Genomic DNA, 115,343 nt, shown 5'->3' on the forward strand with positions numbered 1-115,343 from the left:
TGTCTGCCAGCACCTGCAGCACCCGGCCCTTGGCATCGTAGCGGGTAGTGGTCACCAGCCAGCGGTCATTGGCCCCGTTGCCTTCCAGCAGCCGCACCTTGGTGCCCGTGACCAGCCCTTTGGTCTGCGTGCTGATAGACAGTACGTCGGTATGCGGCTGGGTCTCTGTATTGTAGGGGATGCTGCTCAGCAGGCCGGGCTGGCCGGGCTTGGCCCCTTCGTAGCTATAATCGTCATAATACGTGTAGGTCAGCGGTTCCAGCTTGTTTTGGTCAAGGGCCGGTAAAGGGTTGCTGGCATAGATCGTTTCCGTGGTCTGGGTACCGTTGGGGTCCAGCAAGGTCTCCAGCTCATCGGTCTGGCTGTCAAAACCAGGGTTAAAAACGATCTCCTGCCCGGCCTGGTAGATGTCCCGCCCGTCGTGGCTGTTGACCACCAGGCTGCTGGGGACTTTGATCTGGTGGACGATGGTTTGGGTGCCGCTGGCCGTGCCCAGGGCGGTAGCCAGGGCGGCGGCTGTCTGGCTGGTCTCGTACAGCGCCGTCATCACCGGCCGGTTCAGCTCATCGTAAAACGTGGTCAGCCACTTGCCCGCAGTGCGAAGGTTGCCGTCTTGCGAGAACACTAGCCGGTCCCTTACATCATAGACCATCTCCACCGGGTCGGCACCGGGCACCTGTTTGAGCACCATCCGCCGACGGTGGTCATACACGTACCGGAAGCACAGCTCCCGCCGGTGAACGGCATTGGACAGGCTCCAGCTGTTGCCCGACAGGATATCCACCATCCTGGGCGGCAGCACGTACCGCAGGTTGCCAAGGTCATCATACACATAATAGGTACACAGCCAACCGGTGTGCCCTTCGCTGCCGGCACTGGCCGTCAGCTGCACTTTTTTCAGCACCACCCGCCCTTCCTTGTCTTTGAACTCCACCACCTCCTGGGCCATCTCATCCTGCGTAACGGTTTTGTACAACTGCCCGGCACTGTAATTAGTATCCCGGGCAACGGGATAGTCTCCCGCATTGGCGCCGATGTCCCAGATCTTCACCCCGTCTCCGGCGGTGTTCACCAGGTATTGCTGACTGACCCCTTTACCGCTGCCAGCCCAGCTGTTGCCGGGCGCCAGCGTTTTCTCCACGCGGTTCAAAGGGCTATGTTCGAATTGGGTCTCACTGTAATATACAGACTCACCGGGGTATTGCGTGGCCGAAAATCCCGCCTGCTCCGTAAAGGGGCTGAGCCGCAGCTGCCCGGTGCCAGTCACCCCGTAAGGCAAATATTTATACTGCTCCCGCCCGAAGTTATCATACACCACCGGCGCTACCAGGTCATTGCCCGTGCCCGGCAGAATGTGTTTGCTCACCGTTTGTAACGGCCGCCCCAGCCCGTCAAAGTACTGCGTGGTCTGCCGCACGTCTTTCACGTTCCCGTTGGATACCACCAATGCCGTGTCGGTGATCCCTTTGGAGGGTTCCCACGTGCGGATGTAGTTCACCTTCATTGTGGACGGATAAGCGGCTGGGGCTGTTGCGGGGGTAGCAGTAGGCACAACACTTCCATTAGGAACCTGGCCATGTGCAAGACTGTAGGTATGCACAACTACGCAAACAAGTAATAATTTCCTATAAATTTCTCCGTTTATGAAGCGCATGTTCTCTTTTTTTGATCATAATAAGTTCGTTCGCTATTCCCCGTTAATTGTTCCCGTATTGTCCGCATAGAATATATAATTTCCTGATACAGGAACCTGAAAGCTTATAATACTTCCAGAATAGATACGTATAAAAGTATCCGGGTCTGCAGGTACAGTATAGTAATACTTTATCTCCGGCCCGGTATAAAAAGACGAGGGCATAAAGCGGATTTCAAAAGTGTCTGCCGGGATACTTATTTGATTAGTATACATTTGACCAATTGATACGGATGGAAATGCTGTTCTTTCATCCAATATACCTTTCCTGTAAAACTCAATATCTATATTGGGCGTTTGTATAGTACTCGGAGGAAGATATGTTTGAAGTATAACATTTAGCCGAGGCAAATTTGATTCGCAGATAACAGGAATTGACGCAATAGCACTATCTGAATGATTATAAAAAAAGTTATCAAGATGCTCTCTTGAGAAATCCCCTGCGGTATGGTACTCAATCTGCCTGGTAACGTTGCCCTCATTATTTCGAATGATCCTTAATCTTCCCGAATTATCATATTCATATAACTCCTTTCTGCCTTGAGGATCTGTTTTACTTATTACCCCTACCAAAGGTTCATGCGTATATGTCGTCACAAATATCTTATCCTCATTAACATGGCTTCTTAAATTCCCAACCCTGTTGTCTATATCCAGCTCATCATAACTCGTACTAATAGGCGAGCCGGGATTCGGATTTACGATGGCATCTACTTCTGAATAAGCTAAACCGGTAACTTCCGAAACGGGATATTGTCCGTCATAAGCCCATACATACGACTTAACAAGCTGGTCCTTCGTAGTTAATTGCAGTAGATTCCCCCATTGATCATATTGATCAAAGACTACTTCACTTCGCAATGTGCCTCCATCATACGATTTCTGAATAGAAGCAGGGGCAATGAAGCCAGTTCCTGCTGTAAAATTGCTGTAGTTATTCCTGGTTAAATGTAACTCTCTGCTATTTGAAAGATTTGTCGTCTTTTCTTCAATAACTGGATTAATTATGTTTTTTTGCGTCATATTGGCGTAAACAGGATCCGAAGTCAGGTTATATGGGTACAGCAATCTGGTTTCAATCAAATCGCCTTTGCTGTTTACTGTTCTCATTCTTGTTGGTTGGATATATTGATCGCTATCATAATAATAAGTAATACTATTCGTCATGGTTGAGTTATTATTAAACCATTTTTCTTCCTCACTTTCCAGCAATAATTTACCAACAGCTATGCCGTATTCATTACTTTTATATATTTCGGGGGGACGCGTAACTCCTGAAAAAGATACAAAGTCATTATAAATACCACCGCTAATATCAGGTGGGGTTCCATTTAGCTGATATATAGTTTTAAGAAAGGAACAAGCCACACGAATTTGCAAGGGTCTGATATAGGGTTTATAATGGTAGTCCTTTTGACGAAATAGCTTCATCTCACAGTTTTCAAATTTGTAATCAGACTCAGACTTCAGAGCCCCCATTAGCCCACTGCTATGCTGCCAGGGAATATTTGTTCCTTCAATAATACTGGTAGTATGCATCAGTTCAAGAGGAGGAATGCCTTCTATTAGATTAAACTTACCTGGTCTGTAATAGGCATATTCCCTTTTGCCGGTAACTACACCTAAATCATGTTGATACTCGGCAACTTTTGTATAGTAAATCGGCGCACCATTAGGATAGGCATAGTTCAGATATGAAGCTGGTGCTAATGTTTTCTTCGACTCTGTTGCCACCAGCCGAAAACATGAAAGTGGATCGCCACAGTTGATGCTTTCCCTAACTGCATATCCCACGTATTGTTCGTACACAAACGCATCGTACCCCCGTTTTATTCCGTTATAGATAGCTGCGGGCTTATTCAGTGCTATCCCCATTCCATTCTCCAGCTCGCCATACTTGTAAATTTTTCGCCAGGCTGGAACTATCTGTTCAATTCCATCATAATAGCTAATGCTTCTTACTCGCAAGCCTCCTCCAACACGTGGCACCGCAGTTGTATTAGGTTGATCATCGTTAAATATGTTAATATTCTCATTATATCTATTAGGCTCCAAATCAAAATCTGTATATCCGCCAGTTGGATGAATAATTCGTTGCAGTGTTCCAAATGCCATATACTCAGCATCAGTAACCTCCGCAGTTGAACTACCACCTACGGAAAAATCAAATGGCGGGATAATTTCTGTACAAGCATACGGGAAACGCGTCAGGTGTTTTTCCAGCAAGTCAGACTGGCGTGGTACGTTCCTGGGGTAATCAGAAGAATAACTATCTACTTCTGTTGTATGGCTATTACGATAGCCCCATGCGTCTTGCCCAATCAGATGATTTCCAAATGCAATCTTATTTTTGTAAGAAAACCTATATATATCGCTCCCATTGATTCGAATACTATCGAGATATGTTGTTCCATTGTAATCATCCCCGTTAAAAATTTTTGCAGTTGAAAGATAGATAGGCGCTATAAGGCTTTGATAAAACGTAATATCTTTAACTACATTATTGAATTTATCCCGCACATAGAGACTGTTAAGCTGATCCGTTCCTGTAAATTCAACAGATCCACCATTGAATGTTATTTTCGAAAGAACTACCCCCGAAATTGTAGCTAGTGAAGGGAAAAATCCCCCTGTATTGACTGAATACACTTTGTCTATCAGAGATGTCCCATCCTGACTAAGATAGGGCAGGTGGAATTTCTGGCCACCATAACCAAAGTGTTCCATGTATTTAGGTGATGAAAGGTTTTGAAAGGGAATATTTGACAATAAATTGTTATACTCTGAAATTGACGATGCAGGATACTCATCTCCTCTAAAAAGGTTCTGAGCGCAGTCTGACCCAAAAGGAGGGTAAAAATTAATATCGATCGTATGGTAGTATTCTATATAGTCTGTAGCTTTTCTAAATAAAGCAACTGGTTTCAAAAGATATTCAAAATTAATTTGAGCAGTTTTACTTGCATTTTCAATTTTTTTACACTTCCATGCCGTGCGAATGGGACTGTTAGGATATGTTACTTCAGTGTATTCTATGCCACTCAAATGCCTACTTGAAAGGGGGCCAACACCAGGCTCTCCAAAATAATATACAGTTCCATCAGTGTCGGTAATCGTAAAACTACCATTGGCGTATTCGATTTTTATGTTGTCATAAGGAACTGCTACTATGCCAGCTACATTTCCCGCATCATTCTTTTGAATATAAAAGGACCCGGTTTTATTCAATAATTGATAGGTAAATTTATCCGGCTGGCCATCTACCTGTCCCGTTGCCAGGCCATTTTCTCCGCGCGAGATAAAATCGCTTGTGAAGTCTTTGAAAGGATAAGCATTGTATCCAGGGTTATTTGTATGATAAGCTTTTACCAATGTATTGTTGTAATATCCTCCAGGGGAAAAGTCGTCCAGTCCATTAACTGTCCTGGTAATTTGAAGTTCACAGTTCAATGACCATCCCAAGCCGGCTCTGGTAGATTGTTCATTTATCTTAAAGCCCCCTGCATGATAATTAATACCAATCGGCAACACCAATCCTCCTGTTTTAATTTCATGAAATGGAATATTAATATTAGGTACTCCGGTATTAAGGTCAACTGGATAATTAACAACTTTAGTTAACGCTGCCGCTTCAGGTGTTATAGGCACTATTTGTTGATACTGGCTTGAAGCGTACAAACTCATGAATACAAAAAGAGTAGTAGCAAAAAGTTTTTTCATAAGGGAACTATTTTTTTACCTTTTACAATATGTTTTTATTCAAGAACCCTATTTTCAACCTCCTCCAACCGCTTTTTCACCTCCCTCATCTCCCTCTCCTGCTGAATAATATACAAGGTCAGCTCCTCCACCTTCCGCAGCAACCGCGCGTTCATATCCGCTACATCCATCCCAGATTCCACCACTTCCTGCTCTGAAGGCATATCCGGCAAATGGTGATTCGTCAAAACAAACTCTTCCAGGCATTCCAGTTAACCCCGTCCACTTTGTTCCGGAACCTTATATCTCCCCAATAGAATGCTTCCATCTGGACAATACCCGTGCTCCCATAAGCGTTAAAGCTCAATAAAAAAGTGGAAAACTGATTAACATAATGCACTGCCCGGAACCCGTTCTCCCCAACACTATTTCTATCTTCCGGAAAAATATCGCTCCGTATTTTCATATACTCCGCGTCTTGCCCAAAAAGCAACATAGGTACAAACAAGGCAACACACGCCATCCATAAATATCTCATAGGTCAAACAATTTTACTAGAAATTATACCCCACTCTGAACTTGATCGGATCTGTTTTGGGTATCTGCTGATTGGCCAGAAAGTCATACAACAATATCAAATTCCCTTTCAGCTTGTTATTGATCTTGTATTTTTTGCTGATGCCCAGCAGGGCGCTGCGCGTCCAGCCGTTATCATACAATAAGGGTATACTGGAGGTGAAGGCGGTATTGTAATTATACTCAAACCCGCCGTTCACAAAGAAAGTACCTTTCAGCTTGTAGTCCCCGAAAGAGCGGAAGCCCACTCCCTGGTGAGAAAAACGGATGTTGTCAAACCCGGTGCCCATGCCCAGCCTGTAAGAAGCGCCCACGCCCACAATACCGTCTTTGCTGAATTTGTAGCCCACCTGTCCCGCAAAGTCCCCTGTAGTGGGAAAATACTGGTTGGAGCGCTGGAACTGCACATTGGTGCCAAACTCCAGCCGTTGCAGGAAGCTCTTGGTTTTTAGCTCCTTAGGTTTGAAATCAGGCATATCTGCCGCATTGTCCAGGTCGGGAAAGTTCTTTTTCAGTTCTTCAAACTGGGAGCGCGCAGCTTCCATCTCCTGGCTGACGGCCTGCCGGGCGTTGGGGCCGCCGCTGCCCAGGCGTTGTTGAATGAGCTGGTCCACCTGGGTGCGGGTCTGCAACCCTGCCAGGCTTTGCTCCAGGTTTTCGCCAGACATGCCGCCGCCGCTTCGCAGGTTGAAAAGGCTGGCCAGCTGCGAGTTGCGCTGAATGAAATCGTTGTATGCGGGTAACTTCTGCAGCAGCTCCATGGCTTTGGCCTCCGCCTTTTTAGTGTCTTTGAACACTTCTTTGTATTCATTGATCTGCTGCGCGTAGTAGTAGGCTTCTTTGTTGATCTTTTGAAGGTCTTTGGTAAGGCCCTGGTACTGGCTTAGTTGTGATTTCAGCAGTTGCCGCCGTTCGCGGATGTAGTTTTTGATCTGCTCTGCCTGCTGCAGTTTGGCCTGCAGCTCTTTCACGTTTTTCAGGGAGCCGCTGAGCTTGTCTTGCGCGCCCTTTGCCTTGCCCAGCCATTCTTTGGAATCTTTCAAAAAGCCCAGGGAGTTTTGCAGGGTATCCAGGTAACCGAAGTATTGGCCGCCGGCAAATTTCTCCAGTTTGGCGGTTTTGCTTTTCAGTTTGGCTTTTAACCTGCCCAGGGAGTCTATTGAGTTGGTAAAAATGTTTTTAGCGGCTATGCTGTCTATTTTAGCCAGTTTCTGTTGCATCTTCTTCTCCTGCTTCATCAGCCGGTTGAGCGCCTTTTCGCTGCGTTTGTTCAGTTGCTTTTCAAATTGCCGGCTCTTCTGGCTTACCTGGCTCAGGTATTTCTGCGGCACCTGGTTGATGCGCGCCAATACACTGTCTTGCGCCAGCGCGGGTGCAGCCATCAGTATAAGTAAAACAGGAAGAATGCGGGTTATCATAACTAATAGATATAGGTAATACGAAAACGGGTTATGCCTCTTTCTTCTTTTTCTCTTTAGACTTCAGCTTTTTGATCACTTTCTCCTCGTTCATAATATCAAGATACATCAATCCGTTGACAAGATGTAACGTACAGGATAAATAGTACGTATGCTGCTCCCCGATGATGTAATCCATGGTCACGGTATCCTTGGCCAGGCGCAGCTTCTTGTAGGGCTCTCCCAGCAGCGCCACCAGGTCTGATTCCGAGCAGGCCGTTTTGATGGGCAGGTGCAGCACTTCCAGCACCTTGCCGGTAATGCCCTGCTCGTCTTTGGTAAAGTCCAGCGAAATGGATTTTGTGGCCTCCGGCTCGCTGGTGAGGCGGAGAAAGGTGTTGAAACCAGACAGCTCGCCCACCCATTGCTCGCCCATAAAATCATAGTTCTCTACCTCACGGTAGTCCGGGCCGTTATAGAAGTCACTGAGGCGGATGTTATGGAAATCGTGGTATGCTATAATATCCATACTAAAACACTTTTTGGAGGTTGTAACCGGAAGACAGCATTCCATCTAAGCGTCAAAGGGGGAAATAGGGATTCGACTTGCATAGGTTACGGGAAGATGTTTTTCCGTGACATAAATATAGAGCTATTTGCGACATTTTAAAAAAAGCCGCCCGGAATCATACATATTGATTTTTATTATATTATATCCACCCTACGCCGCAATCCTCCTCGTTCTCTCCTTCAAAAACGCCACCACTTCCTCTTCAGAAGCGTATTTGTTGCCGATGTTCACGAAATGCCGCGCCAGGAGGTCGTAGCGCTTGCCCATCAGGTAAGCCCATACATGCAGGAAGTGGATGCCGTCAAACACAATGGCGTTGTTGCTGATGTACTCCTGCAGGGTATCGCGGAAGAAATTGGGGTGTTCTGTCCAGTGCATGGACGGTTTGATGTGATGGCTGATGTGGTAGCCATCGTTCCAGCATTTGTGGTTGTATTTGGTATTGATGCAGGTGATGCTGTTCTTGTAGGGATTGCCGGGGTCTTCCGGGCAAACAAAAGCATGCTGCGCCCAGTTGCCCAGCATCATCACAATGCGGGATATCACAAAGGGGATGATGAACACCACCAGCGTGGCGGGCCAGTTCACGAAGCTCATGCCCACACAGAAAACCACAAAGAGCAACTCCCCGCGTACGGAGCGTACCAGCAGCTTCTTGCGTTTTTTGCGCACAAAGTAACTGGCCAGGTGGTAAATACCGGCAAAGAGGAAGCTGCCGAGGTACTCGCCGAACCCGCGGATGGAATCCCGCTGAAAGCGCATGGTGCTGCTTTCATCTTCCGGCAGGTTGTTTTCCGGGTGATGCATGCCGATGTGGTGGCTGTAGTAGGTTTCCGGCGTTTGGCCAAACAGCGGGCCTATTACCCAGGGCAGGTAATGGTTCATGAGATCGTACTCCTTCCTGAAAAAAGCGCGGTGGCTGGTGCAGTGCAGCATGAGGCCAAAGGGGCCTTTGAATATAAAATTGTTGAAAACGAGGTAGGCGGCGGCCAGTATGCCCCACCACCAGCCGGTGATGAAGGGCATGTACAACAGCACCGCCAGTATACCCAGCACCAGCGTAATGCGGATGGTCAGGTGTACAAACGGCAGGTCACGCTTGTCACGGATGAATTGCAGAAAGAAACGGTCTGCGGCAGATGCATTAGCTGGCTCCCGGTATACCGGGTCTGAAATAGCACGGAGCGAAATCATGATAAAGCAGTTATTGGCACCCGCTCAAGGTAGCCCAATTATCTGTTTATACAAAATCAGAACCCGTCGCCGCCCATGTCGCCACCGTCGTTGTTATCATTATTCCTTTTGCGTTTGAAGAGGTTGGCATCCATTTTACCGAAGCGCCAGCTTACGTTCACCCGCAGCTCACGGGAGGCGCGTTTGCGGTAGCGCTCGCTCTGCGAAAACGTGGTATTGGTCCAGCTCAGGTCCCGGTCGGTGTTGAATATATCGTTCAGGCCAACGGCCACGGAGAAGTTCTTTTTCTTGAAGAAATCCTTTTTTACCGCCACATCTATCTGGTATTCCGGCGCATCTTCACCCTGCGGGTTGATCTGGCGTGACTCATACTCCCCTGTTACTTGCAGCGTGGTGCTCCAGGGCAGTTTGGTGTTGCTGTTCACCTTTCCGAACCACACAAAACCCTTGTTGCTGATGCCTTCGGCCTCAATGCTGGTTTGGGCGATGTTGAGGTTGGTGGTAATGTCCCAGCCTTTGGTGATCTGGTTGCGCACCGTCAGTTCCGCGCCGTAGGTGTTACGCTGGTTGGCGTTGATGGGGTAGCTCAGTACCACCTGCCGCTCCTGCCCGTCCAGCACCAGCGTGGTGTCTACGCTGAAGTTGGTGATGGCGTGGTTGGTGTTCCGGAAATATACGGAAGCCAGCACGTTGTGCTTGCGGTCAAAATCTTTCAGGTAAGACAGCTCGAAGGAGTTGGTGAACTCCGGTGTAAGCGCCGGGTTGCCCCTGCGGGCGGAATTGGCGTTATACTCGATGTTGGGCAGCAGGTCCCGGAACCAGGGGCGCCGGATACGGCGGCTGTAATTGAGCTGCAGCTCGTGGTCTCCCTTGAACTTGCGCGTCAGGTACAGGCTCGGGAACAGGCTGATGGGATAGTCGATATCATAGGCGGCGTCTTTTACATTGCGCATTTCACCGCTGTAGTAAGACTGCTCCGCACGCAAGCCCGCCTGAAAGCCGTAATCGCCAAAAGCGCCGGTATAGCTGGCATATGCCGCGTTGATCTGTTCCGTGTAATGGTAGTCGTTAGACAGGGCGGAATCCAGTAGGAAATCACCGGTGGCAAAGTCTTTCCCGAAAGTGTTCAGTACATTATTGAACGTACGGGAAGTGGTACGCAGGCCGGCCTCTATCTTTGATTTTTCATTGATCGGGTTCACAAAATCAATCTGCCCGGTGTAATAGGTGGTATTGCCCTTGCCATTGCCATAACGCAGCTCCGGCTGGTTGGGCGAGTTGCTGATATTGTCCTGCATATCATAATACTGCAGGTTATAATCGTCTTTATTGGTGTTGTTGGCGCGGTTGTAGGTGAAATCCGCCGTCAGCTCCCGGCCCTCTTTTGAAAAGGTGCGCTTGTAGCCAACCTGCGTGGTGTAGTTACGGAAGCCATGCCGGCTGTCATTACGGCCCAGGCCGTAGCGCACGCGGTTTTGATGCTCATCCAGGTCATACGTGGTCTGGGTGTTCAGGTTGTTGAAATCACCGGCCGTGATGCCCTGCGAAATGGTGATGGTGTTGCGGTTGTCTATGAACCAGTCAAAACCCGCGCGGCCGTTCTGGAACCTGCGCCCGTAATCCCCTTGCTGGTACTGGTCCAGGTAAGTGGTGGTATCCGCGCCCAGGTTTTTGCGGAACAGGTGCTGGCGCATGGGAGACCGTCTGTCCCGCAGGTTGTAGTTGACAAAAAAGTTCACCTTGCCCTGGCGGATGTTCAGGTCCAGCCCGGCGTTGGTGCTTCCGGTGGAGGAAATGCCCGCGCTCACCAGCCCGTTGATGCCTGCCCTGCGGTTCTTTTTCAGCACAATGTTCAGGATGCCGCTCATCCCTTCCGCATCGTATTTGGCGGAGGGATTGGTCACCACTTCTATGTTCGCAATAGCGTCTGCCGGTATCTGGTCAAGCGTAAGCGTACTGGGGCGGCCGTCTACAAAAATAGTAGGGCTGCCGTTGCGCACGCTCACATTGCCGTCTATATCCACATTCACGGAAGGCACCTGCCGCAGCACGTCTGTAGCGGTACCGCCAATGCTGGCCAGGTTCTTGTCTACGTTGAACACCCGCTTGTCGATCTCCATGGTGAAAGCGGGTTTCTCTCCCACTACTTCCACCGTTTGCAGGGCTGTAGCCGACGTGGTCATTTTGATATTCCCTACGTCCAGCGACCGTTTTACGGTCACATTCCTGAAATAGGTTTGATAGCCGATAAAAAATATCTTCAAAATATAACTGCCGGGTTTAATGGCGGGAAAGTCAAAATCGCCATTGCCTTTGGATAGCATACCCGTTACTACGGAAGAGTCTGTGTTTAACAACGCAACAGATGCATATTCTACAGGTTTACCGCTTTGTTCGTCCAATAATTTTCCCATGATCTGGGCTTGTCCTTCTCCCTGCTGCGCCCAAACCGGGGCACTTGCGCAAAGGATGGCGCCGATCACTAAAATGACAAAATTCCTCATGTTTACTAGTACCAGATTGATTTACACTCGCGGCTAAAGTAAACAAATTGATCTTGTTGGCTTGAATTATTGGATGGGTGGTAAATGCTATTTACCTGTAAAAAAATTGCGGAACGCGGCAGCTTTATACCGGATATATGCAACATCAGCGGAAAGCCTCTCTCCTTTTGGGATTGGGCGTAGAAGCCGGTGCGCAGGCCCTGCGGCTGTTTGAAGGTGAAGGTGTGCAACAGCAGGCATCTGCTGTGAGCATGGTGCGGTGATAAGTGTAGTCAGCGATGATGAGTGCTGTCAAAAGTGATACCAGGAAACATTTCTTTTTTCAACAGGAAAGAAGACGGGCGACTAAAAAAAAATTCGTTACGATAACATTTTTACCAGGTGCAGGTAATTGCCGCCGCTGAACTGCACGGCTTCCCGCACCGTATAACCCAGGCGCTCATACAGCCGCCGCGCGTCGGGGTTCCCATCGCTCACCAGCAGGCCTGTTCGCGGATGCCCCTGCGCCCTGGCCTTGTCTTCAGCGGCATAGATCAGTTGCCGGCCAATGCCTTTCCCCTGGCTGGCCGGGGCTACGGCAATACTGTCCAGGTAATACTCCCCCGGCCCTGTTTCATCTCCCGGCAGGTATGCATGCCCCAGTTGGGCGCTGATGTAGGACAGTACAGGCTCCCGCAGGGCCTCCAGCAGCGCCCCGTCATACCCCACAATAATGCCGCCGAGGCCTCTCTCATCTTCAAATACCAGCGTATGCTCGTAACTGTACTGGTTACCGGGCTGGCGGAAAAAATGCTCAAATAGCGGCTGCAGCACCCCGTTGCTGGTAGTGCCGGCCAGTTTGCAGGCCACGTCATACATGGCCTGGAATAGCAGGGGAACGGCCTGGGGCGCGTCTGCCGGGCGGGCGTTTCTGATCATAACGCAAAGATACTGCATCTGTTAGGGCAGGTTTCAAAATTAAATTTGGAGTTACTGAACGCCGTTCAGTATATTTGTGCTGTAAATTTTTTATTAATGGGTATTTCAGACCGGAAAGAAAGGGAGAAACAGGAAATGCGGCGCCTCATCATAGAAGCGGCCATGCGCATGTTTGTGGACGAAGGGTATGAAAAAACGTCTATCCGCGCCATAGCGGAAAAGATAGAATACAGCCCGGGCACTATCTACTTGTATTATAAAGACAAAGACGAATTGCTGTATGAAGTACAGCGGGAGGCCTTCGGAGAATTGCTGAAAGCCTTCCAGGAAAATGCCGTGAGCAAAGATCCCTGGAAACGGCTCACGCAGGTCATGCACACTTACGTGGAGTTTGGCCTGACCCACCCTGACCTGTACGATCTGATGTTCATCATCCGTTCTCCCATGAAAACGGCCGATGAAAAAGGCGGCTGGACAAACGGCGATGCGTGTTTCGATTACCTGAACCATACCATACAGGAGTGTATTGAGCGCCAGTTGATCCGTTACAAGGATAACCGGGTAGCCTCTCTCTCCGTATGGTCTCTCGGCCATGGCCTCGTGTCTTTGGAAGTACGCTGCCGCTTCAAGGTACTGGAAGTGGCGGAAGGAGAAGTAGCGCGCATCATCAAAGCGTCTATCGACGAGCATCTGAAGCTGATGAAAACGTAACACATACGGGCAATGCCGCCCGCACTATAAAAAAACACAAACGAAAAGAGAAGCATACCACTTCTCTCTTTTTTGAACCATACACTAAACAGTGTTCATTATGTTATCAAGAATCATTTACCTAATGATGTTTACGAACCTCCTTGTGTTCAGCAGCAGGGCGCAATCGCGGCTGAACGGCTATATTGCCGAGGCCGTTCAACGCAACCAGGCCGTGAGCCGTCAACACTTCCAGCTGGAAAAAAGCCTCTACGCCCTACAGGAAGCAAAAGCCTTCTTTCTGCCACAGGCCTCCCTGCTGGCCAACTACACCAAGGCTGGCGGCGGCCGCACTATAGACCTTCCGCTGGGAGACCTCATGAACCCGGTGTACAACACGCTCAACGAACTGACGGCCAGCCAGAAATTCCCGCAATTGTCCAACGAGTCTATCCTGCTCAATCCTGACAACTTCTATGACGCCAAACTGCGTACCTCCCTCCCGCTCATCAATACGGAGATCATGTACGCCAAAAAGATCAGGCAGGAAGATATCACCCGCCAGCAGGCCATCCTCAATGTATACAAACGGCAACTGGTGAAAGACGTGAAAACGGCGTATTACCAGTACTTCCAGGCTGTGCGCGCGGTAGAGGTGTACAACCATGCGCTGAAACTGGTACAGGAAAACATCCGCGTCAACCAGAGCATGCTCAGGAACGGCATCCGCAACAGTACATCGCTGACCCGCGCGCAAACAGAGCTGCAGCGGGCGGAGGCGTCCATTACACAGGCCCGTACCCGGCAGCAGAACGCCCGGTCTTACTTCAACTTTTTGCTGAACCGGCCGCTGGCAGACAGTATTGAGCTGGACAGCGCCACCCTCACCATACCCGCCGCCCTGCCATCTGCCGGCATCCGGCAAAGGGAAGAGCTTCAGCAACTGGAAACCACCCACACTATAGCGCTGCTGGCGGAAAAAAAGGAGCAATCGCTTTTCACGCCCAAGGTCAGCACCTTTCTTGACCTGGGCAGCCAGGGCTTCAACTGGGATTTTGACAACAAGACCCGTTATTACCTCTGGGGCGTGAACCTGCAATGGGACATCTTCACCGGCGGCCAGCGCAAACAACGCATCAAGCAGGCCCGTACAGACGCGGCCATTGCCCAAACCGCCTACAGCGAAACGCTGCAGGGGCTGGAGCTGGAACTGGACCGCGCGCAGAACAACTACAATGCCGCCTGTGCCTCCTTCCGCATTGCGCAAACGCAACTGCAGCTCTCTGAAAAGTATTTTTCAGACCAGCAGAAGGTCTACCGCGAAGGACAGCTGCTCTACATTGAGCTGCTGGACGCGCAGGACCAGCTCACCCAGGCGCGGCTGCAACTGTTGCAGGCATGGGCAGACGTACAGGTGTCTGCCGCAGACGTGGAACGAGCGCAGGCATCTTATCCTTTACAAACCATTTAATAATCACACTATATGAAACCGCATTTCCTTCCCCTGTTATTCATGGCCGCAGCAGCGTTGCAATCTTGCGGCAATGGCAACGCCGCATCCGGCATCCCGGAGCAAACGTCCATCCCCGTCAGGCTGATGCCGCTCACCAGCTCCGCTTCCGCAGCCAGCATACCTGTTTCCGGCACCTTCACCACAGATGATGAGGTATTGCTGTCTTTCAAGACCGGCGGCATCATCCAGCGCATTGCCGTAAAAGAGGGAGACGCCATCCGCCGCGGCCAGACGGTGGCCATGCTCAACCCGGTAGAAATAGACGCGCAGGTGCAGCAGGCCAGGCTGGCGTTTGAAAAGGCCACACGAGACCATCAGCGCGCGCAAAACCTTTACAATGACAGCGTGGCCACGCTGGAGCAACTGCAAAACGCCGCCACCGCCATGGAAATGGCCAGGCAGCAATTGAACACAGCGCAGTTCAACAGGAACCACAGTGTTATTACCGCGCCGCGCAACGGCTTTGTACTGCGCAAGCTGGCGGAAGAAGGACAACTGGTGCAGCCGGGCACGCCGGTATTGCAAACCAACGGCGCCGCTTCCGGCAACTGGCTGCTGCGCGCGGCCGTGAGCAACAAGGCGTGGGCGGCCATCAAGGCGAATGACAAAGCCAGTGTGGAGATAGAATCTGTGCCCGGCAAAACTTTCAGCGGCACAGTGGCCCGCCGCTCCGAAGGTGTGGACCCCGCCAGCGGCGCGTTCCGCATAGACATCCGCATCACCGGTGAAAAGCCCGCCAACATAGCCTTTGGCATGTTCGGCAAGGCAGTAGTGCAAACCAGCGGCAACGCCGCGCCCGCGGGCTGGGCCATTCCCTACGATGCCCTGCTGGACGGAGACGGCAGCAGCGGCTATGTGTTCGTAACCAACAACGGCAAAACGGCCCACAAGGTAAAAGTAACAGTAGCGGGCATGGAGAAAGATCATGTGCTGATCAGCCAGGGCCTGGAAAACGCCGGCCAGCTCATTATTGCCGGCAGCGCCTACCTGCGTGACAGCAGCCGCATCCACATCATCCAATAAAATATGTACTGATGAAACACGCCTGTTCCATCAGGCCCGTTTCAAAAAATCAAACATGCACTGATGAAACCCTGTTCCATCAGGCCCGTTTTAAAAATTCAAATATGCACTGATGAAACACACCTGTTCCATCAGGCCCGTTTCAAAAAATCAAATATGCACTGATGAAACCCTGTTCCATCAGGCCCGTTTTAAAAATTCAAACATGTACTGATGAAAATATCTGAATATGCCGTGAAGAACTACCAGTTCACCCTCGTCATCTTTATGATGATCATAGCCCTCGGCGTTACCACCATACGCAACATGCCCCGGTCCGAAGACCCGGAAATGCATGCCCCCACCTACTCCGTGGTGGTCGTGTACCCCGGTACCAGTCCGCGAGACATGGAAGAACTGATCGTAGACCCGCTGGAAAAGGAGATACACGGCCTTGAGAACATCCTCCGCATCCGCACCAGCATCAGCGACGGGCTGGCCGTACTGCGGGTAGACTATAAATACAACAGCAACGTAGACGACAAATACCAGGAAATGGTGCGCGTGGTCAACAACAAACGCCGTGAGCTGCCGGAGAACATAGACATTGAAGTACGCAAGTTCCAGCCTTCAGACGTGAACATCATGCAGGTGGCGCTCATTTCCGAAAACGCCCCGCGAGACCGGCTGAAGTTCTTCGCGGAAAAGCTGCAGGACGAACTGGAGAAACTGACGCCGCTGAAAAAAGTGGAAATATTCGGCCTGCCTGACCAGCAGGTACGGGCGGAGCTGGACCTCGAAAAAATGGCGCAGATGGGCCTGCCGCTCAACAATGTGATCAGCAGCCTGCAAAACGAGACCCTGAGCATTCCCGGCGGCAGCATAGAAGCAGGCAACCGCAGCTTCAATATCAAGACCAGCGGCAACTTCCATTCCATGGACGAGATACGTAATACCATCGTATACGCCGCCGGCGGCCGCAATGTTTACCTGAAAGACATTGCCAAGGTGTATTACGGGTATGCGGACGAAACCTACCACACCCGCCTCAACGGCTTCCGCAGCGTGTTTGTGGCCGCGGCGCAGAAAGAGGGAGAAAACATCAGCAAAACACAGCAGCTCTACAAACCGGTGCTGGCAGCCTTCCGCAAAACATTGCCGGCCAATATAGACATGGTGGAACACTTTGACCAGGCGGAGAACGTGAACCGGCGGCTGGGCAGCCTGGGCATGGACTTTCTCATTGCCATTGGCCTGGTAGCCATTACCCTGCTGCCGCTGGGTTTCCGGCAGGCGGTGATCGTGATGATCTCCATCCCCCTGTCACTGGCCATCGGCATTGTTTTGCTGCGGCTCTTCGGCTACAACCTCAACCAGCTCAGCATTGTGGGCCTGGTAGTGGCGCTCGGCCTGCTGGTAGATGATAGTATTGTAGTGGTGGAAAATATAGAACGGTGGATGCTGGAAGGCCACAGCGCCCTGGAAGCCACGCTGAAGGCCACCAAACAGATAGGCCTGGCCGTGGTGGGCTGCACCGTTACGCTCATCATTGCTTTTATGCCGCTGGTGTTCATGCCGGAAGGCGCGGGAGATTTCATCCGCGGGCTGCCCATGGCCGTAATTTTCTGCGTGCTGGCCTCCATGGTGGTATCGCTCACCATCATCCCCTTCCTGACCAGCAAATTGCTGAAACCGCATACGGGCCACCCGGATGGCAACATTTTTATGCGTGGCCTTAAAAAGCTGATCCATGGCAGTTATGCGCGGCTGCTTGATAAGGCGCTGCAACGCCCGGCGCTCACCCTCATTACCACGCTGCTGATCTTTGGCGGCTCCCTGGTGGTGTTCAACCTCATTGGTTTCAGCCTCTTCCCGGCTTCGGAAAAGCCCCAGTTCCTGGTGAACATTACCGCCCCGCCGCAATCCAGCATCCAGTACACCAACCGCATTGCGCGTGAAATAGAACAGGCCCTGCAGCAGGAAAAAGCGGTGCGCTATTATGCCACCAACGTAGGCAAGGGCAACCCGCGCATTTATTACAACGTGGTGCAGGAAAACGAGCGCAGTGACTTTGCGCAGATATTTGTACAGCTGCAGCCGGATACAGACCAGCACACCAAAGCCGCGCTAATGGAAAAGTTCCGCAAGGCATGGACGCCCTACCCCGGCGCCAAGGTGGAAGTGAAGAACTTTGAGCAGGGCCCGCCCGTGGTAGCACCCGTAGAAGTGCGCCTCTTCGGGGATAACCTGGATAGCCTGCGCCGCCTGGCGGGCCATGTGGAACAGATGCTGCACCAAACGCCCGGCACCATGTACATCGATAACCCGGTAGACCTGCTGAAGAGCGACATCCGCGTGGCCATACAGCCGGAAAAAGCACAGCAGCTGGGCGTGCCTTTTGTACAGGTAGACCGCACCGTGCGCCTGGCCGTGGCCGGCCTCTCCCTGGGCAAGTATACAGATCATAACAGCAATGATTACGAAATACTCCTCACCCGCGCGCGAGACGACAGGCCTACACTGGATGTGTTCAACAACCTGTATGTCAATAACCTGCAGGGCCAGGCCATTCCCCTCTCACAGGTGGCGGAACTGAAAATGGAAACCTCGCCGGTCAACATCAACCACCAGGAAAAGAGAAGGGTGGTATCTGTGAAGGCATTTGTGAAAGAAGGATTCCTTGTGAGCCGCGTGATAGGTGAAGTAACCGGCAAAATGGACGCCATGCACCTGCCCGCAGGGTACAGTTATGAAATGGGCGGCGAAGTGGAAAGTGCCAAACAATCTTTCGGCGGCTTTGAATCTGTGATACTGGTCATCGTGTTCCTGTTCATTGCGGTGCTCATACTGGAGTTCCGCACCTTCAAAAGCACGCTCATCATTCTGTCCGTTATCCCGCTGGGCATTGTGGGCGCCGCGCTGGCGCTGTGGTTCACCGGCAACACGCTTTCTTTTGTAGCCATCATAGGGCTGATTGCGCTGGCCGGTATTGAAGTGAAGAACACTATTCTGCTGGTAGACTTCACCAACCAGCTCCGCGCCCAAGGCAAAAGCCTGGACGAGGCCATCCGCGAAGCGGGCGAAGTACGTTTCCTCCCTATTGTGCTGACCTCGCTCACGGCCATAGGCGGCCTCATCCCTATTGCCGCCTCCAGCAACCCGCTCATTTCCCCGCTGGCCATTGTGCTCATTGGCGGGCTGATCAGCTCCACCCTCCTGTCACGGCTGGTAACGCCGGTAGTGTACAAACTGATACCGCCAAAAGTGCAGGCATAAAAAAAAGGCCCCGGAACAATACGTTCCGGGGCTTTTTTTTCTGATAAGTACATTTAGCGCTGCGTTTCCGCCGGCTCATAAATTTTATCGATCACATCCTTATACTTTTCCAGGATGGTTTTGCGCTTCAGGCTCAGCTTGGGCGTCATTTCCCCTGTATCTACCCCCCACTCACGCGGCATCAGCTCAAATTTCTTGATCTGTTCCACATGGTTGAAAAAGCCGTTGTAACGGTCTACCACCTTCTGGTACATCGAGATCACATCGGCATTTTTCACCGCTTCCTCATTACTGGTGAAAGCGATGCCGTTTTGCGACATCCATTTTTTCAGCATGTTGAAAGATGGTACTATCAGGGCGGATACAAATTTCTTTTCGTTGCCCACCACCATGATCTGTTCTATGAAGGGGCTTTCTTTTGCCTTGTTCTCAATGGGCTGCGGCGCCACATACTTGCCGCCGCTGGTTTTGAACAGCTCCTTTTTGCGGTCGGTGATCTTGAGGAACTTGCCGTCTATGAAAGTGCCGATGTCTCCCGTATGCAGCCAGCCGTCTATCACCGTTTCGGCCGTCAGGTCCGGCCGCTTGAAGTAGCCTTTCATTACGGAGGGGCCTTTTACACAGATCTCGCCTTCTTCCGTCAGCTTCACCTCCTGCCCTTCAATTACAGGGCCGGTGGTGCCATAGCGGGCGTTCTCCGGCCTGTCTCTCCGGTTTACGCTGATCACCGGGCTGTTTTCCGTAGGGCCATATCCTTCGTATACCGGCACCTGCGCGGCGTTGAAGATGCGCAGCAGGTTCTCCTGGCAAGCGGCGCCGCCGGTGACGATAAAGGTGATGCGCCCGCCCAGGGCTTCGCGCCATTTGCTGAAGATGAGCTTGTTGGCCAACTTCAGCTGCGCATCGTACCACCAGCCGTTGCTGATGTTGTTATCATATTTTTTACCAAGGGCCACGGCCCAGAAGAACAGCGCGCGTTTGATGCCTTTCAGCTCGTTGCCCGTGCTCATGATCTTTTCATATACTTTTTCCAGCAGCCGCGGTACGGTGGTGAACCCGTCCGGCCGCACTTCCTTCAGGTTGTCCCCTATCTTGTCCATACTCTCCGCATAGTACGCGCCTATACCGCTGAAAAGATAGATGTAGGTACACATCTTCTCAAAAATATGGTTCAGCGGCAGAAAGCTCAGCACCTTCTGCTCCGGCGCGTCCGGGAACGGGAAGCTCTTTTTGGAATTGAATACGTTGCTCACAATGTTCTTGTGCGTGAGCATCACGCCCTTGGGAGTACCGGTAGTGCCGGATGTATAGATGATAGTGGCCAGGTGGTCTTCCCGGATGGTGGAGCGGATCTCTTCCACCTGCTGCAACAGCGCGTCAGTAGCCATGTCTGTTACCTTGCTCCAATGGTCAGCGCCGGGTATTTCCTCAAAGGTGTAAATCTGTTTCAGGCTGGGCACGCGGTCTTGCAGCTCCCGTATTTTCTGCAGCAGGTCAAGGCTGCTTACAAAGATGTACTGCACGCCCGCATCGTTCAGGATGAACTCGATCTCTTTCGGGTTGGTAGTGGGATAAAGCGGCACCAGTACGGCGCCCGTCTGTTGCACGGCCAGGTCTGCAAACACCCATTCCGGCCGGTTGTTGCTGATGATGGCGATCTTGTCCGCGCCCTCGGCTGTAAAATCTTTACCGCCTATGCCCAGCGCCAGCAGACCCGCACTGAACCGGTTCACTATCTGCTGTACCTGCGCAGTGCTCCAGGGCTTCCAGAGCCCGTCCACTTTAGATACAAGCATATCAGGTTTAGGGTACCTTTCAAGCTGGTAGGCTACCGCATCAAATAATCGTTTTGGCTCTGTACTCATAGTTCATTTTAATTGACAACAATTCAGCTGTTTCTTCCTGGTCATTCCTTGACCCCGTCATTCGTAATATAACAAAAATCTGTTGCTTTTCAAGAGATATATGGTGTATTAATCTTCCATATGTGCCTCATCGTCACCAATATCGCCAAATTGTCACCTTGCCGCGCCCCGATTTTTCGTACCTTTGCAGTCGCTATTCTGACCCGAACCCCGGTACTGCCAACGGTTACGAGCGTACTTATTCTTTCACTAAAACTATAATGCATGATTCTAGCAACAGACCTGGACGGAACTTTTTTAGGAGGAACACATCAGCACAAAGAACACCTGTACAATATCATCCGCGAGAACGACGATTTCCGGCTGATCTTTGTAACAGGCCGTGGTGTGGAAAGTATTCTGCCCTTATTAAATGATCCGGTGATACCCAGGCCTGACTACGTGATTTGCGATGTGGGGGCCACCGTGCTGGACGGCACTACGCTTCAGCCCATACAGCCCATCCAGAACAATATTGAAAGCAAATGGCCCGGCAAAGGGGCTATTATGGAACAAATGCAGCACGTCAACGGGCTGCGCCTGCAAAACGTGCCGCAGCAACGCCGCTGCTCGTTTTTCTTTGATGACGAGAATATCAAGGCAAAAATTGCGGAACTGGAGCAATCGCTCGACTGTGACATCATCCTCTCCGCCAATAAATTCCTGGACGTATTGCCCCGCTCTGTGAACAAGGGCACCACACTGCAGCACCTGGTCAAACTGCTCCAGATACCGGAGGAGGAAGTGCTGGTAGCGGGCGATACGCTGAACGATCTTTCTCTCTATGGCCGCGGCTTCAAAGGCGTGGTAGTGGGAGAAGCGGAACACGCGCTGACCACCGCCACCCGTAAGCTGAGCGACGTATATATATCTGATACGGCCGGCGCCGGCGGCATACTGGAAGCGCTGGACCACTTTACAGATTTCAAGCCTTTTTATAAAGAGAAAGCGCCGCTGCCCATGCCCAATACTTCCACCCAGCTGGTGATGCTCTACCACCGCTTCCCGTTTGAAACGGTGGAAATAGACGGCAAAAAAGTGCGCCGCTCGCCTAAAAGCCCTAACGGCATCCTTCCTACCCTCACCAACTTTTTCAAGTCTCAGCGCCCCGGTTTGTGGGTGGCCTGGCAGGAAAAGCAGGAAGGGGAAGAAACGGTGGAGAACTTTCATATAGACAAGGAACAATACCCGCACCTGGTAGCCAGCCCCGTGCTGATGGAAAAAGAAGACATCGATATTTTCTACAAGCTCTTTTCCAAAGAGGCCTTCTGGCCCGCTATCTTTTCGTTCACCGAAAAAGTGCAGTTCAACCACGAGCATTGGGAACACTACCTGAAGATCAACCGCCTCTTTGCGGAAAAAGCCGCCGCGGAAGCGGAGCAGAACGCCATGGTGTGGATACATGACTATAACCTCTGGATGGTGCCCGGCTACCTGCGCCAGCTGCGGCCGGACCTGAAGATCGGTTTCTTCCACCACACGGCATTTCCCGCCGCCAACACGTTCAACATCATTCCATGGCACGCGGAGATCATTGGCAGCCTGCTGCAATGCGACTATGTGAGCTTCCACATTCCCCGCTACGTGGAGAACTTTGTAGACGTGGTGAAAAGCCACATGCCCGTAAAAATTACGGAACAGGAAAACTGCGCCCCGCGCTTTCTCACCTACAGTGCCGCTATGGGCACCGGCACCATGACACGGGAAATTGACACCGGCCGCCGCAAGGTACGGCTGGGCGCCAACCCCGTGGGCGTGCATGTAGACTATATCAGGGAACTGACGGAAAAAGAAGAAACGCAGCAGATGATCGCCGAGCTGAAAAAACAGACCAGCGGCAAAAAGACCATTCTCAGCATAGAGCGGCTGGACTATGTGAAAGGCCCCGTCGAAAAGATCAAGGCCTTCCACCAGTTCCTGGAAGAACATCCCAACCTGCACGGTAAAATAGAGCTGATCAACATCTGCACCCCGCCCGCAAGCGGCATGAAAATATACGAACAGGTACAGCAGGAGCTGGAACAGCTGATCGGAAAGATCAACGGGCAATACTCCCGCATAGACTGGGTGCCTATTCATTTCTTCTTCCGCTCCTTCTCCTTTGCCGAGGTGCTGGCTTATTACGCTGTATCAGACATAGCCTGGATCACACCGTTGCGTGACGGCCTGAACCTGGTGGCCAAGGAATACGTGGCCGTACAGGGGCTTAACCCGGAATCTGAAGGCACACTGGTACTGTCTGAATTTGCCGGGGCCTCCGTAGAATTGCCCACGGCCATTCTTACCAACCCGTATGACAATGCGTCTATGAAAGACAGCCTGCTGCAGGCCATTGCCATGAACAAGCAGGAAAGGCAGATCAGGATGAAAAGGCTGTACCAGAACGTCAGCCATTTTAATATTGAATACTGGGCGGACGAGTTCATGCAGGAACTCAGGAACGCTGGAGAATAAAATTGAAAATGCCGGGTAATTGCCCGGCATTTTTTCTTCCCTGCCGCATTTGCCGCAGGTTTTTTATTTTCAGTCTACATGGCCGCGGAAAAAGCGATCACCGCAAATATGAGGGCCAGCAATACAAAGCCCAGCATAATGATGGTCAGTATCCCTACAAACTTGAACAGGGATTTCAGGTTGGAGAACGAGCTGTTCAGCACATCCTGGTCGCTGCTGTGCAGGGCTTCCTGCATGCGCCCGGCAAAACGGAACAGGTATAGGTAAGGGAACACGCTGATGATGCCGAACAGGATGTAAAACACCATGGTGAACTTCTGGTTATAGGAGCTGTAGGCGCCATAACTTTCACCGCCCAGCCCTTCCATGCCTGCTGTCAGGGAGTTCATGAAGAGGCTGGCAGACAAGCCGCCAATGAACATCAACGCGCACATCACAAACCCGATGATGGCCAGGAACTTTGCCCAGCGGGCCGCCTCAGACAGAAAGCCGGTAGATTCGTTGTCGATACGCAGATCGAAAAGGTTATTAGTTTCCATTAGTATAGATAGATTTGCCAACTAAATTATTATTTTTTATAATACCTTGTATATGGAGGGCCAAAAAATTAGAGCAGTATTTCCGTTGAGGAGGCGGCAGTTCTGAATGCATCGTGTTATTTTGTCTAACCGGAAGTCTGTACCGTCATCTTCATTCAAAGCACATTGGGGAACAAAGCCACAGCGGTAAATCGTGTATACAATTGCGTAAAGTAGTGGAAGATACTCTTCGTCAAATGGGCAATTAACAAAAACAAGGTCGTTATATCCTACTTCTCTTACTGTCATGCAACAGCATCTAAGCTCATGTGGATTCTCTTAAGCGGGCACCTTCTTGTTTGCCGTTTTTTGTCTGGATGGCGCATAAAACAGACAGCACAAAAAAGTCGTTTTCCGTTCTTGTGCTTTCCGGGGATCTGCGCCTGCCCTATAACACACGTATGGCGCTTTCCATTTTTCCCTTCATGCCCATAAACACACCCAGCAGTTGCCGGTGGTCAATTTCAAGGGCGGGGCGCTTGTATTGGAGGAATTTCTGGTGATCGTTGAGGCGGGGCCAGAAGATATGTTGGTAATAATAGGCTATCAGGGATTCAATAACCGTATTATCTCGAAATTCCTGCAGGTGGGAGGTATCTGCCAGTGAATTGGCATAATCCCCAAAGAGGTCTATAAAGTTAGAAAGGCCGTCCAGCGCCTCCAGGCTCAATCTTTTGCTCCTGATCTGCCGGGCAATGCGGTCTACCTTGTAGGTATTACAGGTTTCCAGCTGCATGTCCGCCATCGCGTCCAGCCAGTGCAACAACCTTGGGGACGCCTGCAAGGCAGGCAAATTAGTTTGTATAGCGGCTGCCACTCCGTCCAGGCTGGCCGCTGCAAATACTTGCTGGTTGCAGAAGGTCAACAGCTTGTCCCCTCCCTGGTGATCTGTATACCAGACGAGGTACACGGGCGCGCCCAGCGCGGCTGAATCGTACGTAACGATCCAGGTATCATGCTCTCCGCAGATCGCTTCAAACCGTGTTTTTATATATTGTTCTGGCATAATCTATCTGTAACCATGCGTTTACGGAGCATAAATATATACTATTTTTTAATTATTCATAACAAAGATAGATGTTTTTTTCCGGTAGGGCAGCAAAGGGGCATATGGAGGGGCATGTAGAGCAACCGGAACCAGGACCAAAACATCATCCTGTAAACCGAAAACAGGATTAATTTTGAACGCTGTAAACCAATATCAGTATTTTCTAAACCAAGGTGTAAACCTATATCAGGACAAGACCCTTGGACCTATATCCTACCTATATCCTACCTATATCATACCTATATCAGACCTATATCAGACCTATGTTAGACCTATGTTAGACCTAGTTCCTACCTAGTTCCTACCTAGTTTCCACCTAGTTTAGCCCTAAGTACACCTTATGCCGGGAACACCCTACAAGGCAGCCTCCTGCCCCACCATGGCTCTGGTGAGCAGCCGGGCAGTGGCCGGCGCGGAAGACACCTGGTCTGCCCCGGCATCTAGCGGCAGGGTGCGGGGCTGACCGTCCATATCCGTTTTAACGGCCGGGAAAGGCGTTTTTACGGCCCCTTTGGCGGGGCTGGCGGGCTGGAGGCGATAAGTACCCGCGGCAGTCTTAACGAGGCCCGGATCGGCCTTTGTGTAGCCTTCCTGCGGCATGTCTCCCTCGCTGCCGACCTGGTGGAGAAAATTGCCGGCAAAGGAGATGTCTTTATTGGGGCCGGCCAGTTTGGCGGCAGGCGCTTCGCTGCCCTGCAGAATATTGTAAACCAGCGTAATGGCGGTGGCGCCCATACCGTTGTTGCGGGCGTTTTGGGTGATATTTTCCGTGTTGTTCACCAGGGTGTTGAAAGCGATCAGCACACGGTCAGGCCTGTCGTGGCAGGTGAGTTTGGCGCCGTCCGCCACTTCGCCATCCCCATTGCCGATGTTGATGGCGGGTTTGCATTGCTCGAAGTAGTTGCTGTGGATCACATGATCGTCTCCGAAAATGCGGATACCGGGGGTGTTGATAAAATAGTTGCCGTACACCTCGCAGCGGTTACCATGGCGCAGGGTGAACTGGGCGGGGCAGTTACGGATGGTATTGTAGCGCAGCACCACGGCAGATGCCTTCACGGAGATCATCTCGTTCTCTCCCGCGCACTCTTCAAAAAGGTTGTATTCCACTATGCTGTTGCTGGAAGACATGCTAAAACCGCTCAGCCCGAACTGCAGGGTCTCTATGCCGTTGCCCGGCTGATGCCGCTGGTCAAAGAAATAGTTGTGATGTATATGCAGCCTCTCCGCCACCTGGCTGCCGGCGCCGCGCACGGCCAGGAAGCGGCCCATGGCGTTCTTATGCTGGAAGGTATTGTAATCCACTTCATGATCGCTGCCGGCAATATAGAGGTTCTCCCCGTCTCCCGGCGTTTCAAACAGGTTACGCGTCCAGCGGCAGAAGGAGGTGCCGGGAGCGGACCTTGCTCGGTTGGCGCGGTGGGTGAAGCGAAACCCTTTGATGATGATATGCTGCGCAGGCGCTACCAGGCTGAAACCGCCGTTGCCCGTGATCTCCGCGCCGTTGATGGTTTGCGCGGCGATGGTGATGGGTTGGCCTGCCGTACCCTGTTTATTGATAACGATCACGGAATCTCCCTTGTACACCCCGTTGGCCAGGGTGATCACATCTCCGGGACGGGCGTTGTGGATGGCGCTTTGCAACGCGGGCAGAGAGTTGACGGTGATGTTGGCGGCCTGCAACGGCAGGGAGGCCAGCAGACAGGCTGCCAGCAGGTATAATGATGTTTTCATGCGGGAATTTTAAAACTGCGCAAACGTTTGCGTTCAGCAATGTTAGTGAAATTCCCGCATGAGGGGTAATAGCATTTTAACGGGAGGTGTTATTTTTATAGCGAATCTATTACTCCTCAAACCTGATCTCCCTCAACCGGTACCCACCGGCAAGCGCCTTCACACGCAAGGCCTGGCTGCCTTTCTTCAACGCTACGTTTTTCACCGCTACCCATTGCCATGGCCCGGCCGGTACCGTTACCTCTTTCACTACACCATTCACTGTTACCGCCAGTTTACCGGGCAGGCTGTCTGCCGCTACCTGCAGGCGGATCGTGTACTTGCCTTTGGCGGCCACGTTGAGCGTGTACTGCAGCCACTCGCCCGTTTCAATGTCTGTCACATAATAGCCTGTCCCCTCCTGCCTGATGTCTACACCATCATTGCGGTAGGCGCCGCCGCGGTTGCCGCCGGTATGTTTGGGATCAGACACGCGGTAGTTGGCCGTGTCTGTATCATAATACGCAAAGCCGTTGCTGCCCAGGTCATAGTCTGCCGCTTGTAATACGGCGCCCGGCCGGATATTATTCGGTTTGAACGGACGGGCGGAAGGGTCTGCGGGCTGGCGTATCATGGCGTCTATTACATCGCGGTGTACGGCGTTGCTGGCAAAGTTAGTGGCGCGGGCCAGGGCCATCACGCCGCGGTAAGCTGTTTCCGCGGAGGGCCTGGACGCTTTGGCGGAATCGTTCCAGTAGGCGGTTACCTGCTGGTATTCCGGGTTGGACGGTACCTCCAGCGGGTTATTGATGCCGATCTTTTTCAACGGCCACCAGGCCCAGCCAATGTTATGAGATTCCAGCAGGCGGATGGCGTTGGTGAACCATACATTGGAGTTTTCGCCGGTTTCTCCCAGCCATACGGGAATATTGTACTGCTCCCGGTAGCGGAGAATATGGGCAATGGAATTTTCATCGTTGTAGTTCCAGTATTTATGGAAGCTCAGCACCATGTTATTATCCCAGGGCGGCAGTACGCCATTGTAGTTGTTGCCCCAGCCGTTGCCTTCAATGATCACTATATGGTGGGGGTCTACCTCGCGGATGGCATGGGTGATCTCCATCATCAGTTTGCGCAGCGGGGCGTTCTTCTTTTCTTTGATCCCGTTCTTGTCGTTCACCGGGTCTTCAAACCCGAAGTTGGGCTCGTTGATGATATCGTACGCCGCTATCCAGGGCTCATCTTTATACCGGGCGGCCACTTTCCGCCAGAAGCTCACGGTAGCGCGCTGATGCGCTTCGCTTTCCCAGAGGGAAGGCTGGCTGCCGTCGCGGTCTGAAATATTGAGGTCGTTGCCCTGTCCGCCGGGCGCGGCATGCAGGTCAAGAATGAGGTACATGCTGTTGGCCTTGCACCAGGCCAGCAGACTGTCTGTTAATGCAAAACCCTTTTCCGTATCATAGAGGTTGTAGTGCATGGGCAGGCGTACGGAGTTAAAACCCCAGGACTTCAGGGCATCAACATCCGCCCGGGTGGCGTGATTGGCCAGCCAGGCATCGTAAAACTCTGCTGTCTTTTCAGCGCCGATGAGCTTTTCCAGGCGCTCGCGGATCTTGTGCTGCTGGCCCTGGCGGTATACTTTCAGCATATAACCTTCCTGCAGCATCCAGCCGCCGAGGCCCATGCCGCGAAGCAATACGTTCTCGCCTTTTTCATTGACAATACGCTGGCCGGAAGTTTTCAGAAAACCCTGGCCAAGGGTGGATACACTGAGGAGCAATGCTCCTGTGAGGGACAAGATAGTTTTCATAATGATGAACATGGAACAGGCCTCAAAATAATTAAAATCCACCATCAGGCGCAAAACACTTTCCCATTTCCGGAAACTTTGTCCGGAACCGGACACTTTTTTTCTTATCAATCTCCGCAACCATCTGTAAACGAATCATCTAAGTTTGGCACCGCGCTTGAATCATTCCGGCACATGGACAAAGAAATTTCACCCGCCGAAATCAAACGCGCCAACAGGAAGCGCTGGTTCATAACAGGGGCCTGCCTCGTTGTTGCCGCCGCCGGCTTCCTCATTTTCCGCTATGCCATAAAACCGGTGCTGCGCGCGGCCTCCATTACCACCGCCTCAGTGGAGCGGGGTAACGTGGAGAACACCATCAGCGCCTCCGGCGAAATATTGCCCGAGTTTGAAGAAGTGATCACCAGCCCCATCAGCGCCGCCATCCGCGAGATCCACCAGGATGCGGGCGCTACCGTTACCCCCGGGCAGCCCATCCTGCAACTGGACAAAACCGCGGCACAGGCGGAATATGAAAAAGGGAAGTTCCAGCTGGAAGCCAAACAGAACGATCTGCGGCGCCTCAAGCTGGAGCTGGACAAAAGTTACTTTGACCTGAAATCGAACAACAGCATCAAACAGCTCCGCATCGGCAGCCTGCAGGCGGCCGTGGAAAACGCCCGCCGCCTCTTCAAAGCCGGCGGCGGCACCCGGGAAGATATTGAGCAGGCGGAAATGGAACTGAAAGTGGCACGGCTGGAAAAAGAGCAGCTGGAGAACGAGATCAAAAGCAAACAGCAAACCATGCAGGTGGAAATGCGGGAATCCCAGATAGCCATTGCCATTCAGCAGCAGGAGCTGCAAACCCTGTACAGCAAACTCTCCCGGGCTACCATCACCGCCGGCAGAGGCGGCGTGATCACCTGGGTGAACCGCAATATTGGCGCGGCCATCCGCGAAGGTGAAGAACTGGTAAGGATCGCTGACCTGGGCAGCTTCAAGGTAACCGGCAGTATTTCAGACACCTACCTCAACCGCCTGCACAGCGGCATGGCGGCCATTATACGCGTGGGCAGTGAAGATGTAAGAGGCGCCATCACTACCGTACACCCCGCGGTGCAGAACGGCGTGGTCACCTTCGATATTGCGCTGCTTCAACGCAACCACCCCCTGCTGCGGCCCCGCATGAAAACGGAAGTGTTCCTGGTAACCGCTACCGTCAGCAATGTACTGCGGGTAGCCAACGGGCCCGCCTTCAAAACGGCGGGGCTGCAGGATGTATTTGTGGTGAAAAACGGCAAGGCTTACCGCCGCCAGGTGCAAACCGGCCTCAGCAATTTTGACTACATAGAACTGAAAAACAACGTGCAGGCCGGCGAAGTGGTGATCACTTCAGACATGAGCGAATTTAAACATGCCCGTGAAATAGCCATCCAATGAGAACAACGCTGATAGGCATATTATCCCTGCTGTATACGGCCGCCGCCGCGCAAGACAGCCTGGTGCTCTCCCTGCTGCAGGTGGTAGACATGGCAAAGGCCGGTTCCATTGCCTCCCGCCAGGCGGCTACGGTAAAAGAAACAAAATATTGGGAGTGGCGCAGCTTTCGCTCCAACTACCAGCCGCAACTGGCCCTTACAGGCACATTGCCGGGCTACCGCAAAAGTTTTTCGCCGGTGCTGCAGCCTAACGGCACCATAGAGTTCAAGCCGGTGCATAATAACAACTCCACCCTGAACCTGGCTTTCAGCCAGGGCATCACGGCCACCGGCGGTACCATTTACGGGGCCACGGAGCTGCAGCGGTTCGATGATTTTGACCGGAAAAGCACGCTCTATAACGGTATACCCTACACGCTGGGTTATTCCCAGCCGCTCTTCCAGTTCAACACCCTGAAGTGGGACAAAAAAACAGAACCGCTCAGGTACGAGGAAAGTCGCCAGCAATACATTGCGGACATGGAAGAAGTGGCCATAACGGCCAGCGGGTATTTTTTTGACCTGCTGCTGGCCCAGGTCAACTTCCAGATAGCGGAGACCAACCTGGCCAACACGCGGCAGATACAGCGCATTGCGGATGAAAAGTTCGCACTCGGCAAAATATCCCGGAACGAAATACTGCAACTGCAGCTGGAATACCTGAAAGCGGAGAAGTCTGCCGGCACGGCACGGAGGGACATGGAAATAGCCATGCTCAACCTCCGCTCCTACACCGGCCTGCAGCAAACCGGCAAAATTATGCTGCAGCTGCCGCCCGCCAACATCAACATGCAGGTAACAGCCGGGAAGGTGCTGGCGGAAGCCTATGCCAACAACGCCAACGCCATCGCATTTGTACGCCGCATGGTGGAAGCCCGGCGCGATGTAGCGCTGGCCAAAGGCAAGAATGGGCTTAATGCCACGCTCACGGCCAACCTGGGTTTTTCCAACAGTGCCGCCACCATCCCGAAAATATACAGCAGCCCGCAGGAGCAGCAGGTGGTGCAGCTGGAGTTTTCCGTGCCTATCTTGGACTGGGGCCGCTCCCGCTCCAGGATACGCACCGCGGAAGCCAATATGAAGCTGGTGCAGTATACGGTGGAGCAAGACAAGCTCAACTTCATGCATGCGGTTACCACGCAGGTAACGCTGTTTGACATGATGAAGGGACAGGTGGCGCTCACCGCCGCGGCAGACAGCATTGCGTCTGAAAAATACCAGATCGCGCAGGACCGGTACGTGCTGGGCAACCTCAGCATCACAGATCTCAGCATTGCCTTCCAGGAAAAAGACCAGGCCAAGCGGGACTATGTGCAGGCCCTCCGCGATTTCTGGGGGGCGTATTACGAACTGCGCTGTTTGTCTTTATACGATTTTGAAAACAATCAAAAGATCGATTATCCATAAATTCATTGTATGATCCGCTTACAGAACATAGAAAAAGTATACCGTACAGATACGGTAGAAACGCTGGCGCTCAACAGCATCAGCCTCAACGTTGCCAAAGGCGAGTTCCTGTCTATCATGGGCCCTTCCGGCTGCGGCAAAAGCACCTTGCTGAACATCATGGGCCTGCTGGACGCGCCCACCCGCGGCGAAGTGCGCATTGCAGACAGCACGCCGGGCTACCTGTCAGACAAACAGCTGGCACATTTCCGCAACAAAAAGATCGGGTTCATTTTTCAAAGCTACCACCTCATTAACGACCTGCAGGTGCTGGACAATGTGGAGCTGCCGCTGCTCTACCGGAAGTCTACCGCCCGCGAGCGTAAAGCGCTGGCCACCGCCGCGCTGGGGAAGGTAGGCCTCAGCAACCGCATCAAACACTTTCCTTCCCAGCTTTCCGGCGGGCAAAAACAGCGGGTGGCCATTGCCCGCGCCATTGTGGGGCAGCCGGAGATCATTCTGGCAGACGAGCCTACCGGCAACCTGGACAGTGCCATGGGCAACGAAGTGATGGACATCCTCCTGCACCTTAACCGCCAGGAAGGCACCACCATTGTAATGGTCACGCACGACGAGCAGATAGCCCGCAAAACGCACCGGCTGGTAAGGCTCTTTGACGGCGCGCAGGTACAATAACCCATAAACCTTCCTTATGCTCAAGAACTATTTTAAAATAGCCATTGCCGTGCTGAAAAGGAGAAAGTTCTTCACCTTCATCAGCCTGTTCGGCATCAGCTTCACCCTGGCCATCCTCATTGTGCTCACGGCCTTTTATGATCACTTGTTCAGCCCGGGTTACCCGGACTACAAACGCCACCGCTCCCTGTACGTCAACTCCATTGTGCAGGAGCACAGCAAGCACCAGTCCCACAACCAGGGGCCGCCCAGCCTGTATTTCATGCAGCGCTTCGTGACCACCCTCAAAACGCCGGAAAAGGTGGCCATTTCCTCCATTTTCGGCCCCACCAACACGTACGTGAACAACCGCAAGCTGGTGATCAACATCAAATACACCAACCAGGCGTTCTGGGACGTGCAGGAGTTCCGCTTTCTTGAAGGCAGGCCTTATAGTGAGCAGCAGATAGCCGCCGGGGAAAAGGTGGCGGTGATCAGCCGGGAAACGCGGGAAAATTATTTTGGGGACGCGCCGGCCGTAACGGGGCGGTATATTCAGACCAACAACATCCAGTACCGCGTGATCGGCGTGGTAGACAATGTGCCCAAAACGCTGCTGTATTCCTATGCGGACATGTACCTTCCTTATTCGCTCTCGGCCACGGACATGGCCAACAAGGGGTACAACGGCAGCTACACCGCCATACTGCTGGGCCGTACCGCAAAAGACCTGGGCGCCATGCAGGCAGAGTATGCCGCCATGATCAGCAAGGTACCGCTAGACACCGCTTCGTTCAACTCCATACAAGGCTCCGCAGACACTTACCTGGCCAGCTTTGCCCGCGTGCTGGGCGGCAAGGCCAGCGGCAGTTCCGGTGTTCCGCGCTTTATCATTTATATCAGCATCTTTGTGTTCCTGTTCATGCTGCTGCCCACCATCAACCTCGTGAACATCAACACCAGCCGCATCATGGAACGCTCTTCCGAAATAGGTGTGCGCAAGGCTTTCGGCGCTTCGTCCGGTACGCTGGCCATCCAGTTCATCGTGGAAAACCTCATTCTCACCTTCCTGGGCGGCTTGCTGGGGCTGCTGCTGAGCGGGGTGATACTGGCCATGGTGAACAGCAGCCGGCTCATCCCCAACGCTCATCTCACCATCAATTTCACCGTGCTGGCCGCATTTGTACTGGCCTGCCTCGTGTTCGGGCTGCTGTCTGGCGTATTCCCCGCCTGGCGCATGAGCCGCATGCAGGTGGTATCCGCATTAAAAGCCAATTAAAACCGACACAACATGCTGAAACATCTCTTTAAACTGATATGGAACAAAAAGAAACAGCATTTCCTGCTGATGGTGGAGATCCTTTTTTCGTTCCTCATTATGTTCGCTGTATTTACCCTCGCCGTGTATAATTACAAAAACTATCAGCGCCCCATGGGTTTTGACCACGAAAATGTATGGGCGCTCAGTTATTACGATAAAGACCGCAGCGGTGCGGACAAAGACTCCCTGGCGCTCTTTTATGAAATGGTAAAACGTACCATCAGCCATGCGCCCGAGGTAGCGGCCGTTTCTTTTGTGAGCAACAACAGCCCGTTCACCATGTCCATGAACAATTCCGTTATCACCCGCAATAACAAGACCGCCCAGGTAGACCATTTTTCCGCCGATGACGATTACGTTGGCGTGCTGAAGCCGGTATTGTTAAAAGGCCGGTGGTACGGCCGGGCAGACGATGGCGCCGCGCTGGAACCCATTGTGGTGAACCGGAGCTTTGAAACAATGTTTTTCCCCGGTGAAGACCCGGTTGGCAAAACCATCAAGGTGGGAGATCATGACGCGCGCATAGTTGGCGTAGTGCAGGACATGAAAGACAAAGGCGATTACAAGCCGCTGGGCCCCGGCCTTTACCAGCGCACCACCCGTAGTTCCTACTCCTGGCTGAGCCGCATGCTCATCAGGATCAAACCCGGCGCCGGCGCCAACTTTGAAGGCCGCCTCTACAAGCAGGTAGCCGGTATTTTGCAAGACGCCACCGTAGAAATTGAGCACCTGGATGAAAAGCGGGTGGTGAAGAATAACATCACCCTTATTCCGCTGATCGTTTTCGGGGTGATTGCCGGCTTCCTCATCCTCAACGTATCTCTTGGGCTGTTTGGCGTGCTCTGGTACACCATCAGCAAACGCAAGGCGGAAATAGGGCTGCGGCGCGCCGTTGGCGCCACAGGGGCGGGCATCAGCCGGCAGGTGGTCAGTGAAACGCTGGTGCTGGCTACCATTTCGCTGGTGGTGGGCCTGTTCTTTGCCGTACAGTTCCCGCTGCTGAACGTATTTTTCATGGAAGAAAGCGTGTACTACACGGCCATCCTGCTGGCGCTGCTGTTCATTTACGCGCTGGTGGTGGTGTGCGCCTTTTACCCCGGCAGGCAGGCGGCCGGCATTTACCCGGCGGTGGCGCTGCATGAAGATTAATTAATGCTATTTTTACTGCACTATGATATTGATCATTGACGATGACGTGGCCGTGAGGACCTCCCTGCTGCTGCTGTTGCGGCAGGAAGGGTACGAAGCGGCCGGCGTGCGGCTGCCGGAAGAGGCCATGGCCTTTCTCCAAAAAACAAGGCCCTCCCTCATCCTGCTAGACCTCAATTTTTCCCTGGGCACCACCGGGCAGGAAGGCATGGCCCTGCTGGAACAGATCAGGCGGCACGATGCTTCCCTCCCCGTGATACTCATTACCGGCTGGGGCAGCATTGCGCTGGCCGTGCAGGGCATGAAGCTGGGCGCCGGTGATTTTATCACCAAACCCTGGAGCAACGACAACATGCTCCAGTCTATCAGAACATTGCTGGAACTGCGTGACAGGAAAGCAAAGCCCCTCTCCCGCCGCCAACTGGACGAACAATACCATTTTTCCCACATCATAGGAGAAGACCCCGCCGTGCTCAACATCCTGGAAACCATTGGCCGCGTGGCGGGAACGGACGCCTCCGTGCTCATTACCGGAGAAAGCGGTACGGGCAAGGAGCTGGTGGCGGAAGCCATTCACCAGAACAGCTTGCGCCGCAACAAACCTTTTATTAAAGTGAACCTGGGCGGTATTTCCACCACCCTGTTCGAAAGCGAGATGTTCGGCCACCTGCGCGGCGCCTTTACAGATGCCCGCTTTGACCGGGTGGGGCGCTTTGAGCTGGCCAACAAGGGCACCATTTTCCTGGACGAGATCGGGGACCTGGACGCCGGCAGCCAGGTAAAGCTGCTGCGCGTACTGCAAGACCGGACGTACGAGGTACTGGGCAGCAGCCGTACTAAAACCACAGACGTACGGGTGATCTGCGCCACCAACAAACCGCTGGGAGACATGGTGGCGCAAGGCAGCTTCCGGGAAGACCTGCTGTACCGCATCAACCTCATCACCATTCACCTGCCCGCCCTGCGGGAAAGGCCCAAAGACATTCCCCTGCTGGTGAACAGCTTCATCCGCAACCTGCGGGAGATCTACGGCAGGCCCGGCCTCTCCGTGACCAGGGCCGCCATGAAATGGCTGCAGCAGTTGCCGTTGCCCGGTAACATCCGCCAGTTGAAGAACCTGGTGGAAAGGACCATCCTGGTCAGCAAAACTGACCTGCTGGACGTGGAAGATCTCAGCCGGCAGCTGGAGCTGTCTCCCGTCAAAAAGGGCCATCTGCAATTGCCGGGCGTAGGCATGGTAACGCTGGAAGAGCTGGAAGTGGAAATGATCCGGAAAGCCATGCAGTTCCACCACCACAAGATAGCCAAAGCCGCTGTTTCGCTGGGGCTTACCCGCAGCGCCTTGTACCGGCGGCTTGAAAAATACAACATTCCCTACGATGAAACTGCGGACTAAATACATCCTGTTTGTGAGCATCCTGCACATACTGGCGCTGGTGCTCTCCTATTTCATTTTCAGGGAAAACAAGCTGCTGTTCATTATTTCCGAAGCGGTGATACTCGTTTCCCTGGTCATTGCCTGGCGCCTCTACCACCAGTTGCTGCAGCCGCTGAAAACACTGATGCAGGGCATAGAGGCCATGCAGGACAAAGATTTTTCCGTCAGGTTCCGCCTCACCGGCCAGTATGAAATGGACCAGCTGATACAGGTATATAACCAGATGATGGACGAGCTGCGCAAGGAAAGGACCCTGCAGGAACAGCAGCATTTTTTCCTGGAGAAACTGATACAGACCTCTCCCACCGGCATCATCATCATGGACTATGACAACAACGTGCTGCAGATGAACCCGCGCGCCGCGCAGCTGATGGAGCGGCATCCTTTTATGCCCGCGGTGCATGCCCTGCGCTCCGGGGAATCAGACATCATTTCCTTTTCCGGCGTGAACGCGTACAAGCTGCAGAAGTCTCATTTCATAGACCGGGGTTTTCCCCGGCATTTTGTGATGATAGAGGAACTGACGGAAGAAATACTGCGCGCTGAAAAGAAAGTATATGAAAAGGTGATCAGGATGATGGCGCACGAGGTGAACAATACCATAGGCCCGGTGAACTCCATTATGGCCTCAACCCTTAAAGCCGCGGCCCCGCTTGGCCCGCAGCATGCTTCCGCGCTGGAAGTGGCCATCAACCGCAACCATCACCTCAACGCTTTCATGCGTAATTTTGCGGACCTGGTGAAACTGCCGCCACCCGCCAAAAAACGAACAGACCTGTATGCCCTGCTCCGTTCCGTATCTACCCTGATGGAAGCCCGCGCGGCGGAACGGTCTGTGGCGTTTACGCTGGCACTGGCCCCTGGCCCGGCCCCGCTGATCATGGCAGACGCCCTGCAGCTGGAACAGGCATTGATCAACATCATCAAAAACAGCCTGGAAGCGATTACCGGCAAAGGAGCCATTTGCCTGAGCGCCCATGAGCACGGGCTGGTGGTATCAGATACCGGCGCGGGCATTGCGCCCGAAGCCGCGGAAAACATTTTCTCTCCTTTTTACAGCACCAAACCCAACGGCCAGGGCATTGGCCTTACCCTGGTGCGTGAAATACTGCTGAACCACGGCTGGGCCTTTTCACTGGAAACGGTGGCGCCCGGCGATACCCGTTTTACCATCACCTTCCGTTAACGGCATAAAAAAGAAAGGCCGGCCATCATCTGCCGGCCTTTTCTCCCTATTCCGTACCACCGCCCAGGGCGCGGTAAAGCTCAATAGTACCGAGGAAAACTTCCCTGCGGTACTGGGTGAGCGCCAGTTCTGCCTCCAGTACACTTTTCTGGGTATTGATCACTTCCAGGTAATTCGCATAGCCTGTGGCAAACAGGTCCCCAACGGTAGATACGGCCTCCTTCAACACAAGCACTTCTTTTTCTTTCAGCGCAAACGCTTCCTGCGCGTTGGATACACGGTTCAACGAGGTCATCACCTCCTGGTAGCCGTTGATGATGGCCTGGCGGTAGTCATAAAACGCCGATACCCCTTCTGCGGTAGCAATGCCGTATTGCGCTTTTAATTGTTTTTTATTGAACACCGGCGCGGTGATGCCGCCCAGTATGCCGTATGCAATAGATGCGGGGCTCTGGAACAGGAGGCCCGCCTTGAAAGCATTGTAGCCCAGGGAGGCCGTAATGTTCAGGGAAGGCAAAAAGTCCGCTTTGGCCGCGTTCACATTTGCTTTGGCGGCCCGCAACCCCAACATGGCCTGCTGTACATCAGGCCGGCGCTGCAGCATTTGCGCGGGTACGCCCGTTCTCAGCGCGGGCGGCAGCGGCGCTTCCAGCAGAGAGCTGCTGCGGGCAATAGGTTGCGGCAGCCGGCCCAGCAAGGTGTTAAGCTGGTTTTCCAGCTGCAGGCGGTGCTGCTGTACGCCATACGCCAGCGCTTTGGTATTGAGCAGCTGCGCCGTAAACTGCTGTACGGCCAATGCGGTGGCGCGGCCGGCCTCCTGCTGTACTTTTATTGTACCAATGGCGGCCTCCTGCAGCACGATGTTTTTCTGTATCACGTTCCATTCATAATCCAGCGCCATAAGCTGGTAATACATGCCGGCCACCTGCGCGGCCAGCTGGGTGTGTACCAGCCGCAGCCCCTCACGGCTGGCCAGGAAGCGGGCATAGGCCGCCTTTTTCCTGCTCTTCAGCTTGCCCCAGAGGTCTATTTCCCAGGAACTTTGCAACCCGGCAAAATAATCCGGCACGGCCGGAGACGGGATGCGCTGGTCTTTGTCAATATTCGGAGACAGGTTGGTATCGTAGTTGCCCACCCCGTCCATCGTATAATCCCCATACTTGTTCACGCCGCCGCTGATGGAAGCGTTCAATGACGGCAGCCATGCTTTGGCCGCCATCATGAGCTGTGCTTCCGATACCCGCATGCGCTGTATGGCCACAAGGGCATCCCGGTTGTTGCGCGCGGCCGTATCCAGCAGGTTTTGCAGGTAAGGGTCCGCAAAAAAGGCTTTGCGGTCCATGCTGCCAATGCCCGTACTGTCTGCCTGCCGCCCTTCAAATGTGGCGGGCAGGGCGGTCTGTTCCGGCAGCTGCAGGTCCTGCGGCATACGGCAGCCCGCTACGGCCAGCACCAGCAACAGTATCACGGCGGGTACGGGTTTTATCTTCATCTTTTTCTTCTTCCTGTTTTTCATCACGGCAAACAATACGTACAAGCCCGGTATCACCACTACCCCGAACAGGGTGCCTATCAACATGCCCCCTGCGGCGGCCGTACCAATGGAGCGGTTGCCCATGGCCCCTGCCCCGCTGGCAATTACCAGCGGCACCAGGCCCGCAATAAAGGCAAAAGAGGTCATGAGGATGGGGCGCAAACGGCTCACGCCGCCTTCTATGGCCGCCTTCAGCACGGTCAATCCCTGCTTCTGGCGCTGAATGGCAAACTCCACAATAAGAATGGCGTTCTTGCCCAGCAGGCCTATCAGCATGACCAGCGCTACCTGCGCATAGATGTTGTTTTCCAGCCCGGCCACCTTCAGGGAAAGGAAAGCGCCGAATATGCCGGCGGGTAAAGACAAGAGCACAGGCAGCGGCAGCAGGAAGCTCTCGTACTGCGCGGCCAGCAGCAGGTATACGAACAGGAGGCAGATGCCGAAAATATAAATGGCCTGATTGCCAGACAGTACCTGTTCACGCGTCATGCCGCTCCATTCAAAACTGAAGCCGCGCGGCAATACCGTGGCGGCGGTCTCTTCAATGGCCTTGATGGCCTCGCCGCTGCTGTAGCCGGGCGCGGCGTCTCCATTGATCATGGCGGAGGTGTACATGTTGTAGCGCGTGAGCTGTTCTGGGCCGTACACCCTTTCCAGCTTCACAAAGTTGGAGTACTGCACCATTTCCCCTTTATCGTTCTTCACATACAGGTTCAGCACATCTTCCGGCTTGGTGCGGAAGTTGGGCGAGGCCTGCACCATCACCTTGTACATCTGCCCGAAGCGGATAAAGTTAGACGCGTAGAAGCTGCCCAGCAGGGTTTGCAGGGTGCTCATGGCGTTCTCCACGCTCACGCCCTTTTTGGCCGCCATGGCCTGGTCTACATGTATCATGTACTGCGGGAACTCAGGGTCGAAGCTGGTAAAGGCGCTGCCTATTTCCGGGCGTTTTTTTAACGCGTCAATAAATTTGTTGGTCACGTCTGCCGTCTGCTGCAGATCATCTGCGCCGGTGCGGTCCAGTACTCTCAGCTCAAAACCGCTGGCATTACCAAAGCCGGGCACCGTGGGCGGCGGAAAGTATTCTATGGTGGCGTCCTTGATATGTTTCGTTTTTTCCTGCAAGGCTGCTATCAGGTCGTCTACCGACTGCGAGCGCTCGTTCCAGGGTTTGAGATTGATCATGCCCATCCCGTAGGAGGCGCCAGCCACATCGTTCACCAGGCTGAAGCCCGCCAGCGTAGACACAGACTCCACGGCATCTATACCGTCTGCCGTTCTCTGCACCTCGTCCAGCACGGCAGACGTTCTTTCTACCGTGGCGCCATTGGGCGTGGTTACGTTCACGTAGATCATGCCCTGGTCTTCCATGGGAATGAAACCGCCCGGCAAAATGGCGGAAGCGCCCCAGGTGAGCACAAAGAACCCAACCAGCAATACCAGCGTGAGCATGCGGCGGCCGGCCATACGGCCGATCAGGCGTTTATAGCCGCGCTCTGTGGCGTTGTAGCCGCGGTTGAAGCCGTTGAAGAAACGCTGGAGCGGGTTCTGCTTCAAGGCCGCGCCGGGGTTGTGCCGGAGCATGAGCGCGCACAACGCGGGCGTAAGCGTAAGGGCGTTGATGCCGGATATGATGATGGCAAAAGCCAGCGTAAGCGAGAACTGCCGGTAAAACACGCCCACCGGCCCGGAAAGGAACGCCACCGGCACAAACACGGCAGACATGACCAGCGTAATGGCCACCACCGCCCCGCTGATCTCCTTCATGGAAGCCAGCGTAGCCTGCAGGGCGGGGAGGTGCGTTTCCATCATCTTGGCGTGTACGGCCTCCACCACCACAATGGCATTGTCTACCACAATACCAATGGATAGCACCAGGGCAAACAACGTGAGCAGGTTGATGGAAAAGCCCATGAGCTGCATAAACGCAAAGGTGCCTATGAGCGCCACCGGAATGGCCAATGTGGGAATGAGCGTGGAGCGGAAGTCCTGCAAAAAGAGGAACACCACAATAAACACCAGTATGAAGGCTTCAAAAAGGGTGCGCACCACCTCATGGATAGAGGCATCCAGGAAGCGGGACACGTCATAGTTGAAATTATAGGTCATGCCGGGCGGGAAGGAGGCCTTTTTCAGCTCTTCCATACGCAGCTTCACGTTCTCGATCACCTCCTGCGCATTGGAACCGGGGCGCTGTTTGAGCATGATAGAAGCGGAAGGTTTGCCGTCCGTTTTGGATACCATGCTGTAGGTGAGCGCGCCGAACTCTACATCCGCCACGTCTTTGAGGCGCAGTACAGAACCGCTTTCATCCGCGCGGATAATAATGTCCGCATATTCTTCCGGCTTGAAGAACTTGCCGGTATAGCGCAGTACATATTGCAGCATTTGCGGGGCCTTGTCTGAGCTTTCACCCGTTTTACCCGGCGCGGCCTCAATGTTCTGGCGGCGGATAGCGTCTATCACTTCCTGGGCGGACACGTTGTAGGCCAGCATCCGGTCAGGCTGCAGCCATACGCGCATGGCGTATTCCTTGGCGCCCATGATCTCGCAGAAGCCTACGCCGTCTATCCTTTTCAGCTCCTTGAGCACGTTGATGTCTGCAAAGTTGTAGATGAAGTTCTCGTCCAGCGCGGGGTCTTCACTCATGATGTTGAGGTACAGCAGCATGCTGTTCACCTCTTTTTCCGTGGTAACGCCCGCCTTGATCACTTCCTCCGGCAGCTCGTCAATGATGGTAGACACGCGGTTCTGCACGTTCACCGCCGCCAGGTCAGGGTCTGTGCCTACGTTGAAAAATATGGTAATGAGCGTAATGCCGTTATTGCTGGATACGGAGGTCATGTACGTCATGCCCGGTACGCCGTTGATGGCGCGCTCCAGCGGAATGGCCACGGCATTGGCGCACACTTCAGCGTTGGCGCCGGTGTACTTGGCCGTTACCGTTACAGACGGCGGCACAATATCCGGGAACTGGGTGACCGGCAGCCCGAAGAGCGCCAGCAGCCCCAGCAAAATTATAAACAAAGAAATCACCAGCGACAATACAGGCCGCCTGATAAAAGTATCGAACATACCGTTTCAGATTCGTTTAAAATGAAAAAAATAGCAGGCGCTTACAGCGACCGCAATGAGTCCAGCTTCACCAGTTCCGGCTTGATGGTCATGCCTTCGCGGAGGTTGCGCACGCCTTCGTACACCACCTTTTCGCCCGGCTTCAGCCCGGCATGCACAATGTATGAATGGTGAATGCGGGCTTGCGGCTCAAAACTTTTCATTTTAACCTGGTTGGCCGAGTCCAGTATGTATACATAGTTTTTGTCCTGCATTTCAAACACCGCCTTCTGCGGCAACAGCAGCGCGTTCTCCAGTTTGTTGGTGAGCACTATCTTGCCGCTGGCGCCGTGTTTCAACAGCTGCTTCGGGTTAGGGAAGCGTGCCCTGAAAGCAATGGAGCCGGTGTTTTCTTCAAACTCGCTTTCCACCGTTTCAATTTTCCCCATATAAGGGTACGGGCTGCCGTCTGCCAGCGTGAGCTTCACTTCACGGTCGTTTTTGGATTCCTTGCTGCGGGAATACTCCAGGTATTCCGTTTCGGACACGTTGAAGTAGGCGTACATTTCGCCGATGTCAGACACGGTAGTGAGCAGGTTGCCTTCCGTAACGTAGCTGCCGGTTTTGAGGGGAATGCGGTCTATGAACCCGTCAAACGGCGCGCGGATGCTGGTGTAAGACAGATGGGTGGCTGCGTTGGCCTCTGCGGAGCGGGCCTCTTCTATTTTGGCGTTAAAGGCAGCCAGACGGGCCTGTGCTACTTCCAGCTCCGTTTTGGCCAGTACTTTCTTGTCTGTCAGCAGCTTTACCCGGTCTACCTCCAGTTGTGCCGCCTTGGCTTCCGCAATAGCGCTGCTAAGGGCGGCTTTGGCGCGGGCCAGGTTGGCCTGGTACTCCTCATCGTTGAGGCTGAACAGCAACTGCCCCTTGTTCACGTGCTGCCCTTCATCTACATATATCTTGTTCAGGAAACCGTTGATACGGGCGCGTACGTCTACATTGCGGACGGCTTGTATGTCTGCCACGTAGAGGTGATGCAGTACGGTGTCTGTAACCGCCAGTTGCACCACCGGGAACGATTGCACATCGTTTTCATTGTTCACTGATCCTCCTTTGGTAATACAGCCGCCGAGGGTTGCGGTCATAGCAATAATGGTGAGTCCTGTTAAGTGACGCATGAGTACATAAGTATTTGGAGCAGCCGGGTGGCCGCAACAGTCAAAAAATCTTCATTACCGGTAAATGCCCGGTGTATCGGTCTGGTGAGAAAGGAAAAAAGGATGGAACGGATGGGGGATCAAAACAGGGTATACCTGAAAAGGAACTTGTAGTACGCCGGTAAAAATGAATCGTGGTGCTGGTACTCACCGGCTTTTTTCTCCTCTGCAATTACCGCATGGGAATGTTCGTACGCGAAATGTACGGTGCGCGGGGAAAAGTTGAATTGCTGGTTGGCAGCGGCCTGGTAAAAGCGGAGCCTGCGGCGGTTCTGGGAATTGCGGATGCTGGCCCAGTCATCTTCCGTATCTGCAGGCAGATATTTTGGCGGAAGGTGGAACGCAGATTGCAACTCAACCAGTAAAGGCTTGACCTGGTCCCGCTTTACACATGCCTTTGCTTCCATAGACGCAGAAAGCCCCGGTATGAAACCGGTTGCGTGCTGCATACAGAGAAAGAGAAATAAAAACAGCACCTTTTGCAAGATGGGCCTGTCTAGTGTCATGTCAGTTAGCGAATGAAGTTAATCCGGTGCAAAGCTATGAGAACCATCTTGGAAATAAAAACGGTAAAATGACGAGCGGCAAGTTTTTAACATTTTGTTAAAAGTATCCGCTGCACAAAAGCCCCGCCAGACTGCCGCTGCCGGTACCGTTCTGCAGGGTTGAACGGTATGGCTACCGTACCGGTCTCTTTTTTTCAAAGCTGTACAACAGATAAAACAGCGCCGGCAGTATGAAGATGCTGCCCAGCAGCAGCGCCCATGCCAGGGCGTCAATCGTTTTGTCCTGCCCCTGGTGTTCCAGCAGGGAGAGGTATCCCCCGCCCTTGAGCAGCACTATGTTCGGGAAGTGGCGGTAGGTAGCGGCAAACAGGATCATGGTCACCTCAAAACCTGCCGCCAGCCTGATCAGCACCGTTTTTCCCTTTTCCAGTCCATACCAGAGGAAAGGCAGCGAGAGGCTGGCCAGCGAGATGGCCAGAATGCCGCCCGGCTTGCCGAATATCCATTCCACCAGCGGCACGCCCTGCATATAGGCCGCTGTGAACACCAGCACGCCGCAGGCCACGGCCGCCGCCAGCATCCACTTGGCCTTGCGGGTGAAAAACCCCCGGTCTTCTTCATTATTCGTTTCACCAATAATGAACGCCGCCGCCAGAAAACCGCAGATGCTCACCGTAAAGAAACCTACCGTTACGGAGAACCAGTTGAGCCAGCTGAACACGTACGCGCTCAGGAAATCTTCCGCGGCAGGGTCTACGCTGCCCGATACCGTGCTGGCCGCAATGATGCCCAGGAAGAAAGGCGTGATCACGCTGGAATAAACAAAAATGCGGCTGTAGAGCTTTTGCAGGTCGTCTTTCACGGCATCGTAATTCCTGAACACAAAGGCGGTGCCGCGGGCTATAATGCCCAGCAGCATGGCGGTGAGCGGAATGTGCAGGTACACGGACATAGTAGTGTAGATCTTCGGGAAACCAACAAAGAGGATCACAATGGTGATGATCAGCCACATGTGGTTGGCCTCCCATACCGGGCCAATGGCCTGGTACATGGTTCTCCGCGTGCGGCTGCGGTTGCGGCGCGAGGTGAAGAACTCAATGATGCCCGCGCCAAAATCCGCCCCGCCCAGCAGCAGGTACAGCAGAATGGCCGCCCAGAGGTATACAATTACAACGTAGAGCATAGTCAGTTATAGAGTTTGTCCACCATTTTGATCTGGCGGTACAGCAAAAAGGCCACGATCAAAGACAGTGAAATATACACCGCGGTGAAAATGTAAAAAGAATATACAATGCCCGGCATGGGCGTAACAGCATCCGCCGTACGCATAATGCCGTGGATGATCCAGGGCTGGCGGCCTACTTCCGTGACCGTCCACCCCGCTTCCACGGCAATAAAGCCCATGGGCGTGGCTATCACAAAAAGTTTCAGCAGCCAGCGGCCCTGCAGCCAGCTTTTCTTTTTCCAGAGCGCAATAAAATACAGCAAGGATACCAGCACCAGCGCCATGCCCAGCCCCACCATTACCTGGAACGCATAATGCGTTACCGCTATGGGCGGGCGGTTTTCTACCGGCACCTGGTCCAGCCCCGTCACTTCCGCTGTAAAATTGCCATGGGCCAGAAAACTCAGCATGCCCGGTATTCTCAGCGCATAGTCTACTTTCCCGTTCTTTTCATCCACAATACCGCCTATTATGAGCGGCGCTTTTTCTTCCGTATGAAAATGGGCTTCCATGGCCGCCAGTTTTGCCGGCTGGCGTTTGGCCACGTCTTTGGCCGAAATATCTCCGCTGAGGGGTTGCAGCAGGGCCGCCACCGCACCAAATATGGCGGCTATACGAAACGCGCGGGCATGGAAGGCGATGTTCTTTCCCTTCAGCATCATCAGCGCGTGAATGCCCGCCACCGCAAAACCGGTGGCTACAAAGGCGGCCACGGACATATGCAGCGCCTGGGAAAACCAGGCGTTGTTGAACATGGCCTTCATGGGGTCTATATTCAGGTATTGGCCGTTCACGTAGTCGAACCCGGCGGGGCTGTTCATCCAGGCGTTGGCAGCCACCACCAGGATGCCCGATACCAGGCCGCTGACCCCTACCACCACGCCCGTTACCCAGTGAAACCAGCGGTTGAAGCGGTCCCAGCCGTACAGGAAAAAGCCCAGGGCAATAGCCTCAATAAAAAACGCCGTTCCCTCCAGCGAGAACGGCATACCGAAAATAGGGCCCGCATGCTCCATGAACACCGGCCACAACAGCCCCAGTTCAAAAGAGAGCACCGTGCCGGACACGGCGCCGGTGGCAAAAAAAATAGCCACGCCCTTGCTCCAGGCTTTCGTCACCTGTTTATATACTTCATCTCCTGTGCGGAGCCATTTGTAGTGGGAAACGGCCATAAAAAAAGGCATCACCATGCCAATACAGGCAAAGATGATATGAAAGCCCAGGGAAAGGGCCATTTGGGACCGTGCGGCGAGGAAATCATCCATACAGTAAAAATACTAAGTTTACAAACGCGTTGGGATGATACAGGTCAGTATCCTTTCCTGATTATAGTTAGGAAAACTGTATTTTGCATCCCTTTACACCTGTTCAACCAACATCAGACCTGCCAGCATATGGAAAAAATCGTTACCGCCATCAATGACGTTATCTGGAGCAACGCACTGATCATCCTCTGCCTCGGCGTGGGCATCTATTTCTCTTTTATGACCCGCTTCCTGCAGGTGCGGTACCTGAAAGACATGGTAACCCTGCTTTTCGGCGGCAAAGCCTCAGACAAAGGCGTTACGTCCTTCCAGGCATTTTCCATTGCCATAGCGGGCCGCGTAGGTACCGGCAACATTTCCGGCGTGGCCACGGCCATAGCCATGGGCGGCCCCGGCGCCGTATTCTGGATGTGGCTGATCGCTTTCCTGGGCGCGGCCTCCGCATTTATTGAGGCTACACTGGGGCAGATCTACAAACAATTGAAAGACGGGCAGTTCAGGGGCGGCCCGGCCTTCTATATAGAAAAAGGCCTGGGCACAAAGTGGTACGCCATGTTGTTTGCCGTAGCCACCATCCTGGCCACGGCTGTCTTTTTGCCGGGCGTGCAGAGCAACAGCATTTCTCAAAGCGCGGCCCATGCTTTTAATATACCCGTAGCCGTTACCGGCGGCGTGATCACCCTGCTGCTGGGGCTCATCATTTTCGGCGGCGTAAAGCGCATCGGAAAGGTGGCGGAATTTGTAGTGCCGTTCATGGCGGGCGCATACATCCTGATGGCGCTGGTCATTATCGCCATCAACATCCGGGAGGTGCCTTCCGTTCTCTCCCTGATACTGCGCTCCGCCTTTAACCTGGAGGCCGCTTTCTCCGGCGTGTTCGGCTCGGCCATAGCCTGGGGCGTAAAGCGCGGCATCTATTCCAATGAGGCGGGCCAGGGCACAGCGCCGCACGCGGCCGCGGCGGCGGAAGTGAGCCACCCCGCAAAACAGGGGCTGGTACAGGCTTTTTCCGTGTATGTAGACACGCTGTTCGTTTGCAGCGCTACCGCCTTCATGATCCTCTTCACCGGCCAGTACAACGTGATCAACCCAGCCGGCGGTTTCCTGGTAGAACACCTCCCCGGCGTGGAAACAGGGCCGGCCTTTACACAATATGCGGTATCCGCTCACTTTCCTTCCATCGGCGCAGGCTTTGTAGCCATTTCCCTGCTCTTTTTTGCGTTCACCACCATCATGGCGTATTATTATATAGCCGAGACCAACCTCAGCTACCTCAATAAACCCGGTAAAAAACCGTGGCTTACCTGGATGCTGCGCCTCGTTATACTCGTCACCACCTTTTACGGCTCGATCAAAACCGCCACCCTCGCCTGGACGCTGGGAGACATTGGCGTGGGCCTCATGGCCTGGCTGAACATCATAGCCATCCTCCTGCTGCAAAGGCCCGCGCTCAAAGCTCTCAAAGACTACAAGGCGCAACGGAAGGCAGGCCTCGACCCGGTTTTCCGCCCCGGCCCGCTGGGCATTAAAAATGCGGATGAATGGAAAGACGAATAACCGGCCAAAACCATGGTGACCCTCTCCCAGGACAATATCCACTCCGAAAAGGAACTGGAGCATTCCAATACCAACTGGGCCATGGTACTGGAAAAACTGAAGGAAATCCTGGAAAAATCATAAAAACAGCCATGGGTTTCATACATTTATAGGGATGAAACCTATGACCTGGCTCCTTTATGCGAGCATCATTTTATTCACCGCCTGTTCCAAAAAAGAAGCCCCTCCGCCCCCGCTGGGCCAGGAGGCCAGGCTCAGCAATGTAATTTACGGCCCGCACGCCCGGAACAAGATGGACGTATACCTGCCTGCCAACCGCAGCGCCGAAACGCCGTTTGTAGTATTGGTACATGGCGGCGCATGGATGGCGGGCAACAAGGAAGATATGAAGGGCTTCCAGGAGCTGCTGCTGGAACGCGGCATCGGCAGCGTTTCCCTCAGCTACCGTTACGCCAGCGCCAGCGTGCATTACGGGGAACTGATGGAAGACGTGCACAAGGCCGTTACGATGTGTTCCGGCTATGCCGCGGCCTGGGGCATCCGCAGCAGGAATTACGTGATCTGCGGCGCCAGCGCCGGCGCTCATATGGCATTGCTGTACGGGTACAAATATGACCAGCAGCAGCTTATCACCGGCATCATTTCCCTTTCCGGCCCCACAGACCTTACAGACCTCACCATGCTGAACTACGCCGCATCCGTGGGCCTGGGGCCAGCCATTTTCAACGTGACCGGCGCAACATACGTGCCCAACCAGCCGCTGGCCCCGCAGTTTGCCGCGGCCAGTCCCGTGAAACAGGCCAGGAACATACCCAGCCTGCTGATACATGGTACCGCGGACGCCGTGGTGCTGTACAGCCAGTCAGAGATCATGGCCGATAAACTGGAGGAACTGGCCGTTCCCTACCGGCTGGTGGCCATAGACGGTGAAGGGCATGACCTTGGATTGTACAAACCCGAAATATTCACCATCATAGAAACGGAAATCATTAACTGGATCAGGCAATATGGCCAATAACCCGACTATCATAGACACCACCGCGGCATTTGTACAGCAAGAGCTGGCAGGCGCGGAAGGCGGCCACGACTGGTGGCATATTTACAGGGTATGGCGGCAGGCCCGGCAGATAGCCGCCGAAGAAAAAGCCAACATGCTGGTGGTGGAGCTGGCCGCCCTACTGCATGATATTGCAGACCCCAAGTTTCACCAGGGAGACGAGCACATAGGCCCCGCCAAAGCCGCCGCATTCATGGCAGCGCACAACATACCCGCAGACATTGCCACGCATGTGGAAAACATCATCCGCCACATGTCTTTCAAGAACGGGCTGGAAGAACGGTCCTTTTATTCTCCCGAAATGGGCGTGGTGCAAGACGCGGACCGGCTGGACGCCATGGGCGCCATTGGCATTGCCCGCGCCTTCAACTATGGCGGGTTCAAGAACCGCGCGCTGTACAACCCCGCCATACCGCCCAATCTGCAAATGACCAAAGAAGCGTACAAACATTCTTCCGCCCCCACCATCAATCATTTTTACGAAAAACTGCTGTTGCTGAAAGACCGTATGAACACCGCTACCGGGCGCCGCCTGGCGGAAGAACGCCACCGCTATATGGAGGGTTTCCTGGACCGGTTTTACCGGGAGTGGGAAGGCGAATAACTGATTTACCGTATTTTAGCACCATGTTTGGCAACTTTATTGAAAACCGCATACGGAAAAAGATCAGTGCATTTGAAGCAATAGACGGCTGGCTAACACCCAATGAAGCGCTGGGCCTGTACCTGCTGGCCTCCAAACTGCCGCCCCATGCCACGGTAGTGGAAATAGGAAGCTGGCAGGGCAAAAGTACCTATTGCCTGGCCCGCGGCCTCCGCTCCGGCACCATTCATGCCATAGACCCGTTTAATGCCTCCGGCGGCTTTGACCTGCGGAGCGAGCAGGAGTACATGCAAAAAAAGGCCGATACAGACCTGCTGGCCCTGTTCCGGGAAAATATGAGCCGGCTGGGCGTACTCCACAAGATCAACGTCAAACAGGGTTACTCCAGCCAGTTTGCCGGCGATTTCGAAAAAATTGACCTGCTGTTCATAGACGGAGACCACTCCATACCCGGCTGCATAGCGGATTTTGAGCAATATGCCCCCAGGCTGGCGCCGGGCGGCTGGATCGCTTTTCATGATTATTATGCCGAAAGTACAGACCTTGGCTCTACTTTTGTGGTAAACAACCTAGTAATGCCTTCTGCCAACTTTCGTTTTTACCGCAGTTTCGATACGCTCTGGACAGCCCGGAAAATTCGCTGAGGCTGTAATGGCATACGAATCATTAATTATTTATTATATTTGTTCGACTTAACTATATATGAAGACATACTTCAGGCTGTTATCTTTTGCGAGACCGATAGGAAAATACGCGATACCCTATATTATTTTTACCTTCCTGGCTGTGGTGTTCGGCACCCTCAACCTGGCGCTGCTGGCGCCGCTGCTCAACACGCTGTTCAGCCAGCATGAGGTGGGGCAGACTATTGTGAAGCCAGACAGCCCATTTGACATTTTCAAGATGCTTAATTATTACTCCAACCTGGCTAATGCGCGCTACGGGCTGGAGCGTACGCTGCTGTATGTTTGCATCACCATTGTAACTTCTGTACTGCTGGGCAATATTTTCCGTTACCTCTCGGAGCGCACCATGGAGAACCTCCGCATCAATACCCTGCTGAACCTGCGGCGCTCTGTATTTGACAACATCATGGGCCTGCACCTGGGCTTTTTCAACAATGAGCGGAAGGGCGAGATCATTTCCAAGGTAGCGTCTGACGTGCAGGTGGTGCAATACACCGTTACCGGCACGCTGCAGGTGATCTTCAAGGAGCCGCTTACATTGCTGATCTACGTGGTACTGCTGTTTATTATCTCTTACAAGCTCACGCTGGTGTCTTTGCTGGTGATACCGGTATCTGGCCTGATCATATCGCGCATTGTGAGAAAACTGAAGCAGCAGGCCATTGAATCCCACATTTCTTACGGCAACATGATCAGCTATCTTGACGAAGCACTGGCGGGGATCAAGATCATCAAGGCGTTCAGGGCGGAAAACTTCATCAAACACCGGTTCAACAAGGAAAACGAGCACTATTCAAATATTGTGCGCGCCATGGCGCGGCGGCAGCAGCTGGCCTCTCCCGTTTCCGAGTTCATGGGTATTACCACGGTTTCGCTGATCGTACTGTATGGCGGCTCGCTGGTGCTCTCCAACGAAGGCGGCTTGAATGCGGCGGAGTTCATTGCCTATATAGCGCTGTTTTCCCAGGTGATGCGGCCGGCCAAGGCCATTTCAGGCGCGTTCAGCAGCATTCACTCCGGCATTGCGGCAGGAGAAAGGGTACTGGCCCTGATCGACGAAACACCGCAGATCAGGGATGCCAAAGACGCCAAACCTGTGAACGGCTTCCATGACAGCATCCGGTTCGAGAACGTTTCCTTTGCCTACACGGAAACAGACGTGCTGCAAAATATCAGCCTTGTGATACCCAAAGGCAAGTCTGTAGCGCTGGTGGGCCCCTCCGGCGGCGGCAAGTCTACGCTGATGGACCTGATACCACGGTTCATACAGCCAGGCAACGGCCATATACTGCTGGACGGCGTCAATATCCAGGCGCTTACCACGGAGTCTCTCCGCGGGCTGATGGGCATTGTGAACCAGGAGTCCATTCTTTTTAACGACACGGTGTTCAACAACATTGCCTTCGGCAAGCCTGACGCTACGCAGGCCGAGGTGGAAGCAGCCGCCCGCATTGCCAATGCCCATGACTTTATCATGGCCACAGAAAAACAATACCAGACTAATATCGGGGATAAAGGCGTTAAATTATCAGGAGGACAGCGGCAACGCATCTGCATTGCCCGGGCGGTACTCGCCAACCCGCCTATTATGCTGCTGGATGAAGCTACATCCGCGCTGGATACCGAATCGGAAAAAATGGTACAGGAAGCATTGAATAACCTGATGAAAAACCGCACCTCGCTCGTTATTGCACACCGCCTCAGTACGGTGCAGGACGCAGACCTGATCATTGTGCTCGAAAAGGGGCGGATCATTGAACAAGGCACGCATCAACAGTTGATTGACAGCAACGGATTGTACCGCAGGTTGATAGATATGCAAACTTTTAGTTCGAACTAAAAATTTGTTTGATACGTTATACTAAAAAAAAACACGCCGTTTGTGTAACAAAATGGCGGTACTGTACGACTTATATGTTGAACCCAGGTGGCAGGCCGTTTTGCGCGGGTATGAAAGAGCACAACGCAACCACAGGATTTATTATTTGAAAACCGGAGCGATCCTTGCAGGAATAAGGGCGCGACCATGGACCAATTGAAAACCGGAACAGCATGAAGAACAGCAACTTTACCGTGGGCATATTGGTGTCTACCTACAACTGGCCTCAGGCACTGGAAGTGATATTCAGGAGCATTATGCTGCAAACCCGCCAGCCTGACGAAATATTGGTGGCAGATGACGGCTCCGGCGCCGAAACGGCGGCTTTGATAGAACGCTACCGGTCTATCTTCAACATTCCCCTCAAACATGCCTGGCAGGAAGACGCCGGCTTCAGGAAGAGCGCCATTCTCAATAAAGCCATAAAGCTGGCGGAAGCAGACTACATCATTGAAATAGACGGAGACATTGTGCTCCATCCTTCATTTATTGAAGACCATATACGCCACGCCCGCCGCGGCATTTTTGTACAGGGCGCCCGCACCATGGTCAGCGAGGGCAAAACACGGGAGATACTGGCTACCGGGCAAACAGACATCAGTTTTTTCACCGGCGGCATCAGCAACCGGTTCAACAGCCTTCACCTGCCTTCGCTGTCATTTCTGATACGCGCCAATTCCCGCAGCTCGGAAAATATCAAGGGCTGCAACCTGGCTTTCTGGAAAGATGATTTTATTGCCATTAACGGCTACAACAATCTTTTTCATGGCTGGGGCTCTGAAGACTACGAGTTTGCCGCCAGGCTGATCAACACCGGTGTGCTGAAACGGCGGCTGAAGCTAGCGGCGGTGTGCTATCACCTGCATCATGCCTGCAACTCACGTGAGCAGGAACACATGAACCAGCGGCGCTACAGTGAAACGGTAGTAAAGCGGCTCACGTTCTGCACCAACGGGTATGCGGAAGTTTAATTGACGGAAGCCTGCCACATGGCTACGCCAATGGCCAGCGCGGGGTATAACAGCCATTTAACGGTCCTGTATGTATTGGAGCGGTAGAAGTTGATCTTCCGGATGCGGCCATCGTCATGAAACCGCTCACCGATGCGGTACAACTGCCCTTTTTTCAGCTTTCCCCACAACACGCCCACATCCTGCGCCAGCCGCAAAACGGCGGCATAATATATTGCCGTTACACTGCTGCCGGGGTACCGCTTTTGTACCTGCACGGCATTGGCAATAAATTCTATGCACACCACCCCGGCCATCATGAGCAATACGGCGCCCGTCCAGCCCGGTACGGGCAGCAGCAGGCATAACAGCAGCAAGGTTTCAGGGGTGTTCAGAAAATCGTAGTAGGTAAATTGCGGGTGCAGCGTGCCCAGGAGGCTGTTGCCAATGCCATAACGGAAAGGGCGTTTGTAGCCGGGCTGGCCATTGTTCCACCAGGGGTGGCTCACGGCGGCCTGCGGTACGCAGTGCAGGCGCTGCCCTTTGTTGTGCGTCATCAGGTTCAGGAAAAAGTCTACATCTTCCCCGCCGCCGGAAGCCGGAAAGACGGTGGAGAAACGCAGTTCTTCCATGGCCGTGCGCCGCACCATCACATTGGCGGTAGCCGCCCACGCAAAGGACGCACGCCGTTCCGCAATGCTGAAAATATCCATGGAGCCGCTGGCCAGCACCGCTTCAGAAAACCGGGTAAGGGCCGGCGGAAAGCGCACCAGGCCTATGAAACCGGTGGCCGCTGGCTGTTCTGCCGCCGCGGCCGCATATGCTTCCAACAACTGCGGTTCCGGCAACACATCATCATCCAGGAACAGCAGCCACTCCCCCGCTGACGAGGCAATGCCCCGGTTACGCGCCGCGGCGGCGCCCATATTTTTCTCGTTGACGATGATAAAAATAGTATTATTGTCTGCCATGCCACGGATAGCCTCCGGCAACTTTGCGGCAGGGTCGTCTATCACCAGGTAAAAGCGCAAAACGGCCCCGGCAGGCCGTTTCAGGCCAAGCACCGGTAACAGGTATTGTTCATCGGGCCGGAAAGATGGTATAATTACGTCTATGCTGAGCGCCATGGTGTGCGGCCCAAGTTAATTAAATCCTGCTGATCCATGAAAACGATTTTCACCATCTGTTCCAATAATTACCTTGCACAAGCGGCTGTACTCGGCGCTTCCGTAAAACAGCACGAGCCGGATGCCCGCTTCATCATTTGCCTGTGTGACGAGATGCTGGCGGACATAGACTACCGCAGCCTGGCAGACGAAGTGCTGCCCGCGGCAGACATTGAACCGCAGATGCCGGCGCTGGCCCTTAAATATAACATTGTAGAGCTGAACACCTGCATCAAGCCACGCGTGCTGGAATACCTGCTGGAAGAAAGACAGGCCGCCAAAGTGCTCTATCTCGATCCTGACATCCGGCTCTACCAGCCGCTTACAGATGTATTTGCCGTGCTGGACAATGCGCCCGTAGCCCTCACCCCGCACATCTACACGCCCATTCCGCTTGACGGTAAAAAACCGGCGGAACATACCTTTCTCAACTACGGCATTTATAACCTGGGGTTTGTGGGCGTTAGCCGGGGCAGTGAGGCCCTGCGCTTTATCCGCTGGTGGAAGAACATTACTTACCACCAGGGTTTCTTCAGGCCGGAACAGGGCATTTTTGTAGACCAGTTGCCCGTGAACCTGGCCCCGCTTTTTTTCAAAGGTATTCATATACTGGAAGACAAAGGGCTTAACATGGCGCCCTGGAACCTGCATGAGCGGCATCTTTCGGAGCAGAACGGGCAATACCTGGTGAATGGCGGCACCACGTTGAAATTCTTCCATTTCAGCTCATTTGAGCCGGACGTGGCGGAGTTGCCCCTTTTCCACTATGACCGCTTTACGCTGGCCGCCCGGCCAGACCTGCAGCAGCTATATGCAGACTACAACAGCCATATCAAAAAAGCGGGTTACTTTACTTTCAGCGGGCACGAAAGCGCCTATACAGCGCTGCGCAATGCCCATCTCAAGCATGAAAAACGTTTTGCCGTGAAACTGATGAAGAAACTCAGGGCCTGGCGGCAGGGTCCCAGAAATCAGGTTCCCCCTGCAGCCTTTTTTTAAGCTGCTTCCACCGCATTCTCATGTACATCCACCAGCCCATATGCCGGCGGATGAGCTGCAGCTTGTCCGTTTTAAAAGGTTTATCGTCCGTGGCAGCGGAAAATCCCGTCATGTTGTAACGGGTTATAGTGAAGGCATGGTATTCCTTTTTGAGATCAGCGTCTCCCCACAACATGATGTTCAGCGCATAGTCCGCATACACCCTGTACCGCAGGTTGTACCGGTATTTCCTGAAAGCGGCGGCGGGATAAATAATGGCCTGGTGGTTCATGCAGTGCTTGGCCAGGCGGTAGGCGGAAAAAGGGCCGCTGAGCAGCTCCATCCCTGGTTGTTGGGCGCCGTAATACGGTTCGCTGTTACCGTAATACACGGTGTGCGGATCTTTCAGCCGTACCGCCAGCTCGGCAAAGCCCGGCAGCAGCCTGTCATCCGCCCCCATAAAATACAGCCATGTGCCCCGCGCCTGCGCAATGCCTTTATTCAGCGCATCGTAAATACCCTCATCTGCCCCGCTGCTCCAGCGCAGCTGCGGCATGGTGTGTGTTTGCAGGATGGACAGCGTGTTGTCTGTACTGCCTCCGTCCATTACCAGCACTTCCATATTGCGCAGCGGTTGCGCGGCAATGGAAGCCAGGCAGGCCTCCAGCTCCGTACCGGCGTTGTAGGTAGCTATAATGATGCTGAGCGTGATGCGTTCTGTTTTACCTTCCATTGCTGTTAAAATAAAAAACTTATCTTTAATTCCCAGCATCAATCGTTTACAACCATATGGAGGCCTACTTAGTGCGATCACCTGTTTTATTTCTCCTCTTCAACCGTCCGGATTTAACGCAGCGCGTCTTTGAACAGATCAGGGCGGCGCGCCCCGCACGGCTCTATATTGCGGCAGACGGGCCCCGGGAGGGGAATGCAACAGATACCGAACGTTGCCGGCAGGCCCGCGCTGTAGCGGAGCAGGTAGACTGGCCCTGCACCTGCCAAACCCTGTTCCGCGAGCGGAACCTGGGTTGCAGGGAAGCCGTGGCATCCGCCATTACCTGGTTTTTTGAACAGGAAGAAGAAGGCATTATACTGGAAGACGATTGCCTGCCTAACAGCAGTTTTTTCCGTTTTTGCGATACGCTGCTGGAAAAATACCGGTACGACGAGCGGGTGCGCATCATTACCGGCACCAACCTGCAAATGGGCCGGCAGTGGGGCCATGCCAGCTATTACTTTTCCCAGTACAGCAACATCTGGGGCTGGGCAAGCTGGCGGCGCGTATGGGAACGGTATGACCCGGCGCTGCGGCAATACACAGCGGAGGAAGCGGCCCTTTATATACGGAAAGTATTTGACGATCCGTTCTTAGTAAAAGAATGGGAAAAAATATTCACGGCCCTGAAGGCCGGGAAAATTGATACCTGGGATTATCAGCTGAACCTGATCACATTTTTCGAGAACGGCCTTTGCGCCACGCCCAACGTAAACCTGATCAGCAACATCGGTTTCAGGGCAGACGGCACGCATACGCACAACCCGGCCAACCATCACGCGGCGCTGCCAGCGGGTGAATTGACGAACATCACGCATCCTGTGTATTTTGTACCTGAAAAGGCCGCGGACTATTATTTCCTCGAAAAGGAATTTGATCTGGCACAAAAATGGAGAAGGCACAGGAAACTTAAAAACAGATTGAAAAGATGGATGAAAAGCCTGTTTCAATGAAGACCAGCTATGACAAGGACTATTCCATTGTGATATGCACTTACAATCCTGACGAGCGCCTGCTGGCCAGGTGCCTGAAAGCCGTATCCGGTCTGGACAGGGAGGGTTTGCGCACGGAGGTGATACTGGTAGACAACAACAGCAGAACGCCTGTACGGAGCCTGGCTTACGTGCAAGAACATACGAAAGATATTCCCGGTTGCCAGATACTGGAAGTAAAAGAGCAGGGCGTGAAATACGCCCGCATGGCCGCTATAGAAAAAGCGCTGGGCAAATTCATCGTCTATATAGATTATGATAACGAACCGGCTCCCGGCTACCTGCAGGAGCTGAAAAAACTGAACGAACGTTTTCCGCAGGTAGGCGCCTGGGGCCCCGGCCATGTATATGTTGATTTTATTGACGGCGTAGACCGGAAGATAGAAGGATATGCCCGTATGGCCTTCCAGGAGCGGCACGATGCGGATACCGAGTTTTCTACCGAGCGGGACTGGCAGCATTGTTACCCCTTCGGCACAGGGCTGTGTACCTACACCTTTCTGCTGAAAGAATATATTCAACTGGCCCTGCAGGGCCGTTTCACGCAGCCCGGCAGAACAGGCGCAGCGCTCACCAGCGGAGAAGACACGCAGATGGTGCTGCTCTGCATCAGCAAGGGATATGCCGCGGGGGTATCTCCCGCCCTGCAGATGCATCACATCATTCCCCGCAACCGCGCCAACCGCAAATACCTGCAGCGGCTGGCCTGGGGCACCGGCCTGTGTTATGAAAGCTGCATGCTGGAAGTGTTCCCGGAAAGGAAACCGCAACTGCTGCGGCGGCTGATGGCGGAAGCCAAGTTCAGCAGGCAAGCGCTGAAGCGTACCATTAACACCACCTGGCACCGCAACCCTATGAAAAAATTTGAGCTGGTGCGGTTTCTCAGCATCAACGCCGGCATCTACACCGCGCTCAACAAACCTTTGCCCGCTACCGTGGTGAATATTGTAAAATTCCTGAACCTCCAATAACAGATGTCCGTACAAGTATCCGTTATTATATGCTGCTTTAACAGCGCCGCCCGCCTACCGGACACGCTGCGCCACCTTGCACAGCAACAGCCGCCGGCGCAAGGCAGCTGGGAAGTGCTGGTGATAGACAATGCCTCTACAGATCGCACCGCCGCCACGGCAACAGATTGCTGGCAACGCTTTGGCCCGCCCGGCGTACCCTTGCGGGTAGTGCCGGAGCCGCAGCCCGGTCAAATGCATGCCCGTAAAAAAGGCGTGCAGGAGGCACAGGCGGAATACCTGGTATTTTGTGACGATGATAACTGGCTAAGCCCGAACTACGTGGCCCATGCCCTGGAAATGGCGCAGCAGCCGCAGTTTGGCGCCGGCGGCGGCAAAAACGTGCCGGTAACGGACGCCTCCGCCTACCCGGACTGGTTTGAGGAGTATAAAGATAAATACGCCATCAGCATCCGTTTCGGCCCGTCCGGAGATGTAAGCAGCCGCGGGCTGGTACTGGGCGCGGGCCTCGTTACGCGCAAATCCCTCTTCCTGGAAGTGAACAGCCACCGCTATCCTTCCCTGCTCAACGGCCGGGATGGGCAGCACCTCAGCACCGGCGATGATTTTGAATACTGCAAACGCCTGCTGCTGTGGGGTTATAAACTGTATTACGATGAACAGATGGTATTGCAGCACTTCATTCCCCGGGAACGCCTCACCATCCCCTACCGGGAAAAACTGATGGCCGGCATTATGGAAGCGGGAAAAGTGCTGGGAGAATACGATCTTGCGCTTCGCCTGCACCTCAAAAACAGTCAAAAGAACCGCTGGCGCCTCCTGGCACTGGCGCCGTTCAGGATATTGCTCTGCCGCCTCGGGCTTACAGACCGGCAGCTGCAAGACGAACAGCTGACCCTGTTCTACCTTTCGCCGTTGCCAGGTAAAACCAACACCCCGCGGGCGCTGATCAAAAAATTCATATACAGACAATAAAAAACAACAGCATGTTCTTTAAAAAGAAAAACCAGGAACGGTCCCTTTTCAAAATATTCTCTTTCTATAACCAGAACGTACACCCGGATGTGCCGGTATACCAGAAGGCCGTGTTTGACAAGTTCGGCGTCAGCATCAACCATGTATTTGACAAACGTTTCAGCCATGGCGATTTCCTGAACCACGTATGCCGCAACGTAACGGATACGGATTACATCATCATTTTCGACATAGACTGCATACCCACCCACCCGCAATGGCTGCAACTGCTGCTGAATGACCTGCTGGAGCCGCGTACCATTGTAGGCGCCGCGCAAACCGCCAACCATTTGCGCAACGGGCAAAACCTCTATGTATCACCTTTCTTTTTTGCCATTTCTACCGCCTACCTGAAAGAACTGCACTACCCGGACATGAACATGACGGAAGATATGGACGCGGGGCAAAACCTTACAGAGCACGTTCAGCGGAACAAGGGGCAGGTAAAATACTGGTGGCCTACGCATATTGAGGAAGAAAAGTGGGACCTCTACCACCCGGAGCACAAACGTTTTGGGTTGGGCACTACCTACAATAACGCCATCTACCACGCTTTTTATTCAAGGGATAACATCTCCGCGCGGTTCATTGAGAAATGCAGGGAAGTGACGGGGGAATGATACAGCTTATTTCAGCGTACGCAGAAAAGCCCCGATTTACCGGGGCTTTTCTGCCTTCTGGGCTTCCGTAGCGCCATCCCACATATCGTTATGTATATGGCAATTTCACTACCGTCATCTGGTAACGGGCCTGCTCAGCCGGCTTGGGCATTACACCGCTGTCTGCCGGCTGGTCACTGGAGCGGAGGAAAAGCAACCGCGTGTGTTCCGGGTGCCTGGTCTGTTTGGATCAATACTTACGGTCTTTCCTGTGCCTGGAGATCTGGTTCGCCAATTTGCTGAATTTGCGTTCGTTCCGCCGTTTATCCGCTTCGCTGGCCTGAAAATGGTATTGCTCGCGCAGGAGTTTCAGATAGCTGCGGTAAACAAGGTCCGGCAAAGCGCCATTGTCCATGGCCGCCAGCACCGCGCACCCTGGTTCATGCTGGTGAGTGCAATCGGCAAAGCGGCATTGTGGCGCCAGTTCCTCTATCAACGGGTGAAACACGCCTGCTGCGCCGGCCTCGCTGGTGAGCCCGAACTCGCGCATGCCCGGTGCGTCGATAATCATGCTGCCATTGGGCAACTGTATGAGGTGGCGCGCCGTGGTGGTGTGTTTACCTTTGTTGTTGGCCTTACTGGTTGCGCCTACTTCCTGCACCCTGAAGCCGAGGAGGCTATTGAGCAAGGTACTTTTCCCGACGCCCGACGATCCCAGGAAAATATAGGTGTGCCCCGGCAGCAGAAATTCCCGGGCCCAGGCGTCCTGTTGCGCTGAATCGAGCGCACTGGTAAGGATCACAGGGCATTCGTACCCCAGCTCCCTCACCTCCTGCCGGTAGATTTCCGGATCAGGCACGAGGTCGGCCTTATTGAGCAGAACGATGGGTTGGATATGGCACTGCACCACCTGCTGCAGGTACCGTTGCAGGCGCATGGGGTTGTAGTCCCGGTCCAGCCCCTGAACGATAAACGCCGTGTCGATATTGGCCGCCAGTACCTGCCGGCCGCTTTGTGTGCCGGGGGCCTTGCGGCTGAGTTCATTGATGCGCGGCAGCGAATCGATGATGATCCCTTCTTCCTCGTACCGTTTTACCAGCACCCAATCGCCCACTTTCGGGCAGGTATCCGCTTCGCGCGTGTGGACCAGGGCGCCGGCGAGCTGCGCTTCGATGGCGCCTGTTTCGGTGATCAGTATATGTTTAAATCCTTGAATAGACAGGACCCTTGCTGCTTCGAGGTCCTGATGCGGGTTTGATCCGAAATGACGCATGAAATGCCCATTCCATCCGTACGACTGTAATGTCGACATGGTCATACAATTCTGATCCTGTCCGCGCGGGAGGGCGCGGCAGGACGGTTACAATAAATCAGTTATTGACAATCAACGCAGGTAAAAGAGAAAAATACTTTGTGGCCTGCGTCAGGCAGCAATGTCCGACTGGAGATGATATGTTGATGGGCGTGTCATGAGACACAAAGGTAAGGACTTTTTGGGGAAATGAACGTTAGCGCCATCAATGCACGCTGCGGCATAAAAAAACATCAGTCTTCCCGCAGCCGCTCGTCTGTATACGTAATGGTGGTTTTGCCATGCGGCGCGGGCACGCCGTTTTCATCTACGCTCACAAACACTATTTTATCAATGGTGAGAATGGTTTTCTGCGTGATCTTGTTCCTCACCTGGCAGGCAAGCGTGAGAGAAGTACGGCCAAAGTGGATCGCCTTGATGCCCAGCTCCACAATATCTCCCTGCCGCGCGGAGTTGATGAAATTGATCTCTGACATGTACTTGGTAACGCAGCGGTTGGTGCCCAGCTGAATAATGGTGTAAATGGCGGCCTCTTCATCTATCCACCGCAGCAGGCTGCCGCCAAAGAGGGTGCCATGTGCGTTGAGGTCTTCCGGCTTCACCCATTTCCTGGTATAAAAATTCATGCTATATGGTTTGAATGCTGCGCAAAATTAGCAAAATGCGGGCACAGCGCAGCGTGGAAATGGTGTATCTTTGCAAAAATTCAAACATGGGAATTGCAGATAAACTCTTTCAGTTGAAAAATGAAAAAGCCGCGGCTAACCTCAAGGCCGGGCAGGACTTTTTGGCCGCCAACCAGCAGAAACCCGGTGTGGTGGCCCTGCCCAGCGGCCTCCAGTACGAAGTGATAACGGAAAGCAACGGCCCCAGGCCCACCGCTACCAGCAAAGTGACCTGCCACTACCATGGCACGCTGATAGACGGTACGGTGTTTGACAGCTCCGTGCAGCGCGGCCAGCCCGCCACCTTTCCCCTCAATATGGTGATCAAGGGGTGGACGGAAGGCCTGCAGCTGATGCCGCAAGGCAGCAAATGGCGTTTCTTCATACCACCTCACCTTGGTTATGGAGACCGGCAGGTAAGCGCGCAGATCGGCGCCAACAGCACCCTGGTATTTGAAGTGGAGTTGCTGGGTATCAGCTAGGTCTGACAACAATGCCCGGCCAGCGCACTGGTACCGGGCATGATGATATTGTAAGGGCCGCTATGGTTAAGCCGTAGCGGCTTCTTTATTGTATTTGTTCCTGTACTCTATGGGCGAAAGGCCGGTTACGCGCTTGAACACCGTACGGAAGGCCTTGGTATCTGAATACCCAACATCGTACATCAGTTCGTTCACGCTCTTGCGGCTGGTTTCCAGCGCTTTTTTGGCCGCTTCCATCTTCACCCTTTGAATGTACTCCACTACCGTGTTGGAGGTGGCCTTTTTGAAACGGCGCTCCAGGTTGCGGCGGCCCAGTGCAAACATGGAAGCAAGCTGGTCTACCGTAATTTTTTCCTGCCAGTTCTTTTCAATGAACTCCTGCGCTTCCCGGATGGGGGTATCTTCATGCTCCTTCTGCCCCTGGAATATGATGAAGGGAGACTGGCTCACCCGGTCCGGGTCTATCATGAATACCTTGGAAATGAGCACGGCCACGTCTCTGCCCGCATGTTTCTCTACCAGGTAAATGAGCAGGTTCAGGAAAGAATAAGCCCCGCCGCTGGTGTAAATGCCGTCTTCTTCCGTCATGATCTTATCGTCTACCACGTTCACGTCAGGGAACATCTGCCTGAAATCATTCACCATTTTCCAGTGGGTAGCGCACTGCCGGCCTTTCAACAGGCCCGTGCCGGCCAGGAGGTAAGCGCCCACGCAGAACGTGGCAATTTCGGCGCCGTTGTTATATTGGTCTACCACCCAGGGTATGAACTCCTTGTTCAGTTCCAGCACCGTATTAGGCTGGTCTTGCGTGGCGGGTATGATGATCAGGTCTGTTTTTTTAACGTCTTTCACCAGCACGTCCGGCGTAACGGTGAACAGGCCGTTGCGCTGCACAGACTCATGGGCAATGCCCACCAGCTGGATCTGGAAAAGCGGGTCGCGCTCCATGGAGGCCAGCAAGGTATTTACCTCTGAAAGGATGTGATAGGTGCCTTCCATATTGACCAGGCTCGTAAGCCCGCGCGGAACAAGAATGGATACGTGTTTCATATTATAAATGTAGTACAAATTATTGTCGCAATCAACCCCTCTTAATGCCGTTTTTACACCTGTTCATGAAGTTTCACCCATTCATTCACTACTCTTTCCAGTTCTTTCTTTTTGGCCTTTACGTCTGCCATATCTTTAAAATAGGCCATGCGCCGGTCTTTGTAGTCACCCTCCAGCAAGCTGCTGTTGTGTATCATGGCGCCGTTGTGAAAAACGAACACCAGGTGTACATGCTGCGTGGCGCGGGTATGGAAGGCGGCCATGTCTTTTTTGTAGTAGAAGCTGGGAGCGTTCCATTTCACCCGTTCGGCCATTTTACCGCTGGCCTGCAGGATAATGTTCCGTACGGCTTCTATTTCCGCCTTCAGGGGGTGCTGAAGGCGTTGCATCAGCTCGTTTACTTTTTCAGTATCGTTCATATGGTACAGCTGTAAGTTGTTTGATATCCCGCACCAGCTCCGGCAGGCCGCTGCTGAAGAGGTGCCCCTGGTTCTCGAAAGCGCGGATGGTGGCCCAGCGCAGCTCTTCTCCGTAATGCTGCACATGCTCAAAAGGCACCACCTCGTCGTTCCGGCTATGGTACAGGAAGATGCGCGGAATGCGGGGCAATCTCAATCCAAAATTTTCCGTCAGCATATATTCTTCCACCTGCCAGTCTGGCGGCCCCCAAAAGGGCGCGGCCACAATACAGAGGCCGCCTATTGCCTTTTCACACTTTTCTTCGGAAAGGAATTTGAGGATCACGGAGCCGCCCAGGGAATGTCCCACCAGTACCACGCCGTCTTCCGCCTCGTCCATTTCTTTTTCCAGCTCAGCTTTCCATTGGGCATATACGGGATGCTCAGGGTCCGGCATCTGGGGGTACGATACGCGATACCCCTCTCCCAGCGCCGCCTGTAAATTGCGGACGAGGTCGTTGCTGCCTTCATGCGGGCCCTGCGGCCCTCCGCTGTGCAGGAATAATATTTGTTTTTTCTTCATGATAGCCCTCTGTTTGTAGCGTTCAACATCCTGCGTTGCCAACTGGTACAAATGTAAAAGGATCTGCGGGGAGAAATGGCGTGTGAATGCGGCAAAAAGAGGGGGAAATCCGACAAAAAAAAACCGGCCGCCCGCGGCTAAATAGCCGCGGGACTTGGCCGGTACTGATACACACGATTTTTGCCGAGACTATGAATTTTACCAAAAGTTAAGCCGTTTAGGCGAACAGGGAGCTTAAAATTGGCTTAAAAAAAAGCAGGCCCCGCGGAGCCTGCTTTCAGCATCTTAATTCTTTTTAGTGAAGAACCGGTGCATGAAAAGCAACTGGTACTGCACCGCGCCCGTCCAGTAAGCCCAGTTGTGCGCGCCGGGGCGGGTATAATAATCATGCGGAATATTCCGGTAGAGCAATTGCTCGTGCAGGTTTTCGTTGACCTTGTAAAAGAAATCTTCCGTACCGCAATCTATGACCAGTTCCAGCGTGAGGGCCTTTGGGTTCAGCAGGTGCAGCATATTGATCACGGTATGGCTTTCCCAGCGGGCAGGCTGCTCCGTATAGGAACCGAGGCGTTTGGCCATATCCCAGTTGTTGGGGAATGGCCGGATGTCTACCCCGCCGCTCATGCTGCCGGCGGCGCCAAAAACATCCTGGTGGCGGAGGGCCAGGTACAGCGCCCCGTGGCCGCCCATGCTGAGGCCTGTAATGGCGCGGCCCTTACGGTCACGGATGGTCTTGTAATGGCTGTCTACCCAGGCCACCAGCTCTTTGGATACATAGGTCTCATACCGGAAAGATGCATCTACCGGGCTGTCCCAGTACCAGCTGCCCACGCCCCCGTCCGGACATACAATGAGCATGTTGTAGGTATCTGCCAGTTGCTGCACCCCTTCCGCTTTTTTCACCCAATCCGCATAGTTGCCGCCATAGCCATGCAGCAGGTATACCACGGGGTAGTCTTTAGCGTTATTATATCCTTCCGGCCTGATCACCACGGCCCTGATCTTCTTTTGCATGGCCGCGCTGTAGGTTTCAACGGTATCTGTCTGGTAGGCATGGGCGGAACCGGCGTGCAGCAGGCATACGGCGGCCAGCAGCAGCGCCCGGGTGGTCAGTAACAATAACTTCATACGGTGGACGTGTTTTTTTTATCCGCCCAAAATACATATTATTTTTTCAGCCGTTTACTGTTTGCCGAAAACATTGAAGTAATAGTGATCAGTCATGGGCGCATCCGTGAGGCCCAGGTGGCGGCCCATGGTGACTACCTGGCCGCGGTGATAGGTGTTGTGGTTCACCGCCTGCATTAGATATTCAAAGGCCGGGAGGTTACTTTCAAATCGGGGGGTCACCACCAGCAGCGGCTCATTGATAGCGGCTTCGCCCATGCCACTGATAAACGCCGCCATTTCCTTTGAATGGGCCAGCATGCTTTCCAGAACGTCATCAGGCGCGGGGGCTGATAGCTCGCTCCGTGCGTCTTTTTCCCTGCGGAGCACGGCCAGCCAGTAGCGTTGCGCCTGCAACATGTGCTGCAGCGTTTGCCAGATAGACGGGAAGCTGGACGGGACTTCTTTATGCAACACGTCCTGCGGCTTTGTGCGCAACCAGTCTACCAGCTTTTTATTGGCCCAATAGTTATAACCGGCGTAATTCTTCGTGACATATACGATAGGGCTCTCCTGTTGCATAATTATGTGTTTGATGTCAGCAACAAAGTAACAAAAGAGAAATGACAGCAGCATGCCAGCGCAAAAAAAAAGCCCAGGCAATATTGCCCGGGCCTCGTCATATTTACACTTAAATTACACGTTATAAACCAAGGGTAAAAGCTGGCAGCCGCAAAATGGCGCCGCCCTGCCGGGCAGATTCATGCGCCAGTATGCCTACGCAAGTGATGTTGGCAGACTGTACCGCATTGGGGTATGGCTGCGTGCCCTTCACCAGCGCGTCTACAAAGGCATGCACCAGGTGCGGGTGAGAGCCGCCATGCCCCGCTCCCTGCGTGAAGGAAAGATGCTGATGGTCATCCGCATCGTACACGCCCTGCCGGGTGAAACGGCGGATGGGCTCGGGCAGCAGGTGGGCATAATCAGGGCACTCCGTTTCCTGCGGTATTTCCGGCTCCGGTTTTTTGGCCGTATGCACCACCAGTGGCTGCCCTTCTATCAACGGCCACTCCACAGATATTTTGGAGCCGTATACTTCAAAACTCTCCCGGTACTGGCGCGCCACATCAAACAGGGAGCGGTACACGTGCGCACAGAGGTCTGAATTGCGGAACTTTATATGCGTGGTCTCTACCGCGTAAGGAGAATTGTAGTGTTGCTGCAACTCTTCGCGGATGGTACCGGAGCCCAGGCAGCTCACGTACTCCGCCTCGCCGCGCATCAGCCCCAATACAGGGCCCACGCAATGTGTGGCGTAATGCATGGGCGGCAGGCCGGGCCAGTAATTGGGCCAGCCGTCCATATCCTGCTGGTGGCTGGCTTTCAGGAACTGCAGGCGGCCCAGCGCTCCTTTTTCGTACAGCTCTTTCATGAACAGGAACTCACGGGCATATACCACCGTTTCCATCATCATATAGGTGAGCCCCTTTTCTTTGGTGAGGCGTACGATCTCTTCACATTCTTCTATAGTGGTGGCCATAGGCACCGTGCAGGCCACATGTTTGCCCGCTTTCAGGGCTTTGATGGACTGTATGCCATGGTCAGGGATGGGCGTATTGATATGCACGGCATCTATCTCCGGGTCTAGCAGCAACGCATCATAGTCCGTATACCTTTTGGCAATGCCGAAAGCGTCCCCTATTTCGTTCAGCCGCTTTTCGTTACGCTGGCAGATGGCCACCAGGCTGGCATTGGGGTAATGCTGGTAAATGGGAATAAATTCCGCGCCGAAGCCGAGGCCCACAATGGCAATATTGATCTGCTTGCTCATGATCTTAACAATTGATGTAAAAAACGATAACCTTCCTGTGCAAAATCATCCTGGCTGTCTGCAAAAGACCGCCAGATGCATACAGCGCCCGCCAGTTCCTTTATTTCCGGCGTGAAGCTCTCTATGCTGACCACGCCGTTGTAGCCGATGGCTTGCAGGCCATTTTTGAAGTGCTGCCACGGCGTTTGCCCTGTGCCCGGTACCCCGCGGTAGTTTTCCGCCACCTGCACATGCAGCAGCTTGCTGCCCGCCTGCTGAAACGCCGCCTCCAGGCTACGTTCTTCAATGGCCATATGAAAGCCGTCCAGCAGAATACCGGCGGCCGGGTGGTTAATGTCATCTACCAGGCGGCGCACGTCTGCCGCGGTGTTCACCAGGTCTGACTCGAAGCGGTTCAATGGTTCCAGGGCTATGGAAAGGCCGTGCGTGGCCGCATCCGCACAAACGCGTTGCAGGTTCTTCACCGCCAGTTCCCACTCCCGCCGCCGCTCCTCCGGCGGCAGCATGCGCGTTTTGCCCACGGCTGAATACATGGGGCCTGCCAGAAAGGTGGCGCCTACAGCGTTACACAATTCAAAACAGGCGCGGATATAGGCAAAGCAGTTTTCATGCACGGCCGGGTCTGTATGCGTGAGATCGCGCGTGGGGCCGAAAGCGCCGCATACCACGGCTTTCAGCCCATTGTCCGCCAGCGCGCGCGCCACTTCCGGGCCGTTGATCAGCTCCGGGTACTCGGCGGGTATTTCCACCACATCGTACCCCATCGCTTTTATTTTGGGAAAGAGGGCCACGGTATCCGTAGTGAATGGCGAGGCCCAAAGCCAGGTACTCACGCCTAATTGTATCTGTTGCTGCATGCCGTGTAAATTATTTTTTGAGCACCACTTTCATGATGCCGTTCATAATGGACCAGTGACCGGGAAAGGTACACACAAACGGGTAGTCTCCCGGCTGCGCGGGGGCGGTGAAGCGGAGCGTCACCTTTTCCTGCGGGTTTACCAGCCTGGTGGAATACAGCACCTCCGGCACTTCCGGCACATAATGCTTTTCAGCGCCATCCGGCCGTGACGCCATCTTGTCTGCCGCTTTCCCCACAATGGCCAGGGCGCCCTGCCGGGTGATCACCAGGTTGTGCTGCATAAAGTCCGGGTTCTCAAAAACGATCTCCACGGGCTTTCCGGCTTCTACCGTAAAGGTTTTCAGGTCGTACTTCATTTCGTTCTTGATCACCTTCAATTGTATAACGGCCGCTTTACCGCCTGCAACAGCGGTTTCTTCCGTTACCGGTTTGTTCAGGTAAGCACGCACAAAGGTCTCTGCCAGCCCGGCATCGCCAAACAACCGGGCAGACCGGCCGCTGGTGATCTTTTCCACCTCATACCGCCAATTGCCGGTGAGTACGATCCGTTCATTACCGTTTTGCAGGTAAAGGTCTTCCGGCTTCCCGTAAATGCCGCCGCCGTTGCCCGTGTCTTCCACACGCACGGCAATCACGTTGCTGCCGGGCTTGAGCAGGCCCGCGGGTATTTTGTAGCGGCGCGGCACGTTCCATTTGCGTTCCGTTTTGCCAATAGATACCCCGTTCACAAAGGTCTCGTCAGAATCATCTACCGGCCCCAGGGACAGCGAGGCCTCACGGGCCGGGGCAGTAATGTTCACTGTTTTGCGGAACCAGATCACACCGTCTATTTCGAGCCCGGCGTCTTCAATGGTGGAAGGCAGCTGCATTTCTTTCCAGGCCGCATCATTGAGCGCGGTGGCGGCGCGGTTCACCGCCACGGGTGTTGCTATTTTGAAGCCAGGGTGAGTGGCCATAAACGCATCTATGAAACCTTTGCGGTGGCGGGTGGCGGCAGCGTAGAGGGCTTTGCCCAGCCACTCGTCTTTTTTCACGGCTTCCTCACCGCTCATTTCGTACAACATGCCGCCCAGCTTTTCAGAAGGCGCCGTTGCTGTGAGAGATACCAGCGCTGCCAGGCGGGTATTGGCATCCGGGTCTTGCAGTATGCCGCTGCCGATGATCTGTGTTTCCGTCCAGTTGTATTTGGAAAGTATCTGGATAGCGGCTTTGCGCACCGCGGGGTTTTTATGTTTCAGCGCGGCGGCCACCGTATTGTCTTTTGCGGTAGCGCCCAGCCCGTCTATGGCCCAGAGGGCATGCAGCGCGGCGGGGCCGTCTTTTTGGGTGAGGGCGGCCAGTTGCGGCAACACGTCCGTTTGCCCGCGTTCTACCAGCAGGCGCTGCGCGGTGGTGCGCCAGAGCATGTTGTCATTTTCCAGCGCGGCCAGCAGGCCTTCCGGCTCCTTTTTACTGAGCTGCAACGGCTTAACTTTCTTTGCGTTTTTGCTCACCACGCGCCATACACGGCCGTGGCTTTTATCGCGCAGGGGATTTTCGTAGGCATTGCCTTTACCGTTCACAGCGGCATAGCCGCCGCGTTCAGGCGTGGGCGTAGGGTTGTGCTGCACAATGAAGTTGTACCAGTCCAGCACCCATACCGCGCCGTCGGGGCCGGGTTTGGCCTCTACCGGGGCCACCCATTCATCTGCGCTGGCAAACAGGTTCCAGCCGTCTTTTTCCTTAAAGCCCGCACCGTCTTTTTCTATACGCGCGGAGTGTACCAGGTGGCCGGTAGGCTCGCAAACAAACGCAATATTGTTCCAGTACGCTTCCGGGTAATTGCGGGCCGTGTAAAAACTGTGGCCCGCGGCAGCAGTAAAGCCCCCAAACACGTCTACCTGCCGTACATGCTGTGTAACAGGATGCATGGCGTAGTGCCCGTCTATCTTACTGCTGCCGCCCGCCCTGATGCCTTCCACACCTTTCAGCGCGCGGTTGGGAATGCCCATGAACACGCTGTGGGTGTTGTTGGCCGTAGACCCGAATATATCATTGTTCTCTGTAAAGCCCAGCCCCCAGGTATTGTTGCTGGTGCCGGTCATAAATTCAAAAGTGGAAACATCTGGCGCAAAGCGGTAAAAGCCCTGGCCAAACTGGTACGGCTCACCTGCTATGGCGCCTTTGAAGCCGGAATAGCCCACGGTGCCCCATATCTGGTTGTCCATTCCGTAACGCAGGTTAGAGGGGCCGGCGTGGGTGTCAAAAGTGCCCCATCCGTCTATGATCACCTTGCGGATGTCTGCCTTGCCGTCTCCGGTGGTATCTTTCAGGAAAAGGAAATGCGGCGCCTGTGACACAATAATGCCATCGTTGCTGAATACAAGGCTGGTAGGGATGTTCAGCCCCTCGGCAAATATGGTGAACTTATCCGCGCGGCCGTCTCCGTCCGTATCTTCACATATCTTGATACGGTCATCTCCCGCACTCTTATCTTCGCGCACGGTGTTGGGATAGTCTACTGTTTCAATCACCCACAGGCGGCCTTTTTCGTCCCAGTCCATGGCAATGGGATTAATGATATCCGGCTCTGAAGCAAACAGCTGCAGCTCAAAACCCGGCGGCACCTGAATCAGCTTGGCGGAGGCTTCCGGCGAAAGCGGTTCCTGGTACCGCGGGGCCGGCACCCGTTGTTCGTAATTGGGAATGTTGGCCTCCATGCGGTACGCCAGGGTGGGCATAGACGCGCGGTAAGGCTCCCACAGCGCTTTCACATCGTCTCCCACGGCCCAGAGAATACCCGCTTTCATCAGTGCATGAAAACCGGGATTGTTCCAGGTACGTTCATCGTGGCCGTAAGCGGTGTAGAACACGCGGCCCTTGCCGTATTGTTTTACCCAGGTCCACGGCTCCCGGTGCGCGCCTTCCACCCTTTCCATGAGCACAGTACGGTCGTCTGTCAGTTTATCATGCACATAGGTTTCGTCCCAGGTAGCAAATTCCCTGAGCGATTGCGTTACGGGGTGCGTTTTATCGGTGATCACCGCGGTAAAGGAGTCCGTGCCATGTTGCAGGAACTGGCCACCTACCATGCTCACAAATTCAGAGGAGTTGCGGAAACAGTAGCTGGCGCAGTGAACGGGTATAAAACCCTTGCCCGACCTTACGAACTGCAGCAATGCCTCTTCCTGCTGCGGTGTAATGGAATCGTGATTGGCATACAGCATCAGGCCATCGTATTGCGCCAGGTTGCTGCTGTTCAGATCATCCGGATCATCTGTATAGGTCAGTTGTATGCCTTCCGTTGCCAGCGCGGACGCCAGCATAGGCATGTACAGCGCGCTGTTGTGATGCTCGCTCTGGTGGCCCAGGAAAAGGATCTCTATTTTACGTGGCGCCTGTTTTCCGCAGGCGGCCCATACAAGGCAGCATACAATGCCAAGAAGGAAGTAGACGTGGAATCGCTTGTTCATGGTTCGGAAAGATAACATAACGAAATTCCGGAAAATTAACCCGTATGCTTTCCTTGATATTGCCAGATTTTGACTATATTATGTCATAGAATACTGTTGAATGCATTTTATTATGGTAAATGAAAAGAATTAAGTGTTATGAAACCCGCCTTACAGAAATCACCTATTTCGGCAGACAGGGTATTTGAAGCGAAGCACTTGCGGGAGCCCCACTTTGACCCCAACTGGCATTTTCACCCGGAATACCAGTTGTTTGTGGTACTGAAAGGTACCGGCACCCGTTTCACCGGAGACCACCTGGCGCCTTTCCGGCAGGGGGATTTTGTGCTGACCGGCCCCAACCTGCCGCATATGTGGCAGAGTGACCCGGAGTATTTTGAAGGGAATAAGGGCTTGTGGACGGAGGGCATTGTGATCTACCTGCCTGAAGACTTCCTGGGCCATGGTTTTCTCAGCAAGAAAGAGAGCTGGCAACTGCGGCAGCTGCTGCAACGCAGCGGGCTGGGCATGGAATTTTTTGGCGATACGGGCCGGCAGGGCACGCAACTGATGCGGCAAATACTGGAGCAGCATGATTTTGACCGGATACTTACGTTGTTGCAGCTGCTGCACCTGCTGGCGCAGTCCGCGGAGTACCGCCAGCTTTCCAGCGCCAGCTACACCAACCAGCTGAAGGCCTCCGATACGGAACGCATGAACAGGGTGCATGCTTTTGTGATGAAGAACTTCCGGGAAAAGATCAGTTTGAATGAAGTAGCCGCCATTGCCAACATGACACCCACTTCCTTCAGCCGCTATTTTAAAACACATGCCAACCGGAGCTTTTCAGACTTTCTCACGGAGATACGCATCGGGTATGCCTGCAAGCTGCTCATGGAAGAGAACATGGACGTGGCCCGAATCTGTTACGAAAGCGGTTTTTACACCCTCTCCAACTTCAACCGCGCCTTCCGGCAAATAACCGGGTATAACCCGCTCGGCTACCGGAAAAAGTACACCGGGGCGTAGGTGGCTATGCAGCAAAATGAAGCTGAACGGCAAACAGCTCAACATACGCGGGTATGTGGGCGTGTCTATGTTCGGAAGAACAACGGTATGGACAAGAGCGGATTAACTACTCCACCACCGGCCAGCCCTTTACATACCGCAGCGGCCTGATGCAGAATACCCTGGCGCCGCCTTTGCCCCGCTGAATGGCATGATAAGCAATATATTGTTTGCCCTTTGCATTGCTGAATACGGAATTATGCCCGGGCGCCAGCCATGTGCTGTCCATTTCAAGTATCACGCTGCCGGCCGTGCCTTTCTCTTCCGCCATGGTGCGGAACGGGCCGGTGGCTTTCCTGGAGCGGGCTACCAGCACAGCGTAGCTGGCCTTTTCACCGCAGCAGTTATCTCCAGAATAATAGAGATAGTAATACCCGCCATGATAGTCTATCCACGCTCCTTCTATCAATCTTGTATATTTTGCCTCCATGCCCGGTTGCACTACGGGAACGGCCACACTGCCGGGTGCGAACGCACTCCAGTTGTCTGTCATTTCCTGCACGCGGATGGGCTTGAAACCCGAACCCCAGTACAGCAGCTTTTTACCTGTTTTCGGGTCTACCATGGCCATAGGGTCTATATGTTCAAACCCTTCGCCACACACCAGTGGAGAACCTTTGTCTTTGAACGGTCCTTCCGGCCTGTCCGCATACGCCACGCCCAGGCATTTGCCGGTGGAGTCGGATACGGACTCCCCTGAATAGAAAAGTACGTATTTCCGTAAAGCGGCATCGTACAGTACATGCGGCGCCCAGTAGTGGGTATTGGCCCATACAGGAGGCTCCGGCAGCGCATCGCCCAGCAGTTCCCAATGCTGCAGGTCAGTTGAAACGGCTACCTGTATGTTGGCGCCGGACTGGGTGGCATAGGCATAATACTTTCCCTCCGCGCGGATCACGGTAGGGTCAGGAAAATCCCGGTTGAGCACCGGGTTGGACAATTGCTGGGCCATTAATGCCGCCGGCATGCAAAGCAGCGCCAGGGCCGCAAACAGACGTGGTTGTATCATAATCCGGTAAGCTGGGATAATTATAAAGGAATCCCTGTTTTAACAACAAGATAGTGATCCTTTTCTTGAACGGGAACCATAAAATTCATCCATGCGTGGCGGGCATGATGCCATAGCTGCCGGCGGCCCCTCAGGGGCCTTCTTCCATTGATACGGCAACGGTAAAAGCCATCTGCCGCCGCGCATATTCTCACATCAGGTAAAAAACTACTAACATTTGCTAAAATTCAAGTAGGTACATGCGGATAATTGTATGACTTTTATGCAAACGTTTTAAGTGTATTTAAGACGTCATATAATTCCACCAGAAGAAAACTAGATACGAATTTTACGTTATGAAAGAGAGGGGCCGCAACCAAGCCCCTGCTGCATGGAGTTACTTTTACCCTTTTGACAGAATTTGCTGATTGGCTGCGAAAGCCAAGGTGAGACCAGACATTTATTTTTTATCAATTAATGCAAACGATTGCACGTAAAAATAAACGGCAAAAGTATGCAAACAGGATTGGTACGTCCCTAAAGCACTCGTTTATGAAAACTGGCAAACCTTAAACCAAAAAATCCACTCAACCAAAAGAAGTACCTCCAGGGCTTCTCATGGCACATGCATGTTTTATGCAGGCTATCCGTTATGCTGCAGCAGGCGGCAAGGCATGCTATGCTCCTGAATGAGGGCCGGGGGGCTTTGTGATCAGAAAAAACATACAAATGAAAAGAACACTCACCATGCACGTTTGTGGTGTGATGGGGCTGTTATTGCCCATTGCGCAGCAAACACAGGCGGCTGCAACATTGCCGGCCAATGCTCCCGCGGGTACTCATGTACATACCGTCAACCTGCGTGCAGCACATGTACCGGCAGCCGCGTGGAAACTGAACAAGGAAGTTCGCGGGCAGGTAACTGACAGTACGGGAGGTGCGATGCCTGGCGTTACCATACTGGTAAAAGGAAGCCCAAACATTGGTACCACTACGGACATTAACGGCAGGTACATACTGGAAGTGCCAGACAACACATTAGTACTGGTGTTCAGCATGATCGGCTACACCTCCCGGGAAGTTCCGCTGAATGGCCGCAGCGTGATCAACGTTGAGCTGGCCCCTTCCTCCAATCAATTGGGTGAAACGGTGGTAGTGGCTTTCGGCAAGCAGAAAAAAGAGTCTGTGATCGGCTCCATCACCACCATTAACCCGGGGGAATTAAAAGTACCTTCCAGCAACCTCACTACCGCGCTGGCAGGCCGCCTGGCAGGCGTTATTGCCTATCAGCGCAGTGGTGAACCGGGGATGGACAACGCGGAGTTTTTTATCCGCGGGGCCACCACCTTCGGCTACAAAAAAGATCCGCTCATACTGATTGACGGTATTGAATATACCACTACAGAACTGGCCCGCCTGCAACCAGACGATATTGCCAGCTTCTCCATTATGAAAGATGCCACCGCCAATGCCCTCTATGGCGCCCGGGGCGCCAACGGCGTTATACTGGTTACCACCAAAGAAGGGAAAGAAGGCAAACCCAAGCTCAACATCAGGCTGGAAAATTCCATTTCGCAACCCACCCGTAATGTAGAGCTGGCAGACCCTGTTACCTATATGAAGCTGAACAATGAAGCGGTGCTTACCCGCAACCCGCTGGGCATACAGCCCTATTCACAAGCCAAGATAGACAATACGGAGAGCAACCTCAATCCCGTAGTGTTTCCCACCACCAACTGGCGGGAGATGCTGTTCAAAGACAGGACCATGAACCAGCGCGGCAACTTCAGCGTGAGCGGCGGCGGGCAAATAGCCACCTACTATGTATCCGGCGGCCTCACCAAAGACAACGGCGTGCTGAACGTAGACGGCCGCAACAATTTCAACAACAACATCGATCTTAAAACATATACTCTCCGCTCCAACGTCAACCTCAGGCTCACCAAATCTACCAGTGCCATGGTACGCCTGCACGGTACGTTCGATGATTACAACGGGCCTATAGACGGTGGTGAAATGCTCTACGCCAAGGTAATGCGCGCCAACCAGGTGATGTTCCCGGCGTATTATCCGGTAGATGAAGAACATCAGTTCACCAACCATATCCTCTTCGGAAATGCTGACCAGGGGCAATACCTCAATCCCTATGCGGACATGATACGGGGTTACAAGGAAACCTCCCGCTCCCTTATGCTGGCGCAGTTTGAAGTGAAGCAAGACCTTTCGGACTTCATCACCAAAGGCCTCTCCGTCCGCGCCATGATGAACACCAACCGGTCTGCCTATGTGGAGCTGATCAGGGCCTACCGGCCTTTCCTGTACACGGTGGGCAGCTATGACAGGCCGTCCAACTCCTACAATATCTACAACATCAACCCGGAAACCGGTACAGATTACCTCAGCTTTGAGCCGGGCGACAAAACCGTGCAGTCTGTTTTCTACCTGGAGTCTGCCATGGACTACAACCGTACGTTCAACGACCGCCACACCGTGGCCGGCATGCTCATCTTCATAGCGCGCAACCGGCTCAACGGTGTTACCGGCTCCAGCCTGCAACGTTCGTTGCCGGCACGCAACATGGGGCTTTCAGGCCGTGTCACGTATGCGTATGACGATAAATATTTCCTCGAAGCCAACTTTGGCTATAACGGCTCCGAGCGCTTTTATAAAACGGAACGTTTCGGTTTCTTCCCCACCATTGGCGCCGCCTGGATGGTATCCAGCGAAAAGTACTGGGAGCCTTACCGGAGAATTGTGAACAAACTGAAGCTCCGTGCCAACTACGGCCTGGTAGGCAACGATGCCATTGGTAACGAAGACGAGCGCTTCTTCTACCTTTCTACCGTGAACATGTCTACCTCCTCAAAAGGCGCCCGCTTCGGCACTACCGGCGGCTATTACAGAGATGGCATTTCCATCAGCCGGTACGATAACCGGGCCATTACCTGGGAAACCGCGAAGAACTCCACCTTTGGCGTGGAAGTAGGGTTGTTCGGCAAGCTGGACATGATCGTTGAATATTTCATAGAGTCCCGCTACAACATCCTGATGCCGCGCGCGTCCATCCCCAAATCCATGGGACTGCAGGGAGAAACGCCGCAGGCCAACGTAGGCCGCGCCGCTTCCCGCTCGCTTGATATTTCGCTGGACTATAACGCCAACATCACCAAAAACTGGTACCTGGGCCTGCGCGGCAACTTCACCTATGCCCGCAATGTATTTGAAGCATACGAAGAACCGATGTACGATGAACCCTGGCGCTATCGCAAAGGCCACTCTACCGCACAGCGCTGGGGATATATCGCCGAACGCCTGTTCATTGACGATGAGGAAGTAAGAAGCTCTCCGGAGCAGCGTTTCAGCGGCTTTGAGACCCGTGCCGGGGATATCAAGTACCGGGACATTAACGGAGACAAGATCATAGACCAGCGGGACATGGTGCCCATCGGCTTCCCGGAAAGGCCGGAAATTGTGTATGGCGCAGGCCTTACCACCAAGTATAAGGGCATTGACTTCTCCCTTTTCTTCCAGGGCTCCGCCCGTTCTTCTTTCTGGATCAATGTAGACCAGACCTCGCCTTTCGTAACGTCGCCGTTCATGGTAGGCAGCAGGGCTATTGGCGGTGAAACACAATTGCTGAAAGCCTATGCCGAAAACTACTGGTCTGAAGAAAACCGCAACCTCTACGCCCTCTGGCCCCGCCTCAGCCCCGTTGTGAACGCCAACAGCGTGCAGTCTAATACCTGGTTCATGCGCAACGGCTCTTTCCTCCGGCTGAAGCAGATGGAAGTAGGCTACTCCCTCCCCGCCGCATGGAACAGGCGCCTGCATATGCAGAACTTCCGCCTGTACGCAACGGCCACCAACCTGTTCACCCTCAGCAAATTCAAGCTCTGGGACATTGAGATGGCTGGTAAAGGATTGGGATACCCCATCCAGCGCGTATTCAACATAGGCCTGCAGGTCGGTTTCTAACATTCATCAACTGTTGACAAATGAAAAAACTACATAAAAAACTGTTCCTGCTCGTTGTACTGGGCTCACTGGGCGCCTGTAAATACCTGGATGTGGTGCCAGACAATATAGCAACCATAGAGAACGCTTTCACGCAGCGTACTTCCGCGGAGAAGTTCCTGTTCACCTGTTACTCCTATATGCCCATGACGGGGCATTTTAATGATAACCTGGGTTTTATGGCCGGAGACGAGATCTGGCACGATGACCCTCCCAAAGACATACAGGTTACCTTCTTCAACATTGCCAAAGGCCAGCAAAGCGTGGCCAGTCCACTGGGCAACTACTGGTCTGGCGGGGCACGTGGCGAGGCGCTGTTTGTTGGCCTGCGTGACTGCAACGTGTTCCTCGACAATATTCACCGCGTGCGGGAGCTAACCATGTTTGAAAGAGAAAGGTGGATGGCGGAAGTAAAATTCCTGAAAGCCTATTACCACTTCTTCCTCTTCCGCATGTACGGCCCTATTCCGCTGATACGCACCAACCTGCCCATTGCCAGCGGGCCGGACGAAGTGCAGCTGTTCCGCGAGCCGGTAGACTCCTGCGTGAACTACATGGTACAACTGCTCGACGAATGCATTGCCAGCGAATATCTGCCTGAAAAACTGTCCGGCACAGAAGGCACCGAGCTGGGCAGAATTACCAAGCCCATTGCGTACGCGCTGAAAGCCAAAATACTGGTAACAGCCGCCAGTCCTTTATTTAACGGCAATACGGAATATGCAGGCCTGAAAAACAAGGGAGACAAGCAGGAGCCGCTTTTCCCGCAGGCCTATAGCGAAGACAAGTGGAAAAGAGCCGCGCAGGCCTGCAAAGAAGCCATCGATTTTTGCCATGAGCAGGGATACGCTCTCTACCACTTCCCCGGCAACACCGGCTACACCATTAATGACACCATCCAGACGCAGCTAGATATCCGCGCCGCGCTCACATCCACGTTTAACAATACCGAGGTCATATGGCCCAATACCAACAGCCCCGCTGTAGACATGCAGCGCTGGTCCATGCCGCTGATAGCCCCCGGCGCCAGCACCGCCGGCCCCAAGGGCATACTGGCCCCTACCCTGAAAATTGTGGAACTGTTTTACAGCAAAAACGGGGTGCCCATTAACGAAGACATAACGTTCGACTACGGCAAGCGTTACACGCTACGCAAAGGAGTACCGGCCGAAAGGTTCTGGGTAAAAGACGGGGAAGAAACCGCCGCACTCCACTTTGACCGCGAGCCGCGCTTCTACGCCAGCGTATCTTTTGACCGCGGCACCTGGTTCGGCAACTGGGTAGATAACTACGATGTGACCAAAGCACTGCTATACCCCCAATTGCGGAATACCGAGTTCAGCGCCCGCCGCGGCATCAGCAATTACTCCGTAACCGGCTACGGCATCAAAAAACTGGTAAATATTGAAACCAGCGTGGCTACAGACGGGAATATGACCAACAACATCATTTCCTACCCCTGGCCCGAGTTCCGCATGTCTGATCTGTACCTGCTCTACGCCGAGTCGCTGAACGAGGTGAATGGTTATAGCACGGCCACCACAGAGTACCTGAACATGGTAAGGGCCAGGGCCGGCCTGAAAACGGTAGAAGAATCGTGGAGCAACTTCAGCCGTGAGCCGCAGAAATATCTCTCCAAAGAAGGCCTGCGGAGCATCATTCAGCAGGAGCGCTGTATAGAGCTGGCATTTGAGGGCAGCCGCTATTGGGACCTCCGCCGCTGGAAAACAGCGCATACTGAGCTGAACAATCCCATCAAAGGTTGGGACATTACCCAGAAAGATGCGCCCTCCTACTACAAGGAAAGGCTGCTGTTCAACCAGCGGTTCACCATGCGGGATTATCTCTGGCCCATTGAACTGAACGAGATCACCATCAATAAAAACCTGGTACAGAACCCGGGTTGGTAAGGCCTGAAATGGTTTTTGATTTTTTTCATGCAAAAACGTTTTTTATGAAACAACTCATCATTTGCCTCCTGCTGGCCGTTGCGTTAGCGGCTTGTAAAGAAGATTCCTTCGCTCCCATTTCAAAAGACGGGAATGTTCCGCAACCGGTAAGCAACGCTACCTATGAAGCCATGCCCGGCGGCGCCAAGATCAGCTATTCCCTGCCGGACGATCAAAACCTGGCTTATGTAAAAGCAACATATGACGTGAACGGGGAAACACGGGAAATGAAATCGTCGTTCTACCAGCGCTCCCTCGTTGTAGAAGGCTTTGGCAACACCAGTGAGTACACGGTAAAACTGTACAGTGTAAGCTACGCCGAAAAAGCGTCTGCCCCGGTAGAGCTGAAAATACGCCCGCTCGCTCCTGCTATTGACACAGTGAGGAAATCGCTGGATATAGTAGAGTCTTTCGGCGGCATCAATACCCGTTTCCAGAACCCGAACAAGGCCAGCATTATGATAGGCGTATTGCGGTGGGACGAGGCGCAGCAGGAATGGGTAAGCATAGACGCGCATTACACCGCGCTAGACTCCGGCAAGTTCTCTGTACGCGGCCAGGAGGCGGTACCCATCAAATTCGGGATATTTGTGCGCGACCGCTGGAACAACCATTCCGATACCTTGGAGATCGTGAAAACGCCTATTTACGAAGAAGAGCTGGATAAAGACAAGATCAAGGACATGCGCAAAAAATATCCCATTCCCCAGCGCGAGCCCTTGCCCAAATCAGGCGGTCCCGTGGCAGAGCCCGGCAACCTCTCCAGCTGGAAATTTGATGCCATGTTTGACGGCACTATTGGCAATAACGGCTTCCATACCACGGAAAACAAAGACGTGCCCATCTGGATACCCATGGACCTTGGGGTAACCGCCCGGTTGAGCCGCTACAAAATATGGCAACGCCAGAGCGGCTATATCTACAACCACGGCAACCCTCACCAATGGGAGATATGGGGTACCAACAACCCTAAAGACGTCAACAGCTGGGTGCTGCTCGATGCGCGCATTATGGTTAAACCTTCCGGCCGCCCCCTCAGCGATAACAGCACGGAAGATGTGCAGGTAGCCGCCAACGGGCAGGAATACGAGTTTCCCATAGACGCACCGGCGGTACGGTACATTGCCTGGAAACATATTGACAGCTGGGCTTCTATAGAAGGTTACCTGGGGCACTTCCATCTCTCGGAAATGTCTATCTGGGGCCAGATTAAATAACACTCAATCAAAAGGACAATGCGAATGAAGAAATATATATGGGGCATGCTGGGCCTGGGCCTGCTGGCCGCATGCAGTAAAATGGAAGACAATTACCAGCAGTACCTCGAGAATGGCGTGATCATCTACACGGCCAAGGTAGATTCCCTGAAAGCCTTTCCCGGCAGGAACCGCATAGCGCTATCCTGGCTGCTGGTGTCTGATCCGAAAATAGACAAGTGCCGGGTGTTCTGGAACAGCGGAAAAGACTCCGTGACCATACCGGTACAGCGCAGCGCAGGCATAGACACGATCAATGTGGTGCTGGACAACCTCGAAGAAAATGTATTCACCTTTGACGTATACACCTATGACAATGCCGGTCACTCTTCCGTAAAGGAAGAAATAATCGGCACCGTGTACGGCAATAATTACCTTGCATCGCTGTACAACCGGCCCGTGCGCAAAACCGCGTACCTGAGCGGCACCAAAGAGGCGGAGATAACCTGGTTCGGCGTGAACCCGCAGGCCGTGGCTGTAGACATTGAATATACCAATGTAGATGGGGACCTGGTGACAAAACGGGAAGTTGCCGTGAGGCCGGACCCTTTTAAACCGTTGGCCTTCCCGGATGAAACGGTGCTGCCCGGTTACCGGCAAGGCACCAGCTTCCGTTACAGAACTGCGTACAAGCCCGCGCCATCAGCTATTGACACTTTCTATACTGCATATGATATACAGCAGGTGCCATAAGCGCCGCTGCTGCTGAGGGGAGCTGACCCGCCACGGTGGGTCAGCCCTCTTTTTGTTAAGGCTTTCCTAAAGCCGCTTTGCTGTTCCCCGCTATTTTACAACTCAGCCCCCTTCCTCTACGGTTCAACAAAAATTTCATGGCGCCCCGGCGCAACAGCCCCACATTTGTATCAAATGCCATCAGCATGAAAATTTTACTGAACATTATCATTATGAGCGCGGTGTTTATGCAGCCACTTTTTGCCGGGCAGCCTCTTGCCAGTGATTTCACGCTGGTAAAACAGGCGGACAACATTTTCCTGTACGAGCGGTGGATAGATGCCGCCGAAAACGGCAAGGTAAGGGAAATAAAAGCGGTATTCCTGGTCAGGGCCAGCGTACCGGCTATTGTGGAGCTGATCAAAGATCCCGCCCGCGGCCGCAACTGGAATGCCAACGCCAAAAGCTACCAGGTGCTGTCCCTGCCGGATGCCAACCGGTGGGTCAGTTACATCCAATACGACATTCCCTGGCCGTTTGATGACCAGGACTGTTGCCTGGCCTATCATTACCACAACAACGAAGTCAGTTTTGAAAGCACCCATAACGCCGCATTTCCGGTAACGCCCGGCATGTCCCGCATTACCGGCACCAAAGGTAAATGGGTGCTGGAAAACATGCACTCCGGCCATGTGAAGGTCACCTATTTCATCACTACAGACCGGAGCAAGAAAATTCCGCGCTGGGTATCAGACCCTATTGTGCATAACAACCTGTTCAAAACCATGGCGCAGTTCAAGAAGCTGGCGGAGCAGTAGCGGCTAGGGATGCGTGATAAATACCGGCAGGTCAATATTGCGCAGCAGGCTGCGGGTATTACCGGGGTTAAAGAAGCGGGAGAACGTGTTACGGCCATATGCGCCCATCACGGCCACAATGTCTTTCTTTCCAAGCAGGAATTTCCTGATCTCCACCTCCGGCAGGCCTTGCAGCACTACAAAGTCTACTTCTGTAAAATAAAGCTGGAGGTATTCTTTCAGTAACTGCTCGTTGGGAACGATGGGAATGCCCTTTTCCGGCACGTACACTACGGTAGCCTTGTCGTGCCCCAGGCGGGGAAACAGCTGGAGGAACTTTTTCATGGCATAAACGGAGGAATAGCTGCCATTGTAGGTAAACACCACTTCCCGGAAGCGGTCTGCCCCTTCCGGAAGCACCAGTACGGGACACTGGGCGTCTGCCGGTACATCTTTGATAAACCCGGGCACGTCTGCCGGGAACAGGTTGCTTAGCGAGGTATTGCGGTCAATCAGCAGGAGGTCCGCAAACCGGCTTTCGCGCACCACTTCTTTCAAGGCGATGCCCCTGCCCCGGTGCCATACGGTTTGTATGCCACGCTCCCTGCATTCTTCTTCCAGCAACTCCAGGTCTGCCGGCGGGATCTGTGCCGGCGCCAGCCACATGTCTTCGGGCTGTTGGCCAGCCCGCATTGCCCGGCTGGTCTCGTTCTCCAGCAACAATATCTTGAGGCTGCCTTCCAGCAACCAGGTTACATACTGAAATGAGTCTAACTGTTCCTCCTTGAAATGCACCGCGTCAACTACGGCTACTATTCTTTTCATATTTTCCGGCAATGGATTTGATTGTCAGCCAAATCTACCATGTTGCCGCCCTACAGGCAATGACGCATAACAAGGCTTTACCTGATGCCTGTCATCAGTTCATCATCCGCTCCAGCTTTTTCAGGTTGGTCAGTACTATTTCCCCTTCCACAATATCCACCAGCTTCTCATCCCTGAAATCTCCCAGGGTGCGTATAAGCGATTCCTTGGCCACCCCCGCCACAGCGGCCAGGTTATCCCGGCTGATGTCTATGCTGAACTGCGGGCTGTTACCGGGGTTGTATTTGGCGTTCAGGAACAGCAGGGCGTCTGCCACTTTTTTGCGCAGGGAATTATAGGCCACGCCCAGCAGCTGGCGCTCGCTGTCCGCAATATTGCGGGCCAGGAGGTGCATGAACTTCTTCATAACATCAATGCTGTTAAAGGCCAGCTCCTCAAAATCTTCGCGGGGAATAATGGCCAGCTCCGTTTCTTCCAGCGCTTCCGCGTTCTCCTTATATATGCCTGACTCCAGCAGGGCGGTATAACCCAGGAACTCTCCCTGGTTATACAGGCCGGTGATGATCTCCTTGCCGTCTTCATTGCGCTTGCAGGTTTTCACCTTGCCTTTCATAATGTAGAAAAGGTAAGCGGGGTGGTTGCCTTCGGAATAGATCACCTCTTTTTTCTTGTAGCGGTTCACGTTGCGGCCCTCGCGCAGGTCTTCCAGCAGGTCTTTGCCGTTCACGGAATGCAGCAGGGTGTTGAGGCCGTTCATATCGCGCGTTAGTTCCTGCTTCAGGCGGGACGCCTTTTTCAGCCGGCCTTCAATAGCGTTCAGCAGCTCAATGGGGTCAAAGGGTTTGGTGATGTAGTCGTCCGCACCCATTTCCATGCCTTTTCTCACGTCTGACCGTTCAGAGCGGGCCGTCAGGAAGATAAAGGGGATGCCGGACATTTCCTCATGCTTGTGCAACAGGTGCAGCACCCCGTAACCATCCAGCACGGGCATGGTAATATCGCAGATCACCAGGTCTGGCTTGTGCTCCATGGCCAGCTGCACGCCTTCCTTGCCGTTGGCCGCCGTCAGCACTTTATAATTGGCCATTTCCAATATTTCCGCGGTGTTTGCGCGGATGTCTGCATTGTCTTCGATTACTAGTATTGTTACCGCCATAATATTTAAAGGTTGAATGCTACTGTGAATGTTGTACCTTTTTCCAGCTCGCTTTTGCAGGTAATGCTGCCATTCATCAGCTCCGCGTATTTGGCCACTATGTGCAGGCCCAGGCCGGTGCCTTGTATATTGTCTACATTGCTGCCCCTGAAGAAGCGCTCAAAGAGGTGCAGCTGGTCTTCTTTTGAAATACCGGCCCCTTCATCCTGCACCTGCAAGGAGAAGCGGCCGCCTTCATGCGCCGTGCGGATGTGTATCACGGCGCCCGGCGGAGAAAACTTGATGGCATTGGACAGGAGGTTCATCACAATATGCTTGAGCAGCGCGGGGTCAAGATGCAGGCGGGTATCTCCCTGGTGCGCGTAAGTTACCTGCTGCCCTTCCTTGCGGAGGCCCTGCATTTCCGCAATTACATTGCCCACGTGCTGCTGCGCGTCAAAATCCGCATACCGCACCTGTATCTTCCCTTCTTCAATTTTGCCAACAGACAGAAAATCGTTTAGGATGTCTGTCAGCATGTTAACAGACGATACGATGCGCTGCGTATGCTTTTCCCGCTGCTCCTGCTCTTCAGCGCGTTTGTAACGGGATATGAGGAAGGTGGAAGAAAGAATGGTGCTCAACGGCGTACGGAACTCATGCGAGGCCAGCGAAACGAAGCGGGATTTCAGCTCGTTCAGCTCCCTTTCTTTTTCCAGCGCCAGGCGCAGCTCGTCTTCCGCCTTTTTACGTTCCGAAATATCTATTGCAATGCCCAGGTACCCGCTGATAAGACCGTCCCCATCACGCAGGGCGGACACTGTCAGCGTAACCGGGAAGCGGCTGCCGTCTTTGGCCAGGTACAGCCACTCATGCTCGCTGGGCATATTGAGCCGCGCCCTGGCCACAAACGTGTCAAAGCCGGGCACTACCTCCTGCTGCAGCTGGGCGGAAAAAAGAGCGGCCCTTTCGGCGGTTTCCTGCGGGTCATGGAAAAGCGTAAGACTGTGTTTGTTCACCACTTCTTCCGCCGTATACCCCAGTTGCTTTTGCGCCGTGGGATTAAACAGTTTGATGATGCCGTTGCTGTCTGTGGCAATAATAATGGCCTCCGCGTGGTTCCAGATGCTGCTCAGGAAACTGTTCATGCGCTGCAGCTCCGTATCTTTCGCCTGTACTTCCTTCATTTGCTCTCCCAGCTTCCTGACCGTATCGGAAAGAGACTCTGTGCGCTCTGCTACTTTCATTTCCAGTTCGGCATTGAGGCGCTTCAGTTCGTTTTCGGATTCCTTGCGGTAAGAAATATCGCTCACAAAGGCGATCACAAACCCTTTGTCTTTATCCTTGTTGTCATAGGCCCCGAGGCTTACTTCTACCGGGAACTCCGTTCCGTCCTTTTTTATACCGAACAGGTCAAGGCCCGCGCCCATAGGCCGGCTTTTCGGGTGCTGATGAAATTTTTCCCGGTGCTGCTCATGGCGGTGGCCAAAGCGGGCAGGCACCAGCTTTTCCACCTTTTCCCCCACCAATTCCTCTTCCGAGTAACCAAACTGGTTCAGCAAGAAGGGATTGGCCAGCACAATGCGGCCCTGGCCGTCTGTTACCAATATTCCAATGGTAGCATGCCGGAATAATGCGTCAAAGCTGATCAAACCGTATGATTCCTCCATTTTACCTTGCCTTAAATTATAAAAAGTAAATCTAGCATTTTTCTGTAACACATGCCGGTTTGACTAGTAGCGCCTTACCTGTACAGCAGCAGCACGGCTGTTTGGCGGCTAAATTAAATCCGGCGGAATGCCGGAAAAATGACCGCCGTTATGGTTTTTAGTGATTTTAATTGGTTATGTTGCAGGGGAGGTGCAAAAGAACAATACGGCTCATTTATTGATATTATAACAGCATGTACCCACTTTTACCATTAAACCCTGTTATATGCTCACCGAAAAATTCCATATCAATTTAAACTATGATGGCCGCCAACTGCATCTGCCGGTTAAGATAACGAAGTCCGGCATCTATTACGCCATTAGTGTTGAGGTAGACGGGGCTGAGATATTTTTCTCGCGGGACGGCCACCATGGCCTTCGGCCACTATGCCACACCGACGATTTCGACCCCCAGTTCCTGTATTTGCTGGGCAGGGAGATAGAACATCAGAGCTGATCCGCATAACATACACAAAAAAGCGGTCCCTATCCGGCCCGCTTTTTTGGTGTGCCAACATGATGCATTATTTCCCCAACATTCCACAATTCAGGCGGGAATATATTCCAATACACTCCCTTTCAGATGCTCCAGTTTCACAAACGCGTCCGTTTCCCTAAACCCGGCGTCTATCCAAAGCTGCCGGCATTGGGGATTGGCGTATAGTACCTTCAGGCGGCGCGGCAGGCGGTGAAGCGACTTTTTCACCTGCGCAATAAACAGCTCCATCATAGGCGCATCAAACGGGTTAAAGAGAAAAATGACGCCGGTACTGTCAGGTACTTCGTAATAGCGGGCGTTCACACAATCTACTGTTATGGAAAGGCCTTCACTGGCGGCTTGCAGGCTTGCCCGCAGGCGGTTGGCCGCCATATATAGTTTGGGAGAAAAGTCTATGCCGGTAATATCCCTGAACCCATACGCCGCAGCCATGGCCAGCACACGGCCCTTACCACACCCTACGTCCAGGAAACCGGTCTGCAGGTCTGCAGGCTGCAGGCGGTCAAACAGCCTGCCGGCGGAGTAATAGTTCACAGGCTCGTACCAGGTGGCATATTGGCGGTCTTCTTTGGCAATGGCGTCTGACAGGTTGTAGGTGCCGGTGGTGCGGATACCATACTTACGCTCCCCGGCAATTTCATGGCGGATCACAAAAAATGCCAGGGTGAAATTCCAGTGCCAGCCAATGTACAGAAAGTAGTAAAAGTACCGCATGTATGGGTGGGTTTGGGTATTACCGAATATACTGAATTTCAAGGCATAACGCGTTCGGAGTGATGTTCTGCGGGAATGTATTTACATTTGAGAGGCATACGCTCCCGGCCAAAAGGCACTTATTTTGTTGAACCTTACCCAAACGCTCCGTTATGAACAGCATCAAACGCACCATTTCCACCCAGCTTCCGCCTATGCGGGCCTACGCAAAGTTTGTACATGAACTGACCAACTGGTGGCCCCGGGAGTATACCTGGTCTCAGGACAAGCTGCAGCATATTTGTATAGATGACAGGCGGGGCGGCTTCTGCCATGAAACAGGGCCGTATGGTTTCCGTTGCGACTGGGGCCGCGTTATTGCCGTGGAGGCGGGAGAGTCTATTGTTTTTACCTGGCAGATAAGCCCTACCCGTGCGCCGGAGCCCAACCCCGACAAATCCAGCGAAATAAGCGTACGGTTTTCACCCGGAACAATATTGTTTGAGCACCGGCATTTTGAGCGGCACGGAGAAGGGGCAGACCAGTACCGGCAAGCCATGGATGCTGAAAAAGGATGGGATTACATCCTGCAATGTTTTACCAGCTACTCCGGGGAGTAACCCGCTGCAACGCACTATATTTTCAGATCATGAAAAGACCGTATAAAAAAACAGACTTGCCCGTATGGCAGGTCCGCAAATTTCTGGAGCCTGGCCCTATTGTACTGGTCAGCTCGCACTGGCAAGGCAAAAACAACATTATGGCCATGGGCTGGCATACGGTGCTGGAATTTTCCCCTTCCCTGCTGGGCTGCATGATCACCAGCGCCAATCATAGTTTTGACATGGTCCGTAAAAGCGGGGAGTGCGTTATCAATATTCCTACGGCAGATATGATAGATACCATTATTGCCATTGGTAACAGCCATGGTCCGCGGGTCAACAAGTTCACCCGGTTTGGCCTCACGCCAGAGCCTGCCGCAACCGTAAAAGCCCCGCTGATCAGGGAATGTTACGCCAATATTGAATGCCGGCTGGCAGACCGCCGGTTGGTAGACAAATACAATTTTTTCATTTTTGAAGTATTGAAAGCGCAGGCCGCTACTTATCCAGCATACCCGAAAACGGTGCATTACCGGGGAGAAGGTGTGTTCATGGTGTCTGGAAAGAATATTGCAATGCCGGAAAAGTTCAGGAAAGGGAATTTATAACGGGGAGCAAGCTGCAAACCGGCCGTATTGCCTCATTGCCCGTTAACTCAAAACAACCGCAATTGCACTCCTTTAGCCCGTTTCGGCGGCGGCGCCTTGCCAAATACTGTGCGCCCGCCATACCTCCAGGAGTTGTCACGCTCCTGCTGAACCAGCTCCTCAAACCGGTCATTTGCCACAAAATCTTTTTCCGATCTCAGGGCCAGCGCATGCAGCGCCTTGATAGCCTGCTGTTTGTCTCCCTCGCCGATCTTCGCCTTGTACACAGCTGTTTGCAGGGTGTTGATGGTTTCATCATATACCTTTAGCGGTACGGGGAACGGGTGCCCGTCTTTCCCGCCATGGGCAAAAGCAAAGCGGGCCGGGTCTTTGAACCGGGAGGGCGTGCCATGTATCACTTCGCTCACCAATGCGAGGGACTGGAGGGTACGCGGGCCAAGCCCCTGCAACAGCAGCAGGTCTTCAAACCCTGCCGGCGGCTGCTCCTGCGCCAGCCATAATACAGTACCCAGCCGCTTCAGATCTACATCTTCCGCCCTTACATCGTGGTGGTGCGGCATGACCAGTTGCTGCACCTCCTGCAGCATCAGTTCCGGCTTTTCCTGCGTAAGGTGGAGGATGCCGTTACGCGCGGCTGCGGCCTCCGTGGCCGTCAGGTTGAGAATGGCGCCCTGGTTGGGGCCGCACACCGCCGTATGCGGCTCTTCCACAAAAGACCGCAATTGCTCCGAATGCCAGTGGTACCGCCGCGCGGTTTTGCTGCCTGCGCTCATACCCTGCTGTATAACGGACCAGTGGCCTTCGCTGCTTACAATAAAGTTATGGGTGTATAGCTGAAACCCGTCCTGCACGGCGGTATTGTCTACCTTGGCGCTCAGCTTGCTGCAGCGCACCAGGTAATTCCCATCGAGGCCGGTTTGATCCGCAATTTTGAACAGCTCGGCCGGAGCTTCTTTTGAAAACTTTCCCTTTCCTCCGCAAATATAAATGCCAAGTTCTTTAGCATGGGGGTTAACGGCCTTTTTGAGGGCGCCCATTACGGAGGTGGTGATACCGGAAGAGTGCCAGTCCATGCCCATTACCGCCCCCAGGCTCTGAAACCAGAACGGGCTGCTGATACGGCTGAGAAAGGCTTCCCGGCCATATTCCGCCAAAATGGCTTCCGTAACGGCCAGGCCCAGGCGGGCCATTCTTTCCGCCAGCCAGCGGGGCACGTAACCATAATGTAAAGGCAGGTCTGCAGATCCGGAACGCTTCATGCTAACAAATTTAGCATTTTTATGCGTACCGGGGGCATTATTTCCCGCCTTCAACAACCGGGCAGGGCCTTTCGTGCTATCATTGAGGCGTGGGCCCGTTCGGCGCAAAGATGAAGCAGTGGCGGATACCCTTTATTCCCGGTCGTTTTTCACCGCAACTGCCCCCGGGTTAATGCCGAACTTCTTTTTGAACTCGTTGCTGAAGTGCTGCAGGGTGGTATACCCAGTTTCATATGCCACCCCGGTAACGGTATTATTCCCTTCCAGCAATAGTTGCCGGGCCAGGGTGAGGCGGTGGTCTTTGAGATAACCGAACACCGTGTTGCCGAATACTTCTTTAAACCCTGTTTTGAGTTTGTACTCATTCAGGCCGGCCAGCCGCGCCAGGGCCGTGAGAGAGGGCGGGTGCTGAATATCGCGCAGCAAAGCCTCCCGGGCCTGGTATATCTTATCTACGTCCGCGGGCCGAAGCGACAACGGCCGGGCGGCGGTTTCCTGCTGCTTGCATGGCGGGGCCAGCAGTTCCAGCGCCCGCGCCTGCAGGTAAAGATGTTGCCAGCCGCGCTGGTAGCTGCATTGCCATTTATCCGCCACCAGCGCCTGCATCTGCGGGGTAATGGGCAACCCGGGCAGGGGCGCCTGCTCGGCGGTTACAATGCAGATGTCTTCATGCACCGTTATATTGCAGGCTTCAACGCGTATGCCGTCTTCCCAGTACCTGCGGAAGTGCATGTTCCAGAAAGGCAGCAGGGCTGCCTGTTCCTCATTCCAGTTCCAGCCATGCGCGGGGCCTTCCGTGCAGGAGCTGGTGTATAATACCTCATTAGTGACAAGCCTGTATACTGTTTCCATAATAATCCGTTTTACGCAACTTCTTTTTCGTTTTCTGCAAGCCGCCGCTGCCTGAAATCCGTCTCTTTGCATTGCGCAGCAGCAGCGTACTATAAAAGGAACGGAGAAAAAGGTCTTTGCCCCTACCCGCTCCTGGAATTTCTTTAACGGTATACCATGCTTTACTTTATCCTTTACAAAATTCTCAGGTACCGCTACGCAGTGGTGGTACAAAACCTGTCCCGCTCTTTCCCGGAACGGTCTTACTCGGAGATCAGGCTGGTAGCAGCGGGTTTCTACCGCCACTTCTGCCGCATATTCCTTGAAATGGGCCTCATGCTGCTGATGCCGGAGCGGCGGGTAAAAGAGAAAGTGGTAGTAAGGGATACGGCGCTGCTGGAGCATTACCATGCGCAGCAAAAGAACATCATCATTATGCTGGGCCACTACGGCAATTGGGAGTGCCTCAATATACTACCACGGTATTGCAGCTTTCCGCTCTATGCCGTGTACAAACCGCTGTCCAACGCTTTTTTTGACCGCGTTATGCAGCGGCTGCGCTCCCGGTTTGGCCTGCGCCTGCTACCCATGCACAAAACCGCCCGGCACATGTTGGCGGCCCATAGCGTCAAAGGCGCGTACATTTTTGTAGCAGACCAGTTCCCGCCGCAGGAAACGTGTACCATGAGCTTTCTGCACCAGCCTACCAGGGTTATTACCGGCGCGGAAAGGCTTGCTAAAACAACCGGTGCTGCCGTGGTATATGCGTCTGTCAAAAAAACAGCCGGGCCGGCAGACTGGGAAATATCTTTCCGGCTGATCTGTGATGAGCCTGCTGTTGCTCCTCCTAACCACATCACACAACGGTTCACAGAAATGCTGGAGCAGGATATTTGTGATTCTCCGCAATACTGGCTGTGGACGCACCGGCGGTGGAAACAGCAATAACCCCATAAAAAACGTGCGGCCGCTGATGCGGCCGCACGTTTTTTATATTTCAGCAGTATCAGTAACCGGGGTTCTGGGCCAGGTAACCGGGCAGGTTGCTGGCGCCGTCTATAGCGGTTTGCGGAATGGGGAAAATCCTTTTCTGTTTGTCTGTATTGGTCTTTTCCGTCCAGGTGCCTTCATATTTGCCGAAACGGACCATATCCGTACGGCGTTGGGCTTCCCAGTAAAACTCAAAGCCTCTTTCGCGCAGCAGCAGGTCAAGGGTAATGGTGGCAAGCGGGGCGGCGGGCGTGGTGGCCGTTCTGGCCGCACGTACCGTGTTCACGTCTGCCAGCGCGGTAGTGGCGGCGTCTCCCCTTCTCAGTTTGGCTTCCGCCCGCATCAGGTATACATCCGCCAGGCGGAGTATCACAATATCATGTTCGCCAAAATTACGGCCGCTCACGGACGTTTTGCTGAACTCGTATTTGGACACGCGGTAACCGGAGTTGTAGTTGCTGCCGGCCACCGTGAAATCTACCTGCTCCGTGAAATCAACGGCGAGCGTGGGTTTGCTGCGGGTGTCGTAAAACAGCTTCCTCACTTTCATTTTGCCGTCCGCGCATTTGAGGAACACACCGCCTTCACGCACCAGGCCATATTGCTGGCCGCGCAAAATACCGCGGTTGATGTTGAATTGGGACGCTTCCACGCAGGAGTCTGCCGGGTTGGTGTAGATAGACAGGTTCTGCTTATAGAAACGGGGGTCTGCCACAGCGGGGTCCAGCGGTGCGGTAGCATTTGCCCAGGCCCTGTAAAAATCAGATGTAATGGCAGGGCCGTCTGTTCCGTTGGCGCCGGGGTAAGCGGGCAGCGGGAACTGGTCTCCTGATATGGAAAAGTAGGCCATGCGGTTGTGGCCGTTCAGGTCTGCACGCTGATCTACCACAAAAATAAGCTCCTTGTTGTTGTGGTTGGCGTCGTCAAACAGCGAAAAATAATCTGCGGAGAGGGCAAACTGCGGGGTGCCGATGATCTTGTCGCAGTACTCCACTACTTTGTCCATGTCTTCTTTCTTGAAATCGAAAGTAGCGGCGTACCGGTCCCGGTAAACGGCCGCGTTCAGGTGCAGCCGCGCCAGCAGCCCCCATACGCCGGCCTTGGTGAGACGGCCCGGGCCGGTGGTATTGTCCAGCACAGGCTCTACGGCCAGCAGCTCTGCCTTAATGTACTCCACGGCTTCAGGGCCACGCAGTATTTTGGAGGCCTCGTTCAGGTTGTCTTTTACAAACACCAGCCCGAAGAGGTCCAGCGTGAGCATGGAGTAGTAAGCCCGCATGGCTTTTGCTTCCGCCAGGAAAAGCGCCGCGTTGGGGTCTTTGTTCTCAGGCAGCGTGTTGATGGCGGTAATAGCGCGGGACGCGCCTTGCAGCACGTTATTCCAGGTGTTGCGCACGTTGGGGTCTGTACTGGTGGTCTCATGTTTGTGCAGGGAAAGATAGATGCCGTTATCTCCCCAGTCCGTACCGCCGCGGTAAGGCAGTATGGCCTCGTCCGTAGAAATTTCCTGCAGGGCAAAATAATTGGTATGCAGCCAGATGTCAGGCAGCTTGGCGTACACCGGCGCTATAATGCCTTCCGCTATCTGCTTGTCTGTAAGCCCGGTTACGGAAGATTCATCCAGTACTTCCTCATTCAGCTTGGTACAGCCGGTCATAACGGCAATGCCTATACCTGCTGCCAGTAATGCTAGTTTTATCTTTTTCATATACGAAAGCTCTTAGAATGAAACATTTAAACTGAAAATGACGGATTTGGCCTTGGGATAGCTCATGAAGTCAATGCCGTAAGACGAAATACCGTTGATGGTCCGGTCCGTATTCACCTCCGGATCATAGCCGTCGTATTTGGTGGCTATAAACAGGTTTTGCCCGGTTACAGACAGGCGGAGCGAATTGACCCAGTTTTTGATGCCCAGGGCGGTGGTATTGAAGTTGTAGCCGAGGGTTACGTTGTTCAGCCGCAGGTAAGCCCCGTTTTTCAGATAACGGGTGCTCACCGGGGCTGCGTTGTTCACTGATTCTTCAGGGTATGCGATGGCCTCCGGCGTGGTGTTCACGTTTTTGGAGAGCTTGAGTTTGTAGAAACTGGCATTGGCCGTGTTGTCATAGATCTTGTTGCCTGCCACGCCGTTGAAGTTGGCGGTGAGGTCAAAGTTCCGGTAGTTCACGCTGCCATGGAAGCTGTACAGCACATTGGGCAACGCCGTACCGGCGGCAATGCGGTCCTTGTCTGATTCGATGCCGTCTTTGTCAAGGTCGCGGTAAGTGCTGAGGCCGTTGGCGTCAAAGCCTGTCCACTCTTTCAGGAAGAACGTGCCAATGGGTTCGCCGTTGATGTAACCGTTAATGGTAGCGGACGTAAGGCCCGAGCCGGAAGCAGAACCGGAGGGGATCACGGAGTAGGGCGAGTGTTCCACCTTGTTGTTCATATAGGTGATGTTGCCGCCCAGGTTAAAGCCGAAGCCGGAAGCTGCAAAATGCTGGCGGTAGTCCAGGTCAAGCTCCACGCCCCTGTTGGTGATGGTCATGTCTTTCACGTTGGTCCAGAAAGTACCCGCCGGCTGCACCGGGTCTGCCGGTATCACTTCCAGCAGTATGTTGCTGGATATCTTGTTGAATACATCTACAGAACCGGAGAGCGCGCCTCTCATAAAACCAAAGTCCAGGCCTATGTTGGTCTGTTTGGAAATTTCCCATTGTATGTCCGGGTTGGCCAGGCGGGAGTATACCGTACCTGCCGGATAAGGCCCGCTGCCGTAAAGCGGGTAGCTGGTGCTACCTGAAACGGTGGAGGTGAACAGCGCCTGTGTGATTTTGGAAGGGATCTCCTGGTTGCCGGTTTGCCCCCAGCCTGCGCGCAGCTTCAGCATGCTGATAGCAGACGAGCCTTTGAGGAAACCTTCTTCAGATATTTTCCAGCCCAGGGAGAAAGACGGGAAGAAACCGTACTTGTTATTGGTACCGAACTTGGAAGACCCGTCTGCCCTGAAGTTGGCCGTTACCAGGTAGCGGTCTGCATACTGGTAGGTAACCCTGCCAAAGAAAGATTGCAGTTCATTGATGAAGGCATAACCGCCGGGCCGGTTGTTGGCCAGTGTCAGCTCCTGCCCCAGCCCCGGGTTGTAAATGGGGTCTACGGGCGAAATGGGGAATTTGTTGATGCTGGTATTTCTGCCCTGCACAAAGATCTTCTGGTAAGAATGGCCGGCCATGGCAGACAGATTGTGCATGCCTTCGTTATACGTATAGGTAAGGTAGTTTTCTATCAGGCTGTTGCGGTTGTAGTTATGCCAGGTTTCCAGCCGCCCGTCCCGCTGCGGTACAGCGCTGGGTTTATTTACAATATCCCGCGTACCGGTGGAGTTATCTATGCCGAAATTCAGCTTGTACACCAGGCCTTTGATAATGCGCAGCGAAGGGGAAATATTGCCCGTTACGCGGTTGATGGTAGTAATGTCATTATCGAGGTCAAAATACATCAGCGGGTTGTTGAGGCTTTGGTATTTGGCCGGCTCGCCGTTGGCGTCATACGCGGGGTAAGTAGGATTGTTGCCGATGGCATCGCCAATAATGGTGCTGATAGGCGGCCGCTGGTTTTTAGTGTTGGACACGCCCAGGTTCACCTCTACCACCAGCCGGTCATCATCCCAGAACTTTTGTGTGGCGTTGAAGCGGCCGGAGTAGCGGTTCATGTCGTTGTTCTTGATAATACCTTCCTGCCGCTGCATGCCGAAAGATGCGTAGTACGTGAGTTTATTGGCGCCGCCGCTGAGGGCAAGGTTATAGTTCTGTGTGAACGCCGTTCTGGTCACTTCTTTCTGCCAATCCGTATCACCTCCCTGGTCATCCAGCATGCCGCCCAGTTTGGGTACTTCCGCGCGAAATTCGCTGGCGGTGAACAGGGGCAATGCCCTGGCCAGCGAAGAAAAACCGGCGCTGGCGGAGAACTGCAGCGTAGAGGCCCCGGCCTTGCCTTTACGGGTGGTGATGAGGATAACGCCATTGGCGCCGCGGGAGCCGTAAATGGCAGTGGCGGAGGCGTCTTTTAATACGTCTATAGACTCAATATCCTGCGGGTTAATGAAGTTAAGCGGGTCGCCGCCGCCGGTGCTGGAATTGTCAAGCGGCAGGCCATCTACCACAAACAGCGGCGTACTGCCCGTTCTTACCCCGCCGGGGCCGCGCACCGTTATGCCCAGCATGCCGCCCGGCTCACCGCTGACCGACGTAACGTTCACGCCGGCCATTTTACCTTGCAGCAGCTCCTGCGGTGCGTTGATGATGCCTTTATTAAAGGCCTCGCTCTTCAGTGATTTCACAGCTCCCGTTACATCTTTCTTTGCCTGTGTGCCGTAACCTACTACCACTACCTGCGTAAGGTCTGTGGAGGCCGGCTGCAGGCTCACGTTGATCTGTGTTTTGCCTGCAATAGGTACTTCCTGCGTTACATAGCCGATGAAACTCACTACCAGTACGGTGGCATTATCTGGTGCTACAAGTGAGAACGCGCCCTTTACATCCGTACTGGTAGTTCTGGCAACGCCTTTGATACCCACGGTGGCGCCGGCCAGCAGCTCCCCTGTAGCGGCGTCCTTCACGGTGCCGGTAATGGTCTGTTGGGGTTGTACACCGTGTTTTTCATGTACCAGGCCCGCTGCCCGCGCATGGCCTGTGGAGGAAAGAGAACAGCAGCAAACTACGGAAGCGAGAACCAGCGGGAGGTACTGCTTTCTGAGGTAGAATTTGTTCATGTAAAGCAATTGAGTTTGTTTACGTAATAAAAGGACAAAGAAAACAACCCGCTGTTACCGGATTGTTATGTGGAACAGAACTGTGTATTATGTTTTTTGTATCAGATATTTTGGTTGATATACCGTAATTGCGATAGTAATTTAACGGGTTTTATACATATGCACGATGATTTTTACGAAACCGTTTTCGCTATTATTACCGGTCATCCCGCATGTCTTTCATTCCCCGCTATGCCCTGCCAATAAAGCGTTTCAGGGACATTTAAAACCGGTCATGACGTGTTGGCCCGGGAGGAGGTACCGGGCATGGGGCGTATTATCTTTTTGTTAAGCAGGGAGACGGGGTTTCATCTCATTTCAAATACTTGAATGTTGCTTTCAATCTATTTAAATGCACGGTTGTAGGATGTTCAATGCCATTCGTCCTTGTACACGAACTTCGGCATTTGCCACTCATACCGGATGGCAATGATGCGCAGCACAAAACCGGCGGTAGCCGCAATAAGGGTGGCCCAGTGCATGCTCCATTGCATGTGCTGCAGGCCTACATAAATGCCGCCGGTCAAAATAGACACGCTGGCATATACTTCCTTTCGCAGCAACAGCGGAATATCTCCGCAGAGTATATCGCGCAGCACACCGCCGGCACAACCGGTGATCATGCCGCTGAACAGCACAATGATCACGGAGAGGTGCATATCCTGCGCCAGCTGGCAACCAATAATGGTAAACACCACCAGGCCCAGCGCATCGAGGTAAAGGAAAAGCGTTTTCAATTTTTTCATCACAGAGGCGATCAGGGCCGCAAACAATGCGGCGCCTGCCGTGATCAGCAGGTATTCCGGGTGCTCTACCCAGGTCATGGGGTAGTGGCCCAGCAATATGTTGCGGATGGTGCCGCCGCCCAGCGCCGTTACCCAGGCTATGATACAAACGCCCACCCAGTCCATATTGCGCCTTCCGGCGGAGAGCGCGGCCGTCATGGCTTCGGCGGTAATGGCAATAATGTAGAGGATATGCAGCATACAAATACGGTTTAAGACGGGACCTTCATCCATAAAAATAGGGAAAATACGGCATGTAACTTTTCCCTCGCCCATACCGTTTAACTGGCATTGATCTCAACACCCTTTCATGAAAAACATACTCCTTGTACTCTCCGCGCTGACCCTGGCCGCGGGCGCCGCCGGTTGTAAAAAGAACTATACAAATTCAGCGCTGGACGGCAGCTGGGAACGCAGGGTGACCTATGGTTTTACCGGCCGTATTGAATACCCCGAAGGCAATGGCAACGGCATGGACTTCCAGGGCAACCGGTATTCCAGCTTCGTCAACGGCGCGGCAGGCAATACCGGCACTTTCCGGCTGGCGCCGGACTGGTTCTACCAGTCTAATGAAAAAGGCTGGCGCATTGTTTTTGACGGGGAGCTTACCAGCAAACAGTTTTACGAGCTTAAGGGCGATACGCTGTCTATTTTTGACGACCGCAGCGTATCAGACGGCGGTATGACCCAATACGTACGCAGGCAAAGCTTTTTCTTACAGCCGGAATAGAATGTTATTCCGCTGCCGGCAGAATGGATTTTTTGATATCTACCACCAGAGTGTCAGACCATTTGTCTTGCCAGGGATGGCAGGGCGTGCCCAGCCCGCTGAGCGCATTAAAGGGAATGGCCCTGATCATGCCGCGCTTGAAAGCCGTACCGGCACTGAGCGGCGTACCATCCTGGTTAACCGCTACGGTGCCCGTGATCATCTTACCCAGCGTTTTGCCTTTAAAAAGCGCTTCTACCGTTCCCATGTAGAGGCCATAGAGCAACAAGGTAAAGAGGCGGTCCAGCAGCTCGCCGCCAGGGCGGTCCACATAGTCAAACAGCGGCGGGTACAGTACGCCCAGCACAATACCGAGCATGAACATCACTACGTAAAAACTGGCCAGATCGATCAGGTAATTGGCCAGGCGTTTGCCGCTGCCGGCCATTTCGAGGCTGACCTCGTTGGCCAGCAGGTCTTGTGTAGATTCCATAGATAAAGGGATGAAGTAAATTGATTGACGAACAAAAATTAACACAATTTATAATATCTGCAAATACCGGCCCCGATTTAACCGAAAAATGTATATTTGGTACATAAGGCCCCATGCATGTTTTTCCAGTACAAAAGACCGGACATTATTTCCAGCACATTTCATTTCAGTCAGTAACACGGGAAGCCCTGCTTTCCCATCATGTTTGTAATTCCAAAATACACATCACTATGCGTACAAAATCAGCAATGGATCTGGTGAAAGAAGCCAAACAACAGATCGAGAACCTGACGCCCGAGCAGGTAAAGAACGAAGTATCCAAAGGCGCTACACTGATAGACATCCGTGAGAGCGAAGAGCTGCAGCAAAGCGGTAAAATACCGGGCGCAGTACATGCTCCCCGCGGCATGCTGGAGTTTTATGCGGACGAAACGCTGCCATATCACAAGCCGGAGTTCGACAAGCGCAAAAAGATCATACTGCACTGCGCTTCCGGCGGCCGCTCCGCGTTGGCCGCGCAAACGCTGAAACAAATGGGTTATGATAACGTGGCCCACCTGGACGGCGGCATCAAAGCCTGGAAGGAAGCCGGGGAGCCAACGGAGTAGGTAGCGGGGGATAACGATTCCCGGAATAAGTTACCGGAAATAATAAACACGGCACACGCTTCCGGGATAAAAACGCCGGAAATAACAACGGCGGCGGTAACGTACCATCCCGGAAATAGCAAGCCCCCGGAGCGCCTGTGCGCCGGGGGCTTGTACGTTTTTACATCATTGTATTATTTCACCTTCCTGGCCAGGGCCTTGCCTGCCATGGCATATGCTTCGGATATCCTTTCGCCGGTATCAAAATCATTTCCCCAGAAACTTCTGCCGGGCGCTTTTTCAATGGTAGCTTTTGCCACTACCTTGTTTTTGTCTGCCGTTTCCACAATAACAATCTCTCCGTCTATATAAGCGTTCTTCTTCATCACGCCTACGTTAAAACCCGGTTCTACAAAAGAGGTATTGAAGATGATAGTGTATTTGGCTTTGGTGGCCAGCGTCATGTCTGCCGTTTTGGTAAACAACTCGTCAAACTTCGGCTCAAACCGGCTCTTGCGGTCTGCCACCCAGGCTTTGGCCCAGGTATCCCCCCGGCCGGGCTCCTTTTTGTTCAGCTCTGCCGTTCTGCTTTTTACGTAATCTTCTTCCTTGTCAAATTTGCCCACTTTCATATGGTCATAAGAATACTCGATGTTGATGTCTTTTTCGTTTTTCAGTACATCCAGGCTGCCTTCAGTGACCCTGATACGTTGGGCATGTACATTGGCGGCCAGTGCGGTAGCGGCTGCCATTAGTAAAATGGGACGCAAAACTTTCATGTTCGTACTTGTTTTTGAGGTTAAAAGAAAGCGCAAGTATAGGGCTTTTTCAGGAAAAGAAAAGCAGTTCGCGCCAACATATCCGCCAACAGCATAAAATGAGGGGTGAATGGTGGATTACGGGCAGCGAAAGTATGCCGCGGCACATGCACCAGCCATAAATTCATTATTATTGCAGGTATGCTCCTTTCAAAACCCATCTTGCTCACCTTGTGCCTCTTGCCTGCCCTGCTGCAGGCGCAGGAAAAAAAACGCAGCCGGGACTATGGCCTCCGCATTGGCGTTATGCAGCCCGGCACGCTGAACGCCATCACTGATGTGCCGGGCGTAAAAGTAGGCCATACCACGCTGATAAAGGGAGATTCCGTACGTACGGGCGTTACCGCCATACTGCCGCACGGCGGCAATATTTTCCAGGAAAAGGTGCCGGCCGCCGTTTATACCGGCAACGGCTTCGGCAAACTGGCCGGCAGCACGCAGGTGAACGAACTGGGCAACCTGGAAACACCGGTAGTGCTCACCAGCACGCTCAGCGTGGCCACCGCCATGGACGCGCTCATCACCTACACCCTGCAGCAAAAAGGCAATGAGAACGTGATGTCTGTAAACGCTGTGGCAGGAGAAACGAACGATGGTTACCTGAACGACATCCGGGGCCGTCACATCACCCGCCAAGATGTATTGCAGGCGCTTGCCACGGCTCAAGGCGGCGTTGTAGCAGAAGGCGCCGTTGGCGCGGGCACCGGTACGGTCTGTTTTGGTTTCAAGGGCGGCATTGGCACGGCATCCCGCCGGTTGCCCGCCAGCCTGGGCGGCTATACGGTAGGCGTACTGGTGCAGACCAACTTTGGCGGAAATCTGCAGATAAACGGGGCGCCTGTAGGCAGGGAAATGGGAACGTTCAGCTTTAGCGACCGCCTGCTGAACAACGCAGACGGTTCCTGCATGATAGTGGTGGCCACCAACGCACCCGTTGACCACCGCAACCTGATGCGCCTGGCCAAACGCGCCATGCTGGGCCTCGGAAAAACCGGCGGCATTGCTTCCAATGGCAGCGGGGATTACGTAGTTGCTTTCTCTACGGCAGCAGCGCTGCGCATCCCCCACTCCGCCGCCGCACCGGTTATCAGCACGCCCCTGTTGCAGAACGATGAGACCTCTCCCCTTTTTATGGCCGCCATTGAGGCCACGGAAGAAGCCATCATCAATTCCCTGTTTGCCGCCCGTACCATTACCAGCCGAAAAGGAAATACCGCGCAGGCCTTGCCCCTGAACCTCGTAATCCCTATCTTGAGAAAATATAACAGCATCCAGCAATGAACAATACCTACGCAGCCATCAACAATACATTTGTTGCGGAAACAGAAGCCAGGCTACTTATTTCCGACCTTGCCATACAGCGCGGCTATGGCATATTCGATTACCTTAGAACTGTCAACGGCCAGCCCGCTTTCCTGGACGACCACCTTGACCGTTTCTATCACTCCGCCGCTTTCATGAACCTTCCGGTACAAGCAGACCGTGCGCAGCTGAAACAGCTCATCCACGGGCTGATGGAGAAGAACAACCTGCCTCATTCCGGCATCCGCCTCACCCTCACCGGCGGCTATTCAGAGAACGGGTATACGCCCGCGCAGCCTAACCTGCTGGTTACCCAGGCGCCTTTTATCTTTGATAAAAATGCGTTCAGCAAAGGCATTCGCCTGGTTACCCACAACTTTCAACGACAGCTGCCACAGGTCAAGACCATAGACTACCTGCAGGCCATTTACCTGCAGCCGCATATTGCCGAGCAGCAGGCAGACGATGTGCTGTACCATCATAACAACAGCCTCCGGGAATGCCCCCGGGCCAACTTTTTTATCGTAACAGCCAATGATGAGGTATTAACGCCGGCCCACCACGTTCTGAAGGGCATTACCCGTAAAAAGATACTGGCATTTTCCGGCCTGAAAGTGAAAGAGGCCGATATACAGCTGGCAGACCTGGCGAATGCCCGGGAAGCCTTTATAACCAGCACTACCAAAGAAGTGCTGCCGGTGCTCAATGTAGACGGCCGCCCTGTTGGCAACGGAACGCCCGGGCGCATTACCGCGGATATTTACGAACGGGTGCTGGCGTTGCGCGGGTGATGAAGGGCCTCGTTACCCGCCTCACGAACGCGTGCCGCTGCCGTGCAGCTCCCGCAATTTTTCCAGCAACTGCTGCCCCTGTTCAGGCGGCGGCGTATTTTTAGCGCGGCATTCCATATTGCGGTCACAGGCATGAACGGCCATTTTCCCGTTCTCCATTTTGCCGAACAGCAGCCACTCTTCTCCTTTGGCAATGAAGAGATCGCAGCTGGTACCCTTTGCGGGTTCAAACACCAGCGTGCGCCGTTCTCCCTTGAACAGCTCCTTCACTTTGACCCTGATCTGGCCGTCTTTCTTGATTTTAGCAATTTTTACATGCGCAATAAAACTGTAACCTTCCAGCTGGGAACTGTTTTCCAGCGCGGGCAATGGCAGGCACTTGCAGGCGGCGGCAGGTTGCATGTAGAGAAGCCCTGCCAGCAATATCAGGATGTATTTCATATCTGTTCCCGTTTAGTTACAACAAAGATGTCTAAAAAACGGTAATTCCATAACCGGCGGGGCTAATGCGCGGATGTTTTGGAGAACAGGTTCACGATCACCACACCGGCAATGATGAACAGCAAGCCAATAACAGCAGGCAGGTCCAGCTTCTGTTTGTAGAGTACCAGGCCCGCGGCAGAGACCAATACTATGCCCAGCCCTGACCAGATGGCGTAGGCAATGCCCAGCGGTATTTCTTTCAGGATAAGGCTCAGGCAATAAAATGCCACACCGTACCCGGCAATTACCAGTACAGAAGGCCATAACCGTGTAAATCCCGCCGCGCTTTTCAGGGCGGTGGTAGCAACTACTTCGGCAAAAACCGCTATCCCCAGCAATACATATTTCATACGATGGATTTATACTAAAATAGACCTGTTTGCCAGAACAATTATTTTTTTGTTCCGGCAAAAAACGTGCGTTCGTCTAAAAGACGTACGGCGCCACCGGTTTCTGCGGGCCGGCTTTCCTGATGATCACTTCCGGGCCGGTAGCGGTATCATGCTGCTGCCGGCGCGCGGCCTCCATGTCTTTCCGGAACTGTTGCATCAGCTCCGCATACCCCTCATCAGCGGCCAGGTTACGCCTTTCCGAGGGATCAGCCTGCAGATCATATAACTCTTCCGCCGGGCGGTGATGGTAGTGGTACAATACCGCGGCGGCATGCTCAGCGGTAAAGGCCGCCTTGCGCCAGGAGTCCCAGTACTCACGGCCGCCGTTATGGTCCCGAGCCTTGTCCATATGCGTGGTATACAGCGTATCCGGCGCAATGTTGAGAATGTATTTATAACGGGTAGTGCGCAGCATGCGCATAGGCGTTCTGTTCATCATCCCGTCTCCGGTATGGCTGGCAAATACGGTTTGCCGGTGCGTTTTCAGCGTGCCCTTTTTCAACGGGGCGCAGAAGCTGAGCCCGTCTATGCCTTGCGGTGGCGTACCTCCGGCTATTTCCACCATGGTGGGCAGCAGGTCTACCAGTGAAACCAGGGCATCTGTTTGCGTACCCGGTTTTACCACGCCCGGCCATTTCACCAGCAGGGGTACCTTGATGCCATAGTCATACAGGCTCCACTTGCCAAACGCCCATTGCGGCCCCTGGTCTGCCGTGAACATCAGCACCGTGTTTTGAGAAAGGCCGTGTTTGCCCAGCAGCTCCACCAGCCGGCCCAGGTTACCGTCCATTTTGGTAATGTCTGTATAATACTTTGCCCGCGCCTTGCGGGTTTCCGGAGTGTTGATGTGAAATTCGGGAACGTCTGCCGTGGCGGTATCATAGGTAGCCGTTTCCGGCCATATTACATGCGGGCTATGGTCCGCTACCAGCAATACAAAGGGCTTGCCGTGCCCGGCGCTTCCCAGCCACTCGTCTACCGGCCCCAGATTCAGGTCATAATGCAGCCCCGGGGTTTTCTCAAAGCCCGGTTCCACGGTATTGGTACCCGCAATGCGCTCCAGCGGGAACACGGATCCCGGCCCGATATGCAGCTTGCCGGCAATGGCCACGCGGTACCCCTGCGCCGCCAGGTATTGTACCAGCGACCGGGTGCCTTCCTTAACCCCGCTGTGATTGCCATGCGCCCCGTGCCGCATGGGCAGCAGCCCGGTAAGCAGCGAGCTGCGGGAAGGGCCGCAGGTGGGAGAAGCGGCAAAGGCCTGTGTGAACAACATGGATCCTTTGCGGAGCTGGTCTATATGCGGCGTTCTCACCACTTTGTTGCCGTAAACGGGCAGGTCAATAGCGCCCAGGTCATCCGCTATGAAAATGACCATGTTGGGTTTGTTTTGCGAATAGGCGCAGCAGCTTGCAAGCAGCAGCAGCGTAAGCAGAAAAATGTTTTTCATGTTGAAGGAACGGGTGCGGTATAAAGATAATAGATAAATGACAGCGTGTACTCTTTATTGGTATTTCGGGAAAAACCGATATATCTCCGTATCTTTGCCGCATGGAGCATCTTGAAATATTCAAAGCGCTGTCTAACAAAACCCGCTTGCAGATCCTTCAGTGGTTGAAAGAACCTGACAAACATTTCCCCAACCCGCACAACAATGATTTTGAGCGGCAGGGCGTATGTGTGGGGTATATCCAGCAGAAGGCGGGGCTGACGCAATCCACTATTTCCGAATATTTGTCCATGCTGCAGAAAGCCGGTTTGCTGACGTCCGAGCGGAATGGCCAGTGGACTTATTACAAACGGAACGAAGCGGCCTTCAAGGCCCTGAGCCGTATTATCAAAACAGACATTTAGCAGAGAGGAGATGAAAGACATTCAATTATCCGTTCTTGAACTGGCTACCGTAACAGAGGGCGGCACCGCCCGGGAAGCCATCAACACTACCGTAGCGGTAGCACAGCATGCAGAAGCATTGGGTTACAAACGCATCTGGCTGGCAGAGCATCACAATATGGAGCACATTGCCAGCTCCGCCACATCCGTGCTCATAGGCCATGTAGCCGGCAAAACCAGTACCATCAGGGTAGGCTCCGGCGGCATTATGCTGCCCAACCACGCCCCGCTGGTAATTGCAGAGCAGTTCGGCACGCTGGAAACACTTTATCCCGGCCGCATTGACCTGGGCCTGGGCCGCGCACCCGGTACAGACCAGCTAACTGCCATGGCACTGCGGCGCAACAATATGGCGTCCGCACATAACTTCCCTTCTGAAGTACGGGAGCTACAGGCCTATTTTGAAAATGACGATACAGATACCAAAGTGAGGGCTTTCCCCGGGGAGGGCCTGCAGATACCGCTATGGATACTGGGCTCCAGTACAGACAGTGCGCACCTGGCCGCGCAAATGGGGCTGCCGTATGCTTTTGCGGCGCATTTTGCACCGGCGCAGTTTGCCGCGGCCATAGACATTTACCGCAAAAATTTCCGCCCGTCTCCCTACCTGCAGACGCCATACATTATAGCCTGTGTAAACGTGATAGCCGCGGATACAGACGCAGAAGCCGAGTACCTTGTTACCAGCCTGTACCGGCTGTTCATGAACATTCTTACCAACAACCGCAGCGGCCTCAAGCCGCCTGGCGAGCTGCCCGCTTTCTTCTACCAACCTGAAGTACAGGCGCATGTAAAGAACATGACCGCCTGCACCTTTACCGGCGGCGTAGACAGCCTGCGCCGCAAGCTGTCTTATTTTATTGAAGAAACCGGCGTGGACGAGCTGATGATAGCCAGCCATATTTATGACCCGCAGGCCAAGCTCCGCTCCTATTCCATACTGACCGAGGCAGTAAAGGGTATTGAATGACTGGCGCCATGGCCGGCATGTTTTGGCACCAAACAGCATTGCGGCCGGTAATTCTCAAAAGCTGAAGCACCGCAACTGTTTGCCGCCCGCATGCTCCTGCCTGAAATAGTACCCTACGGACACTTCGTGAGAACCGCCGGCGTACGCACGGTAGCCGTTCAGGGGATGGTCATAGGAATAACCTACCCGCAATTGGGGCAGCGCAAATACTTCCACCATGCCCGTTACATCGCTGGCGCGCGTGAGGCCTTTCTGCAGGTGCGGCTTGTTGTACAGCGATACCGCTGTACGGTAACTGGCGCCCAGCCATACCAGCTCCTTCAGCAGCAGGAACAGGTTGAGGTCTGCGCTGGTGGGGCCGCCCCTGTCATCTTTCAGCAGGAATGAAGGTTTCAGCCATACTGCTTCTCCCAGTGGCAGCATGCCGCCGGCCGTCAGGAAATAATGCGGCCTTGGCACGGGCAGAAAACTGGTGAGCGGTTTGTTTTTTTGCTGGTACTGCGCCGTCAGGTTGTCTACAGAAAAACCGGCAAAGAACTTTTCCGTGCTGAAATATATCCCGGCCCGCGCATCAAAGAAGCGCATGCTTTGGCGGCCGGCGGCCAGTATGGGATCATTGGGATCTTCTGTATCTATCCGCCCCGCGTCCAGCCCTACCTGAACAAGCCCCGCGCCAATACCGAAGGCAAGCCTGCCCGTTTCACCTACCGGAATGCGGTAGGCATAGTTGCCATAAGCCGTGAACAGGTTCTGCGCCCCTACCCGGTCATACGCCATTTGCAGGGCCAGGCCTACCCGCTCGTTGCGCGTAACACCGTCCAGCGCCAGGCTCATGGTTTCCGGGGCGCCGGTAACACCCGTCCACTGCCGGCGGTAATAGGCGTGCAGGTTCAGCTCCTGCCGGTAACCGGCGTAGGCGGGATTGATGTAGATGCCGTTAAAAAGGTACTGGCTGAACTGGGCGTCTTGCTGTGCAATAGCGGTCCGGCACAAGCCGGTCAGGCAGAAGAAACAGATCAGGAAACGCATGTTTATAAATTTCAGCGTGAACGGAGAATCATGATATACCCTTTGAAATCTTGCCAATGCCCGCCTTCATCTTTGATCCGTAACAGGTAGAAGTAAGTGCCTTCCGCCAGGCCTTTCCCCTCCCAGTTTTGCTGGTAGTTCTTTTGTTCAAATACGTGATTGCCCCAGCGGTTGAGTATGATCAGCTCATTTTCAGGGTACCGCTCCAGCCCCCTGATGCGGAGACGGTCGTTCACGCCGTCTCCGTTAGGGGTAATGGTATTCGGTATGTGAATGGGCAGCACCTGTTGTACATGCACCGCCGTATTATTGCCCGGCACACTATCCCGCAGCGCGGATGTAACGCTGGCCGTGTTAGTGATGACGCCGGCTTCCAGCACTTTGGTGGTAAGGGCCAGCGTAGCCGGCTGATGTACCGCCAGCTCGCCCACCTGCCAGGTAATACGCCGGGTGGCCGGGTCGTAGCTGGCCGTGCCGGCAGACGGTATGCCAATGCTTTCCAGCCCCAGCTGCTGTGGCAGCACGTCTGTTACCACCACGGCGGCCGCGGGTTGCGGCCCGTTATTGGTAACGGTGAGCAGGTACCCCAGGCTGTAGTCTACCAACGCCACCCGTTTGTCCGCCTGCTTGCCCATGGCCAGGTCAACCGCCACACCGGCTATTTCCGTGATCACCACCGGCGGAGAAAGATCAGAGGGGCATTCCAACTGATAATACGCCTGCACGGTATAAGTGCCCGGTACGGAGGTAACCAGCTCACGGGCGCGGGCGCCGTTCAGGGGCAGGCCGTTGCGGTACCATTGGTAATGGGGCGCGGAAGACGCCGTGGCGGTGAGCTTCACCTGCTGCCCCGGCGTAATGTACCGGGTCAGCGGTGTATGCTGCGCCACAGCGCCGGCCGCCGCGCCGGAAAGGAAAGCGGTCAATATGGCGGCGTTCAGGCGCATCCGTTATTCAATAGTGATGGTGGGAGCGCCGGGTTTCGGAGTTACAGTAATAATGGCATTGCCGGTGCCGCCGCTGAGTACCGCGGTAACGTTCTTCGTATCGCAGGCTTTCACCGCATAGTCTGCCTCCAGCCGGTAGGTGTATTTTTTAACGGCGGTAGCGCCGGAGGTAGCCGCGTCATTGACCTCGTACTCATCATCGTTACTGCCCACCTCGGTACCGGTGGGGTCTCCGCCGTCTTCTACCTTAAACCATTTGTAATTGATCTTGAAATCAGCCAGGGCCAGGGTTGGCAGTGTAGTACCGCCGCCGGTGCTGCCCGGCACCGCGCGCAATGCGGTAGTGATTGAAGGCGTAGCAGTGAATTTGATAGTACCGCCCGGACTGGCCGATGTGGGCGCGCCGTTTTCGGCGCAATAGGTCAGCTCATCCAGCGTGGCCTTATTGGCCTTGGCTTCCACGGCCAGTGGCGGTAATACGAACACGGTGTATAGTACAGGATCTGCCAGACACCCCGCGGTGCTGACGGCCGCGGTTACGCGGTATACGTGCCATCCGGGAGCGGCGCCGGTCATCCGGAGCTTGTGTTCTTCTCCGGCAACGGCCCCGCCGCCGTCAATGGAAACAGACCAGGAACCGTCCGTCTGCATTTCTTCCCACTTCCATGAAGTATAGGGAACGCTGCTGGCGTCTGCCGTGGTAGACACCAGCGTAAAAGTGGCGGCATTGGCGCAGATGATCGTGTTCCCGTCATTGGTGGAAGTTCCCTGCAACGGGTCCCCGCTGTTCTTGTAGAGATCTGCCGGGGCAACAATGGTCTGGGCCTGCAGGTTGCCGGCCAGCATCAGTAAAAAGGCAAGGCAAAGGCCCGCGGTAATTTTGATGGAAAGGGATACGTATTTCATATGTTAAGGATTAGTTTGAATGGTGAGGGTGGGCGGCCCCGGCAGGGCGCCCACGGTGAGCGATAATTGTTTTTTTGTTTCCACGTTGGTGCAGCCCGTACGCTGGGCGGCCACGTAGTAGGTATAAGTACCGGCGGTAGTAACGGTGGGCGTAAATGAAGGGCCTGATGCCAGCAGCGTATTGTCTGCTCCATACCAGCGGTAAGCAGCGCAGCTTTCCGCACCGGTAATGGTGTACAACACGTTGTTCACCTTTGTGATGCACACCGGGCTGCTACCCGGCTGCCCGCTTACGGTAAAGTTGAAATCCGGCTCCCGTGCTATACGGGTCACGTCATATATGCGCAGCTCACGCGCTACGCCGGCCAGGCCGGCCACAATGATCTCCACGCGGTCAAAGGGGTCTGGTATGGCGGCGGTCAATACATATTGCTGTTCTGTTCCTCCCTCCAGCAACCGGAGGTTGAGCAGGGTGGAAGCACCGGTAAGCGGGCTGCCAGCGGGTGTTTGACCAAGGTAGGGCTGCACGCTGAAGCCGTTCAGCAGGGCAAGCGTGAGCACGGGATTGTTGAGGTCTTTCAGAATAATACGCAGCGAATCCCCGGGTTGGGAAGGCGTTTTAAAGATCACGGTTTCGTACAAGCCGGTAAGCACCCCCACGGCGGTTTTCAAGGCGGCGTAAGAAGCCAGGTCCCCGTCAAACGCTTTTTCCGGTTCCTCTACCTTGTTGGCAAAGGTGAGCAGGTTGACGGCCGCAGCCTTTACGCCGTATAAATAGTCTATCACCTGGTTGCAGGAAACGTCTGCCGTTGCGTTCTTCATCACAAAGGCATGGTAAACAGACATGCTGACAGTAGTCAGGTTCACTCCGCCCAGTTTCACGGAGACCCCGTCGTAATCCACATTGGCTCCCGCGCCTGTTTTGGGCGTGAAAGTATATTCCATACCGCCTGAGGCTGTCAGCACACTGAGCAGGGAAGCATCTACTACCGCGGCGCCCGCGTTCGTTCTTACACCGGGGGCGGATTCCGTATAGGCCTGCAGCGTCAGGTTGGAAAGCACGCCAATGCCTCCGGAAGGGGCCGTCAATTTTATGGTCACCGGCGTACCGCCGGCAATACGTTCACTGAACCGGAGGTACTGGGTGCTGGTAAATACCAGTGTGGCGCTGATGGTAGAAGCACTGTTCACCAGATCATCTACCGCATTGCCTTCATCCGCAACATTGCCGGTGGATGCCGTGGCGGACGCGTACAACCGCTCCTGCCGCGTGCATTGGGCATACAATGCTTCGCCAGAAATTAAAAATATCAGTAATAGGAGAAGAAGGAGCCGCAACACCCTGCCGGAACAACTCCGCAAGAAAGTTTGGTTATGCATTACAGGACACGGCATCATTCAGTACAGGGATTTCTCATGAACAAGGGGCCGCTGCCTGCCCCTCGGGTTACTGTTCCTGCAAAGCACGAGTAAAAACGCGGATTTTGATGTAGGGGTCAGAGAATGAACGGAAAATGAACGGTTGTTCCGGGAATGAACAAAATGAACGGTTGTTTTAGTGAACTTTTCCACCGGCCTCCCCACCTGTTTTAAGAAAAAGTGTGAGTGCAACACTAAAAACTTTCACATTTTTTTTACACTTTTTATTTCTCTTTCTTTTTAACTTGGCCGCCGCTGGAACTAAAAAAGTTCCGCATCTCCTTTGCTTAACGGAAAGGTAAATAGGTAGGTATTATTTCAACCGGAATATAATTATCATTTATTAATCTAACCAGCAATGTCAGCCAGTTACGAAAAACGTCAACGCCGGATTAAACTGTATCCGGGCTATTTGTTTTGTTTTGCTTTATCGATCTTCTTATTTGCCCGGCAGGGCATGGCCCAGACCAACAGCCCTTCTTCCCCGCCCTTCACGGTGCGGCTGATGAACATTGAGGCCGCGGGCAACGCCACTTTCACCTACAATGCGCGGCTGCAGAACGTGGCATCTTCCCCGCGCATCTACCAGCTATCCGCCGCCGTTCCCCCGGGCTGGAACGTCTCCTTCAAGGTAGAGGGCATACAGGTTACCTCGCTCAGCATGGAACCGCAGAAAGGATATGACATCATCATAGATGTTCATCCCGCCATAGACGTGAAACCGGGCAAATATCCCATTCCCGTGCGCGCCGTTGCCAGCGCGGACTCGCTGAAGCTCGACCTGGAAGCCGTGGTAAAAGGCTCCTACGGCCTTACGCTGACCACGCCCACCGGCCGCCTCAGCGCAGACGTTACCGAAGGCCGCCGCAAGGAGATCCGCCTGCAGGTGAAAAATACCGGCACTATGGTGCTGGAGAACATAGACCTTTCCGCGCAGGCGCCCCCGCAATGGGAAGCTACCTTTGCCCCGTCTGCCATTGCCCGGCTTGACCCCGGTAAAGACGCGGAAGTGACCGCCACGCTGAACGTGCCCGACAAGACCATTGCCGGGGATTACGTGACCAACTTCACCGCCAAGAACGCCAACGCTACATCAAGCGCCTCTTTCCGGATGACGGTCAAGACCTCCGTGCTCACCGGCTGGCTGGGCCTGCTGGTGATACTGGCGGCACTGGGCGCCGTTTATTACCTCATCCGTAAATATGGCAGGAGGTAATGCGCTATGGAATCACCAATTATTGAAATGCATGGGCTGACCAAACGCTACGGCTCCCTCAAGGCCGTGGATAACCTACACCTGTCCATCGCAAAAGGCGAAATATTCGGCTTGCTGGGCCCCAACGGCGCCGGCAAGTCTACCACGATACTCATGCTGCTGGGCCTTACGGAGCCGGATGCCGGCGAAGCGCGCATCTGCGGCCTCAATGCCACCCGCAACCCCATTCCCGTAAAACGGAAAGTAGGGTACCTGCCGGACAACGTAGGGTTCTATAACGATCTCACGGCGCTGGAAAACCTCTCCTACATTGCCCGGCTCAACGGCATCCCGGAAGCGGAAGTGCAGGAGCGCTCCCGCCAGATGCTGGTGGAAGTGGGGCTGGAAGCTGCCATCCACAAAAAGGCCGGCGCCTTCTCCCGCGGTATGAAACAGCGGCTGGGCCTGGCAGATGTGCTCATCAAGCAACCGGAAGTGATCATCCTTGACGAGCCTACCCTGGGCATAGACCCCGCGGGCGTGCGAGACTTCCTGGAGCTGCTGCGGCAGCTGAACCAGCGCCAGGGCCTCACCATATTGCTGTCTTCCCACCACCTGCACCAGGTGCAGCAGGTCTGCAACCGCGTTGGCATTTTTGTAGGCGGGCAACTGCTGGCGGAAGGCAATGTGGAAAAGCTGGCCGCCAACCTGTTCAACGCCGCGCCCTGGGTGGTGGAAGTAACGCTGAGAACAGACGTACCGCAGCGTGAAGCGCTGGAAAAGGAGCTGCTGCAGCTGCCCGGCGTAAAAACAGTGACCGGCGCCGCCAACGCGGTGGAGGTCTCCGGCGGGGAAGACATCACGCCAGATATTGTGCGCTGCTTTGTAGCCAAAGGTCTTGATGTAACGGGTGTACACAAAAAAACCTACGGGCTGGACGAGATCTATCACCGTTATTTTGAAAACAACTTAAAGGAAGATATCACCAATGAAAAGTCAACTGGCCTATTTCAACGGTCTTTTCTCGGCAGGTACAAAAAACGCTAGCGCCTCTCCTTATTCAGTGATGGTGCGCAAGGAAGTATCCGACCAGGTGCGGAGCTGGCGGTTTATTGTACTGGCGGGACTGATACTGCTTACTTTCCTTGGTTCCATGTACGTGTCCCTTTCCAACCTCCGGCAGGCAACGGCCAACGCCGCAGATCCTGACCGGCTGTTCCTCTACCTCAAACTGCTGACCATTACAGACGGCACCCTGCCGCCCTTTCATGTGTTCATCAGTTTTCTGGGGCCTTTGCTGGGCATTGCCATGGGGTTTGACGCTATCAATTCAGAGCAGTCTAACGGCACGCTGGTACGCCTTATGGCGCAGCCTGTTTACCGGGATTCGCTGATCAACGCCAAATTCACCGCCTCGCTGATCGTGATCAGCACGCTCTTCCTGTCTCTCAGCCTGCTGATGACGGGCGGCGGCCTCATGATTACCGGGGTGAAAATAGAACCGTCCGAGCTGGTGCGCATCCTGTGTTTTACAGTATTAAGCATCATCTATGTTGCCTTCTGGCTCAACCTGTCCATCCTGCTGTCTGTCAGGTTCCGGCAAACCGCCACCTCTGCGCTGACGGCCATAGCCATCTGGCTGTTCTTTACGGTGTTTTACCAGATACTGGTGAACATCATCATCAAGGCCGTATTGCCGGATCCCAATACATTGACGGAAAGCCAGATCATTTCCTACAATAACATCATCCTCACCGTTCTGCGCTTTGTGCCCAGCCAGCTGTTCACAGATGCCACCACTACCCTGCTGATGCCCTCTGTACGCAGCCTTGGGCCGCTCACCATGGAGCAGATGGCCGGCGCCATTCCCGCCCCTATTTCCGTGCGGGAAAGCCTGCTGGTGGTATGGCCGCAGGTAAGCGGGCTTATTGCGGCCACGGTAGTGTGTTTTGCATTGTCTTATTACCTGTTTATGCGGCGGGAGATACGGACGTGATGAACAGGGCGCCCGCATTGAAAAAGGCCGCCCTGCCAATGCGCTCCCGGAATGTTCTGCTCCCAGGGCCTGCGCAAAGCAGAGCGGTCTTTTTTATGACGGACCGTGCTTACCGTGGCAAACAATATCACATTTTAACCGCCAATGCCTTGTTCTTTTCCAGGAACAACTTTGCCGCAGCCAGTTCCGGACGGCTGGCGCCTGTTGCATGGGAGGTTTTGAGCAATTGCGTATAGTAAGAACGCGCCATGGCCGCGTTACCTGATCTTTCCGCCGCCAGCCCCGCGCTGTAGAGCGCGTTGAACCGGTTGGGCCGGTCCCGCAGGTTGATCTCATAAGCCTCCAGCGCTTCCGCCGGTTTGTTCATGGCCATCAGCATATCCCCCAGCAGCTCCCGGGCCGGCGCCACTTCGCCCGGCGTAACCGGCGGTTTGGGCGTGGTTTCTTCCATGGTGGCGGCGGCTGTCATCAATTGCAGCGCATCGCTGTTCTTCCCTTCCTTCAGCGCCACCCAGGCTTCCGCGGCTTTTACCTGTATGGCCACCTGGTTGGCTTTATAGGCTTCCTCTTTCCGGACGAGCGTATCATGCAGCCGGTGCAGCGTTCTCACTTCCTCCCGGGCCGTTTCCAACTGGCCCAGGTGAACAGCGCCCAATGCCCGCGTAAAATGGACAATAGCATTTTCCCATGGGTATTTCTCCCAGTCAATGCCCGCTACAGTATGCGGTTGCAGCACGGCGGCTTCCGCCCACATCCTGTTTTCCAGCACGTAGCGTGCCGGAATGGCCGCAAGGGCATACACTACCTTGGGCGTTTCCGGGTAAATTTTCCGGATACCGCGCAGGTAATCGTATTGCTCTTTGGCGTGCTGGTTATCTGCCTGCTGCAGGTAGGAGTATACCAGGTAGTCCATGCTGTGCAGCTCTTCGTCCCAATGGCCGTCCGTTATGCCCAGGCTCTCCCCGTAACACCTGGCGGCCGCGCCAGACACCTTGTTGGCGTAAATGCTTTCATTCCAGAGGCCCAGCCTTACAAAAATGTGCGAAGGCATATGCTGCGCATGCGCCGATGAGGGCGCCACAGAAGCGTATTTCTGCGCCGCCGGCAGCGCCATGGCGGCCAGTGCGGGATAGTCGTAACTGTGTATGATATAGTGGATCACGCCGGGGTGGAAAGATCTGTCCGCCCCCAGCGAAGCCAGCACTTCTCCGGCTTTCCGCTGTTTGGCGCAGGTTTTATCTCCCGGGTCTGCCGCGCTGTTGAGGGCCAGGGCATAGAACGCGGCCGCGTCATTATCTTCCGGATATTGCCGGTGCAGCTTTTCCATCGCCTTTTCAAAGTTGATGCAACGGTTGCGGTGCGTGGTGTTTTCCTTGTAAAACTCTCCTATGGCGTTGATGTAGTCGGTTTCCCTTTTTGTTTTTCCGCTAACAGACCGTGCAATGGCCACTGCCTTGCTTCCTTTTTCAAACTCTTCCTTCCCCGGCGGGGACCACAGCGGGTGAAAATTGCTCATGGCCACGCCCCAGTACGCCATAGCGCAGGAAGGCTCCTTGTGGATGATAGCGGCAAAGGCCTTCTCCGCCTCATCATATTCAAATGAATGCAGCAGGGCCAGCGCCATGTTGAAGTCTTCTTTTACCTGCCCGGAACAGGAGGTCTCAAATGAAACGGCGCCCAGCTGTTTGTCTGCCGGGCCACAGAGGATCGTTTTGCCCTGCTTGAGGTTCATGGCGGAGATGGTGGCCGCGGTGGGCACCCGGTTGTTATTGTTACAGGCCGCCAGGGCCAGCAGGAAAATGCAGGGGAATGTACGCAGCTTTTCCATGGTTGTTAATTGAGGGGTCTGTAGTAAGTTAAACAATATGGCGCGGCCTGCCAAATACGAGTTGGCAACCGGTGGCGTTGGAAGGATAAAAAACGTTATCCGCCTGTTATCTGCCGCCAATGCTGCTGAAGAACGGCGGCCTGCATACAGGTTTACAAGAAAAAAACTAATTTAATGCTGAATGCCAGGTACCCGCTACCCGGGAGAACCGTAAATGCCTTTCAATGAAAAAACTGCTCCTCTTCACATTAGTCCTCGTAATATTTGCCGTTGCGGGCCACGCGCAGCAACCACCCAACATCCTGCTGATCATGGCGGACGATATGGGGTACTCCGACCTCGGCAGCTATGGCGGTGAAATACAGACCCCTCGCATTGACCAGCTGGCCCAAAACGGTCTCCGGTACCGGCAGTTTTACAACGCCGCCCGGTGCTGCCCCAGCCGCGCCGCCCTGATGACGGGCCTGTACCCTCACCAGGCCGGCATGGGATGGATGGCCGTGGCCGACCTGGGAACGCCCGCCTACCAGGACAATCTCAACAATGAATGCGTTACCATTGCGGAAGTACTCCGATCAGCAGGCTACCGTACCTATATGACCGGCAAATGGCATCTTACCAACGAGCGGAAAATAGAAGGCGGTATCACGGACAACTGGCCGGTACAACGGGGCTTCAACAGGTACTTCGGCATCATTCCCGGCGGCGCCAATTATTTCACGCCCTTTGTGTACAGCAACAACGAACGTTACAAGGCGCCCGAGAATTTCTACCTGACCGATGCCATCAGCGATACCAGCGTGCAGTACCTCAAAGATCATTTCGCGCAAAAGAACGGCACTCCCTTCTTCCTGTACGTAGCCTATACGGCGCCGCACTGGCCGCTGCATGCACCACAGACAGTGATCAGCAAATACAGGGAAAAATACCGGGCAGGATGGGACGCGCTCCGGCAGCAGCGGTTTAACCGCCAGCGGCAAATGGGCGTTGTAACCAAAGCCGCGGCGCTTGCTCCCCGGGATACGGCCGTGCCTGCCTGGACAAGCCTTACGCCTGAAAAACAGGAAGAAATGGCCACCCGCATGGCCATCTACGCCGCGCAGATAGATATCATGGACCAGGGCATAGGCCGCATGGTGGATGTACTGAAAAAAAACGGCCAGCTCAACAATACGCTGATCATGATACTGAGCGATAACGGCGCCTGCGCGGAG

The 115,343-nt window shown here is 53.8% G+C and carries 95 protein-coding genes (1 of these 95 running past the window's edge); 46 read left to right on the forward strand and 49 right to left on the reverse strand.

Going from position 1 to position 115,343, the window contains the following annotated elements:
* From D3A97_RS24060 to D3A97_RS24090, 6 genes are all read right to left on the reverse strand, one after another.
* Positions 1-1,504, reverse strand: a 1,504-nt coding sequence (locus D3A97_RS24060; protein WP_232826068.1) for a DUF6443 domain-containing protein, incomplete at its 3' end; no start/stop codon positions are given.
* Between the two features lie 183 nt (positions 1,505-1,687).
* Positions 1,688-5,413 carry a hypothetical protein gene (locus D3A97_RS24065; RefSeq protein ID WP_119081122.1) on the reverse strand — a complete coding sequence of 1,242 codons (3,726 nt, stop codon included), beginning with the start codon at positions 5,411-5,413 and terminating at the stop codon, positions 1,688-1,690.
* A 533-nt stretch (positions 5,414-5,946) separates the two neighbouring features.
* Complete coding sequence (locus D3A97_RS24075; protein ID WP_232826069.1) at positions 5,947-7,386, reverse strand: coiled-coil domain-containing protein; 1,440 nt, start codon at positions 7,384-7,386, stop codon at positions 5,947-5,949.
* Positions 7,387-7,417: 31 nt separating this feature from the next.
* On the reverse strand, positions 7,418-7,894 hold the full coding sequence (locus D3A97_RS24080) for a hypothetical protein (protein ID WP_119081125.1): 477 nt from the start codon (positions 7,892-7,894) through the stop codon (positions 7,418-7,420).
* A 192-nt stretch (positions 7,895-8,086) separates the two neighbouring features.
* Complete coding sequence (locus tag D3A97_RS24085; protein WP_119081126.1) at positions 8,087-9,130, reverse strand: fatty acid desaturase family protein; 1,044 nt, start codon at positions 9,128-9,130, stop codon at positions 8,087-8,089.
* A 56-nt stretch (positions 9,131-9,186) separates the two neighbouring features.
* Positions 9,187-11,634: a TonB-dependent receptor gene (locus tag D3A97_RS24090; protein ID WP_119081127.1), complete on the reverse strand. Its 2,448-nt coding sequence runs from the start codon at positions 11,632-11,634 to the stop codon at positions 9,187-9,189.
* A 137-nt stretch (positions 11,635-11,771) separates the two neighbouring features.
* Between D3A97_RS24090 and D3A97_RS25275 the strand changes: the two genes are divergently transcribed.
* Positions 11,772-11,897, forward strand: coding sequence for a hypothetical protein (locus D3A97_RS25275; RefSeq protein WP_262697069.1), 126 nt, complete (start codon positions 11,772-11,774; stop codon positions 11,895-11,897).
* Positions 11,898-11,994: 97 nt separating this feature from the next.
* Here the strand turns inward: D3A97_RS25275 and D3A97_RS24095 are convergent, their stop codons facing one another.
* Positions 11,995-12,552: a GNAT family N-acetyltransferase gene (locus D3A97_RS24095; protein ID WP_157986742.1), complete on the reverse strand. Its 558-nt coding sequence runs from the start codon at positions 12,550-12,552 to the stop codon at positions 11,995-11,997.
* Positions 12,553-12,648: 96 nt separating this feature from the next.
* Here D3A97_RS24095 and D3A97_RS24100 point away from each other — a divergent pair, with 96 nt between their 5' ends.
* From D3A97_RS24100 to D3A97_RS24115, 4 genes are all read left to right on the forward strand, one after another.
* Positions 12,649-13,263, forward strand: a complete 615-nt coding sequence (locus D3A97_RS24100; protein WP_119081129.1) for a TetR/AcrR family transcriptional regulator — start codon at positions 12,649-12,651, stop codon at positions 13,261-13,263.
* A 124-nt stretch (positions 13,264-13,387) separates the two neighbouring features.
* A complete protein-coding gene (locus D3A97_RS24105) occupies positions 13,388-14,713 on the forward strand; it encodes a TolC family protein (RefSeq protein ID WP_198674163.1) in 1,326 nt (441 codons plus the stop codon).
* Positions 14,714-14,725: 12 nt separating this feature from the next.
* Positions 14,726-15,778 carry an efflux RND transporter periplasmic adaptor subunit gene (locus tag D3A97_RS24110; protein ID WP_119081131.1) on the forward strand — a complete coding sequence of 351 codons (1,053 nt, stop codon included), beginning with the start codon at positions 14,726-14,728 and terminating at the stop codon, positions 15,776-15,778.
* Between the two features lie 213 nt (positions 15,779-15,991).
* Entirely contained in the window at positions 15,992-19,033 is a 3,042-nt protein-coding gene (locus D3A97_RS24115; protein ID WP_119081132.1) for an efflux RND transporter permease subunit, read from the forward strand.
* Between the two features lie 53 nt (positions 19,034-19,086).
* Here D3A97_RS24115 and D3A97_RS24120 read toward each other — a convergent pair whose 3' ends face one another.
* Positions 19,087-20,898, reverse strand: a complete 1,812-nt coding sequence (locus D3A97_RS24120) for an AMP-dependent synthetase/ligase (protein ID WP_119081133.1) — start codon at positions 20,896-20,898, stop codon at positions 19,087-19,089.
* 264 nt (positions 20,899-21,162) lie between these two features.
* Here D3A97_RS24120 and ggpS point away from each other — a divergent pair, with 264 nt between their 5' ends.
* Positions 21,163-23,391 carry a glucosylglycerol-phosphate synthase gene (ggpS, locus tag D3A97_RS24125; protein ID WP_119081134.1) on the forward strand — a complete coding sequence of 743 codons (2,229 nt, stop codon included), beginning with the start codon at positions 21,163-21,165 and terminating at the stop codon, positions 23,389-23,391.
* Positions 23,392-23,465: 74 nt separating this feature from the next.
* Here the strand turns inward: ggpS and D3A97_RS24130 are convergent, their stop codons facing one another.
* From D3A97_RS24130 to D3A97_RS24145, 4 genes are all read right to left on the reverse strand, one after another.
* Positions 23,466-23,930, reverse strand: coding sequence for a DUF5362 family protein (locus tag D3A97_RS24130; RefSeq protein ID WP_119081135.1), 465 nt, complete (start codon positions 23,928-23,930; stop codon positions 23,466-23,468).
* Between the two features lie 427 nt (positions 23,931-24,357).
* Entirely contained in the window at positions 24,358-24,975 is a 618-nt protein-coding gene (locus tag D3A97_RS24135; protein WP_119081136.1) for a hypothetical protein, read from the reverse strand.
* A 396-nt stretch (positions 24,976-25,371) separates the two neighbouring features.
* On the reverse strand, positions 25,372-26,751 hold the full coding sequence (locus tag D3A97_RS24140; RefSeq protein ID WP_119081137.1) for a polysaccharide lyase 6 family protein: 1,380 nt from the start codon (positions 26,749-26,751) through the stop codon (positions 25,372-25,374).
* Positions 26,752-26,860: 109 nt separating this feature from the next.
* Entirely contained in the window at positions 26,861-28,540 is a 1,680-nt protein-coding gene (locus D3A97_RS24145; protein ID WP_119081236.1) for a cellulase family glycosylhydrolase, read from the reverse strand.
* A gap of 174 nt (positions 28,541-28,714) precedes the next feature.
* Here D3A97_RS24145 and D3A97_RS24150 point away from each other — a divergent pair, with 174 nt between their 5' ends.
* Genes D3A97_RS24150 through D3A97_RS24180 form a run of 7 tightly spaced genes read left to right on the forward strand, consistent with a single transcriptional unit; the run spans position 28,715 to position 37,152 of the window.
* Positions 28,715-29,959 (forward strand): efflux RND transporter periplasmic adaptor subunit, encoded by a 1,245-nt coding sequence (locus tag D3A97_RS24150; protein ID WP_119081138.1) that lies wholly within the window; start codon positions 28,715-28,717, stop codon positions 29,957-29,959.
* Positions 29,956-31,404: a TolC family protein gene (locus D3A97_RS24155; RefSeq protein WP_119081139.1), complete on the forward strand. Its 1,449-nt coding sequence runs from the start codon at positions 29,956-29,958 to the stop codon at positions 31,402-31,404. Before D3A97_RS24150 ends, D3A97_RS24155 begins: the two co-directional genes overlap by 4 nt.
* 9 nt (positions 31,405-31,413) lie before the next feature.
* On the forward strand, positions 31,414-32,079 hold the full coding sequence (locus tag D3A97_RS24160; protein ID WP_119081140.1) for an ABC transporter ATP-binding protein: 666 nt from the start codon (positions 31,414-31,416) through the stop codon (positions 32,077-32,079).
* A gap of 16 nt (positions 32,080-32,095) precedes the next feature.
* On the forward strand, positions 32,096-33,337 hold the full coding sequence (locus D3A97_RS24165) for an ABC transporter permease (protein ID WP_119081141.1): 1,242 nt from the start codon (positions 32,096-32,098) through the stop codon (positions 33,335-33,337).
* Positions 33,338-33,349: 12 nt separating this feature from the next.
* Positions 33,350-34,528 (forward strand): ABC transporter permease, encoded by a 1,179-nt coding sequence (locus D3A97_RS24170; protein WP_119081142.1) that lies wholly within the window; start codon positions 33,350-33,352, stop codon positions 34,526-34,528.
* 22 nt (positions 34,529-34,550) lie between these two features.
* On the forward strand, positions 34,551-35,924 hold the full coding sequence (locus tag D3A97_RS24175) for a sigma-54-dependent transcriptional regulator (protein WP_119081143.1): 1,374 nt from the start codon (positions 34,551-34,553) through the stop codon (positions 35,922-35,924).
* Positions 35,908-37,152: a sensor histidine kinase gene (locus D3A97_RS24180; RefSeq protein ID WP_119081144.1), complete on the forward strand. Its 1,245-nt coding sequence runs from the start codon at positions 35,908-35,910 to the stop codon at positions 37,150-37,152. The genes D3A97_RS24175 and D3A97_RS24180 overlap by 17 nt, the downstream gene beginning before the upstream one ends.
* Before the next feature lie 46 nt (positions 37,153-37,198).
* Here D3A97_RS24180 and D3A97_RS24185 read toward each other — a convergent pair whose 3' ends face one another.
* From D3A97_RS24185 to D3A97_RS24205, 5 genes are all read right to left on the reverse strand, one after another.
* The gene (locus D3A97_RS24185) at positions 37,199-41,761 is read right to left on the reverse strand and encodes an efflux RND transporter permease subunit (RefSeq protein ID WP_119081145.1); all 4,563 of its coding nucleotides are present in this window, start codon (positions 41,759-41,761) and stop codon (positions 37,199-37,201) included.
* Between the two features lie 41 nt (positions 41,762-41,802).
* Positions 41,803-42,885: an efflux RND transporter periplasmic adaptor subunit gene (locus D3A97_RS24190; RefSeq protein WP_232826071.1), complete on the reverse strand. Its 1,083-nt coding sequence runs from the start codon at positions 42,883-42,885 to the stop codon at positions 41,803-41,805.
* Between the two features lie 152 nt (positions 42,886-43,037).
* The gene (locus D3A97_RS24195) at positions 43,038-43,406 is read right to left on the reverse strand and encodes a hypothetical protein (protein ID WP_119081147.1); all 369 of its coding nucleotides are present in this window, start codon (positions 43,404-43,406) and stop codon (positions 43,038-43,040) included.
* A gap of 229 nt (positions 43,407-43,635) precedes the next feature.
* A complete protein-coding gene (locus D3A97_RS24200; RefSeq protein WP_119081148.1) occupies positions 43,636-44,646 on the reverse strand; it encodes a cytochrome d ubiquinol oxidase subunit II in 1,011 nt (336 codons plus the stop codon).
* A 2-nt stretch (positions 44,647-44,648) separates the two neighbouring features.
* Entirely contained in the window at positions 44,649-45,953 is a 1,305-nt protein-coding gene (locus tag D3A97_RS24205) for a cytochrome ubiquinol oxidase subunit I (RefSeq protein ID WP_119081149.1), read from the reverse strand.
* 129 nt (positions 45,954-46,082) lie between these two features.
* Here D3A97_RS24205 and D3A97_RS24210 point away from each other — a divergent pair, with 129 nt between their 5' ends.
* The 6 genes from D3A97_RS24210 to D3A97_RS24235 all read left to right on the forward strand — a co-directional run bounded on the left by D3A97_RS24210 (position 46,083) and on the right by D3A97_RS24235 (position 52,707).
* On the forward strand, positions 46,083-47,510 hold the full coding sequence (locus tag D3A97_RS24210) for an alanine/glycine:cation symporter family protein (RefSeq protein ID WP_119081150.1): 1,428 nt from the start codon (positions 46,083-46,085) through the stop codon (positions 47,508-47,510).
* A gap of 163 nt (positions 47,511-47,673) precedes the next feature.
* Entirely contained in the window at positions 47,674-48,528 is an 855-nt protein-coding gene (locus D3A97_RS24215; RefSeq protein ID WP_157986743.1) for an alpha/beta hydrolase, read from the forward strand.
* Entirely contained in the window at positions 48,518-49,171 is a 654-nt protein-coding gene (locus D3A97_RS24220; RefSeq protein WP_119081152.1) for an HD domain-containing protein, read from the forward strand. The genes D3A97_RS24215 and D3A97_RS24220 overlap by 11 nt, the downstream gene beginning before the upstream one ends.
* A gap of 23 nt (positions 49,172-49,194) precedes the next feature.
* Positions 49,195-49,815, forward strand: coding sequence for a class I SAM-dependent methyltransferase (locus D3A97_RS24225; RefSeq protein ID WP_119081153.1), 621 nt, complete (start codon positions 49,195-49,197; stop codon positions 49,813-49,815).
* Positions 49,816-49,873: 58 nt separating this feature from the next.
* A complete protein-coding gene (locus D3A97_RS24230; RefSeq protein ID WP_119081154.1) occupies positions 49,874-51,697 on the forward strand; it encodes an ABC transporter ATP-binding protein in 1,824 nt (607 codons plus the stop codon).
* Between the two features lie 212 nt (positions 51,698-51,909).
* Positions 51,910-52,707 carry a glycosyltransferase family 2 protein gene (locus D3A97_RS24235; protein ID WP_119081155.1) on the forward strand — a complete coding sequence of 266 codons (798 nt, stop codon included), beginning with the start codon at positions 51,910-51,912 and terminating at the stop codon, positions 52,705-52,707.
* On the opposite strand, the gene D3A97_RS24240 is transcribed toward D3A97_RS24235, so the two are convergent.
* A complete protein-coding gene (locus D3A97_RS24240) occupies positions 52,704-53,813 on the reverse strand; it encodes a glycosyltransferase family 2 protein (protein WP_119081156.1) in 1,110 nt (369 codons plus the stop codon). The genes D3A97_RS24235 and D3A97_RS24240 overlap by 4 nt on opposite strands.
* A gap of 36 nt (positions 53,814-53,849) precedes the next feature.
* Between D3A97_RS24240 and D3A97_RS24245 the strand changes: the two genes are divergently transcribed.
* On the forward strand, positions 53,850-54,851 hold the full coding sequence (locus D3A97_RS24245) for a glycosyl transferase (protein WP_119081157.1): 1,002 nt from the start codon (positions 53,850-53,852) through the stop codon (positions 54,849-54,851).
* Here D3A97_RS24245 and D3A97_RS24250 read toward each other — a convergent pair.
* Positions 54,796-55,563 (reverse strand): glycosyltransferase family 2 protein, encoded by a 768-nt coding sequence (locus D3A97_RS24250; RefSeq protein WP_157986744.1) that lies wholly within the window; start codon positions 55,561-55,563, stop codon positions 54,796-54,798. The two genes, D3A97_RS24245 and D3A97_RS24250, sit on opposite strands and share 56 nt — an antisense overlap.
* 56 nt (positions 55,564-55,619) lie before the next feature.
* On the opposite strand from D3A97_RS24250, the gene D3A97_RS24255 reads away from it, so the two are divergent.
* Genes D3A97_RS24255 through D3A97_RS24270 form a run of 4 tightly spaced genes read left to right on the forward strand, consistent with a single transcriptional unit; the run spans position 55,620 to position 59,202 of the window.
* On the forward strand, positions 55,620-56,558 hold the full coding sequence (locus D3A97_RS24255; protein WP_119081159.1) for a nucleotide-diphospho-sugar transferase: 939 nt from the start codon (positions 55,620-55,622) through the stop codon (positions 56,556-56,558).
* Complete coding sequence (locus tag D3A97_RS24260) at positions 56,555-57,568, forward strand: glycosyltransferase (protein WP_157986745.1); 1,014 nt, start codon at positions 56,555-56,557, stop codon at positions 57,566-57,568. Before D3A97_RS24255 ends, D3A97_RS24260 begins: the two co-directional genes overlap by 4 nt.
* Positions 57,569-57,571: 3 nt before the next feature.
* Positions 57,572-58,543, forward strand: a complete 972-nt coding sequence (locus D3A97_RS24265; protein ID WP_119081161.1) for a glycosyltransferase — start codon at positions 57,572-57,574, stop codon at positions 58,541-58,543.
* 11 nt (positions 58,544-58,554) lie between these two features.
* Positions 58,555-59,202 (forward strand): glycosyltransferase family 2 protein, encoded by a 648-nt coding sequence (locus D3A97_RS24270; protein WP_119081162.1) that lies wholly within the window; start codon positions 58,555-58,557, stop codon positions 59,200-59,202.
* Between the two features lie 229 nt (positions 59,203-59,431).
* On the opposite strand, the gene rsgA is transcribed toward D3A97_RS24270, so the two are convergent.
* Positions 59,432-60,493, reverse strand: a complete 1,062-nt coding sequence (gene rsgA, locus D3A97_RS24275) for a ribosome small subunit-dependent GTPase A (protein WP_119081237.1) — start codon at positions 60,491-60,493, stop codon at positions 59,432-59,434.
* Positions 60,494-60,726: 233 nt separating this feature from the next.
* Positions 60,727-61,119 carry an acyl-CoA thioesterase gene (locus tag D3A97_RS24280; protein WP_119081163.1) on the reverse strand — a complete coding sequence of 131 codons (393 nt, stop codon included), beginning with the start codon at positions 61,117-61,119 and terminating at the stop codon, positions 60,727-60,729.
* A gap of 86 nt (positions 61,120-61,205) precedes the next feature.
* Between D3A97_RS24280 and bamJ the strand changes: the two genes are divergently transcribed.
* Positions 61,206-61,640, forward strand: coding sequence for a BamJ family beta-barrel-assembly machinery protein (gene bamJ / locus D3A97_RS24285; RefSeq protein ID WP_119081238.1), 435 nt, complete (start codon positions 61,206-61,208; stop codon positions 61,638-61,640).
* 66 nt (positions 61,641-61,706) lie between these two features.
* Here bamJ and D3A97_RS24290 read toward each other — a convergent pair whose 3' ends face one another.
* From D3A97_RS24290 to D3A97_RS24325, 8 genes are all read right to left on the reverse strand, one after another.
* Positions 61,707-62,690, reverse strand: a complete 984-nt coding sequence (locus tag D3A97_RS24290) for a GlxA family transcriptional regulator (RefSeq protein ID WP_119081164.1) — start codon at positions 62,688-62,690, stop codon at positions 61,707-61,709.
* Between the two features lie 53 nt (positions 62,691-62,743).
* The gene (locus D3A97_RS24295; protein WP_198674164.1) at positions 62,744-63,109 is read right to left on the reverse strand and encodes a DUF1801 domain-containing protein; all 366 of its coding nucleotides are present in this window, start codon (positions 63,107-63,109) and stop codon (positions 62,744-62,746) included.
* Positions 63,096-63,671 carry an RBBP9/YdeN family alpha/beta hydrolase gene (locus tag D3A97_RS24300; RefSeq protein ID WP_119081240.1) on the reverse strand — a complete coding sequence of 192 codons (576 nt, stop codon included), beginning with the start codon at positions 63,669-63,671 and terminating at the stop codon, positions 63,096-63,098. The genes D3A97_RS24295 and D3A97_RS24300 overlap by 14 nt, the downstream gene beginning before the upstream one ends.
* 285 nt (positions 63,672-63,956) lie before the next feature.
* A complete protein-coding gene (locus D3A97_RS24305) occupies positions 63,957-64,799 on the reverse strand; it encodes an alpha/beta hydrolase (RefSeq protein ID WP_119081165.1) in 843 nt (280 codons plus the stop codon).
* Positions 64,800-64,853: 54 nt separating this feature from the next.
* Positions 64,854-65,360, reverse strand: a complete 507-nt coding sequence (locus D3A97_RS24310) for a DinB family protein (RefSeq protein ID WP_157986746.1) — start codon at positions 65,358-65,360, stop codon at positions 64,854-64,856.
* A 121-nt stretch (positions 65,361-65,481) separates the two neighbouring features.
* Positions 65,482-66,609, reverse strand: coding sequence for a Gfo/Idh/MocA family oxidoreductase (locus D3A97_RS24315; protein WP_119081167.1), 1,128 nt, complete (start codon positions 66,607-66,609; stop codon positions 65,482-65,484).
* Positions 66,606-67,466, reverse strand: a complete 861-nt coding sequence (locus D3A97_RS24320) for a sugar phosphate isomerase/epimerase family protein (RefSeq protein ID WP_119081168.1) — start codon at positions 67,464-67,466, stop codon at positions 66,606-66,608. Before D3A97_RS24320 ends, D3A97_RS24315 begins: the two co-directional genes overlap by 4 nt.
* 10 nt (positions 67,467-67,476) lie before the next feature.
* Positions 67,477-70,920 (reverse strand): PVC-type heme-binding CxxCH protein, encoded by a 3,444-nt coding sequence (locus D3A97_RS24325; RefSeq protein ID WP_198674165.1) that lies wholly within the window; start codon positions 70,918-70,920, stop codon positions 67,477-67,479.
* Positions 70,921-71,058: 138 nt separating this feature from the next.
* On the opposite strand from D3A97_RS24325, the gene D3A97_RS24330 reads away from it, so the two are divergent.
* Both D3A97_RS24330 and D3A97_RS24335 read left to right on the forward strand, forming a co-directional pair.
* Positions 71,059-71,928, forward strand: a complete 870-nt coding sequence (locus tag D3A97_RS24330) for an AraC family transcriptional regulator (protein WP_119081170.1) — start codon at positions 71,059-71,061, stop codon at positions 71,926-71,928.
* A gap of 16 nt (positions 71,929-71,944) precedes the next feature.
* Entirely contained in the window at positions 71,945-72,034 is a 90-nt protein-coding gene (locus tag D3A97_RS24335) for a DUF2147 domain-containing protein (protein ID WP_119081171.1), read from the forward strand.
* Here D3A97_RS24335 and D3A97_RS24340 read toward each other — a convergent pair whose 3' ends face one another.
* Positions 72,035-72,976, reverse strand: a complete 942-nt coding sequence (locus D3A97_RS24340) for a glycoside hydrolase family 43 protein (RefSeq protein ID WP_119081172.1) — start codon at positions 72,974-72,976, stop codon at positions 72,035-72,037.
* Between the two features lie 708 nt (positions 72,977-73,684).
* Between D3A97_RS24340 and D3A97_RS24345 the strand changes: the two genes are divergently transcribed.
* The 5 genes from D3A97_RS24345 to D3A97_RS24365 all read left to right on the forward strand — a co-directional run bounded on the left by D3A97_RS24345 (position 73,685) and on the right by D3A97_RS24365 (position 81,664).
* Positions 73,685-76,930, forward strand: a complete 3,246-nt coding sequence (locus D3A97_RS24345) for a SusC/RagA family TonB-linked outer membrane protein (protein WP_232826072.1) — start codon at positions 73,685-73,687, stop codon at positions 76,928-76,930.
* A gap of 20 nt (positions 76,931-76,950) precedes the next feature.
* Positions 76,951-78,879: a RagB/SusD family nutrient uptake outer membrane protein gene (locus tag D3A97_RS24350; RefSeq protein WP_119081174.1), complete on the forward strand. Its 1,929-nt coding sequence runs from the start codon at positions 76,951-76,953 to the stop codon at positions 78,877-78,879.
* Between the two features lie 44 nt (positions 78,880-78,923).
* Positions 78,924-80,135, forward strand: coding sequence for a DUF5000 domain-containing lipoprotein (locus D3A97_RS24355; protein ID WP_119081175.1), 1,212 nt, complete (start codon positions 78,924-78,926; stop codon positions 80,133-80,135).
* A gap of 24 nt (positions 80,136-80,159) precedes the next feature.
* A complete protein-coding gene (locus tag D3A97_RS24360) occupies positions 80,160-80,867 on the forward strand; it encodes a DUF4998 domain-containing protein (RefSeq protein WP_157986747.1) in 708 nt (235 codons plus the stop codon).
* A 185-nt stretch (positions 80,868-81,052) separates the two neighbouring features.
* Positions 81,053-81,664, forward strand: coding sequence for an START domain-containing protein (locus D3A97_RS24365; RefSeq protein ID WP_157986748.1), 612 nt, complete (start codon positions 81,053-81,055; stop codon positions 81,662-81,664).
* Between the two features lie 3 nt (positions 81,665-81,667).
* Here D3A97_RS24365 and D3A97_RS24370 read toward each other — a convergent pair whose 3' ends face one another.
* The 3 genes from D3A97_RS24370 to D3A97_RS24380 all read right to left on the reverse strand — a co-directional run bounded on the left by D3A97_RS24370 (position 81,668) and on the right by D3A97_RS24380 (position 85,273).
* Positions 81,668-82,468, reverse strand: a complete 801-nt coding sequence (locus D3A97_RS24370; RefSeq protein ID WP_119081178.1) for an adenine nucleotide alpha hydrolase family protein — start codon at positions 82,466-82,468, stop codon at positions 81,668-81,670.
* A 94-nt stretch (positions 82,469-82,562) separates the two neighbouring features.
* Positions 82,563-83,624: a response regulator gene (locus D3A97_RS24375; protein WP_119081179.1), complete on the reverse strand. Its 1,062-nt coding sequence runs from the start codon at positions 83,622-83,624 to the stop codon at positions 82,563-82,565.
* A gap of 5 nt (positions 83,625-83,629) precedes the next feature.
* A complete protein-coding gene (locus D3A97_RS24380) occupies positions 83,630-85,273 on the reverse strand; it encodes a sensor histidine kinase (protein WP_119081180.1) in 1,644 nt (547 codons plus the stop codon).
* 265 nt (positions 85,274-85,538) lie between these two features.
* Between D3A97_RS24380 and D3A97_RS24385 the strand changes: the two genes are divergently transcribed.
* The gene (locus D3A97_RS24385) at positions 85,539-85,769 is read left to right on the forward strand and encodes a hypothetical protein (RefSeq protein ID WP_119081181.1); all 231 of its coding nucleotides are present in this window, start codon (positions 85,539-85,541) and stop codon (positions 85,767-85,769) included.
* A gap of 90 nt (positions 85,770-85,859) precedes the next feature.
* Here D3A97_RS24385 and D3A97_RS24390 read toward each other — a convergent pair whose 3' ends face one another.
* The gene (locus D3A97_RS24390; protein ID WP_119081182.1) at positions 85,860-86,525 is read right to left on the reverse strand and encodes a class I SAM-dependent methyltransferase; all 666 of its coding nucleotides are present in this window, start codon (positions 86,523-86,525) and stop codon (positions 85,860-85,862) included.
* Positions 86,526-86,677: 152 nt separating this feature from the next.
* Here D3A97_RS24390 and D3A97_RS24395 point away from each other — a divergent pair, with 152 nt between their 5' ends.
* Entirely contained in the window at positions 86,678-87,124 is a 447-nt protein-coding gene (locus D3A97_RS24395; protein ID WP_119081183.1) for an SRPBCC family protein, read from the forward strand.
* A gap of 29 nt (positions 87,125-87,153) precedes the next feature.
* A complete protein-coding gene (locus D3A97_RS24400) occupies positions 87,154-87,714 on the forward strand; it encodes a flavin reductase family protein (RefSeq protein WP_119081184.1) in 561 nt (186 codons plus the stop codon).
* A 47-nt stretch (positions 87,715-87,761) separates the two neighbouring features.
* Here D3A97_RS24400 and D3A97_RS24405 read toward each other — a convergent pair whose 3' ends face one another.
* Positions 87,762-88,973: a DUF763 domain-containing protein gene (locus tag D3A97_RS24405; protein WP_119081185.1), complete on the reverse strand. Its 1,212-nt coding sequence runs from the start codon at positions 88,971-88,973 to the stop codon at positions 87,762-87,764.
* Positions 88,974-89,105: 132 nt separating this feature from the next.
* Positions 89,106-89,825, reverse strand: coding sequence for a helix-turn-helix transcriptional regulator (locus D3A97_RS24410; RefSeq protein ID WP_157986749.1), 720 nt, complete (start codon positions 89,823-89,825; stop codon positions 89,106-89,108).
* A gap of 156 nt (positions 89,826-89,981) precedes the next feature.
* Here D3A97_RS24410 and D3A97_RS24415 point away from each other — a divergent pair, with 156 nt between their 5' ends.
* Complete coding sequence (locus tag D3A97_RS24415) at positions 89,982-90,752, forward strand: lysophospholipid acyltransferase family protein (RefSeq protein WP_119081187.1); 771 nt, start codon at positions 89,982-89,984, stop codon at positions 90,750-90,752.
* Positions 90,753-90,810: 58 nt separating this feature from the next.
* Here the strand turns inward: D3A97_RS24415 and D3A97_RS24420 are convergent, their stop codons facing one another.
* The 3 genes from D3A97_RS24420 to D3A97_RS24430 all read right to left on the reverse strand — a co-directional run bounded on the left by D3A97_RS24420 (position 90,811) and on the right by D3A97_RS24430 (position 96,572).
* Positions 90,811-92,502: a RagB/SusD family nutrient uptake outer membrane protein gene (locus tag D3A97_RS24420; RefSeq protein WP_119081188.1), complete on the reverse strand. Its 1,692-nt coding sequence runs from the start codon at positions 92,500-92,502 to the stop codon at positions 90,811-90,813.
* 12 nt (positions 92,503-92,514) lie between these two features.
* Positions 92,515-95,547 (reverse strand): SusC/RagA family TonB-linked outer membrane protein, encoded by a 3,033-nt coding sequence (locus D3A97_RS24425; RefSeq protein ID WP_119081189.1) that lies wholly within the window; start codon positions 95,545-95,547, stop codon positions 92,515-92,517.
* A 410-nt stretch (positions 95,548-95,957) separates the two neighbouring features.
* Positions 95,958-96,572, reverse strand: coding sequence for a trimeric intracellular cation channel family protein (locus tag D3A97_RS24430; RefSeq protein ID WP_119081190.1), 615 nt, complete (start codon positions 96,570-96,572; stop codon positions 95,958-95,960).
* 109 nt (positions 96,573-96,681) lie between these two features.
* On the opposite strand from D3A97_RS24430, the gene D3A97_RS24435 reads away from it, so the two are divergent.
* Positions 96,682-97,101: a hypothetical protein gene (locus D3A97_RS24435; RefSeq protein WP_119081191.1), complete on the forward strand. Its 420-nt coding sequence runs from the start codon at positions 96,682-96,684 to the stop codon at positions 97,099-97,101.
* Between the two features lie 4 nt (positions 97,102-97,105).
* Here the strand turns inward: D3A97_RS24435 and D3A97_RS24440 are convergent, their stop codons facing one another.
* The gene (locus tag D3A97_RS24440; protein WP_119081192.1) at positions 97,106-97,573 is read right to left on the reverse strand and encodes an RDD family protein; all 468 of its coding nucleotides are present in this window, start codon (positions 97,571-97,573) and stop codon (positions 97,106-97,108) included.
* Positions 97,574-97,803: 230 nt separating this feature from the next.
* On the opposite strand from D3A97_RS24440, the gene D3A97_RS24445 reads away from it, so the two are divergent.
* Positions 97,804-98,181 carry a rhodanese-like domain-containing protein gene (locus D3A97_RS24445; protein ID WP_119081193.1) on the forward strand — a complete coding sequence of 126 codons (378 nt, stop codon included), beginning with the start codon at positions 97,804-97,806 and terminating at the stop codon, positions 98,179-98,181.
* 173 nt (positions 98,182-98,354) lie between these two features.
* Here the strand turns inward: D3A97_RS24445 and D3A97_RS24450 are convergent, their stop codons facing one another.
* Entirely contained in the window at positions 98,355-98,939 is a 585-nt protein-coding gene (locus D3A97_RS24450) for a hypothetical protein (RefSeq protein WP_119081194.1), read from the reverse strand.
* A 180-nt stretch (positions 98,940-99,119) separates the two neighbouring features.
* On the opposite strand from D3A97_RS24450, the gene D3A97_RS24455 reads away from it, so the two are divergent.
* Complete coding sequence (locus D3A97_RS24455) at positions 99,120-100,259, forward strand: DmpA family aminopeptidase (RefSeq protein ID WP_119081195.1); 1,140 nt, start codon at positions 99,120-99,122, stop codon at positions 100,257-100,259.
* A complete protein-coding gene (locus tag D3A97_RS24460) occupies positions 100,256-101,071 on the forward strand; it encodes an aminotransferase class IV (protein ID WP_119081196.1) in 816 nt (271 codons plus the stop codon). Before D3A97_RS24455 ends, D3A97_RS24460 begins: the two co-directional genes overlap by 4 nt.
* A 21-nt stretch (positions 101,072-101,092) precedes the next feature.
* Here the strand turns inward: D3A97_RS24460 and D3A97_RS24465 are convergent, their stop codons facing one another.
* The 3 genes from D3A97_RS24465 to D3A97_RS24475 form a co-directional block, all read right to left on the reverse strand.
* Positions 101,093-101,512: a hypothetical protein gene (locus D3A97_RS24465; protein ID WP_119081197.1), complete on the reverse strand. Its 420-nt coding sequence runs from the start codon at positions 101,510-101,512 to the stop codon at positions 101,093-101,095.
* Positions 101,513-101,574: 62 nt separating this feature from the next.
* Positions 101,575-101,904 (reverse strand): SMR family transporter, encoded by a 330-nt coding sequence (locus tag D3A97_RS24470; protein WP_119081198.1) that lies wholly within the window; start codon positions 101,902-101,904, stop codon positions 101,575-101,577.
* A gap of 76 nt (positions 101,905-101,980) precedes the next feature.
* Positions 101,981-103,396 (reverse strand): sulfatase family protein, encoded by a 1,416-nt coding sequence (locus D3A97_RS24475; protein ID WP_119081199.1) that lies wholly within the window; start codon positions 103,394-103,396, stop codon positions 101,981-101,983.
* Between the two features lie 101 nt (positions 103,397-103,497).
* Between D3A97_RS24475 and D3A97_RS24480 the strand changes: the two genes are divergently transcribed.
* Both D3A97_RS24480 and D3A97_RS24485 read left to right on the forward strand, forming a co-directional pair.
* Positions 103,498-103,800 carry an ArsR/SmtB family transcription factor gene (locus tag D3A97_RS24480; protein ID WP_119081200.1) on the forward strand — a complete coding sequence of 101 codons (303 nt, stop codon included), beginning with the start codon at positions 103,498-103,500 and terminating at the stop codon, positions 103,798-103,800.
* Between the two features lie 10 nt (positions 103,801-103,810).
* Entirely contained in the window at positions 103,811-104,809 is a 999-nt protein-coding gene (locus D3A97_RS24485) for an LLM class flavin-dependent oxidoreductase (RefSeq protein ID WP_119081201.1), read from the forward strand.
* A 54-nt stretch (positions 104,810-104,863) separates the two neighbouring features.
* Here D3A97_RS24485 and D3A97_RS24490 read toward each other — a convergent pair whose 3' ends face one another.
* From D3A97_RS24490 to D3A97_RS24505, 4 genes are read right to left on the reverse strand one after another with little or no spacing between them, the layout of a single operon-like run.
* Positions 104,864-105,838 (reverse strand): PorP/SprF family type IX secretion system membrane protein, encoded by a 975-nt coding sequence (locus D3A97_RS24490; RefSeq protein WP_119081202.1) that lies wholly within the window; start codon positions 105,836-105,838, stop codon positions 104,864-104,866.
* An 11-nt stretch (positions 105,839-105,849) separates the two neighbouring features.
* Positions 105,850-106,785: a T9SS type B sorting domain-containing protein gene (locus D3A97_RS24495; RefSeq protein ID WP_119081203.1), complete on the reverse strand. Its 936-nt coding sequence runs from the start codon at positions 106,783-106,785 to the stop codon at positions 105,850-105,852.
* 3 nt (positions 106,786-106,788) lie between these two features.
* The gene (locus D3A97_RS24500) at positions 106,789-107,691 is read right to left on the reverse strand and encodes a hypothetical protein (RefSeq protein ID WP_119081204.1); all 903 of its coding nucleotides are present in this window, start codon (positions 107,689-107,691) and stop codon (positions 106,789-106,791) included.
* A 3-nt stretch (positions 107,692-107,694) separates the two neighbouring features.
* Complete coding sequence (locus D3A97_RS24505; RefSeq protein ID WP_119081205.1) at positions 107,695-108,978, reverse strand: immunoglobulin domain-containing protein; 1,284 nt, start codon at positions 108,976-108,978, stop codon at positions 107,695-107,697.
* Positions 108,979-109,567: 589 nt separating this feature from the next.
* Here D3A97_RS24505 and D3A97_RS24510 point away from each other — a divergent pair.
* Genes D3A97_RS24510 through D3A97_RS24520 form a run of 3 tightly spaced genes read left to right on the forward strand, consistent with a single transcriptional unit; the run spans position 109,568 to position 112,301 of the window.
* Positions 109,568-110,326: a COG1470 family protein gene (locus D3A97_RS24510; RefSeq protein WP_198674166.1), complete on the forward strand. Its 759-nt coding sequence runs from the start codon at positions 109,568-109,570 to the stop codon at positions 110,324-110,326.
* 6 nt (positions 110,327-110,332) lie between these two features.
* Positions 110,333-111,352, forward strand: coding sequence for an ABC transporter ATP-binding protein (locus D3A97_RS24515; RefSeq protein WP_119081207.1), 1,020 nt, complete (start codon positions 110,333-110,335; stop codon positions 111,350-111,352).
* Positions 111,294-112,301: an ABC transporter permease gene (locus tag D3A97_RS24520; protein WP_119081208.1), complete on the forward strand. Its 1,008-nt coding sequence runs from the start codon at positions 111,294-111,296 to the stop codon at positions 112,299-112,301. Before D3A97_RS24515 ends, D3A97_RS24520 begins: the two co-directional genes overlap by 59 nt.
* Positions 112,302-112,428: 127 nt before the next feature.
* Here D3A97_RS24520 and D3A97_RS24525 read toward each other — a convergent pair whose 3' ends face one another.
* Positions 112,429-114,129, reverse strand: a complete 1,701-nt coding sequence (locus tag D3A97_RS24525; protein ID WP_119081209.1) for a tetratricopeptide repeat protein — start codon at positions 114,127-114,129, stop codon at positions 112,429-112,431.
* A 224-nt stretch (positions 114,130-114,353) separates the two neighbouring features.
* Between D3A97_RS24525 and D3A97_RS24530 the strand changes: the two genes are divergently transcribed.
* On the forward strand, positions 114,354-115,343 hold the 5' end (the start) of the coding sequence (locus D3A97_RS24530; protein ID WP_119081210.1) for an arylsulfatase. It continues 1,059 nt past the right edge of the window; only the first 990 of its 2,049 coding nucleotides appear in the window; the start codon lies at positions 114,354-114,356; its stop codon lies beyond the right edge, outside the window.

The organism is Chitinophaga alhagiae (assembly GCF_003568665.1).
GTDB classification, from domain to species: Bacteria; Bacteroidota; Bacteroidia; order Chitinophagales; family Chitinophagaceae; genus Chitinophaga; species Chitinophaga alhagiae.

Coding starts and splice junctions, on each gene's coding strand:
- D3A97_RS24370 (WP_119081178.1), bottom strand. CDS start 82,468: ATGAAAAGAATAGTAGCCGTAGTTGACGCGGTGCATTTCAAGGAGGAA.
- D3A97_RS24485 (WP_119081201.1), top strand. CDS start 103,811: ATGAAAGACATTCAATTATCCGTTCTTGAACTGGCTACCGTAACAGAG.
- D3A97_RS24500 (WP_119081204.1), bottom strand. CDS start 107,691: ATGAAATACGTATCCCTTTCCATCAAAATTACCGCGGGCCTTTGCCTT.
- D3A97_RS24210 (WP_119081150.1), top strand. CDS start 46,083: ATGGAAAAAATCGTTACCGCCATCAATGACGTTATCTGGAGCAACGCA.
- D3A97_RS24340 (WP_119081172.1), bottom strand. CDS start 72,976: ATGATACAACCACGTCTGTTTGCGGCCCTGGCGCTGCTTTGCATGCCG.
- D3A97_RS24445 (WP_119081193.1), top strand. CDS start 97,804: ATGCGTACAAAATCAGCAATGGATCTGGTGAAAGAAGCCAAACAACAG.
- D3A97_RS24310 (WP_157986746.1), bottom strand. CDS start 65,360: ATGCAACAGGAGAGCCCTATCGTATATGTCACGAAGAATTACGCCGGT.
- D3A97_RS24365 (WP_157986748.1), top strand. CDS start 81,053: ATGAAAATTTTACTGAACATTATCATTATGAGCGCGGTGTTTATGCAG.
- D3A97_RS24065 (WP_119081122.1), bottom strand. CDS start 5,413: ATGAAAAAACTTTTTGCTACTACTCTTTTTGTATTCATGAGTTTGTAC.
- D3A97_RS24385 (WP_119081181.1), top strand. CDS start 85,539: ATGCTCACCGAAAAATTCCATATCAATTTAAACTATGATGGCCGCCAA.
- D3A97_RS24225 (WP_119081153.1), top strand. CDS start 49,195: ATGTTTGGCAACTTTATTGAAAACCGCATACGGAAAAAGATCAGTGCA.
- D3A97_RS24200 (WP_119081148.1), bottom strand. CDS start 44,646: ATGCTCTACGTTGTAATTGTATACCTCTGGGCGGCCATTCTGCTGTAC.
- D3A97_RS24315 (WP_119081167.1), bottom strand. CDS start 66,609: ATGAGCAAGCAGATCAATATTGCCATTGTGGGCCTCGGCTTCGGCGCG.
- D3A97_RS24145 (WP_119081236.1), bottom strand. CDS start 28,540: ATGAAAACTATCTTGTCCCTCACAGGAGCATTGCTCCTCAGTGTATCC.
- D3A97_RS24480 (WP_119081200.1), top strand. CDS start 103,498: ATGGAGCATCTTGAAATATTCAAAGCGCTGTCTAACAAAACCCGCTTG.
- D3A97_RS24130 (WP_119081135.1), bottom strand. CDS start 23,930: ATGGAAACTAATAACCTTTTCGATCTGCGTATCGACAACGAATCTACC.
- D3A97_RS24350 (WP_119081174.1), top strand. CDS start 76,951: ATGAAAAAACTACATAAAAAACTGTTCCTGCTCGTTGTACTGGGCTCA.
- D3A97_RS24140 (WP_119081137.1), bottom strand. CDS start 26,751: ATGAAAACATCATTATACCTGCTGGCAGCCTGTCTGCTGGCCTCCCTG.
- D3A97_RS24270 (WP_119081162.1), top strand. CDS start 58,555: ATGTTCTTTAAAAAGAAAAACCAGGAACGGTCCCTTTTCAAAATATTC.
- D3A97_RS24490 (WP_119081202.1), bottom strand. CDS start 105,838: ATGCGTTTCCTGATCTGTTTCTTCTGCCTGACCGGCTTGTGCCGGACC.
- D3A97_RS24395 (WP_119081183.1), top strand. CDS start 86,678: ATGAACAGCATCAAACGCACCATTTCCACCCAGCTTCCGCCTATGCGG.
- D3A97_RS24245 (WP_119081157.1), top strand. CDS start 53,850: ATGAAAACGATTTTCACCATCTGTTCCAATAATTACCTTGCACAAGCG.
- D3A97_RS24525 (WP_119081209.1), bottom strand. CDS start 114,129: ATGGAAAAGCTGCGTACATTCCCCTGCATTTTCCTGCTGGCCCTGGCG.
- D3A97_RS24100 (WP_119081129.1), top strand. CDS start 12,649: ATGGGTATTTCAGACCGGAAAGAAAGGGAGAAACAGGAAATGCGGCGC.
- D3A97_RS24510 (WP_198674166.1), top strand. CDS start 109,568: ATGGCCCAGACCAACAGCCCTTCTTCCCCGCCCTTCACGGTGCGGCTG.
- D3A97_RS24240 (WP_119081156.1), bottom strand. CDS start 53,813: ATGGCGCTCAGCATAGACGTAATTATACCATCTTTCCGGCCCGATGAA.
- D3A97_RS24405 (WP_119081185.1), bottom strand. CDS start 88,973: ATGAAGCGTTCCGGATCTGCAGACCTGCCTTTACATTATGGTTACGTG.
- D3A97_RS24255 (WP_119081159.1), top strand. CDS start 55,620: ATGGAGGCCTACTTAGTGCGATCACCTGTTTTATTTCTCCTCTTCAAC.
- D3A97_RS24305 (WP_119081165.1), bottom strand. CDS start 64,799: ATGAAGTTATTGTTACTGACCACCCGGGCGCTGCTGCTGGCCGCCGTA.
- D3A97_RS24180 (WP_119081144.1), top strand. CDS start 35,908: ATGAAACTGCGGACTAAATACATCCTGTTTGTGAGCATCCTGCACATA.
- D3A97_RS24150 (WP_119081138.1), top strand. CDS start 28,715: ATGGACAAAGAAATTTCACCCGCCGAAATCAAACGCGCCAACAGGAAG.
- D3A97_RS24220 (WP_119081152.1), top strand. CDS start 48,518: ATGGCCAATAACCCGACTATCATAGACACCACCGCGGCATTTGTACAG.
- D3A97_RS24430 (WP_119081190.1), bottom strand. CDS start 96,572: ATGCTGCATATCCTCTACATTATTGCCATTACCGCCGAAGCCATGACG.
- D3A97_RS24190 (WP_232826071.1), bottom strand. CDS start 42,885: ATGACCGCAACCCTCGGCGGCTGTATTACCAAAGGAGGATCAGTGAAC.
- D3A97_RS24075 (WP_232826069.1), bottom strand. CDS start 7,386: ATGATAACCCGCATTCTTCCTGTTTTACTTATACTGATGGCTGCACCC.
- D3A97_RS24170 (WP_119081142.1), top strand. CDS start 33,350: ATGCTGAAACATCTCTTTAAACTGATATGGAACAAAAAGAAACAGCAT.
- D3A97_RS24345 (WP_232826072.1), top strand. CDS start 73,685: ATGAAAAGAACACTCACCATGCACGTTTGTGGTGTGATGGGGCTGTTA.
- rsgA (WP_119081237.1), bottom strand. CDS start 60,493: ATGTCGACATTACAGTCGTACGGATGGAATGGGCATTTCATGCGTCAT.
- D3A97_RS24155 (WP_119081139.1), top strand. CDS start 29,956: ATGAGAACAACGCTGATAGGCATATTATCCCTGCTGTATACGGCCGCC.
- D3A97_RS24425 (WP_119081189.1), bottom strand. CDS start 95,547: ATGAACAAATTCTACCTCAGAAAGCAGTACCTCCCGCTGGTTCTCGCT.
- D3A97_RS24520 (WP_119081208.1), top strand. CDS start 111,294: ATGAAAAGTCAACTGGCCTATTTCAACGGTCTTTTCTCGGCAGGTACA.
- D3A97_RS24515 (WP_119081207.1), top strand. CDS start 110,333: ATGGAATCACCAATTATTGAAATGCATGGGCTGACCAAACGCTACGGC.
- D3A97_RS24495 (WP_119081203.1), bottom strand. CDS start 106,785: ATGCGCCTGAACGCCGCCATATTGACCGCTTTCCTTTCCGGCGCGGCG.
- ggpS (WP_119081134.1), top strand. CDS start 21,163: ATGATTCTAGCAACAGACCTGGACGGAACTTTTTTAGGAGGAACACAT.
- D3A97_RS24335 (WP_119081171.1), top strand. CDS start 71,945: ATGAAGCTGAACGGCAAACAGCTCAACATACGCGGGTATGTGGGCGTG.
- D3A97_RS24400 (WP_119081184.1), top strand. CDS start 87,154: ATGAAAAGACCGTATAAAAAAACAGACTTGCCCGTATGGCAGGTCCGC.
- D3A97_RS24380 (WP_119081180.1), bottom strand. CDS start 85,273: ATGGAGGAATCATACGGTTTGATCAGCTTTGACGCATTATTCCGGCAT.
- D3A97_RS24330 (WP_119081170.1), top strand. CDS start 71,059: ATGAAACCCGCCTTACAGAAATCACCTATTTCGGCAGACAGGGTATTT.
- D3A97_RS24165 (WP_119081141.1), top strand. CDS start 32,096: ATGCTCAAGAACTATTTTAAAATAGCCATTGCCGTGCTGAAAAGGAGA.
- D3A97_RS24420 (WP_119081188.1), bottom strand. CDS start 92,502: ATGAAAAAGATAAAACTAGCATTACTGGCAGCAGGTATAGGCATTGCC.
- D3A97_RS24265 (WP_119081161.1), top strand. CDS start 57,572: ATGTCCGTACAAGTATCCGTTATTATATGCTGCTTTAACAGCGCCGCC.
- D3A97_RS24475 (WP_119081199.1), bottom strand. CDS start 103,396: ATGAAAAACATTTTTCTGCTTACGCTGCTGCTGCTTGCAAGCTGCTGC.
- D3A97_RS24230 (WP_119081154.1), top strand. CDS start 49,874: ATGAAGACATACTTCAGGCTGTTATCTTTTGCGAGACCGATAGGAAAA.
- D3A97_RS24280 (WP_119081163.1), bottom strand. CDS start 61,119: ATGAATTTTTATACCAGGAAATGGGTGAAGCCGGAAGACCTCAACGCA.
- D3A97_RS24450 (WP_119081194.1), bottom strand. CDS start 98,939: ATGAAAGTTTTGCGTCCCATTTTACTAATGGCAGCCGCTACCGCACTG.
- D3A97_RS24360 (WP_157986747.1), top strand. CDS start 80,160: ATGAAGAAATATATATGGGGCATGCTGGGCCTGGGCCTGCTGGCCGCA.
- D3A97_RS24460 (WP_119081196.1), top strand. CDS start 100,256: ATGAACAATACCTACGCAGCCATCAACAATACATTTGTTGCGGAAACA.
- D3A97_RS24295 (WP_198674164.1), bottom strand. CDS start 63,109: ATGAACGATACTGAAAAAGTAAACGAGCTGATGCAACGCCTTCAGCAC.
- D3A97_RS24120 (WP_119081133.1), bottom strand. CDS start 20,898: ATGAGTACAGAGCCAAAACGATTATTTGATGCGGTAGCCTACCAGCTT.
- D3A97_RS24290 (WP_119081164.1), bottom strand. CDS start 62,690: ATGAAACACGTATCCATTCTTGTTCCGCGCGGGCTTACGAGCCTGGTC.
- D3A97_RS24195 (WP_119081147.1), bottom strand. CDS start 43,406: ATGCAGCACGCAACCGGTTTCATACCGGGGCTTTCTGCGTCTATGGAA.
- D3A97_RS24105 (WP_198674163.1), top strand. CDS start 13,388: ATGATGTTTACGAACCTCCTTGTGTTCAGCAGCAGGGCGCAATCGCGG.
- D3A97_RS24160 (WP_119081140.1), top strand. CDS start 31,414: ATGATCCGCTTACAGAACATAGAAAAAGTATACCGTACAGATACGGTA.
- D3A97_RS24390 (WP_119081182.1), bottom strand. CDS start 86,525: ATGCGGTACTTTTACTACTTTCTGTACATTGGCTGGCACTGGAATTTC.
- D3A97_RS24300 (WP_119081240.1), bottom strand. CDS start 63,671: ATGAAGAAAAAACAAATATTATTCCTGCACAGCGGAGGGCCGCAGGGC.
- D3A97_RS24085 (WP_119081126.1), bottom strand. CDS start 9,130: ATGATTTCGCTCCGTGCTATTTCAGACCCGGTATACCGGGAGCCAGCT.
- D3A97_RS24135 (WP_119081136.1), bottom strand. CDS start 24,975: ATGCCAGAACAATATATAAAAACACGGTTTGAAGCGATCTGCGGAGAG.
- D3A97_RS24260 (WP_157986745.1), top strand. CDS start 56,555: ATGAAGACCAGCTATGACAAGGACTATTCCATTGTGATATGCACTTAC.
- D3A97_RS24470 (WP_119081198.1), bottom strand. CDS start 101,904: ATGAAATATGTATTGCTGGGGATAGCGGTTTTTGCCGAAGTAGTTGCT.
- D3A97_RS24080 (WP_119081125.1), bottom strand. CDS start 7,894: ATGGATATTATAGCATACCACGATTTCCATAACATCCGCCTCAGTGAC.
- D3A97_RS24235 (WP_119081155.1), top strand. CDS start 51,910: ATGAAGAACAGCAACTTTACCGTGGGCATATTGGTGTCTACCTACAAC.
- D3A97_RS24455 (WP_119081195.1), top strand. CDS start 99,120: ATGCTCCTTTCAAAACCCATCTTGCTCACCTTGTGCCTCTTGCCTGCC.
- D3A97_RS24185 (WP_119081145.1), bottom strand. CDS start 41,761: ATGTTCGATACTTTTATCAGGCGGCCTGTATTGTCGCTGGTGATTTCT.
- D3A97_RS24440 (WP_119081192.1), bottom strand. CDS start 97,573: ATGGAATCTACACAAGACCTGCTGGCCAACGAGGTCAGCCTCGAAATG.
- D3A97_RS24355 (WP_119081175.1), top strand. CDS start 78,924: ATGAAACAACTCATCATTTGCCTCCTGCTGGCCGTTGCGTTAGCGGCT.
- D3A97_RS24175 (WP_119081143.1), top strand. CDS start 34,551: ATGATATTGATCATTGACGATGACGTGGCCGTGAGGACCTCCCTGCTG.
- D3A97_RS24110 (WP_119081131.1), top strand. CDS start 14,726: ATGAAACCGCATTTCCTTCCCCTGTTATTCATGGCCGCAGCAGCGTTG.
- D3A97_RS24410 (WP_157986749.1), bottom strand. CDS start 89,825: ATGGAAACAGTATACAGGCTTGTCACTAATGAGGTATTATACACCAGC.
- D3A97_RS24465 (WP_119081197.1), bottom strand. CDS start 101,512: ATGAAATACATCCTGATATTGCTGGCAGGGCTTCTCTACATGCAACCT.
- D3A97_RS24250 (WP_157986744.1), bottom strand. CDS start 55,563: ATGGAAGGTAAAACAGAACGCATCACGCTCAGCATCATTATAGCTACC.
- D3A97_RS24205 (WP_119081149.1), bottom strand. CDS start 45,953: ATGGATGATTTCCTCGCCGCACGGTCCCAAATGGCCCTTTCCCTGGGC.
- D3A97_RS24320 (WP_119081168.1), bottom strand. CDS start 67,466: ATGCAGCAACAGATACAATTAGGCGTGAGTACCTGGCTTTGGGCCTCG.
- D3A97_RS24375 (WP_119081179.1), bottom strand. CDS start 83,624: ATGGCGGTAACAATACTAGTAATCGAAGACAATGCAGACATCCGCGCA.
- D3A97_RS24115 (WP_119081132.1), top strand. CDS start 15,992: ATGAAAATATCTGAATATGCCGTGAAGAACTACCAGTTCACCCTCGTC.
- D3A97_RS24095 (WP_157986742.1), bottom strand. CDS start 12,552: ATGATCAGAAACGCCCGCCCGGCAGACGCGCCCCAGGCCGTTCCCCTG.
- D3A97_RS24415 (WP_119081187.1), top strand. CDS start 89,982: ATGCTTTACTTTATCCTTTACAAAATTCTCAGGTACCGCTACGCAGTG.
- D3A97_RS24215 (WP_157986743.1), top strand. CDS start 47,674: ATGACCTGGCTCCTTTATGCGAGCATCATTTTATTCACCGCCTGTTCC.
- D3A97_RS24435 (WP_119081191.1), top strand. CDS start 96,682: ATGAAAAACATACTCCTTGTACTCTCCGCGCTGACCCTGGCCGCGGGC.
- D3A97_RS24090 (WP_119081127.1), bottom strand. CDS start 11,634: ATGAGGAATTTTGTCATTTTAGTGATCGGCGCCATCCTTTGCGCAAGT.
- D3A97_RS24325 (WP_198674165.1), bottom strand. CDS start 70,920: ATGAACAAGCGATTCCACGTCTACTTCCTTCTTGGCATTGTATGCTGC.
- D3A97_RS25275 (WP_262697069.1), top strand. CDS start 11,772: ATGCAACATCAGCGGAAAGCCTCTCTCCTTTTGGGATTGGGCGTAGAA.
- bamJ (WP_119081238.1), top strand. CDS start 61,206: ATGGGAATTGCAGATAAACTCTTTCAGTTGAAAAATGAAAAAGCCGCG.